Raw genomic sequence first — 103,204 nt, 5'->3', positions numbered from 1 at the left:
GAAAAGCGGTTCCAACAATAGCAAAACCCTGCAAAAGCAGGGCTTTGTCTACAGTCTGTGATTGTGCTTAATACTTAAGCCAATCTCCCATTCAATATCTTTTCTCTTTATTACAATATCTCTAACATCACCTTTTATGCCTTGACCATCCTTTTGGAATTCAAGAGTAAGCTCATCATTATCCATTTCAGCCATTCTTGGCTCAAGTTCTAATACTGTATTAACTGCAGCTCCAGCAGATATCATAAATGTTTCTTGCATATCTTCATCCATTAAAGACCATGCTTTTTCATTTGCTATCAAACTTGAATTTTCAACAATTCTTGTTTTCCTTAACTCAGCTATTGCCTTATATAAAGTTTGAATCCATGCATATTCATATGCTCTACCCTGATCATTACTCTTTGTACTCACTTTTTTCTCATTAACCTCCTTAGCATCAATAGCATCTCTATCAATTTCAACAGCCGTACCCTTTCCCTCAAGATACAATTTTATTGCTGTAGCAATCTCATATGCTAAATTCACTGGAACAGCATTACCAATCATTTTATATGCAGTATTTGTATCATTGTATATAAATTTAAAATCATCCGGAAATCCCTGTACTCTTGCAACTTCACGAATTGTCATTCTTCTGTAAAGATGTTCTTTTCCTTCTACAAATCTACAATCGTTAGTTCCAACTTTTACCATCTTAGGAGCCTGTGGATGTAACTGACATTGACGTCCAGATGCCTGAACTGTAAACGCTTGTTCATCCCAGCCTTTAACACGATTACGACTCATAAATATAGGTGAATAAGCACCTGTGAAATATTCGTTATTATTTATCGCTTTTGGATTATGTCGATTCTTTTCTCCTGAAGGAACTGCCATATCCTGCAAATCCCAAATTATATCACGTAAGGTAATCTTCTTAGAATCATCTTTAGTGGACCCCTTCGGAAAACCAAAGTCTATATTCAAATCTTTTCTAAACCCTATGTAAAATACTCTTTTCCTTTCTTCTGCAACACCATAATCTTTAGCATTAACCAATGTAAAAGAAACATCATATCCTGCCTCATCAAATAATTCTAAAATATTCTGAACCGCAATTGAATGTCTATTTGCAAGCATTCCACTTACATTTTCCGCTAAAAAAAACTTTGGCTGGAATTCTTTTAATATTCTTATATAATCAAAAAACAACTGACCTCTTGCATCCTTAATTCCCTTAAGAGATCCTGCTTCCGACCATGACTGACAAGGCGGTCCCCCTATGATGCCATCCACTTCTCCATCTATATATTGTGCTATATCATCTCTTGTAACCTGTCTGATATCCCCCTCTATTAAATGTGTATTAGGATGATTGACCTTAAACGTTTCCCATATTGTTTTATCAAATTCATTCGCTACAGGTATATTAAATCCAGCTTTCTCAAATCCTAAATCAAGTCCTCCACAACCACTAAACAAGCTAATTACATTCATCGAATTTTGCTCCTTCATTCTCGTTCTTTTTTATTATTTTCGCTGCCTCGATAAGTGCTGTCCTTCGTACAAATTCGCTATACGAAGCATATGCCTCTAATCTAGCTGCCTGCTTGAATTTATCTAATTCTTCTTCGCTCACTCGTATGCTTATTGATATTGATTTTTTCACTATTTGACACCTCCGACTACTCATCATTCTACCTTCTATAGTATGTCATTGTCAATACTTTGTTGCACAAACAGGTGTTCTTTTGTAGCATTTAATACTGGAATATAAAAAGCTCCGGCTAATCCAATTACAGATTAGTCGGAGTAATGTGAAAACTTTTATATATCTGTTTTCTTCAAAGTTTTTAATTCTGCTATATACTGTCTGCCGACTTACTCCAAAAGTATTTGCAACTTTTGTAACCGCTATGCCAATCAGATACAGCAGATACAATCTTTCTTCATCTACGCTCTTTCTGTATTCCTCATTATATTGATACAGTTGCTCCGCTGTTTCGAGTATTTTCCCTTTTCTCTCTTTGCAGTACTCCACAAATTTTCTGTCATTGTAATAGTTCTCCATAATCCAGACTGCTACTGCACTTTTGCTAATGGGATTTTCATTTTCATCCACGAACTCGCTAATTGAATCTTTCTTCTGATATAGTAGCTTTATGGATAATTCGTCACAAAACATCTCGTCATATAGAACCCAAACCTTTTCCAATGTTTCCATATTCGCTGCACGTTCCTTCCTGCTCACATTTTTTTCAAAATTTCTAATTACTATGTAATACCATCCATGCCCTTCTGAATGCTGTTTCTTTCCTGCCCACTGCTATTCTTCTACTTTTGCTGTCAGTACAATTTCCTATCAACAGTCCGTTCCACGTTTTTTCTGCTCCTGCAATTTATCATATAACAACTGCAATCTTTCCAAAATGATAGCAATGTCAAGACACATATTATTTTCTATGAAAGTAACGGTTCATACTCTCCCACGCTCTCAATACCGTCGTAATTGTAATATCCTCTATAAAAATTCTCTTTATCAAGAATACGCTTCACAAGCATAGCGTTAAAGTCAGCACCTTTTCTGCCCTTGTGTCCTTCCATTTTCATAAACTCTGCTATGCTTTTCAGCGTCATATCTGGAAAACTCTGCTTAATCTCAAATACTCTCCGTACCGCTTTTGCCTCTGTTGCATTTACATATAATTTTTTGCCACCACGCAGACTCTCATAACCAAACGGAGCGCCACCACCTGCATAACCACCGCCCTTGGCTTTCTGCAATCGTCCACGTTTTAATTTCAATGCTATCTCCAACCGCTCATACACATCCAAAAGTTCAAACATCCCATTTACAAAAATTTCGTTTGGATTTTGCGTGTAGATTGAATAATTCGGTCTGTCAATCGCTTTAATATCCACATTGTTCTTTTTGAGTTCTCTGTGTAGCAGAACCTTTACCAAGTCTGACCGCCACGCTCAATGCTCATTTCGTCCTCGTTGGCTTTCGCTCCGCTGATACCCTCGTCCTTGAATATTCCTACCAAGTTGTAACTTTTGGAACTGCAATATTTTTCAATTTCCGCACGTTGCTCCGCTAGGGAATATCCTTGTTTGACCTGTCCCTCTGTTGACACCCTTATGTAGCCATATACATTTTCCATGTAACCGAACCTCCGTTATAAAAATTTATTTTATAACAGCAATTTCATTTCCGGTTATTAAACTGGATAACAACTATTTTATTAACCCCTCTTAAAATAACTAGAAACCATCAACTTTCATAGATACTTTTTTTAATAGCAAAATTTCTTATATGTATATTCCATTTATTCACTACTCCGTCTTTTGGAAAATAAATTACGTTTCTCAACCGTAATCATTGGTTCACCATAGTAATCAATCCTAACTATATCACTTTCTTTAATTCTTATTTCTTCATCATACCCATTTACATATCTGTTTACAATTATCCATTCTCCATGCTTCCTTATACTTCCAGCCTCGGCAAATTGAGCCCTTTCACTCCCCTTTACATAAATATCCGCATATCTATTATCCAAAATGAAAGCCACATCACAATAATTGAGCAAACAGATTATCCAAACCATTAACAATATAATAAATATACCCTCTACTATCCAAGAGTATTTTTTCGAAACATCTGCCAACAAAGAAATTGCATATATTAAGTAAAGTGTAATTACAAGTTTCCTCTTTAGCTTACCATCCTGCCAAAACTCAATTTTACTATTATAACTTTTGCAATTTCTAAAAGTGATTATAGCATTGATTCCTAAATACCAAATTCCACAAATAATATATGAAAAAACCACACCTTTCCAATAACAAAGCATTTTTTTAGCCACAAGTGTAATCAGCAAATTTATCGCCATCATTTTATAAATTTTTATTATAATATCTGGAAAAGTTGGTATTTTTCTACATTTCAGCATCCAATACCCCAATTCTTTATTCTTTTCCTTAAGATCACGCTCGTTTTTTACCCATCCCAACAGAACTATAACTATAGGTATTACCACATAATACATTATCTCACTATCAAATATCTTTAGTAAAATTTCTTTCATCTCTCTAAATTCCTCTTTTCATATACTTATTAAAACAAAATAAGTAAATCATAGGTAAAAACTTAATTACAAAATGTTCAAAAGCCCTATTTTACTACATTCTAACCATTTTATTATAGACTGCCGTGGCAAACCATGAGCACTTTTATTTTTTCTCGCATAGCTTGGTATAACCTCTATTTTCCTTGTATTTACAAGGGTTCTATCTATTTCTCCTTAGAACCCTATCTCGATATATCTTAGCATATTATTTCTTACTCTTAGTAGGTAAAAGCTGTACAAATGGCTGTAAATTTTACCACTCGTACAGCAGCCCTATTTTTTCTCCCAGTGTTATACCGCACTCACTCTTTTTGATGGTGTATAAATAAAGTTGACAGCCTATTCTCAAGGATTTCATAGTATAATCAAGAGAATAAGGAGGTGCCCAACTATGGCACGAAGTCAACGTAAGTACACCATTTGTAAACGCATAAGTTCCGCCGCAAATTATCCAGAAGTACAATCTCTCTCATGATTTGTGCAGGAAGCCATTGCACAATTAACTGCACCTAATGCAAATGAACCTTCTGCTTTTTTAATTTCCGAAACATTACTTTGGAAATTAAAGTCTTATCTAATGATATATTTTGTGCCTTTGCCTTTTCCTTCCACTGCAATCACACCTTTTTGACACATTTCTTTTAGCAGCTTTATTGTCTTTGATTTACCGAAAGGTACATATGGTGCAACTTCGCTGATTGGCTTCAACATCGTCTTGCTTAAAAGTTTATAGATCACGATTTCGTCTTCTGTCAGATCCGCATTTTTTTCAAATATCGGAAGCACAATTTCTATCGCATTTTCTGAAACTTCAAAATCCGGTTTTATCAAACTTTCTGCATACAGTTGTTTTATTCTTGTAATTCCCGTTCCGAATATCTCTACAAATCCCAATCTGTAAAATACATTGGCAAGATTTCTATTTCTTAAAACAGAAAGTTTACCAGACAGATATTCTTCCTCTGTGATTCCAGACGGCAATCCGCCAGGAGAAACTATTTCAATTCGATCATCAAACATCGAAACTCTGATTTGCGAATTCACGTCCCACACTCTATGAATCAGAGCATTGGCGATTGCTTCCCGGAAAGCAGCTTCCGGTACTTTTTCCATCTTCTTTCGATCAGCACCTTGTATTACTTCATATTGGTAATAGTCTCTGAATACATCGATTGCCTTTTCATAAACCTCTAAAACCGATATATTTTCAAAAGTCGATCTCTTTTGAATGATGCTGATATTTTCTCCAAATTTGACAATATCGATTCCCGGAAAATGATTTTTATCTGCCAAAAGCCCTGCTGCATTATTGAATCCATTTACATCGTCATATAAGTTCAATGTCTTCAGTGTGTCCTTATCAAAATTTTCAATCCGGACAGTCTCTTTCAGCTTACGATGTAAAATTTCAAAGGACAGCTCCTGATCTTTGCAAGGCAATTCTTCAAATCGAATATTTTTTCCATCCAATACAAGCCTTGAAAATTCCAGAGTATCTACCTCTATCGTTGCTGTATCATTCCGCTTGTATGCTTTCGATTTATATAGATACGGCTTCTGTAATCCGCTTTTCACAGTAAGCTTTATCGTCTGGTCATTATTCTGTACCTCAAGCGTATAATCCGGCTGCGGTGTAATGCTGTCATTGATTTTATTTTCAATATCCAAGCAGGCTTGTTTTACATCCGGCAAACCTTTTATATTTCCATCATCATCCACTCCAAAAAAGATGGTTCCGCCGTCATAATTTGAAAAAGCACTGACTGTTTTTAAAAAAGTGTTGGTAATCGTTTCCTTGAACTCTAATGTTCTTGTTTCACGCATATCAATCGCCTCCATTTCTGTCTTATATATTATATGCAGAAATGCGCAAAAAAGCAATCGTATTTTTTTACGATTGCTTTTTTGATTACTTTTTGTTGTGTGCTCATAAATAAACTTTCTTTCTATACTGATTGCCCAAAGATTCCTGAATTGGTGAAACAATGTTTTTCCAATTTGAGCATGAGTAAATGCCTTATAGTAAGTGCGTTATCCTCTGCTTTTCCAAATGACTTTCCAATCTTTTGTGTGTATCGGCTAATTAAAAGTATTTATTTACAAAAATGCACAGTTCCCGATAAGCTAAGAACTGTGCATTTCTTTTTTCTTCAATTTTACAATTTCTCTATTTTTCAAACAAGAACTTCTCGATTTCAAATGGCGATAAATAAATCTCTCCACCATCATCAGTTTAATTTTCGTTTAGATTAACGATTTCTTTTTCCTGTATTCTCTGTCCCTCGGATTTCCTCATGATAGAAATAATCTACGATCACCGGATGTCCCTGCGGGACTCTGCCATAAGGCATTTCATTATCCACAAATGGGCACTCATACTTCTTGGCCATTTCCTCAGCTTTTACTTCAAGTGCTTCAAAGTAGCTGCGGTTATGCTTGTTATAGATCTCGTCGTAAAGTGGTACAAGATCAGGATATTTTCCGGCGATATAATCCATAATTGTCTTTTTGAAACCGCCTCGAAGATTGAGATTTTCGAGCCAGAACAGATCGCACTGATCCTTTACCCGCTCAAAGATTGCTTCAAAATTCGTGATACCGGGAAATACCGGAGATACGAAACAGACTGTACGGATACCTGCTTCATATACCTGCTTCATAGCAGCGATACGGCGCTCAATGCTAGAAGCAGAGTCCATATCGTTCTTGAAATTTTCATCTAGTGTGTTGATCGACCATGAAACGGTTACTCGTCCAAGCTTCTTCAGCAGATCAATATCTCGTACCACAAGATCCGACTTTGTGCAGATCAGAATATCTGCGTCACTGCCGATCAGCTGCTCCAGAAGTTTTCTGGTATTCCCGAATTGCTCCTCCTGTGGATTGTAGCCATCTGTCACAGAACCGATGACCACCCGCTGTCCGGCATATTTCTTCGGATTCTTAATTTCCGGCCAATGCTTCACATCAAGGAAAGTGCCCCATTCCTCCTTGTGTCCGGTAAAGCGCTTCATAAAAGAAGCATAGCAATACTTGCAGGCGTGTGTACAGCCTACATATGGATTGACCGAGTAACCGCCTACAGGCAGACTGGACTTGGTCATGATGTTCTTTGTTTCCGCCTCATTAATGAGGATTCCATTTATTACTTCTGCCATGATCTCTGTACCTCCAACACTTTATTGAATTCATCCGGCATTTCCTGAATCATATTTTCATTCCCTATGATAGGGACAAGATCTTCCTTCATAAATACCGGAATGTCAAGCGCATGCGCCTGATCTGTCAGAGACCATGCCCACTCCGGCTCCGTATGAACCTTCCTGCTCTGAACTCCAGTCATGGTGCCGACAACGATCCAGTTGATCCCGGAAAGATCAACTGAACCTGGATTGTCGAATAGCGGCTCAAAGGTAACATGATAGTGTTTTGCTCTGACATTTTCCCGTAGTGCGTCAATACGCCACAGTTCTGCTTTTCTCGTCACCGTAACACCAAACCATGCGTTTTCCAAATCTGTATCAAAATCCAGCAGATCTGGTCGCTTTGTAAGGAACAGGAACTGATGCTGTGGATTTTCACGGATTTTTTCAAATACCTCGTCTCTCCATTCTGACTTCCAGCCGGAAAGATCGCTCATGCCGGTAAGAAGAAAGTTCTGCGGACGTTTCTTTTCCATCATCTTGAGCTTACCCGGAAAGAATTCAGGGTCAGCAAAGTCATCAATCATATGCCAGCGTTTCACATTATTGCGGGCGTAGCAATATGCACACCCCACTGTACATCCGATGACGATATTCATGTTTTGAATCTGATCTTTGATACAAATACTCATGATTTCTGCCACTCCTCAAGATTCTTTCTGATACGGTCGAGGTATTCCTCAAACTGGGTAATTTCTTCCTCCGAAAAACCTTTGTAGTAAATACTGCCCATTTTATCAGATACAGAATCGTATTCGTCCTTTAAGGCATGTGCTTTTTCAGTCAGAAACAGGAGTGTTTTCCTTTTGTCCGTTTCAGACTGAACGCGTCTTATCAGCCCTTTATTTTCCATTCTTTCCAGCATCGTAGTAAGAGAAGTTATCGCTAATCCACATTTAATCGAGAGTGATCTGATTGAGATTCCATCTTCCTGCCACAGCACATAAAGAATACGCCCCTGGGCTCCGTTAAACGCATCAATATTCTTTTCGCTGAGAATCTTCTCAAAGATTCGATCTCCAAGTTGTTTTATTTTGGTAACAAGAAATCCGCCATTCATTTTCATACAAAAACTCCTATATAGTATTTTATCAAATAATACTATATAGGAGTTTTACTGTCAACAGTTTGTATGTCTAAGTAGAAGTAAATTCCGATTGTTCGAGCTTTTCAAATACTAACGTACTTAATTCTGTTCAATAAGTGATTTATAGTAGTTACCAAAGTCAGCAAGTGAATTAACAATTGGAAGCATTTTTGCTCCGAGTTCCGTTAATCCGTATTCAACTCTCGGTGGCTGCTCATGGTAATCGTGGCGATATGCCAGTCCATCACTCATCATTTGTCTTAAACTATCTGTCAAAACCTTTTGTGAAATACCATTTGACCTCCTGCCTTACAGTTCCAATCTTGTAGTACTTTCCCTCATACTCAAGTACATCACCAAAGAGTGCCGGAGTTGTTGTTATCTCCTTAACTCCTGTGACAAATACCTGAGATATTGTTTTCATCATCGACCAGCCATGATCAATGCCCATTACTTCTAATCTGTTATCTGCGATACTGACTTGGATTTTCGGTTTTGATATAACAGCGCTGCCTTATCCCACCGCTAAATTGGTATAAAAATAAGAACTAAATTAGTGCTAACCCCTTGATTTTACTGGGTTTCTCTAACTTTGTCCTTATTATAACATCATCATCCTGGAACGGATGAATCCGCTCAAACTTCACATGAAAGTCCAGAATGTCCTCAAAGGTCTTTTCTTCTTTGGCATTATATTCCATCAGCAATACCTTCATTTTATCGGCAACTTCTTCCGGAAGGGCGGTATCCATACCGCCGACTTCATTCGGAAGTTTCTCATAATCGCCAACCGCATACCAATCTTTTCTGGAATCGCTGGTGCCGTTCTTCAAAACCAAGTGAAGCTCTTTGATGAATTTTTCCGTCAGAGCTGCTTTTGCATGATCAATGATCATGTCAATGCAGCAGAAGTGATTTGCTGTTTCAATCACATCATCCACGTTCAGCACTTCTTTTTCTACACCGATGGTGCTGGTTTCAAAGATATATCGGGGCTGATCGTGGGTCATTCGGCTTCCTTCTATATGGTTGGAATAGTATGTCAAATCAATCTGTGTTTTGTGGTAGATCCCTCCGGAGTATTTACTTGCCTTCTGCTCTTTCAGAATATCCAACAGTGTAACACTTTTTGCCGACATATGAAATGCAATTTCTGGATACAGAACGCCGGACTCCATCGAAAATGAAGTCCGGCAAGGTATTATCTATATACGGTTTCTCTTCAATTTTTTGAAACTTGCTTTTAAGGAGTATATACAGTTTATGCCACAGATGCAGGGCAAATCTGAAAAGCAGCGGTGACGAAACTGAGAGCACGCTTCTCATACAAAGGCATCTGACTCCTATCAGACCCAACCTTAAATATCCTATTAACCTCCGCCCAAAGAGAAACAGGGATTTCATGTATCGAGCAACTCAAATCTCATCCCTATTATATTTCTTAACGTGACCGATGTGCATTCTGTCTTTTCGTCATACCTTAAAATATTTTTGCAGCACATGTGAGTATTTTCCTTGTAATGTACAATGCAGATTTTTCTGCATATTCCCTTAACTGAACCATGCTTTCCGCCATCGAAACCGGCAGCCTGAGCGCAGCGGCAGCAGAACTGATGAAATTTATGCAGAAAGATCTGATTCATGCCTTCGAGTAATCTATACGAAAATCCGCTTTTTATACATTACTCGTCCTTCTTCACCTGCCGCAGCACCTCCTCCGGCACCGAATCCAGCAGATAATTTTTATGTCCGCTATGCGGTCGGTTGGTATGCTCACGTGTCTGATTCTTCACACGGTCTACCTCTTCCTCAAAATCCCGCGCCGAATACAGCCCGCAGCCCTGCCCACGGATGATGATCTGTTCCAGACGGTCGGAGGTCGCTACCATCACCGTATATTTCCGCCCATTTTCATGGGCAAATTTCTCGATGTACTGGTCAGCTGTCTCCGCCTCTTTCGTAAAGACTACATGAATGTTGTGGTAATCCGTCACCTCCGTCCGGTGTCCCTGCACCCGGTAGGCGTCGAACACCGCTATCACCTCGATACCGCGGCTTCCCTGATAATCGCAGAGAATATCCAGCAGCTTACCACGGGCGCTATCAATGTTGATCTTCGCCAGCTCATTTAACTCATCCCAGGAGAAAATAATGTTGTAGCCATCTACCAGCAAGTATTCCCGTACCGCCGATGCCATTTTCCCTTTGGAGTCGCCGGTTCTGCTGCCCGCTCCGCCACTTTCCGGCGCTTTGCCTGCATGTTCCAATTTTCCTGCATTTCCAGCCACAGAACTTCCCGATTTTCCTTCACTTCCAGATGCCAAAGTTTCAGCTGGCCCGACTTTCGAATCGCTCTTCTGTCTCACCGCTTCCTGCCTCCGCGCCGTCTCTCCGTACACTCCGGCACCATAGGTTTCCGCCGGGCGTTTGCTCTTTCCGCCCCACCGGCGTTTTCCGCCGTCTTCCTTTTTATTTGCATGGTAGGTGCGAGCGAGAATCGCATCGACCTCGTCCGTTCCGATCCACATTTCTTCCGAAGCGCCGCCGCCCTGTCCATCCGAGGAGCGCGCACCCAGCTCAGGGATCGCATCCATCCGCCGTTTTCCATTGGAATCGCCCAGGCAGCTTTCCAGATGCATATAGTCTTTGACCTCATCCCAGTTGACGACAAATCCCGCTCCGTGCGTACAGAAAACAGATCCGCTCGGGTTTGCCAGATCCGCATCCGGATCATACCCGGCTGCCGCAATGATTTCTTCTTCATTGTGGCACGGTCCGTAGCCATCGAGCGTGCAGATCATCTGTCCCAATCCGCCCGTGTACGCCGTCACCTCCGTCTGATATCCATCGAGTGCCGATACCGGGGCACGTCCGGTTAATATTGCCTGCCCGTCCTCCAGCGCCGGTCCCTCAAAGACGGCAAACCGCCGCTCCAGATCGGTCATTGCACGTCCCACCATCTTGTCCGGTATCGTCAGGTGAAAGGCATAAAATGGTTCCAACAGCACCGAATGCGCCTGCATCAGTCCCTGACGGACCGCCCGGTACACGGACTGTCGAAAATCGCCGCCTTCTGTATGTTTCACATGGGCGCGTCCCGATTTCAGTGTAATTTTCATATCCGTGATCGGCGCCCCAATCAGAACACCCCGGTGTACCTTTTCTTCCAGATGCGTCAGCACCAACCGCTGCCAGTTTTTACTTAAAATATCTTCACTGCAATCGGTATCAAATACCAGCCCGCTGCCCGGTTCTCCCGGCTCCAGAAGCAGATGTACCTCCGCATAATGGCGGAGCGGCTCAAAATGCCCGACACCCTCGACCGTATCGGTGATCGTTTCTTTATATACAATGCTGCGCCCGCCAAACCGGACATTTACCCCAAAACGCTCTGCAATCAGGCTTTTCAGAATCTCCATCTGGATCTCGCCCATGATCTGGGCGTGAATCTCTTTCTTTTCTTCCTCCCAGACAATATGAAGCTCCGGCTCTTCTTCCTCTAATTGAAGCAATTTCGGCAGCATCGCCGCCGCATCCACATCCTCCGGAAGCTCGACGCGATACGTCAAAACCGGCTCCAGCACCGGTTCCGCGCCCATTTCACAGACTCCAAGCCCCTCGCCCGGTTTCGTGTGCAAAAGTCCCGTTGCCGCACAGATCATACCCGCCGGTGACTCGCCCACCGCCTCATACTTATCGCCTGAATACAGACGGAGCTGATTTACCTTTTCCTCGCCGATCCGGTCTTTGACATGCAGCACGCCGCCCGTGATCTTCATATAAGTCAGGCGTTCGCCCTGGCTGTCGCGCACAATTTTAAATATTTTCGCCCCAAATTCGTCCGGATACACTGGTTCCAGCGTATATTCTTCCAAACCGCGCATAAAATCTTCCACGCCCGTATTTTTGAGCGCCGAACCAAAATAACACGGAAACAGATCCCGGCTGGCAATCCGGCTGCGGATCGCATCTTTAGACACCTGTCCCGTCTCCAGAAATTCCTCCAATTCCGCTTCGCCGCTGACTGCTGCCTCTTCATAGAAACTTTCCGTCCAGTCCGCCCCAAAATCAACGAAATTTCCGCCCAGCGACTCTTTTAGGTCGCGCAGGACCTCCTGTTCCCGTCCCGGCGCCAGATCCATTTTATTGATAAAAAGGAACGCCGGAATCTGGTAGCGCGCCAGCAGCCGCCACAGCGTCCTTGTATGTCCCTGCACGCCGTCTGAACCGCTGATAACCAGCACCGCATAGTCCAGCACCTGAAGCACCCGCTCCATTTCCGCTGAAAAATCCACATGTCCCGGCGTGTCCAAGAGCGTCACATCCATATCATCCCATGCAAGCCGCGCCTGCTTGGAAAAAATCGTGATTCCGCGCTTTTTCTCCAATTCATATGTGTCCAGGAACGCATCGCCCTTGTCCACCCGCCCCAGATGGCGGATCATGCCGCCCGCATAGAGCATCGCCTCTGATAATGTTGTCTTCCCCGCATCTACGTGCGCCAGGATTCCCACCGCCAGTCTCTTCATGTATGTTACCCTCATTTCCGTTCTATATAAAAATCACTCTATCTGTTATGATACCATGTATGTCACTGATTGTAAAATACCGCGTGCTAACCAGCTCGCAGCTTCTTCACAATTCCGTTACTGTTCACGCACGTGTGCTCAGTAACACAATTCATACATTCCATTCTCTACTCAGAAAGCTGCTATCCGCAGACACTCCTCTCTTCTATATCACAAAAAAAGTGCCTCTATTTTTCTTTTTTTCGTGATTTTTCGGATTGCCAATTTTATGTATTTCTTATAAAATCTACTCTCAGAGTTTTATAATCGTTTTTTAGAAAGGATGGTTTTTCCATGAGCCGCTCTTCGCAACGCTCTACCATAAAAGATATGACAAACGGGAGCCCGGCAAAGCTGATTCTGGGCTTTGCGGTTCCGATGCTGATGGGACTTCTGTTCCAGCAGTTTTACAGCATGGTCGATACGATCATTGTTGGAAAATTTCTCGGTGTCGATGCACTGGCTTCGGTCGGTTCCACCTCCGCCATCAACTTTATGATTAACGGTTTCGTCATCGGCGTCTGCACCGGGTTTTCCATTCCGGTTGCACAGCGGTTCGGCGCACAGGATTACAAGGACATGCGCCGTTTCGTCGCTAATGCCGGATGGATCGCCTCCTGTTTTGCCGTGGTCATGACCGTGATCGTCTGCCTGATGACACGCCAGATTCTCGTCTGGATGCAGACGCCGGACAATATCATTGACGGCGCGTACAGCTACATTTTCTTCGTATTCGCCGGTATCCCGGCAACCTACCTGTACAATACGCTGGCGGGCATCATCCGTGCGCTCGGCGACTCCAAAACGCCGGTCTATTTCCTGATTTTATCCAGCCTTTTAAACATTGCGCTGGATCTGCTTTTCATCGTACAGATCGGAACCGGCACCGCCGGAGCTGCCTATGCAACTGTTATCTCTCAGGCAGTATCCGGTATTCTCTGCCTGATCTATATGAAGAAAAAATTTGAAATCCTGCATATGCACCATGAGGAAACGCGCATCAGCGGCAGACACATTTACATTCTCTGCAAAATGGGTGTGCCGATGGGACTCCAGTATTCGATTACCGCGATCGGCTCGGTTGTCATCCAGACTGCCATCAACTCCTTAGGTTCCATCGCGGTTGCCTCCGTCACCGCAGGTCAGAAGATCGGCATGTTCTTCTGCTGCCCGTTTGACGCGCTGGGCGGCACGATGGCAACCTACGCCGGACAGAACGCCGGTGCCGGAAAGGTAGACCGCATCCGCCAGGGCGTCCGGTCCGCGACTCTCATCGGCGGCATCTACTCCATTGCGGCGTGCATCGTGCTGACTGTGTTTGGCGGCGTGATTCCGCTTCTCTTCGTCGATGCCTCGGAAACAGTTGTAATCCATCAGGCGCACCAGTTCCTGACCTTCAACTCCCTGTTCTACATACCTCTGACAATCGTCAATGTATGGCGTTTCACGATTCAGGGAATGGGCTACAGCCTGCTCGCCATCCTGGCAGGTGTCTGCGAAATGATCGCCCGCGCCATGGTCGGCTTCCTGCTGGTACCGATCTTTGGCTACATCATCATCTGTTTTGCCTCGCCGCTTGCATGGCTGCTCGCCGATGCATTTCTGATTCCGGCATTCTTCTATTGCCAGAAACATTTGCTGTCTGAGAAAGCACGGATGGACTAAAACAAAATAAATAATACAACTCAAAAAAACTCCTCAGAAAGCTTTCATTTTGACCACTTTCTGAGGAAATTTTTGATTACAGATTCTTATTTTGGGCTTTCGCCAATTTGATTTTCAAAGATTTTTATTGTTCCGTCTATCCTTACACAAGCACAGTTCTATGCAAATGATTTCATTTTTGTACAGACAGAGTTCACGCATTTTCACTTTTCTCCGGCTCATTCTCACTCCACTTATCCCGCATTTCTATCTCTTCTATTTCCCTCTTCTCATCCCGCACGTCCCTATAAAATGCCGCAAATGCCGCCTCCTCATATGGGCGCAGAAACAGATAGCCAATATTGAGCGGTCCCATCAGCCCTACCAGAAACAGCACGGTCACACCGCTGAGCCTTCCCTGTGTATACAAAAGAACCGCTGGTATTATATATTGAATGCTGCAGATCAGCCGCCAGCCGATAAAGCTAAAGGTCAGGCAGAATAAATTCCATTTTTTCCCATCCATCAGGCGGCGCGACTCGGTGATCGCCTCGTTGGCGGAATATTCTGGATGTTCCATCAGCACATATGGTGTCATCGCATAGCTGTACGTCTTTATGAAACCCGGAACGAAAAACAGGCAGGTCCAGCAAAATATATAAAAGCCGCGCACAAATACCATCGCCACGCCATCTGTGATCCGCGAAAACTGGGAAAATAAATCAGAAAAGGATGCTTCCTTTTTCTCTGCCAGATTCAGATGGAAACGGGCGTATCCCATCTGCCCCGCACCTCCAATAATAACCACCATCAAGCCCCAGATAAGCAAAAGCACCAAGGGCAGAAGCATGCTGCGCATCAGAAATACCTGCGTCAGCACATTCTTCACTTCCGGTCGTGCCTGTATCACTTTTTGCAGCTCTGATATTCCATTTGGCGCCGTATCGGCAATCTCCGCACCAATCAGGGACGCTGCTAATCCCGTTCCCATCGCAAGTTTCCAGTTTCCGCGCAGTGTCTCACGCGCCATTTGCCTAAATTCAGATGCACTTCTCATGCTTTTGCCCCCTTTCTTTCTGAAATCATTGTATCATTTTTCCATTTTAACCGTCAATATACCGCTTCAAACCGTAAATAATTTGTAATAAGGTCGTAATGATTCTACTGTCGTCAAAGGAAAATTCAGAATGCCGGAATCACTCTCCCAGCATTCTGGGAGCTGATTGAGCTGGCGATCCGCTGGCACTTCTCATCTTCCAAATCTGCCCTGCTTCCTACAATCTTCAACTGAAATTTTTAGCCTGCATCACAGACAGGTTGTTTTCATTTTTCCCTACTTCATATACCCGCGCAGCTTCACATATTCCTTGATCAGCTCCGCCGTCTCGTCCAGTCCGAGGCGGGTTGTATTGATCGGAAGATCGTAGTTCTTCATATTTTTCCAGTCATTTCCGGTAAAATATTTATAATAATTCTTCCGCTCATTCTCAATCTTCCGGATGCGCTTCTTCGCTCTTTCTTCACTGATGCAGTCTACTTCCATAACGCGCTGCACGCGGCGCACACGGTCGGCATAGACAAAGATGCGGATCAGATTTTCGATCTCCTCGTCCTGATCCAGCACATAGCCAGCCGCACGGCCTACAAATACGCACGGTTCCTGTTCTGCCAGCTCCCGCATCACCATCGCCTGGAATTTAAACAGGTTATCCGGCGATGTCACATCGCCTTTCAGGGACGGCTTTCCGAACACATCTGCCTTCTTCGCGCCAGTCAGACGGTGAAGCAGGTTGTTTCCCGCTTTCTCATCCGCTAAACGGAAAAATTCCTCTCCGACCGCACTCTTCTCCGACGCCATCTTTAAGATCTCATCGTCGTAGAAATGAAGCCCCAGCTCCTCTGCCAGCTTGCGTCCCACAATACGTCCTCCGCTTCCGTACTCCCTCTCGATTGTGATAATCAGATTTTTATTTCCCATAAATTCCACCGCCTTTCCAGGTCCCAATTTTTAGATGCGCTCGCTCACGCAGATCGCGCCGTGCGGGCGGATGCTCATGCGGTATACATTGCCCTCTCCGATCGCATTTTCAATATATTCTGTATACTCGTCCACCAGATCGTTCGGAATCATCGCCATGATAACACCGGCAAAGCCGCCGCCATGAACCCGGCACGCGCCGCGTCCTTTTTTCGCGATAAACAATTCCGTCAGCGCCAGTGCAATGCTGATGCCCTGCTCCTGCACGTCTGCAGTCGTGTATACATTCTGAAGCCATTTCCAGGAAGAATTGCCCGAAGCTGTGATTCCCTCCAAAAAGGCAGCAAAATCATTTTCCCGAAGGGCCTTTACTTCCCGCTCCACTCTCTTATTTTCCTCAAAGAAATGGAACGCACGCATCACGGAACGATCTCCCGCAAATGCACGCACTTTCGCCAGGTTTGCGATCACCTCTTCCTCGGAAATCTCCGCGCAGACCTCTTTTCCAAAGTACTGTGCTACTTTTTTCATCTCGTTTGGAACGGAAGAATAATCTGCGCTCAGATCCGCGTGGCCTTTTCCCGTATTTACAATCATCAGGCTGTGATCCTGCGCGCCGAAATCAAAATCAATCTTCTCCACAACCGGCGCTTCCGGATTTTTAAAATCGATCGTAATCAGACCGCCGACCGCGCATGCCATCTGATCGAGCAGACCCGACGCCTTGTTCCAGAACTTGTTTTCTGCATATTTTCCGATGTGGGCGTAGGTGACAACATCCATCTTTCCCTCGTTAAACATCGTATTTAACATAGAGCAGATCAGCATCTCATAGGAAGCCGAAGAGCTGACGCCCGCCGCGCTGATAACATTGCTGGTAATGTATGCGTCAAATCCGCCGACCTTGTATCCTCTCTCCTCAAAGCCCTTTAAAATGCCCTTTGTCAGGTCGATGGTGCCGCTCATACCCGTGCTCGGTTTCAGATCGCTTAAATGGATGCTGAAATTTTGATGAAATGTCTCACTTAATATGCGGATCGTGTCGGTTCCGTTCGGTGCCGCCGCGCCGACGCAGTCCAGGTTGATGCTGCCCGCCAGCACCTTGCCATGATTGTGATCGGTGTGGTTGCCGCTGATCTCCGTCCGTCCCGGGGAAGTAAACAGCTTGATATCACGTTCCCCATATGTTTTCTCAAAGCGCTCTGCCACATAGCGGTAACGCGCCCGGTTCTCCTCCGCTTTCTCTGCCCCGTATAATTCTGCCATCAGCACTTTCGTTTTCTCAGATTCCAGCTGTTTCAGTGTTTCTTTGACTGACATATCCCTTCTCCTTTTCCCCAAATTGTTTGTTACTGTTCACGCATACGCGCCCAGTAACGGAATTTGCCGTGGCTTCGCATATTAATACGGCAAATTCCTGCTGCCACCACGTTTTCTTACGGCACTTTCAGTTCCAAAAGTGCCTACCCGTGAACAATTGTTTCCTTTATATATATGGTTATGATTTCAGACATTTTGATTCAATCTGACTTCTTGTATGTATTATATCATAACTCACGAACCCGCGCTATCGCGCTCTACCGCCCTGCTTCGCATGGCTGTTCGTTCGTTAATGGCGCAAGAAAAGAATATGTCTGCTTCGCAGCCGCATTCTTTTCTTCTGCGCTCATTATATCATTTTCCTCAAAATGCCTCAATACGATATTCTTTCGTGTGTTTACAAAATGCTGTGGTTCTGGTAAGCTTTCATTTATATAGTAAAACACAGGAGTCCGTATGAAGCAAACCACTCAAACATACCTATCATTACCCGAAACATTCCATCCTGCATCCACCGCCTCCGGCAAACACCCGGATTCCTCCATGCCCCGCTGCTACTCCGACGGTCGTCCCTACTATTCGTTAAACGCATGGCTGAAAGACCAATTTGGGCAGAAAATCTACAAGCTGGCGCTCGACGGCGGCATGACCTGTCCCAACCGGGACGGTACGCTGGGAACGGGCGGCTGTATTTTCTGCAGCCACGGCGGTTCCGGCGATTTTGCAGAGCCGGCTCACACCTCCGTGACCGAACAGATCGAAGCGGCAAAGGCGCGTGTCGCAAATAAAATAAAGGGTGGAAAATATGTCGCATATTTCCAGTCCTACACAAATACCTATGCGCCTGTCTCCTATCTGGAGCCGCTTTTTTCCGAAGCAATCGCCCACCCGGACGTGGCTGCCCTGTCCATCGGAACCCGCCCGGACTGCCTGCCGCCGGATGTCCTGGAGCTTCTCGCCCGCTTAAACCGCCGAAAACCGGTCTGGGTGGAACTGGGACTTCAGACCATCCATGAGGAAAGTGCCGCGCGCATCCAGCGCGGTTATTCCCTCCCGGTCTTTGAAAATGCCGTCCGTGAACTGAAAGCCGCCGGTCTGACCGTCATCGTCCATGTCATTCTGGGGCTGCCTGATGAAACGAAAGCTCAGATGCTCGATACCGTCCGCTATCTGGCCGATTTCCAGCCTGCTATCGACGGCATCAAACTTCAGCTTCTCCACATTTTACGCGGCACGAAGCTGGCAGAGCTCTACGAACAGGCACCTTTTCCGGTCTTTTCAATGGACGAATACATTGAGCTGCTGATCGAATGTATCCGCCTGCTGCCGCCCGATATGGTCATCCACCGGATCAGCGGCGATGGACCGAAAAAATTGCTGGTCGCACCGGAATGGAGTGGAAATAAGCGGGCATTTTTGAATACGTTTTCCAAGGCACTGCGGGAAAGCGGGTGTTTTCAGGGGCAGGATTTCACGAATTGATTTTACTGCACCTGCACCTTTCCATTCTCATCAATCTGCACGCCGTCCGAAAGCCCCTGTATCTTCTGGTAAAACGCCTCTTTCTTCCCCACGTCCAGCTCTCTCGTATATCCGGCAGATGAAGTTGCAGGCACAATTGAAAGCGCCGTCTCTCCCTGTGCATCTACCGACGCCTGCACCAGCATTGTCTCCGGAATCGAGCTTCCGAACACAAAATTTCCCAGACTGTACAGAATCCATTTTCCATGATACAGCTCAATCCCCTGCAGCACATGTGGATGGCTGCCAACCACCAGATCAGCGCCCGCGTCGATGTACTGATGTCCCATCTCCCGCTGGTACGCCTCTGGCTGCGTGTTCCGCTCGATACCCCAGTGGACATAGACAACCAGATAATCACACTCTTTCTTTACCTTCTGGATCTCCTGCACGACCGAAGCCGTGTCATACGCCGAAAACATGCCCGGATGCGACGATCCTGCCGCCCATCCGCCCGTCGGAAAGACGCGCGACGCGCCCAGAAAACCAATCTTTTTTCCATTTTTCTCAATGATCTGCGGCTGTTTCGCCTCTTCCAGATTTTTTCCCGCCCCAACATGCAAAATCCCGGCACTGTCCAGCGTATCGCACGTGTCCAGCAGTGCGTCCGTGCCGTAATCTAGCGCATGGTTGTTCGCCACCGTCACGATGTCTGGTCCGATCTCCTGTAAAATAGACACGCGGGACGGCGATACCCGGAACGTAAACTGTTTATCCGCCGCCTGTGTTCCCCGGTCGCTGAACGGAAATTCCAGGTTTGCCATAAAAATATCAGACTCCGCGATCGTCTCCCGCAAGCTCTCTCCGAGGACGCCACCGATACCTCCCACACGGTCGTAGGCATTTAAAACATGGTTGGAAAAATAGATATCTCCGGCAAACAGAAGCGAACACTCATTTGAATCATTTTCTCCCGGTTCTGCCTCAAGTTTGCCAGATTCGTCCTGCCCCTGCATTTCCACCCCCAGTTCCGCGCCATCTACCTGTTCTGACTCCACCTGCCCGTCTATATCTGTTTCCGGATCAAGCGTTTCTTCCAATACCGTTTTGTCTTTTGGCTCCAATGAGATTGTCTCTTTCCATATGGAACCTCCCGCCTGGCATCCGCCAAGCAAAAGCGCCATTCCTGCCAAAATTGTCAAATTTCCAATTCTAGATAAAAGAAATGCCGTCCGGTATCTGAACGGCATTTTCGTGCATTTACTAAAAAATGTATGCTTCATTTTTCCTCAATCAATCGCAGCTGTCCGGCGTTTTCCACCTTTCCAGCTGTCATCACCCACTCTTTCTCCCTACAGTGTCATAACGATTCCGCCGTCGCCCGCATATACGGTTGCAACGCCAGCCGTATTCGTGATCACTACCTCACGGAAGTTTGCCCGTTTACACATGATCTCTTTCACGTGCTTAGCACGTTCCAGGTTATTACAGTGTGCGATCACCAGACGTTTGCTTGCGGTATCGCCGCCCTCTTTGCACGCAATCTCCGCCATCCGGTCGAGCGCCCGGGTCATGCCGCGCGCCTGATCAAGCTTGATGATCGTACCGCTGTCCGCGCCCATAACCGGCTTGATATTCAGCGCCGACGCGATAAACGCCGTCAAACCGGTCAGACGGCCATTTTTCTTTAAGAAATCAAGCGTCTCAATGACGAAATACGTGTTCATCGAATCCCGATATGCCTCTGTCTGCCTGCAGATCTCCTCAAACGGAAGACCTTTCTCGCACAGATCCCGGATGAACAGCGCAATATTTAACTCGCCCGCCGACGCCGACAGGGAATCAATGACCGCGATCTTCTTTCCGTCCGTTCCGTTCTCTTCCTCATAAAGGCGTTTTGCCAAAGCCGCCGAGTTGTAGCAGCCGCTCAGATGGTTCGAAAGCGTTACCACGAAAATATATTCTGCCTCGCCCTCAAATGCTTCCTTGAAGCTCTCCGGCGATGGACACGCCGTCTTCGGGCACTCGGGACTTGCCTTTACCTTTGCCAGAAACTCCTTCTGGTTAAATGTCTCATCATCCGTTACCTTGTAATCCCCTATCTGCAGGGTCAGCGGAATCATCTGAAAATGCGGATCCAATTTCAGTTCCTCCGTCAAATCCATGCAGCTGTCACCAATAATTTTATATAACATAACGTCCTCCCGTTACGCAATTCACATCACGTAGTATTCATTACTATTTATTATAGTAATCACACAGTAGGAAGTCAAGCATAATCCCGTGAAATACATACTGAAATACATGACAAACACATGAACAGTGTTACTGTTCACGCACACGTGCCCAGTAACAGATTTTACCGTGGCTTCGCATTTAAATACAACTAATTCCTGCTGCCACCACGTTATCTTACGGCACTTTCACTTCCAAAAGTGCCTGCTTGTGAACAGCAGCTGACCACCACATCATCTCGACAAGAAAAACGCCATCGTAATCAAACTTACCAGAATAAATGCCACTGTCCCGAGATTCCCATACATTGCCCCACATATATTGCGGAATTTCACTCCCTCTGGGATTGCCCCATCGGACAGCCAGATTTTCCGGAAATTGAAAATCAGCAGAACAAACGCCCCGATGATCGTGCAGCCCATAAACCCGGTCATCAGAAACGTGATAAACAGCGGCAGCAGCGTATCCTGTGTTCCAAGCATCGCTATCACTAACGACCAGCTGTTGATCAGAATATGCAGCAGACAGTTATAACGCATCCGTCCCGTCTTCACCGCCACATATCCCAGAACCACGCCAATCACCGCCGCATAGAGAAACTGCGTCACATTTCCGTGCATCAGACCAAACATCAGCGCCGTGTAGGTGATCGCCGCCTTATCGCCAAAACGGCGCAATCGGTTTAAAAGTTTCCATCGAAAGATATATTCCTCAATAATTGGTCCTAAAAACCCTACATATAAAATCATTACCGGCGAGAGCGAATCCAGCATCTCGTTGACCGGGTTCATCGCGGATGCATCGCCGCCGCTACTTGCCGCCACCGCATCATTGATTGCATTTCCCAGCAGGTTAAAGATAGTTCCAAATCCCTGTGCCAAAATAAAAAACATACAGAACTGCAGGAAACTAATCTTCATTTTCTCTGCCCGTTCTTCCGGAACAAGGCGCAGAATTAAAAATACGAATGGAAGAACCAGCGCATAGATGACCAGCGTGCTTCCGCCGTCCTCATACCACGCTGCATTTACCATCCAGTTCAAAAACGTACTGATCACGCCTCCGTCCGCCCATACGTTGCCAGCCACTTCCAGAAGTATGCTGACAAGCACCGCCATCACGCTGAAAAATGCCAGCGCCCAGCCGAGGACATTGCAGACACGGCGCACCTCGCGGCGGCAGGTTTTTCGGATTTGTTTCGGACTCTGAACCGCATTCTGCAGCTCAGGTTCCGTTTGCAGACCATTTTCATCTGCCTCCCACTGCCAAAGATCCGATTCGTTCCAGTTTCCCTCTCCCATTTTCTCTCCTTCGTCATTCAGGTCTTTCATTCCCAGAAAATACCTGTTTTATCTTCCGGCGCTTTCTATCACACGGCGCGCCTTTTCCTCCTCTGCTTTCTGCACATAAAACAGATATTCCCGTTCCGATGCCGCATTTTCTCCCGCACTTCCCAGCCTCGCCCGCTGATTGCCGGAAAGCACGCCCGCTTTCAGACGTTTCTCCACCTTGACCTGATACTCAATTCCCGCCTGTTCCAGCTGCTCCCGGATCGCCGCCTGCCGTTTCATATCAAATGTCGCGCCAACCTGTTTCCATCCTCCGATTCCAAACATACACGCACCTCCCCGTCAAATCTGAAAAAACCTTGCTAAGTGCTCCTATTCTATCATAAATACTAAATTCGTGAAATAGTGAATCCCATTTGCTCTCTTACGACAGGTAATAAAAGAGCTGCCACATTTACGTGCAGCAGCTCCGTTATTATATCATATATGATATTTTAACATATTTTCCTATATAAAACAGTCGTGAACCAAACATCCTTAGTTCAGCATTATACCCATAATCTCATTCGACCGTGCGATGAATTTCGTCATGCGCTCCGGTGTCAGGGAACCATGGCTGAGCTGTGCCAGATCGTAGAGCTGTTCGCAGATCTTCGGTGTATTCTCGCCATCCGTGTGCTCTAAGACGTACTGAACGAGCTTGTTGTTCGCGTTGAGTACCAGCACCTGACCGCTGCCGCCGAACATCGACGCGTCCATGCCCATGTTGTACATCTTCATCATATCCTGCATACGGCGTGTTTCCTCCGACAGGGTGATCATCGAAGAAATCTCAGCATCCTTCAGCTTCTCAACCTTTACCTGCAGCTTATCATCGCCCAGTGCTTTCTTGAAGGTCTCTGTCAGCGTCTCTTCCTGTTTCTTGAGCGCTTCCTTGTCCTCTTCCTTCACTTCCTCGCGCAGCGTGTCATTGACATCGGCATCAATACGCAGGAATTTCAGGTTCTCATGCTTCTGCTCTTCCTGGCTGATGAATGGATTATCAATGCTGTGAGACATGATGATCGCATCCTGTCCGTTTGCCTTGAACATGTTGATGTACTGGCTCTGCTCTTTCTCATTTGTTACATAGTAGATCTGGTTCTCATGACCTTCCTCTTTCGCCTTATCCATGCAGTCTTTCAGCGTCAGATATTTTCCGTCCAGATTCTTGTAAATGATGTAATCATCCATCTTCTCAGCAAATTTCTGATCCTTTAAGCAGCCAAATTTGATAAATGGAGCGATATCGTCCCAATATTTCTCATAGGTCTCACGGTCTGTCTTGCACATACCGGTCAGCTTGTCCGCTACCTTCTTGGTGATGTAATCGGAAATCTTCTTTACAAATCCATCATTCTGCAGCGCACTTCTCGATACATTCAACGGCAGATCCGGGCAGTCGATCACGCCCTTTAAGAGCATCAGGAACTCCGGAATAACTTCCTTGATATTATCCGCGATAAATACCTGGTTGTTGTACAGCTTGATAGTGCCCTCAATGCTCTCGTACTCCATGTTGATCTTCGGGAAGTACAGAATGCCTTTCAGGTTGAACGGATAATCCATGTTCAAATGAATCCAGAACAGCGGTTCCTTGTAATCCATAAATACCTTGCGGTAAAATTCTTTGTATTCTTCCTCGGTACACTCGTTCGGATGCTTGTTCCACAGCGGGTGAATGTCATTCAGTGCCACCGGACGTTTCAGGATCTTATATTTCTCGGTTCTCGGAGATACCTCCACGGTCTCTTTTGTGCCGTCCTCTTTCTCCTTTTCCTCGGTCTTTGCTTCCTCGACCACCGTCTCAACAATGGTGTCCTTGTCGGTCAGCTGATCCTTCTCGATCGTCTCATACTCCGGCTCTGCCGTTGCATTTTTCAGGTAAATCTCAACCGGCATGAAAGAGCAGTACTTCTGGATGACTTCACGTGCGCGATACTCATTGCAGAACTCAGTGCTGTCTTCATTTAAATAAAGGACAATCTTGGTACCATTGCCTTCCTTATCGCCCTTATCCATCGCAAACTCAGTGCCGCCCTCAGACTCCCAGTGAACCGGCTCTGCGTCTTTCTTATAAGAAAGAGTATCGATCGTAACCTTGTCCGCTACCATGAATGCAGAATAGAAACCCAAACCGAAATGACCGATGATCTGGTCTTCGTTTGCTTTGTCCTTATATTTTGCCAGGAAATCCTGTGCACCGGAAAATGCGATCTGGTTAATGTACTCTTCCACTTCCTCGGCAGTCATACCGATACCATTATCCTCGACGGTGATCGTCTTGTCCTCAGAATTAACGGTAACCTGAATCTTATACTCCGTCTCCCCCGGCTCCTCATACTCGCCCATCAGCGCCAGCTTTTTCAGCTTCGTGATCGCGTCACATCCGTTGGAAATCAGCTCACGATAGAAAATATCATGATCGGAATAAAGCCATTTCTTAATAATCGGGAAAATATTCTCGCTGTTGATTGATAAACTTCCTGTTTTTGCTGCCATATCTATACACTCCTTTTGATTGCAAAATACAGTGGATATCCGCTCCCGGAAATGGAGTCTGGCAGTTTCACTCTGCCGCGTCCAATCCTGCTATCCAGCTACATAAATATACGCTTGTAAAATTCTTTTTTTTGTGATTTTCCATCACCGTGACTCTTATTTTAATACCAGCGTTCCAAGATGTCAATAGAAAATTAGCACTCATTTTTGTTGAGTGCTAATAAAATTTCAAAATTCTCCGTCTTGCCAATAAGAAGTCACTTGCGTCCCCCTCCCGCCTGCGATAAAATAGAATCTACGTTATTGTTTCTACATTACACAGAAAATAACGAATTTACCATCTCAGCGAGGACACATATGATTGCCTGCAATATCTGTGATATAAAATTATTTACCAAGAAACTGTTCATCGGAGAGACATTTGACCGCTTTCTGCTCAAGGAAGCGGAGATCGTAACGTTCAACACCTTCTCCATCGACGGACGCGTCCATAAAAGCTTTTATTCCGAAGAAGAGCGTGCCGATGGGCAGATTGAAGAATATTCAACCTGGAAAACTCTGCGCCCGTTCTGTTTTTCCCTCCTAAAAGGAAAAAAGCTTCCGGAGCGCTTCTCCATCATTTTGAAGCTTCCGAAGGCTGCCACCGAACAGTTTCTGACCGCCCGCAAAAGCCAATGGCTCCCGGAGCAGGTCGGCGGACTGTTCTTAAATATTCATTATGAAAACCAGCATTTAAGCTGTGTCACCGGGCTGTCGCTCAACCAATTTACGTTAGACAAGACGCTGGAACGCGAGTGGGACGAGTCGATCCGGACATTTTTGCGAAAAGAAGAGCTGCCGTTTGAGGAATAACGGCAGCCCTGTTTTATCGGGTTTTCAGTTGCACATCTTCGATTAATTCTCCCAGAGAATCAGTCCATTGTCATTCAATGCCTGTTCGATTTTTTCAATATTCTTCGTGGATTCCGGTGCGGTCCGTCTTCCCAGTTCACTCATGAGCGCCTCCGTTACCAGCATCAAAGCAGTATCACCGCTCGGATGGTTCACAGAATTCGTATCAATCACTACATCTGCGATCTTTACCAATGGATTTAAGCTCGTATTTGTGATCAGTATCATCGGGATTCCCAGGTTATGTGCTAACTCTGCCACACGAATCGTCTTTTTCGTACACGGCCAGACCGAATACACTAAAAGCACATCCTTCGGCGTCGTATTGATTGCAATCCGGTCATAGACAAACTCTTCCTCCAGGCTGAGCTGGCGGATATGCGGATAAAAGCGCTCTGCCACATATTCAAAATACAGCGCCAGCGCCTTGCTGGAACGCATTCCCAATATATAGAGCTGATCTGATTCCAGCATCAGCTGGATTGCCGCCTCAAACTGGGAAATGTTTGACGGCGTACAGAGATTTTCAAGCACTTGGATTCCGTCCGCGATCGCCATATGGAACGTATCCCGGCTCGCCGTCTCCGAGGTACGGGAAAATTCCTGCCGCAGGCTGCGGTACGGCGTTGTATTTTTCAAAAGCGATTCCTGTGCCAATGCTTTCTTAAATGTAGTGTAGCTGTCAAAGCCCAGAAGCTGTACCAGACGCATGACCGTCGTGCTTCCCACACCCGCATTTTCCGCCAGCTCCGCCACCGTCATCACGCCGATCTTTTCATAATTCAGCGCCAGATAATTGCAGAGTATTCTCTGTTTTTTCGGTACGGCGTCCTTGATTTTTATGATCTGTTCCAATACTTCATTGCCCATCGTTTATCCTCATTCATTCCAAGATTCTCACTCGATTTTCGTTTGGTTTTATTATATACTTTCCTTAGAAATTCGTCAATTTGACATTTGTTTTTCGTCAAAGCAGACAAATTTCGGAGGATTTCTTTGTAAAAAAGGTAAATTTTGTTCTTTATTATTGTATTTTGGTTGATTTATTCCTTTATAAATTCTATAATTATATCATAAATGTCGTTTATGGAATAAATATTCTATTTTAGGAAGGGGATACTCAAATGCAACAAACTCGATCACCTTACCAAATCGCCATGCTCCAGATGGACTGCGATTTGTTCCATGTTTCTAATAATCTTGACAAAGCAGAGAAACAGATCCGGGAAGCAGCCGCTCACGGTGCAAAATTGATTTGTCTGCCAGAGGTATTTAATGTCGGCTATCTCGGCACCTGCATCCCAGATATGATGAAGCTCGCCGAAATCGAAGATGGACCTTCCCTGACACGGATGCGTAGTCTGGCAAAGGAACTTTCAGTCTTTATTCTGGCTCCGATTCTTTTTTCCACCCCATCTGGAGTCGAAAACTCTGCTTTTTTGATCGATGATACCGGCACGATTCTCGGGCATTATTCAAAAACGCATCCCGTCGGAGACGAACGAACTTATCTGCAGCGCGGCACCCAGTACCCGGTCTTTGAGACAAAACTCGGAAAGATCGGCGTCGTCATCTGCTACGACGTATGCTTTCCGGAAACCGTCCGCCTGCTGACACTGGCCGGTGCCGAACTGGTTTTAGTCCCGGCCGCATGGCGCGCCAGCTACTATTTCAAAGAATGGTGGGATTTAAACCTTGCGTGCCGTGCCCTGGACAATCTTGTATACATAGCCGCAGTCAACCGCTGTGGATTGTCCGGCGATGAGATCTTCGCAGGAAAAAGCCAGCTGGTAAGTCCTATTGGAGAACGGATTGACAGCTGCGGTGTTCAGGAAGAAGCCATTTTATATGGAAGCGTTGATTTAAACCGGATTGCAAAAGAACGTGATTTCAATACCGTTCTGACCGACCGCCACCCGGAGGACTATCGTCCTATCTGGGATACACTCTACAAGGAGGAATCATAAATGACTGATAAAAATGCTAAAAATGAAAACTCAAAAATTCGCATCATGACCTTTTTCCCGCCGTTTATTATTCTGGTCGCGTTCCTTGTTTTAAGCCTTGTCGATCAGGAAACTTTTCTGGGAGTCATCAATAATATCAACAACTGGATCATCAAAAATCTCGGCTGGGCTGCCAGCATTCTCGCCCTTGCAATCGTAATCGTCGCCGTTGTTGCCATGTTTTCCAAATTTGGCGATGTACGAATCGGCGGTGAGGACGCCAAACCAGAACTAAGCAATTTTTCCTGGTTTACTATCGCCCTCACAACAACCATGGCAGCCGGTGTCCTCTTCTGGGGACCGGGAGAGCCGATCGCGCATTACGCGTACCCGCCGACTGAATTATACGGCGTTGAACCTTCTACCAGCGGTTCCCTGAAATTTGCCATGGAAACCATGTTCCTTCACTGGACGATCGTTCCATATTGTATGTATACGGTTCCGGCGGTTGTATTTGCTTTCATGTATTACAACGCGAAAAAGCCGTATTCCATCGCCAGTGAAGTTTCCCCTCTTCTGGGTGACCGCTGCTACCATCCTCGCTGGATGCAGACCATCGACGCAATCACCTTATTTGCCATCGGTGCCGGTATGGCTGGTTCTGTTGCACAGGCATTCATGAATATTTCCGGTGGTATCTCTAAAATGCTTGGACTTCCATCTAATGCCCGCCTCTGGTTTATGGTCGGTATTGTCGTTGCCGCTGTCACGGTTGCTACGGCTGTTTCTGGTATCCAGAAAGCCATGAAGCATGTTTCCAATATCAACGTATACGGCTTTGCTATTTTCCTGATTTTCCTGCTGGTATTTTCAAATGCCTCCTTCCTGTTCAACCTCTCTACCGAGGCATTGGGCGGTTTCGCAGGTACCTTTATTGAACGTATCCTGATTACTGGTGAATCCGTTGGAACCCAGTGGCCGCAGTGGTGGACCACCTTCTACTGGTTCAGCTGGATGGCATGGGCACCTACCTCTGGCGCTTTCATGGGACAGATCGCTTATGGACGCAAGGTAAAACACGTGCTTGGATTATATGTAGGTCTTTGTGCTTCTGTCAGTGCCCTGTGGATGGTTTTAGTCAGCGGTACCTCTCTGTGGGTTCAGACTTCTGGACTGTTCGACCTCGTTGCATCTTATGACCGCGGCGTTGAGAATGTTCCTTATGATATGTTAGGAGCTCTTCCGCTTGGAAATCTGATCATCCCGTTATTCGTGGTTCTGATCTTCCTCAGCACCATTACCGCCTGCAACTCCAACTGTATCGCTATGGCAGGCATCTCCACTCAGGGTATCAACCCGGATTCCCCGGACTCCCCGATGTGGTTAAAGCTTGTGTGGTGTGTCGTTCCGATGGCAGTCGGCTACATCATGATCGCAACCGTTGGTGTCAATGGTGTCAAGATCATCGCAAACTTCGGCGGAATGTTCGCCGCCCTCATCATGATCGGCGCCACCGCCAGTCTGGGAATTCTGATTAAAAATTATAAAAAATTTGATAAAACAGGATCTGGCAGTTCCGATAAGGTATAGCTTTTCAAATTAAAAGCGTTCGCACAAAATATAAAAACATATAAAAATTAAAGAAACCTCTGCAATTCTTCCTTGATTACAGAGGTTTCTTTGACATATATTTCCTATATTGAACCATTTATCATATAATCATGTTGAAAGGAACGTCATGAAATTTGCACAAACTAATCCAATCCTAGGAGCTATCCTATACAACTTCTTATTTGGCATTTCTTATTTACCGCTAAAAATCTTAACTGCACGCCTAAATGGAGATACCGCACTACTAATTGCACTTCGTTTTGCAATCTGTCTTGTGCTACTTTACGCCTTAAAACATACCGAACGAATTCATCTACATTCTCTTCGTGATATGGGCATATGTATTCTTCCTATCTGTATTTTCCAGTTGCTTAATGGCTTTTTTGAAACCACCGGCATGTGCTTCTATCCTTCTGGGAAAGCAAGTGTGATTCTGGCATTAATCCCGCTAATCACCACCTTGCTTGCCATTCCGTTTTTTCACGAAAAGCCCTCTGCAGGACAATTTTTCTTTATTCTTCTTAGCTTTTTAGGTATTTTCATTGTTGCCGGAAATTCTGAGGATAAGGCTGCAACCGTATGGGGCTTTTTCCTGTTGTTAATGGCTGCCTTTATGTCCTCTTCCTTAAATCTCTGTATCCGGAAGCTCGGAAAACATCTGACACCTCTGGACATTACCTATGCTATGAGCTTCGCTATGTTCGCCGTTTATGGAAGCATTTCTCTGATAACGCACCTTGTTTCCAACGATCCCATCGAGTTATTTCGTCCGCTCGCGGATCCTGTTATCGTTGGCTGTCTTCTTGCCTTATCCATCGGGTCCTCACTTTATGCTTCAGCACTGCGGAACATAGTTTTTACCCATATGTCCATGGCTACTGCATCCAGCTTCAGCGGCATCTCCACTGTTACAGCTGTATTTACAGGCGTTATTATTCTTAGCGAGCCTTTCGGTTTCCATGAATTTTTCGGTATTGCTCTCGTCCTTCTGGGAATCTGGGGAGTCAATGCACTTCACCATAAAAATGGGAGATTTTCTTTCTCTCATCATTCTCCTCTATTTCACCTACATTAGTCCGAGGCGAACTTTCTATCAATAAAAAATGTGTGGCTGTTCATTTTCATGTCCAACCACACATTTTTCAGAATATACAAAGACTTATTTACTTATGACCTCTGCTTCACCTTCCCGAAGCTCATTCATCTTCTCATTATGTACACCAAAGCATTTTGCACATATCAGGAAGAGCACCACAGCAATTCCCGTTTCAATCACACCAACTGCAATACATCCCATGGAAACCGTCAAAATTGGCGTAAATGCGATGATAAAGACCTCAATCACGGACTGCAGCGTATACGAATATCCATAGTCATTCAATGTGCCGCTCTTTCCTTCCGGATCTACAATTCGAAGAAGCGTAACACCGATTGCCACCACTCCTGTTGTCCATCCAAATACAAAAATTGATCGTTCAAACCAGAAATTGCGGAACAGCTTCTGTCCAACTACAAATACTAAAAACAGGGATGTCAGCATTCCTAATACACATAAAACTAAAATCGGACCTGCAAATTCAAGTACAATGGAAATCGAAATAGATGCCACACCAAAGCCAACCAGATAATCGGTTACCATCGAACCAATCCGTCCTTCCACATGCTCATCAATACTGTCTTTAAAACGAGTATGCCCTATAATCGTGTTAATAATGACACCAAATATCATTGCCAGGCACATAACCGGTAATTCTACATTCGGTAAGAACTGTTTATAAAAATCGTAGAACTTATAACCACACAGTGTTGCAGTCAGCGTGAGTGCAAGATGAAATGCCAACGGATCCATACTCATTGGATTGATGGTTTCTTCTCCCATCGAATTTCTCTTACCTACTGGAACGATTCCTGTGCGGCACTCTTCCGGAAGAGATTCCGCTTTTTCTACCAGACGTGTTCCTCCATGTCTGGTTGCATAGTTAATACAGGCAATTCCTACAAACAAACCAACTAACAGACCCACGGTTGCAAACGTCTGCCCCAGTACAACGCCATCTTCACGTCCCAGTGAATTGTTAAGTGCCGTTCCAATCGTTGAAGCATAGCCATGTCCACCGCAAAATCCAGATGGCATCAGCAGGGCAATTTCTGTAAATACATTTGGAAACAAAATTTTCATCAGTGCACCGCCTACCAGCAGTGCAATACCAAAACAGAAAAATTCAGCTCCCATATTGACACAAAAGGAATCGCCCACCTTTGTCAGAATCTGTTTTACATTGGTTTTATCTTTTTTCCCCAGGAACAAACCGCCAAATAATACACATACCAGCATATAAGCATAACTTCCTATTTTACCGCTCCACGGAATCACGTTTAAAAACTGCGGTCCCAGGACAAGTCCCATCAGACCTGCCAGAACAGACGCTGGAATATAAAACATCTGCAAAAATTTTATACGGGAACGCAGGAACTGGGCTATAATCAGCAGCAGCGACATAAATGCAAAATCATATAGAAACGACATATTGGTATATTCCATAGATATCCTCCTTCCAGTACACTATATTATCCCTTACCTTCTTAAAAGTACTTCTCGAAAGAAATAAAAAGGTCAAGAATTCTTATAAGTAAACTTATAATTGATTTCTGACCTTTTTATTTTTTCATATTCAATTATCAAATTTACTATAACTCTCCCAGCACCTTCCGGGGCACCGTATGCGTCATCACATAAATCTCATCTTCCGTGATTCCCTCATCCAGCAATGTCTGCATAAACAACTTCATCGCTTCCACCGGGTGTTCTCTTGAAGTCTGCCCCCGATCCGTTACCATAAAACAGTGTTCTGCTCCGACTACCCGGATATGGTCTGCCATCTCCTGCGCCGTGCATTCCTTTTCTGCCACATTATACCAGCATTTTTCAATATAAACGCCCAGAGCTGCCAGCTGTTTCTGCGTTTTTACATCGACACGCGTCCGCGGAAATTCTGGATGTGTCAGAACCATACGGTTTCCCTGCCGGATTCCCCCCTGACACAGGAGAATACTTTCCTCCGGGCTGATGTGCCCGGTCGCGACTGCCGCATCATACTTTCTGGCAATCCTCAAAATCTCCAAAACCTCCGCCCTCAGCTCCCCTGTTTCGGTCAGGATAGAGATTCCAGAGCGGTCAAAGAAATCTCCCGGCATATTCCCGGAACACAAAGAGTTCTTTGCGTCCCGGGTCGGCATCCACACGATACGGCATCCGCGCTTCATCGCATTTTCAACCGCATATGGATTGAGTCCTCCGACTGGCCAGTTTAACACCAGACCGCCATAGGCTTTCGTACACGAAGCACAGTGGATATTAGCCAGAATTGCCCGCGCAATCGTGGACTCATAGTGAGATTTCAGCATAATTCCTGCCATTCCGGCTCTCCCGGCTTCTTCTAACAGCCCGTAATCATCCAAAACTCGATGAAAGGGGGACGGGGCTGCGTGCATATGGAGGTCATACGCTCCCTGCATTAAATATGCAATCTCTTTTTCTCTGTCCATAGATTATTTCTGTAAACCAAACTGGAATGCTTTCAGATTCTCCTTGTAGAATGCTGCCAGCGCGTCAGCCAGTGCCTGGAACTTCGGATCGTCGTCAAACATCCACTCATTGTGCTTGCCATCTACATAGTATAACTGCTTCGGCTCCTGTGCCAGACGGTATGCTTCTTCCGCCTCTACACGCTGATGCAGCTCGTTATAATAGCCATGACCTACAAAGACAGCACGCGGTGCGATTCTCGGAAGCAGGTCTTCTACGTTGAAACGGATGAAGCTCTCGCCGATTGCGGTGCTCATCGGGGTCGGGAACTCCTCGCCGTTATCCTTGTTGACAGAATCGCCGATACCGCCGTTGATCTCTTTTAATACATGGTCTGTATAGAAATCGCCGCTCTCTGTGATGTTCGGATAATCGGTGTACGGATGCATCAGAACCGGATCGTTGGTTGTAATTCTCTTGATACGGTCTTCTCTGAGGCGTGCAACGCTCTTTCCAAACTTATCATTTCCCATGCCGTCACGCATCCAGCGCTCGCCATTTACAAAGCTGTTCAGGGTTGCAATCGCTTTTACTTCCTTGTCACGCGCTGCAACGGTTACGCATACAGCACCGCCGACACCCCATCCAAGAAGTCCGCAGCGTTCCGGATCTACTTCCGGCTGAATCTGCATAAAGGTAAATGCGTTTGCCACGTCTTCAACCTCTGTCTCAAGGGTTGTGTACTTCGGCAGGCATGGATGAACATTCTCACTCGGCTTAAATCCTCTGTAATCGAAGCCCATGCATACAAATCCTCTTGCTGTTAAAGCTCTTGCAAACAGTGCCGGATAGCACTTATTAACGCCGGTCCATCCAGAGTTACACAGAACTGCTGGTCTCTTCTCGCCCTCTTTGTAATCATCCGGGAGATAAATATCTCCTACCATCTTTGCGCCTTCGCTGTAGAATACAACTTCTCTTGTTTTCATGTTGAAATCCTCCATTTCATTTAATTTGTTCTTTTTTGTCGGTTATGGAATTTTTGTTCCTTTTGTGATTTTATATTAGATCATGTTGCAGAATTTGTCAACCATATTCTTGAAAAAAGAATGTATTTTCCGTTTTGTATAGTTTTAGCTTCCTGTTTTTGTTGATTCGTCCCAAATCTTGAAACAAAAAAGGATGTACGACCACTTCCAACTCCAGTCGCACATCCTTTTTCTATCTAATCTTCATTTTATTCCATCATCAATGTGTCGCCACATAATATCCCAGCGTTGCCGGGACTGCCTTATTCTGGTTCCAGATCGCCGGATATTCCGAGAAAGATACCGGGCAGGTGGAACGTCCTACCTCGATCGTGATACCAGGGATGCCTGCTGCCTGCTGCAGCCAGTCCTTCAAGCCGCCGACGCCCTTGCTTCCAAGAACGGAATAACCATTCAAGGCATGAACAGCGTTTGCCAGCGCCTTGGACTCTGCCGCTTTCTGGTTGTTCTGCGTATCCCAGTAAATCACATTTCCCATCGCATGATAGTTGATAACCGCATTGAATCCCGTTCCCTGAATCAGGTTCGCGATTGCCTGGCTCTCCGGCTCTGACAGTGGGTTGGTTCCCTTATAACCATTTGCAGACGGATGGGTTAAAGACACATTGATTCCCTCCCAGTTTGCTGCAAAGTTATAGTTCAGATCGACACCGCGTGCATTCGCCTTCCAGCGTCTCATATACTCTTCATAGCTGACCGTTGTCCGGCTGGATGCCTTGTCCGCCGCGTACGCCGCCTGCATCGTCTGGCGCAGTTCCTCCGACTGGATACCATTCTCGCCCATCTGGCTGATCGTGACTCCATCCGGATTCAGCATCGGCACAAAATGAAATGCCACCTGTCCCAATATGTTAGAAAGCGGTTGCGTCATATAGGTACCATTATTCGTAAATCCAGCTGCCAGATACTCGAGCTGCTGCATCATCAGCGGTACAACGATATACTCTCTGGCATGAATCGCCCCCTGGAACAGAATCTTCTTGGATGCGTTCGGATTGCCGACAATCACATCGTAGATATCACGTCCGTCCGCCGATTTTCCGATCGATTTCACTGTCACCGTTCCCGGATAACGGCTTGCCAGCGCCGAAATATCGTTTACCATCTGGCTATAGGAATACTTGTCCACCGGATTGACAACCGGATTGGATAACGTCTGATTATAATAGGAATTATCCGCCTGCTGTCCCGCATTCGCGTTCGTGGTTCCCGGACCGCCCGGTCCGATCACTGGTGCTGCCGCTGCCGGATCATCCGCCGGTCCTGCATACGCTGTAACTGCCGATAAGCTGCTGCACACAACTGACAGGGATAAACAAGTTGCCAAAGCGCCTTTTCGCAGCAGGCGCTGAATTTTATTTCGTTGACTCATTCTCATGTCTCCTTCTGGCCCTTTCAAACTCTTACAAACAATGTTTCTATTATAGATTTACCTCTGTCGAATGTCAACGAACTGCATAAAACTGAAAGAAAAAAGAAAGATACTTTTTCCAATTTATATTTTACTTTAACTTACCTAAAATCAGCACCACTGCCGTAATAATCAGGACAACGACGAAAATTCCCGCCATTCCTTTTCCCATAATTGCCAGCGAAATCAAAAAATTATTCCACATCCGATATTTTCCTCCATCTCAATCAGTGCAATGGCTGTCTCTTGATTTTTCATCATTCAAGTGCAGCCTTCCTTTTCCATTTTATCTGCCCGACAGACCTATATTACAAATACTGGCTTACCAGCTTAATAACCAGTCCGCCCGCGATGACCGAGGCGATCTGCCCCGATACATTGGCGCCGACCGCATGCATCAGGATAATATTTCCCTTTTCCTCCTCCATCGCCAGCTTCTGCACCACGCGTGAGGACATTGGGAATGCAGAAATGCCCGCCGCACCGATCATCGGATTGATTTTCGTCTTCAAAAACAGGTTCATAAATTTAGCAAACAGCACACCGCCGATCGTATCAAAGATAAATGCAATCAGACCGATTCCCATAATCAGAAGCGTGTCAACCCGCACAAACGCATCCGCACGCATACTGAACGAAATCGTGATGCCAAGCAGCAAGGTAATCAGGTTTGCCAGCTCGTTCTGTGCCGTCTGGGAAAGTGCCGGAAGCACGCCGCACTCGCGGATCAGGTTTCCAAACATCAGAAATCCGACCAGCGCCACCGATGCCGGAGAAATCAGTCCGACAATGATAGTAACTACAATCGGAAATGCGATCTTGGTCGTTTTGGACACATTTTTCGGACTGTAGGTCATGTGAATCCGGCGTTCTTTTTTCGTCGTCACCAGACGGATCGCAAATGGCTGGATGATTGGCACCAGCGCCATGTAGGAGTACGCCGCCACCGCGATCGCGCCCACATAGTTGGAATGCATGATCTGGGAAACCAGAATGGAAGTCGGTCCATCCGCCGCACCGATGATTCCAATCGATGCCGCATCCCTGAGTTCGAATCCCATCAGCGATGCCGCACAGATCGCAAAGAAAATGCCAAACTGCGCCGCCGCACCAAATAAAAACATGATCGGCTGTGACAGAAGCGGTCCAAAGTCAATCATTGCCCCGATTCCGATAAAGAGCAGAATCGGAAGCGCCTCCGACGCGCTGATCGTCGTCTCAAACAGCCACTGTATAATACCCTGTGTCTCCCCGATGCCCTCCGTCACCTGGTTAATGACGCCGGATAATGGCAGGTTTACCATGATCGCGCCGAATCCCATCGGCAGAAGCAGCGCCGGTTCGTATTCCTTTTTGACCGCCAGCCAGATCAAAAGCCCGCCGATCAGATACATCACAACCTGCTGCGGCGTGATCGCCATGACGCCTTCCCATAAAAATTCCATGTTGTTCCTCCTGTTAATTTTGTTTTCCTTCATAAATATTCTGTTTCCTGGAGTCCCTTGCCAGGATACACCTGCTCTGGCAGCTGTCTTTCTTCGCGCCAGACATGCATCCATGCGAGTGTTTTTGTTTCATAGGACACAATTTCCTATGAAACATGAAAAAGAATGTGCCTTGGCACATTCTCGCGCCGAGCGCGGTCGCTTGCGACATGTTTCTGCTTCGCGCGAGTGCGCATCCTCGCGGAGCGTTTTTTGTTTCATAGGACGCAATTTCCTATGAAACAAAAAAGACTTTCAGCATACGTTTCATCCACATATGCTAAAAGTCTTGTTCCTCACATTTGAATCATACGGCACACGCTTTTTGTTACAAAAGCACACTGCCATCTGACTTACGCAAGGCATGTAACCATGAGGTTTACTATCCTCAGGGTCTGTTGGTTACATGGTTATAACTACTCCCTTTTAACGCGATCATCATATCATACGGTTTTTTCCCCGTCAAGGTCAAACTGAGTATTTTGTGTTAAGAAAATGAAAAGCTACGAAAACACGAAACCTGCTATGCTTCCGCCGGCATATTGACACCCGCGATCTTAATATTAACTTCCAGAACCATGAGACCGGTCATATTTTCAATCGCTGTCTTTACTTTGTCCTGCACCTTTTCACTGACTGCCGGGATGCTGTAGCCATATTTCATATTTAAGGACAGATCCACAATCACGTGATCCTCGGTTACGGTCACTTTCACGCCCTTGCTCAAATTTTTCATGCCGAGCTTTCCGACCAGTTCATTTGTGATATTGCCAGCCATCGAATCGACACCGTCTACCTCGGTCGCTGCCAGACCTGCGATGATCGCCACTACCTCATCGGCAATTTTCACTTCTCCAATGCGGTCCTTTTCATATACGATATGTGTGCTTCTATCTTCTGCTTCTCTCGCCATTCCAAATCCCTCCTGACCACTTCCATGTACGCCCGGAATCTTCTCTTCCCACAAAAAACAGATGCTCGAATACTTCCAGAAATACATTTCAATTAAGTGTTTTTATTATACCAAAAATACAGGAGTTTGCAAAGGCATTTCCGGTTCGAATCTCATCCGAGTTACTGTTCACGCATACGTGCCCAGTAACGGAATTTGCCGTGGCTTCGCATTTTAATACGGCAAATTCCTGCTGCCACCACGTTTTCTTACGGCACTTTCGGTTCCAAAAGTGCCTACCCGTGAACATTAACTCATCCGAACTTCCTCAATCTCCCAGGTTTAAAAGGGAAATCACGATATTTTCCGCCGATATCTCGGTTTTCCGTTTTACAATATCCTCGATCTGCGCGCGCTGCGGATCTGTGATGGACGGCGCGTTGACAACGACATCCACTTTTCCATCCGTGATGCTGACAACCGGATCGGCAAATCCTTTCGCCATCAGAAGCGTTTCCGCTGCATTTTCCTTCTCCGCTATCGCATTGAGTGCCAGCATATCCTGAACGGCTGCCTCTTTTGCCGACGCATCCAGATTTTCATTGTTAATCAGGGCATTCAGCGCTTCGCGGTTCTTGGCGCGGATCTGTTCACGGCTGAGCTGTACATTGGCTATGTACTCTGCCACGCCGGTTCCGCCTGTCAAAACCGCCTCGCCCGGGTTATCGACTGCCGGATTGTCCGCAGATGCCTCCTCTCCGTCCGCCGCCCCCTGCGCTGTGCCCTCCTCACTGCCTGCTGCCAGCGGATCGCCCTCTCCCGGATCGTCAAGACTTGCAATCTCCTCATATTCACCGTCCGCCACGCTTCCGGACACCGCCTGATTTTCCGAATATATATCGCTATCTGAAATCTTGGTCGCCCCCGCTTCATATGTATCCGCCCCCGGCAGATCGGATTTTCCCGCATAGTTGAGATACCCCGCCGCCGCAATCATGATCGCCAGCGTCGTGATGATGATTTGATTTCTCCTGAAAACGCGTTTCATCTTCATTCTCATATTTGCATACTCCTTTATTCCACCCGCTTTAATACTTTTATTTTATGTGCCGGCAGTCCGAATAATGCCTGCATCGCTTCCGAAATTTCCTTCTGTACCGACGCATTTCCTCCTCCCTGTGCGCTGATCACGATACCGGAAATCTCCGGTGCCAGCTCTTTTTCAACTACCGGTTCCCCGCTGCCTGAACTTCCCGTCAGCACGGTGCTCTCCCGCAGCGATTCATCCGCCTGCTGCCGCGTACCACCCGAAGAATCCGTCTCCGAGGTGGACGCCCGGCTTCTCTCCTTATCCACCCGCAGCACCTTTTCCGAAGAAGAAAACAGAGTCAGCATCACATCCACCTCACCCACGCCGTCCACCTTCTTTAAAACGTCCCGGATCCGCTGCTCCAGGCGAAGCTCGTAGAGGCGGTTCGTGTCCTGCTTGGATGCAGTGCTTGGCAAACCTGTTTCGACATCCGAACCACTCTCTTCTGAACTTCCATTTTTGTCCTGCCCTGCTCTATGCCCAGAGTTTGTTTCTGTTTCACTCTCCGCCCATCTTTCCCCTGACCGCAAGACTCCCGTCTCACTCGTCTTCTTCCCAAACGGCGCATATAAGATCAGAATTGCCAGCCCAAGCACCAGCAAAATCAGCCATTTTTCATTTCGTTTGACCCATTCCTTGTCAAGGTTCCATCCTGACTTCCACATGATCCGCCTCCACCTGATAAAACGATGCCAGCCGCTGCTGAAGCTCCCAAATCTTTTCCCCATTCATCCATGAAACTGCCTGCGCGGCGGCGGGTTCTCCCTGCTTCTGCTCCTGTTTAAGTGAAATTTCAATCGGGGGAATTTTTTCTATTTCAATCATCGAACTCTGATTCTCCTCCAGTTCCGCCGCTTCCATCCCCGCTTCCATCCCCGCCTCACTTCCCGCCACATACACCGTCACACTCCGCACCGAGGCAAATTGCTCCGACTCCGGATCTTTTTCCAGCTCTACATCCGCCTTTTCCACGGAAAATCCCGCTTCCGCTGCCACCCGCACCGCCTCCTTGGATGCTTCCGCCTCATACTGGCTCAAAACCATATTTCTGCGCCGCACCTCTATCTCATCCATCTCACGTTTCAGCTCGCCCGCTTCATTTTCAAACGAAAGAGATGTAAACAGATAATTCAGCCGCTCCTCCAGCCGCAGCCCGTCCGTCAGCGGCTTAAGCACAATCAGAAGCAAGATACAGCCCGCAAACAGGCGAATATATTTTTCATACTTATGTGCGGGCAAAAGCCCGGTCAGAACGGTCAGAAACACAAGATAACTGACGATATTCCCCGCCCAGTGAGTAATTACTTCCATCTTCTACCCCGCAAAATAAGCCGCGTTCGTGCTCGCACACACCACCGCGATCGAAAGTGCAAATAACACCAACGCCGAACCAGCTGCTGCCAGCAAAAAATAAAATCCTTTCGCCACTGCGCCGACTGCCTCCACCACCCGGCTGTCACTGACCGGCTGCAAAAGCGCCGCGCTTCCCTGGCACCCCAGATAGAGGATTAAAAGTTTCAAAAGCGGCAGAAGCGACACCGCCGCCAACACAAGTACTCCCCCGATGCCCACCGTATTCCGGATCAGGACGCTGCTTCCAAGAAGTACCTGCGACACTGCCGCCGCGCCCTGTCCGATTCCCGGTATCAGGCTGACCGCCCGCCGCAGCGCCGTCTGGCGCATCGAATCTGTATACGGCGCAATCATTCCCTGCAGCACATGAAAGCCCAGCACCACTCCCAAAAGCGCCTTGCTGCCCCAGCGCATCCCCTGTTCCAGCAATTCCAACGCTTTTGAAAACAAATCCTTCGAGCTTAAATGTCCTGCCAGCGACAGCAGGACATACAACTGGGTGCATGGCAGAAACAACTGTAAAAACACCCATTCCGCCACATTGACAGAAGCAAGTGTCCACGCATATCCGGCTGCTGCCGAGGTACTTCCCCCGGAAAAGGAAACAGCCAGAAAAAAAGCAGGAACCAGCACCCGGACAAATTCAAAGAGCTGCTCCAACAGTGTCCGCGTGATCCGCACCCCATTCAAAAAACTGGCGGCAAGCAGTGTAAAAATCAGAAGATACGTGACATAAAAGCCCATCTCCGATACCTGACTTTCGGCAAAGAGACTCGAAAAGCTGGCGAACACCGCCCCTAAAATTCCCAGAAGGATGACCTGCCCCATCCATCTGCCATTTTCTGAAATTTCCCGAAATAGGGCTGTCCGGCAAAAATCCATCAGCATCCGAACCACTCTCTGATAATTGCCAGAGAGAAGCATCGAAAGGATTTCCCGGAATGAAAGCCCCGGGACTGCCGAACCTCCCGCTTCCCTTAAAAATGCTTCGATTCTGCTTAAATCCAGTGAGTTCAGAAGAGAATCCATGTTCTCTCCAGAAACACTGAAATCCGAATCTTCAGATATCTTTTCACCATTTGCCGCCGACACCGTTAAATGATTTCCTGCCATCAAATATACACTCAAGAATATAACGCTCACTGCCCGCACAACCATCTTTGTTCCCACCGTCACCTGCTCTCACCATCTCTCCGCTTTTCTGCACTTACCACTTCCCTACGCCAAAAACTGCTTCACCGTCTCCAACAATGCCAGCAGAATCGGCATACTGACCGCCAGAATGGACAGCTTCGCAAATATCTCAATCTGTGTTCCCAGCGAACCGTACCCGGCATCCTTGCAAATCCCGGAGGCAAATTCGGCAATATAAGTGATTCCCGCCATTTTCAAAAGCGCCGACAAATACACTGGACTGAGCCCGATGCAGGATTCCATCGTCCGAAGTGTTTTCAGAATCACTTCCAGCTTTCCCGCCGCATAGAAAAAGAGACACAGCCCCGCCGCCATCACAATGTACGTCCCATACTCGCTGCCTTTTCCCTTGAGCTGGACTGCCAGAAGAACTGCCGTGATCCCAAGAACCGATACGGTTAAAATTGACATTTTTTACCGTCCTTCCCTGCAATGTACTCTCGGAGTCTTTCCTGCACTCGCTTTTGCGGCTGATTTTTCGCCAGCTGCACCCGAATTTCATCAACATACGCCTCAGAAATTTGGGCTCAACTGACAAAAAATCATCTCACAAAATCAAGCACAGAAGGATTCCGAGAGTACATTACAACGCAAACAATTCCTTCATCGTCTCAAACAATTGATAAATATACGGCACCATCCAGAACAGTACCAAAAGAAGACCCGCAAGACTTGTGAGAAATGCCTGTTCCTCCCGCCCGCTGTGTTTGAGAATCTGGCAGAGGACGGAAACCAGGATACCGACTGCCGCAATCCGAAATATTAGATTAACTCCCATTTTCTTCCCCCACTTACATCAACACCACTGCCAGAAACAGCCCGCCTAGTATCCCAAGTCCCCAGCACAGCCGTTTCTTCTCCGGCTCTTCCCGCCGCAGCTGCTCAATCGCCCGTTCCAATTCTTCCAGATACAGTGCCAGCGTCTTTTGCTGCATTTCCAGATCGAGATACCCGATGCTGTTTCCAAACCGGCACATCAGCTCCCATTCCTCTGTTCCTAACATCGGACGAATCCCCTGCTCTTCCAGAACCGCTTCCCAGATACTCCCAAACGGACACTCTGGATTCGCTTCCAGCCGCTCTCCTGCCACCAAAAATAGTTTTCCCGCTTTTCCATCCCCGCGTGCCCCCGCCCGGCACAGTGCCAGAGGAAGAACTGCCTGTGTATACCCAATCTCTCCCTGCAGTCCCGCGGCAATCCGTTTTACTTCCTCCAAAAAACGCCTCCGGCCAATCAGGCGCAATGCCTCACCCCCGCCAATCCCCGCACACGATACGCATACAAGGCAGATTCCAAGCAATTTTATCCACATATGAGCTCCTCACCAGCTGCATCATATACCGCCTCCACCGTTCCCGGTCCGCGTCTATTTCCCAGCACCACATACCGCTCAAACCGTTTTTCTTGCAAAAAAGAGGACAAGCCCGGTTTTTCCCGGATGTCCTCCATCGAATTTCCATGTACGGTTGCCAGAATCCTGCAGCCACAGTTCATCACATAGCGAAGCGCCTCCAAATCATTCTCACCGCCGATCTCGTCCACCGCGACCACCTCCGGTGCCATCGAGCGGATCAGCATCATCATTCCCTCCGCCTTGGGGCAGGCATCCAGCACATCTGTCCGGCAGCCAACATCGTTTTGCGGGATTCCCTGATAACAGGCGGCAATCTCCGAACGCTCATCCACCACCCCGACCGTCTGCGCCCTCACTTTTCCACCATGCTGCTTCCTCATCTCCACCATTTTTCCAGCTTTATTTTCATGTCCTGCACCTGCCTTAGGCCGTTCAAAGCTCCCCGTCAAAGCAGAGCCCCTATCCTTTCCCTCTTCTCCATCCGACACCATCCGGATCAGATCCCGCAGAAGTGTTGTTTTTCCGCATCTCGGCGGCGCAATCAGAAGCGTATTCCGGATACTTCCCGTCCCTGGATCCGTCAAAATCGACCGTATTTTTGCTGCACATCCTATCATCTGATGCGAAAAACGGACATTTAAAAAGGTTATCGGATGAATCGCCTTTATATGTCCGTTTTCCAGTATCGTCCTTCCAGCCACGCCAATCCGGTGTCCGCCCTGCACGGTCAGAAACCCCTGCCGGATTTCCTCCCCGTAAGCATAGAGGGAAGAACGAGCCGCGCATTGCAGCGTCTCGTCCACATCCTCCCGGCTGACCCGGAATCCACTTCCGGCTGTGTACTCTTTATTTTTATATATGTAATACAGCGGCGCGCTAACCCGCAGCCGTACCTCTTCCATTCCATCCGCCTCAAGCGGAAGCGCCAGAAGCTGCTCCCGGATATTCCGGGAGAAAAAATGAAACAGCGCCCTCACATCCTGCTTTGATTGTTCCTCCTTCATCAGCCCGTCCTCCTTACCTCAATATATGAAGGACTGGCTAAAATATACCATCCGCCTATGCATGCACGAACGCACTTTCCATCCGCCGCAGCCGTCTCACCTCCACACCTGCCATCGCAAGCGCCACCACGCCCGCCACAAAGTCCGCGATCGGTCCGGCATACATGATGCCGTCAATGCCGATAAACAGCGGCAGAATCACAATCAGCGGCAGCAAAAAGAGAATCTGGCGCGTCAGGGACAGGAAAATACCCTTTTTCGGTTTTCCAATCGCCGTAAACAGGTTCGACGCAATCGGCTGCACACAGTTTAAGAACGTGAAAAACAGGTAAATCCGGAAATATTTTTCCGCAAACTGGAAATACATCGCCGATCCTTCCCCGAACAGCCCGATGATCGGACGCGGAATCAACTGGAAACACGCAAAGGACACCGCCGACACCGCAAATCCCCACCTGAGCGCCAACCCATACACCTGCCGCACGCGCGCACAATTTTTCGCGCCATAATTGAAACTTGCGATCGGCTGCATGCCCTGCGAAAGACCGATGACGATCGAAAAAAACACCTGATTGACCTTCGTGATAATGCCGGCACACGCCAGCGGAATCGATTCCCCATAGTCCGAATGCGCACCGTAGTAGGTCAAGGATTTATTTAACACGATCTGCACCACCAGCATCGCAAGCTGGTTGAAAAATGCCGCTGCCCCCAATGAGGTAATCATGCTTACATATGTTCTCTGGGGTCGAAGATGCGCCGCTGTCAGCCGTCCGTTTTTGTAACGGCGCAGATACCGGATAATCAGGATTCCTGAAAAAATCTGTCCAATGATCGTCGCCAGCGCAGCACCCGCCATTCCCATATGAAATCCAAAAATAAACAGCGGATCGAGCACTGTATTGATCAGCGCCCCGGATAAATTGTAAAGCATCGCATTAAGCGGGCTTCCGTCCGCCCTCACCAGATGCCCGCCGCCGTTGGTCAGAATCAGAAATGGAAATCCCAGAGCCGTGATACCCGTATACGTTTTGGCATACGCCAGCACATTGTCCGGCGAACCGAAAAAGCGCAGCATCGGCGTCAGGCAAAAAAGCGCCACAGTCCCCAGAATCACACCGCTTCCAAACAGAAGCGTCGCCGCATTTCCAATATAAAATAACGCCTTTTCCCGATCGCCGCCTCCCAGCGTCAGGTTAAAGGACGCCGCACCGCCGATTCCAAACAAAAGCGCCAGCGCCACACAGGAGATCGTCAACGGAAACGCCACGTTCGTCGCTGCATTCCCCAGCTCTCCCACGCTTCTTCCGATAAAAAACTGATCGACGATATTATAAAGGGCGCCTACCAGCATCGCGATAATACTTGGCACCGCAAACTGCCGCAAAAGCCCGCCGATCGGCTCCGTGCCTAGTATATTTTTCTTCTGTACCTGTTCCATGAATCTTGATTCTCCTGTCTACGTTACTGCGAACAATTATCAGTCTACCTCTCGTTACTGATAATTTTTCCTCTTTACATGCCTTCCCCGCGCATGATACACTACCATCAGTTATTAAAACGGAAAGGACTTAATCACATGAATCTTTCATCCTTACTGCAATTTCGGGACGAGTGGGCGCGTTTCAAAGCCCGCCACCCTAAATTTTCCCCTTTTCTGAAAGCCGCCTACACCCGCGCGCTGCGCGAGGACAGCGTCATTTCCCTAAAAGTGACCGCCCCGGACGGAACCGAGGTGGCATCTAACTTAAAGGTCAAAAAAGAGGATCTCGAACTGCTCTCGCGCATTATGAATAGCTGATTTTTAATCATCCATCATGCATTATGTCTACTTATGATACGGTTCTCCTTTTATAATCCGGAAACTCCGGTAAATCTGTTCCAGCAGAATCACGCGCATCAGCTGGTGTGGAAAGGTCAGGCGCGAAAAGCTGATCTTCGTGTCCGCACGGTTTAACACCGCCTGCGACAACCCCAGCGAACCTCCGATGATAAACTGCAGATGGCTCTCACCTCGCACGCCCAGGTCTTCCATCCATGCCGCCATCTCCTCCGAGGAACGCTGCTTTCCATCGATCGCAAGTGCAATCACATACGCGTCCTCCTTGATATGCGCCAGAATCCGCTCGCCTTCCTTGTCGCGGATCTGCGCTTCCTGCAGCTCACTCGCCTTATCCGGCGTTTTTTCATCCGCCACCTGCATGATCTCCAGACGGCAGTAACGCCCCAGCCGCTTGCTGTACTCCGCGATCGCCGCCTCCAGATATTTTTCCTTAATTTTTCCTACTGTCACTAACGTAATCTTCACTTTTTAAGCTCCCGTTTTAAAAATGCCAACAGATTCAGCCGCGCCCGGTCTTCCGTCTCTTTGCGTCTCGTTTTTACCTTTTTCACGACCGTTCCCTCCGGCTCCCGATGAATCCGGTAGATGATCCGCAGATATTCCGCGACCTCTTCCCATGCCTCGCGGCTCTCCGGAATCAGGTCGAGTCCCATCTGAAATACATGGAACATCCCGTCATAGACCGAGCAGCGCACCTTGACGCCCTCGGCGCGCGCCTTTTTCGCTGCCGCCCTCGTATCATCTAAAAGCACCTCATACGCGCCCACCTGCATCAGCATCGGCGGAAATCCTTCAAAATCTCCAAACAGCGGCGACAGATACGGATTTTTCGGATTGGCATTCCCGATGTAGCTGCACTGGTACAACATATTTTCCTTCGAATTACCAAACAGTGGATCGATCGTATAATTTTCCTCATACGATGCCCCGCTCAGACTTACATCCGTCCACGGCGACATCGTGATAATACCCGCAGGAAGCGGCAGCCCGTGATCTTTCGCATACAGACAGAGCGCCAGCGCCAGGCCGCCGCCCGCCGAATCCCCAGCTACCACGATCTGGGACGGCTGGTATTTCTTCTCTTCCAGAAGCCATCGGTACGCGTACACCGCATCCTCCAGCGCCGCCGGATACGGATGCTCCGGCGCCACCCGGTAGTCCGGCGTCAGAACATCCGCGCCGAAGCTGATCTGCGAATACTTAACCGCAAACCGCCGGTAAATATTTTTCATCGGACCGATATACCCGCCGCCGTGCAGCTGCAAAATGACGCGCCCCGTCACCGCCTGCTTCGGCTTCAAATATTCCATCACAAACTGTTCTGTTTTTACCAGCTCATAAATATATTCCGCCGGACATCTCCACGCCGGTTCGACCGGATTTTTCCGGAATTCGCCGGTCTGGATCGGCTTCTTTAACGATGTCTCCATCACGTCACTCATCATATCACGCGTCAGATTGCCTATCATGCTGACTGTTTTCCGACTCATGCTTCTTCCCTTTCTTTCATCCAAATTTTCAATCTTCGTATTTTTATAGATCGTTCCTTTACTGTGACCGATTTTCCTGCCATTTACACATGAAACCGCCTCTTCAATTCCCGCTTCACACTCCGGTCGCCCAGAATCACCGTCGCCGCCAGCGCTGCCACCGACACACCTGCTGCCAGCACCGTCAGACGCGGATGATGCGTCCACCCGATTTTCCAGAAAATCAACGGCACAAAGCTCAGAAATGTAATTGTGATCTGATACATAAAATAGCTCTGCCAGTTCATCCGGTTGACTAACATCATCAGAAGAACCGCCGCCACCTCAAACAGTGCGACGCATGGGATCGCGTAGTCCACCGACCACCCCCGAAGCCCTGTAAGCGCGTCAATCAGAAGCAAAATTGCCTGAATTCCCAGGGACTGCCGCACCAGCGTTCCTGCCAGGCTCGCATGCCGCATGACCGAAAACCGCAGCGTCATCGCCACATATGCCGCCGCGCCCGCCGTCAGAAGCGACCATTTAAACGGAATCCGATGATAAGTCGCCAGATTCGTAAGCCCCGCCAGAAGCGATACGAGCACCAATGACACATAAAATCCCCGCACCGCACGGCGCACGCGCTCTCGATCCTGGGCAATCACTGGATAACGTCCTTTATCATGCTTCGTATCCGTGATTCCATTGCTCTCTCGCTCTACCCGGATGCCCTTTTCCTCCAAAAAGTGAAAGAAAAACTCCGGAAGCCGGTTCTCTGCCATCGCGCTCGTAAACGACAGGCATAATTTCCCGTCATACGCCACCGCCCCGCATTTCATTCGCTGCTTCGGCGATGCGCCGACAAGAAGCTGAAAGCCCTCGATCGAATCTTTCAGTTCCTCCCGAACCTGCGCCGGTCCGATGTTGGAAAATGTCATCGTGTGGGCGCGGCTGGTGTGCAGAAAAATCAACTGCATCGCCAGATGTTTGACAAATAGCGGGATCGCCCGCACATACCATTTTTTCTCATTCGACACATTGTAGGAGATCGTCTCCTCCAGCCGCTCCTTCACGATCTGCTCATCCATCTGGCGGCTCACAGACGCAATCACTTCTTCCAATGCCTCCGGCGCCTTTCCCGCCGCCCACGAAATATTCACGACAGCAAAGAAGTTTGCCAGCGTCTCCGACTCAAAAAAACTCCGTAGGTTCACCGGAAGATTGAGCGCCACCGGACGTTTCAGCGTTTTCCCATCCGTCTCCGTCTGGATGATCGCCCAGAGAAGCACCGCCGCCAGATATTTGGTGATGCTGACCCCCACCTTCCTGCATTCCGTCTTCAGTTCCGACACCTCAATCGTCCCCTGCAGCACTGCCATCTGATCAAATGGGAGAAATTCCCCCTGAATCGCAATCGCCGGTCTGCTGTTATAATGCCGATGCGGCAGTTTCCGGTAATGTCGCAGATAATCGTCCTCCCGGAGCGGCGAAAACTCCCGCTCCTGCACCACAACCGGCAATTTTTTCACCAGTTCCAGATAATGTTCTGTAAGCCGTGAAGCAAACCGCAGCGCCCCCAGTCCGTCCGTCAGCCCGTGAAACACTTCAAAATTGATCCTGCATCCATAGTAGCTCACACGGAATGGGAACCGCGCGCCCCGGTGCGGATCAATGAAACGGCACGGTGCACTCTGTTCTTCTTCCACGCCCGGATTCCGGTTGTTCGTCTCAAAATAATACCAGAAAAATCCCTTCCGCAGCTTCACCCGGAAATTTTCAAACTCCGGAAGTGTCCGCACAAGCGCCCTTTGCAAAAGCTCCGGATCTACTTTTTCTTTCAGAACCGCCGAAATCCGGAATACACTGCTTAAATCCTCCCCCGACACCGCCGCAAAAAGCTTCGCCGTGTTATCCAGCCGCCTCCACGCGGCTCCCTGGATGCGGAGACGCTTTTTCTTTGGTTTTTCCTCTCGTTTCTTCTCTCGTTTCTTCTCCACTTTTTCTGAAACTATCTGTCCCGGCTCTTCCTGCTTCCCTGCAATTTCATCCTTCTGATCCTGTTCTTGGTTTTCCTCGTTCATTCTCTGCTCCATCTGCCTTTGCCACCTAAAGAAAAAGAGCAGCTGCCGGGATACACACTCCCCTGCAGCGCCCCTTTCATCCTCTTCTGAGTTCTTTTCTATATTACCGAATCCGGAAATAATACCCCACGCCCCATTTCGTATGTACATATTTCGGATCACTCGGACTCGGCTCGATCTTCTCGCGCAGCCGCCGCACATGAACGTCTACGGTGCGGACATCGCCGCCCGCCGCCGCCCGGTTGCCCCAGACAAAGCGCAGCAGCTCCTCGCGGCTGTAAACCTTGCCCGGATTGCACACCAGGAGCTCCAGAAGGTCAAATTCCTTCGCGGTCAGATTGATCTCGCGGGAAGCGATAAAGACCCGGCGGCTGTCCGAATCCAGCGTCAGATCGCCCGCCTCGATGACTTTCTTTGTCTGCTGCGGCTCCTGTCTCGATTTCTTGGAGTTGCGGCGCAGGATCGCCTTGATGCGCGCCTTTACTTCCAAAATGTTAAATGGCTTTGTGATATAATCATCGGCGCCGTATTCCAGCCCCAGAATCTTATCCATATCGTCGCCTTTTGCGGTCAGCATAATGATCGGCATCTCGGAGAACTCCCGGATTGCCTGGCAGACTTCAAATCCGTTCAGCTTCGGCAACATCACGTCCAGAAGAACCATATCATACTCCGTCTCCTTCGCCATCTGAAGCGCTTCCTCCCCGTCATAGGCGCAGGCAACTTCAAATCCATCCTGTTCCAGACTGAAACGGATTCCTTTTACTATTAATTTTTCATCATCTACCACTAATACCTTCGCCATTCTCCACCTCAACCACTATGCTTCTATCTCTCTATACTGTAATCTTATCTTTTATCTTCTGAAATGCCGCGTTCTTGATGCCAGGCACCTTCATAATATCCTCAATCGTCCGGAAACCGCCCTTCTGCTCCCGGTAAGAAAGAATCGCTTCCGCCCGCGCCGCGCCGATACCGTTTAAAGTCATCAACTCTTCTTTGGAAGCTGTGTTTAAATTAATCAATGCTGCACTGCTTCCAGATTTCTGCGAAGCTGACTCGCTGCCATTCCCAGCAGCGCCTCCGGCTCCCAGAAGCCCGGAGACATCCTTCCCTGTTTCCTGATATTTCCGAATCTCTTCCCTGCTCGGAATCCGAAGCTGCTGTCCATCCTCGATCGCCTGCGCCAGATTTACATATTCCTGCGCCGCCTCCGACGTCATCCCGCCCGCCTTTTCAACCGCCTCATACATACGGCTGCCCGCCGGAAGCTCATAGACGCCCGGTGCGGCTACCTCGCCGCAGACGTGGATATATAGGATTCTCGGTTCCGGCGTTTGGGGATTTTCTTTTGATTGCCCCTCAGGCGCAGCGTTCTCTGCTGCTTCATTATCCCCATCCACTGACCCGCCGTTTGACCGTTTTGCTGGACGTTCGGAGCTTTCCTGCGAATCATCCACTTCTTTTAAAAAACTATTCTGCGTCTCCAGCACCACCGTCTGCTTCTCTCGCCGGCTCTGCACACCAAAACACAAAACAGCCGCCAAAAATACCACGCCGACTGCCCCTGTTCGCATCCATCGTTTCCGATTTACTGTTTGATTTGTCTGTTTCATCTTCTGCACCCCTCTTTTTCCGAGGCGCGTTTTGTCCGTAATTCTATTCTAACCAAAACCCCCTTTAAACACAAGCAGAAAATTTTTATTCCCATCTGAAAATCACAATCCCCGCAATCGCAACCGCCGCCCCGATCGCCTTGCGCCACTCAAATCCCGCTTTCTCCACACCGAACCAGCCAAACACCTCGATCAGGTACGCCACCAGGATCTGTGCCACGACGATCAGAAGCGCTGATTTTGCCGGTCCCAGCGCGTCAAAGCTCTTGATGACCGTGTACGTGATAAATGCCCCGATCACGCCGCCGGTCAGCATATACCGCGGTTCGATCTGCCAAAGCTCCGATACCGCGCCGCGCCCCGTAAAAAGCCACATCACCAGGCAAACCACAAATGCACTTATCTGCACCCAGCCAGCCGATACCCACATGCTGGTCTGTTTCATCACGGCAGAATTAAACACGCCCTGTATACTCATGAGTGCGCCGGAAACCAGCGCGGTTATCATTCCCCACATAAAAAATAAACCTCCGCATTCTGTTCTACATTCTCATGAAACAGCAGCCGTTTCCGACCATCCATTTCACACTGTTAGTATCCCAGATATGCGAAGGTTTATACAATTTGTGTTTATTCCCTTTTCCTGTTTAAAATCCGATTTTTCCTCCGAAACCAGACAACCTTTCATGCAGCTGATCCCTATTGAATGGAAAACGTAGCCGACACCTCTGCCTCAACATCCACCTGCCCCGGCATCAGGTTTCTGCCTGCACCCGCATCTTCCATCGCCGTTTCCTTCATCGCCATGCCGCTGCTGTAAGAAGTGTCATAATAACGCGCCTGCTGACCGCTGCTGTACTCCTGCACATTCGTCATCGTTCCCAGCTTGCAGCCGCCTGCCTCCGCCATCGCTTCGGCTTTCACGCGCGCCGACTCAATGGCTTTTTTGAGCGCTTCCTGATAAATCTCATCAAAATTGCTGCACTGATACTGGACCGAATCGATCGAATTGATACCCGCATTGACCGAATCGCTGATGATCGCCCCTGCATCCTCAATCGCAACATCCGATACAACAACCTCCGTCGTCATCTCATAACCAGTGATCTTCTTGCCATTGTCCCAGTCATAGATCGGATTCAGCCCCAGACCGCTCGTCTGCACCGAGGTATCTGCAATTCCCTTTTCCTTCAAAAGAGCCAGAACCGCATCCAAATCCGTCTGATTCTCCGACTGGCAGGTGCTCGCATCCGCCGCCTGTGAATAGACACTGTAGGTAATTTCCGCAACATCCGGCTCCGCCTTGATTTTCTCCTGACTCGTCACCGTGATCCCCGTATTTTCCGCCGACTGCACCGTCACCGATGCCGGTGCGGACGTACAACCTGCCAGACCTGCCGCCGACGTCATTGTCATCGTGCCTGCTGCCAGCAGAACTGCCATCCTGTTTCGCATCATCCCCATTTTTCTCATAAAAATTCCTCCCGTTTTTCTGTTTCATCCGTGAGTTCCACCCCACAATGGGTTCGGACCTTCCGGAGCAACAACTGGTACACTGTCATTCTTACTATAGTTATACCTGAAAACGAGAGGAAATGTATTGCTTTTCTCTTAACTTTCTTTCGCTTATTTATTACTATTTTTTTCCTGTTTCATCCATGCCGCGCGCACCAGATGCTGTGCCAGAACCGCCGTCGTCACGCCGCCGACACCGCCCGGAACCGGGGTTGCCGCCGAAGCAGTTCCTTCCAGATCGGCAAAATCCACATCGCCGCAGAGTTTTCCATTTTCATCTACATTGATCCCAACGTCAATGACAACCGCATCCTTTTTTACATAGGTGTGGTTGATCATCGCTGCTTTTCCCACGCAGGCAGCCAGAATATCCGCCTCCCGGCATACCTCCGGCAGGCTGGCGGTTCTCGAGTGGCAGATGGTCACGGTCGCATTTTCATGCAGAAGCAGCATCGAAAGCGGGCGTCCCACAACCATGCTTCTTCCTACGACTGCCACCCGTTTGCCAGAAAGCGCGATATCGTTCATTTTCAGCATGCATACCACTGCCTCCGCCGTACACGGCGCAAAACCGCTCGTATCGCCGCTGAACACCTTTGCGATATTGACTGGGGAAATACCGTCCAAATCCTTCGCCGGATCGATCATTTTTTCAATATCCTGCTCGTTGATCTGTTTTGGAAGCGGGCGCAGCATTAAAATACCGTCCACCGACGCATCCGCATTGATCGCCGCAAACTCCTTCTTAAATGCCTCGTCCGAGATATCTCCCGGAAATACCTTCGATTCCACCTCAAGCCCGAACGATGTCAGCTTCTTCGTTGCGCCTTTCTCATAGGAAATATCATCCGGATTCTCGCCCACCCGGATAATCGTCAGTTTCGGCACCCATGTCAGGGTTTCCAGCCCTTTTTCCACCTGCTCTTTCAGCTTTGCCGAAACAGCGGCTCCCTTCATTGTAATCATCTTGTCTGCACCTTTCGTTTTTATTTATGATGAATTTCCCGCGCTTTTGCGCATATTCATTTTAAATTTTTCTTAAAATGAAAGCGACGCCAAAAGACCGGCTCCGCCTGCCATCTCAAGCAGGTAAACCGTCACAATCGCCGCGATCGCCACTACCACCAGGCTCTTTCCCTTATATCCCAAAATCACCGCTGCGATCGTTCCTCCGACCGCCGAATAGAGATGTCCTGTGGAGGTAAATACATCCGGAAATGTCAGTGCTCCCAGCACTGCATACGGCGTATAATCTAAGAAAGATCGGATAAACTTCGAACGGATCTGTTTCCGGAAAATCGTAACCGGAAGAACACGTGGAATATATGTAACCAGTGCCATCAAAAGGACACAGGTCAGCACGTATTTCATATCGAGTGTTCCGGCTGCTCCTGCTGCCTCTGCTGTATTCATCATTCTGCCCCCTCTTTCTGACTCTCGTCCTGACCGGCTTCTTTACCGTCCGGATCATGCGGGAATTTCCATGCACCGAACGCCGATGCCGCGATCGTAACCAGAATCACCCGGAAACCGGAGGAAATACCGGCAAAAACCGGAACATATTTTAAAATGCACACCATCACAACTGCCAGAATGATGACGCAGCACACCGACCGCGATTTGCGTGCCGCCGGCAGAATCAGTGCAATAAACATCGCGTACAGGGCAATTCCCATCGCATTCTGCAGCGCCTGCGGCAGAACCGCCGAGATCGCGCCTCCCAGCCAGGTTCCAAGATTCCACCCCAGAATCGGCATCGTGATAAGTCCCAGCATATACGACGCTTTCAAAATGCCCGGATGCAGGGAACTGACGACAAACGTCTCATCCGTGATGCCGAATGCCAATGCCAGGCGCGCCCCGGTTCCCGTCTTTTCATCGAGCTTCTGGGACAGGGACAGTGACATCAGCATATAGCGCAGGTTGATGACAAACGTCGTCAATGCCACCTCAAAGTACCCAGCCCCCGCCAGAATCAGGTTTGTCCCTGCGAACTGTCCGGCGCTCGTTAAGTTCGTCAGCGATATAAAAACTGCTACCCAGACCGGCAGACCGCCCGACACCGCCAGGAAGCCAAACGTAAAGGAGACCGGCAGATACCCCAGTCCAATGGGGATACCGCTCTTTAGCCCCTCATAAAATGTCTTTTTCCAACTCATTCTACTTTTTCACTCTTTCTGTTCACGCAACCGTCTATTTTTCAGGCTTCACATACCGCGCATGCTGCCCGTTCAGCCACTCTACCCCGCTCACAATTCCTTCTTCCGAAAATGGAAATTCCTTGCGGGTCTTCTCCTCTTCCGGCGTTGCGTTGTATCCATATGGTTCCGGCCACGATGTCACGGTCAGGACTGTCTCCTCGACCGTCTCGCCATCTGCGCCGTCTTCTTTCGGTACTTCGCGCTTTGTCATCTCCATCCGGTAGCGCATCCCGGTATCACTTCCGGTAAATTTTTCTTTTTTCAGGAAATTGACCGGCATCACATCTTTTCTCGTTATCATGCCATTTACCCCCGGAATTTATAACGACGGATCACCGCCTGCAGCGTTTTTCTTCCATTGTACTCATTGATGTCCGGATAATACACGACGTCGATCTCCCGCCGTCCGGCGCGCTCTTCCTCAAACGCCGTTCCGTCACCGAAATATAGCGCCTCGATCGCGTGTCCGTCTGTCTCTTCCAACGTCATTTTTACGACATTCCGGTTGCGCCCCAGCACGCGGCTCGCCCGGATGCGGAGTGATTTCTCTGCAAACAGTGGTTTTTCGTTGCCCTGTCCAAACGGTTCGAGACAGGAAAGCTCCCTCACAAGTCGTTCTGTCACATATCCCACCGGCATCGGCACATCGATCCAGACTTTCGCTTTAAAATCTTCCTCCGTCAGCCCCGCATTTTCATTCAGTCTGCGCCGGAACTCGTCAATGTTCTTCTCTTCCAGCGAAAGCCCGGCTGCCAGCGGATGCCCGCCAAATTTGAGCAGCAGATCGCTGACCTCTGTCAGCTTTTTAAACATATGGTACTCATCGATGGAACGTCCCGAGCCTTTGACCGCCTCCTCGCCGCGCGTCAGCACGATCGCCGGCTTCTGATAATATTCCCTCAGGCGCCCTGCAATAATGCCCGCCAGCGATTCATGGCATTCCGGCAGAAAGACCACCAGCACCTTGTCCTTCTGGTACCAGCTCTCTACCTGCAGCTTCGCCGCCTCAGTCCCCTGTTCGGTCATATCCTTGCGGGTATCATTTAATTCCTTAAGTTCCTCTGCCAGGCGTTCTGCCTCTTCCTCACTCTGCGCCCGCAGAAGCGCCAGCGCTTCCTTTGCCGTTTTTAATCGTCCGCCCGCATTCAGGCACGGTCCAATGACAAATCCGATATGGTATGCTGTGATCGCCCCCAGATCAAGATTATTTTTCTCCGCCAGTCTGCGAAGCCCTAGATTTTTGGTCTGCGCCATCTTTTTAAGACCGTATTTTACCAGAATCCGGTTCTCATCCTGCAGCTTCATCACATCACCGACCGTCGCAATCGCGGCAAATTCAAGCAAATCCAGCCAGTCCATCTGCGGCACGCCCCGGCGGGCATATAAAACCTGCACCAGCTTGTACGCCACCACTGCGCCGCAGATCTCCGGAAATGGGTACGGACAGTCTGCCTGTTTCGGATCGATCACCGCATCCGCCGGGGGAATCTTCTCTTTTTCCCCATCTAAGGGCACCTCATGATGATCCGTGATGACAACCGTCATGCCATATTTCTTCGCCAGCTCCACCTGATGGAACGCGGAAATACCATTGTCACAAGTCAGAATCACCTCCACGCCGTCCGCGTGCGCCTGTTCGATGATCGATTCATTGATTCCGTAGCCATCCTTGATGCGATCCGGTATCTCAAAATCTACATCACTGCCCAGCCGTTCAAATGCCTGCAATAATATGTACGTCGAACAGACGCCGTCAATATCATAATCACCGACGATCCGTATCTTCTTTCCAGTATCCACAGCCTCGCACAGGATGGAAACGGCACGCTCCATATCTTTTAACAGCATCGGATCATACAGATCATCCAGCGTGCCATTTAAATAGCGGTCGATCGCCGCCTCTCCTTCGATCCCACGGTTCCGGATAATACGCGCCGTAACCGGATCGATCCGAAACCGCGCCCCGATCTGCTTAAAATCTGCTTTCTTGGTCTGAAGCATCCAGACTTCTTCTGCCATTTTGTTCCTCCTATTATCTAGATGTACTCTCGGAGTCTTTTTTGCACTTGCTTTTGTGGCTGATTTTCCGCCAGCCGCACCCGAATTTCATCAACGTACGCCTCAGAAATTTGGGCACAACTGACAAAAAATCATCTCACAAAATCAAGCACAGAAAAATTCCGAGAGTACATCTATGTCTGTGCTTCTTTTCTATATCACATACTCCCTAAGCCGCCTGCGCCGTTCCCGCCAGTCCGGCAATATATTCTCCACCTGCGTCCAGAAACGCGCGGAATGGTTCATTTCCAGCCGGTGTGCCAGCTCATGGACAATCACATAATTCATCAGATCCTCCGGCAAAAGTGCCAGCCGCCAGTTAAAATTTAGGTTTCCAGCTGCGCTGCAGCTTCCCCAACGCGTTTTCTGGTTCCGGATTGTGATTTTTCCATAGGTTACGCCCATGCACGACGCATATAAAGCAACCCGGTGCATGAGCACCGGGCGCAGCTTTTCTGTGAAATTTCGGATTTCTTCCGCTCCATATGTTTTCCGGTTCCTCTGGCGTTCCACCGCTTCTTTATAATGGACTTCTATCCAGTCGCGGTGCTCCTCGGCAAACCGCATCGCAGCCTGCACCGAAGCCCTCCTCGGAATCCGGAGTACCAGGCGTCCTTCCGCCGTGATCTGGATGGCGATCGTCTTCCGGGAAGACCGAACCACCTCACACGGAATCAATCCTTCTTCCGGCTCATCAGATAACGGAGAATGCCATGGGTTTTGTATCCTCAAGTATTGCATACAATTTCCCGTCTCTTTCATCGATTGTGCGCGCTGCATCTTCCAGTGCGCGTTCCAGACGTTTTTCCAGTTCTTTCTTCTCATCATCCGCCGCTTCATCCCGGATTACTTCCAGGCAGTAATCATCTGCCAGGCGGGCAGCCAGCATCTGTACCAGACCATCCAATGTCTTCTCCGGTGTCTCCAGAATTTTCTTAAACTCCGGATCCTCCGGCTGTTCTTCTGTATCCATCTCATACGGATCCCGCTCGTTCATCTCAATCACATTCATCCATTCCGGTTTTTCATCGGCATTGGTAAAATTCATCTGACCGACCAGGCAGTCGTAAATCTCTGCCTCGCTCGATATCTGCTTCATATCTAACTGAACTAACTGCATCTCTTCTCCTTTCCGCTGTGTCAGAATCCGTGATGCATCTCCCAGCTTCTTCCCAGCCTTTCTATTTTATTCTGCCCACTTAAAACCTACGCGTTCAGCAGCGCCACCGCTGCAAAAAACGGCACCAGCCATTTCGCGACAGAACCAATTTTTATCAGATATTCTGTTTTCATAATTCCTCCACGCGGTCTTTCATAGAAACCGCAAAGCTATCTGCCTTGATAGGGACAGCCCTATTATTATATCGGTCATGCGGTAAAAAGTCAATTCCGGGCTGTCGTAAACGGAATAAAGAATGTGCTCAGGGTTACGGTTCGCACACGTGTGCCCATCAACGGGATTTTGCCGATACTGCACATTCCAAATCGACAAAATCTGCTGCCAGAACTGTATCGTACGGAATTTTCAGTTCAGAAAATTCCTACCTGTGAACAGTTGCTGCCTTGACACATTCTCGCGCCGAGCGCGTCGCTTGCGACAACCTGCATCTTCGCGCGAGTGCACATCATTGGCACGTTAGTGCATTTTTGTGTAATAGGAAATTCCTTGGAATTCCCTATTATACAAAAAAAGCACCCTCAAAAGGATGCTTTTTGCTCTCTGACAACCAGAGAAATCGACGTGCGTGAGAAGATTCGAACTCCCGACACCTTGGTCCGTAGCCAAGTGCTCTATCCAGCTGAGCTACACACACATACTTTTTATTCTTAACGAACAAGTCATATTATACAACTCATTCTGAAGAATGTCAACTGTTTTTTAGATTTTTTTAAATTTCTTTTATTGTTGATTCATTTCAAATTATATCGATATATCAACCAGAAATTCTTCTTACTTTCCGACAATGAAATGGGGCCTACAGGGCTCGAACCTGTGACCCTCTGCTTGTAAGGCAGATGCTCTCCCAGCTGAGCTAAGACCCCATTACGATACTCTGTCCCTCAATCCGCTTACGCGAACCAATTTATAACAGTCGTATCAAAACGACCCGGATGGGGATCGAACCCACGACCTCCGCCGTGACAGGGCGGCGCTCTAACCAGCTGAGCCACCGGGCCAAATATTAAATTATTTATTTACCTCATATTGGGTAGAGTGGACCTTCGGGGACTCGAACCCGGGACCGACCGGTTATGAGCCGGTTGCTCTAACCAACTGAGCTAAAGGTCCATAAAGTATATGGATCAAAAAACTCCCCGAGTAGGACTCGAACCTACGACAGCGCGGTTAACAGCCGCGTGCTCTACCGACTGAGCTATCGAGGAATATTGCTTTCCAACAACGTAGATAAGTATAACCGATTATATTTTAAATGTCAACTACTTTTTCAAAAAAATCGAAAAATCTATTCTTTTCATCGGATGTTACCGTCTTCTCGCTGCATGATCAGCATGACGCATCCTTAAATTTCGGGTTCAGAACTCATATAATCTTGGCAAAAATAGAAAGAGATAGTCTTTCTGACGACGCAGAAATAGCACAGCACTCAAAAAGAGATGTGCAAAACACCAGATACCTCCGCGGCTATAAAAAGCAGAAAACAATGAGTTTTCTGTCAACGCATACGTGCGCATCATTGGCACGTTAGTACCTTTTTGTGTAATAGGGACTTCCAAGGAATTTCCTATTACACAAAAAAACCGTCATACATTTCTGTACAACGGTCTTCTTTACATATCTTCAAAACTGCACACTGAATTTCTTCTACTTCTATCTTTCATCCTTCAGGAAATAACTTCCTCTTACCTATCCTTAACCATAACCTTTTGGTTAAGCCCTCGACCGATTAGTAACAGTCAGCTTCACGTATTACTACGCTTCCACCTCTGCCCTATCTACCTCGTCGTCTTCAAGGGGTCTTACTACTTGCGTATGGGATATCTCATCTTGAGGGGGGCTTCACGCTTAGATGCCTTCAGCGTTTATCCCGTCCCGGCTTGGCTACTCTGCCATGAGCTTGATAGCTCAACAGATACACCAGAGGCCAGTCCACCCCGGTCCTCTCGTACTAAGGGCAGCTCCTCTCAAATATCCTACGCCCGCGCCGGATAGGGACCGAACTGTCTCACGACGTTCTGAACCCAGCTCGCGTACCGCTTTAATGGGCGAACAGCCCAACCCTTGGGACCTACTTCAGCCCCAGGATGCGATGAGCCGACATCGAGGTGCCAAACCACTCCGTCGATGTGAACTCTTGGGAGTGATAAGCCTGTTATCCCCAGGGTAGCTTTTATCCGTTGAGCGATGGCAATCCCACTTTCTACCACCGGATCACTAAGTCCTACTTTCGTACCTGCTCGACCCGTCGGTCTCGCAGTCAAGCTCCCTTCTGCCTTTGCACTCTTTGAATGGTTTCCAACCATTCTGAGGGAACCTTTGAGCGCCTCCGATACCCTTTCGGAGGCGACCGCCCCAGTCAAACTCCCCACCTGACATTGTCCCACCTCCGGGTCACGGAGGTTGGTTAGAAATCCAGTACCACAAGGGTGGTATCCCAACAGCGACTCCGACAAGACTGGCGTCCTGCCCTCTTCGTCTCCCACCTATCCTGTACATGCAGTACCGAATCCCAGTATCAAGCTAGAGTAAAGCTCCATGGGGTCTTTCCGTCCTGGCGCAGGTAACCAGCATCTTCACTGGTATTTCAATTTCACCGGGTGCATTGTCGAGACAGCGCTCAAATCATTACGCCTTTCGTGCGGGTCGGAACTTACCCGACAAGGAATTTCGCTACCTTAGGACCGTTATAGTTACGGCCGCCGTTTACTGGGGCTTAGATTCAAAGCTTCGATTGCTCTAACCTCTCCTCGTAACCTTCCAGCACCGGGCAGGCGTCAGCCCATATACCTCACCTTTCGGTTTCGCATAGACCTGTGTTTTTGCTAAACAGTTGCTTGAGCCTATTCTCTGCGGCCACATCTCTGTGGCACCCTTTATCCCGAAGTTACAGGGTCATTTTGCCGAGTTCCTTAACAATGCTTCTCCCGCCGGCCTTAGGATTCTCTCCTCATCCACCTGTGTCGGTTTACGGTACGGGTACATATCACACAATAGCGGCTTTTCTCGACAGCTCGAATCCCGGACTTCGCTACTTTTGTTCGCTCCGCATCACGTCTTCGGCTTACTAAGCGGTTTTGCCAGCTTAGCACCTACCTCGCTTGCCCTGGTATCTTCATTCCCAGGTTCCGGTATCTCTCTGTGTCCCCACAGTTCTGATGATATGCAGTACAGGAATTTCAACCTGTTATCCATCGACTACGTCTTTCGACCTCGCCTTAGGCCCCGACTTACCCAGAGCAGATCAGCTTTACTCTGGAAACCTTAGATATTCGGCCTGGAGGATTCCCACCTCCATCTCGCTACTCATTCCGGCATTCTCTCTTCTTAAAAATCCACAGCTCCTTATCGGTACTGCTTCGTCTCTTTAAGAATGCTCCTCTACCAATGTATAATTACATTCCTAAGCTTCGGTGTTGTGTTTTAGCCCCGGACATTTTCGGCGCAGGACCTCTCGACTAGTGAGCTATTACGCACTCTTTGAATGTGTGGCTGCTTCTGAGCCAACATCCTAGTTGTCTTCGAAATCCCACATCCTTTTCCACTTAACACACACTTTGGGACCTTAGCTGTAGGTCTGGGCTCTTTCCCTTTTGACTACCCAACTTATCTCGTGCAGTCTGACTCCCGTACATCATTTATGCGGCATTCGGAGTTTGATATTCTTCGGTAGACTTTGACGCCCCCTAGGAAATTCAGTGCTCTACCTCCGCTAAACTAATACGAGGCTAGCCCTAAAGCTATTTCGAGGAGAACCAGCTATCTCCGGGTTCGATTGGAATTTCTCCCCTATCCACACCTCATCGCCACCCTTTTCAACGGATGTGCGTTCGGTCCTCCATTCCCTTTTACGGGAACTTCAACCTGGACATGGATAGGTCACCCGGTTTCGGGTCTGCACATGCTGACTTTACGCCCTATTAAGACTCGCTCTCGCTTCGGCTCCGGAGCTTTACTCCTTAACCTCGCCAGCATCCGCAACTCGCCGGACCGTTCTACAAAAAGTACGCGGTTGCACCTTAACGTGCTTCCACAGCTTGTAAACACAGGGTTTCAGGTTCTCTTTCACTCCCCTCCCGGGGTCCTTTTCACCTTTCCTTCACAGTACTATGCGCTATCGGTCACTAAGGAGTATTTAGCCTTGGGGGGTGGTCCCCCCGAATTCCCGCAAGGTTCCACGTGTCTCGCGGTACTCTGGATCCTGCCGCTGCCTATCGTTTTCATGTACGAGGCTTTCACTCTCTCTGGCCGGTCTTTCCAGGACCGTTCCATTAACGAATCAGCTCACTTATGCAGTCCGTAACCCCAGAGTGCACGCACTCTGGTTTGGGCTCTTCCCATTTCGCTCGCCGCTACTTTGGGAATCGATGTTTCTTTCTCTTCCTCCGCCTACTTAGATGTTTCAGTTCAGCGGGTCCCCTTCCATACGTTATGTATTGGCGTATGGATGACTGAGGGCTTCTCAGCCGGGTTTCCCCATTCAGATATCTCCGGATCAATGGATATTTGCTCCTCCCCGAAGCTTTTCGCAGCTTATCACGTCTTTCATCGGCTCTTAGTGCCAAGGCATCCACCCTGCGCTCTTATTAGCTTAGCCAATTGATTCACACCGCGGGTACGGTGTTCCGCTCAGATGCATAGCGTTGCATCTTTGGCTTATGGTGTTTACAATTAATAATTGCTTGTTTTTGGTTTGTTTGGTTACACTTTCGTGTAACACCTCGGATGTCTTGATATTTGTTTCAAACCTCTCGGTTTGAACTTTGTATCAGATTTTCATGTATGCAGTTTTCAAGGTACATAGTATGTTCACTCAACTAAACTCACTTACGTTCGTTAAGGTTCGTGAACTGCCTCGCACTAAATTCAAGCTTCGTCTTCGACTCGCTTTCATTCAGTTGCTTTCGGCAAATGGAGATGGAGAGATTCGAACTCTTGACCCCCTGCTTGCAAGGCAGGTGCTCTCCCAACTGAGCTACACCCCCATATGGAATCCGGCATCCACCTGCTTTCCCATGCCGTCTCCAGCATAGTATCATCGGCCGCTTAGGTCTTAACCATCGTGTTCGGGATGGGAACGGGTGTGTCCCCTAAGCGCATCGACACCGGAAATCTTTCATTTCCTGGATTTCAATCTTTAATTGTCATCCTCGAAAACTCAACAGTATATAAAACCCTTACTTCTTCTTCCTTAGAAAGGAGGTGATCCAGCCGCACCTTCCGATACGGCTACCTTGTTACGACTTCACCCCAGTTATCGGTCCTGCCTTCGGCAGCTCCCTCCTTTCGGTTGGGTCACTGACTTCGGGCATTACTGACTCCCATGGTGTGACGGGCGGTGTGTACAAGACCCGGGAACGTATTCACCGCGACATTCTGATTCGCGATTACTAGCGATTCCAGCTTCGTGCAGGCGAGTTGCAGCCTGCAGTCCGAACTGAGACGTTATTTTTGAGATTTGCTCCACCTCGCGGTCTCGCCTCTCTTTGTTTACGCCATTGTAGCACGTGTGTAGCCCAAATCATAAGGGGCATGATGATTTGACGTCATCCCCACCTTCCTCCAGGTTATCCCTGGCAGTCTCCCAAGAGTGCCCAGCCGAACTGCTGGCTACTTAGGATAAGGGTTGCGCTCGTTGCGGGACTTAACCCAACATCTCACGACACGAGCTGACGACAACCATGCACCACCTGTCTCCTCTGTCCCGAAGGAAAGGCGACATTACTCGCCGGTCAGAGGGATGTCAAGATTTGGTAAGGTTCTTCGCGTTGCTTCGAATTAAACCACATGCTCCACCGCTTGTGCGGGTCCCCGTCAATTCCTTTGAGTTTCATTCTTGCGAACGTACTCCCCAGGTGGAATACTTATTGCGTTTGCGACGGCACCGAAGGACTTTGTCCCCCAACACCTAGTATTCATCGTTTACGGCGTGGACTACCAGGGTATCTAATCCTGTTTGCTCCCCACGCTTTCGAGCCTCAACGTCAGTTACTGTCCAGTAAGCCGCCTTCGCCACTGGTGTTCCTCCTAATATCTACGCATTTCACCGCTACACTAGGAATTCCGCTTACCTCTCCAGCACTCTAGTTAAACAGTTTCCAAAGCAGTCCCGGGGTTGAGCCCCGGGCTTTCACTTCAGACTTGCTTTACCGTCTACGCTCCCTTTACACCCAGTAAATCCGGATAACGCTTGCCCCCTACGTATTACCGCGGCTGCTGGCACGTAGTTAGCCGGGGCTTCTTAGTCAGGTACCGTCATTTTCTTCCCTGCTGATAGAGCTTTACATACCGAAATACTTCTTCACTCACGCGGCGTCGCTGCATCAGGGTTTCCCCCATTGTGCAATATTCCCCACTGCTGCCTCCCGTAGGAGTTTGGGCCGTGTCTCAGTCCCAATGTGGCCGGTCACCCTCTCAGGTCGGCTATTGATCGTCGCCTTGGTAGGCCGTTACCCCACCAACTAGCTAATCAAACGCGGGTCCATCTCACACCACCGGAGTTTTTCACACCGGACCATGCGGTCCTGTGCGCTTATGCGGTATTAGCAGTCATTTCTAACTGTTGTCCCCCAGTGTGAGGCAGGTTACCCACGCGTTACTCACCCGTCCGCCACTCAGTCAATCTAGCTTCCATCCGAAAACTTCCGTTAAATTGCTTCGTTCGACTTGCATGTGTTAAGCACGCCGCCAGCGTTCATCCTGAGCCAGGATCAAACTCTCATGTTAAAGTTTTGATTCCAGTCAAAATTCGCTTGGCTAATTTTAACCGTTATTACTGTTGTTTTGGTTTTGTTCTGAATATCCTCTTGAACTTCAAGGCTTAACCAAAAGCCTTTGTTCTTAGAATTTTCAGGGTTTTACATACTGTTCAGTTTTCAAGGTTCCTGATGCTTTCGCATCGAACGCAGAAGGAGGGATTTGAACCCTCGCGCCGCTACTAACGACCTACTCCCTTTCCAGGGGAGCCCCTTCAACCTCTTGGGTACTTCTGCAGGTTGATTTTTATATCTTATGAAATTAATAACCGTTTTTGAAACGGAGAGAGTGGGATTCGAACCCACGCGCCCTTTCGGACAAACGGTTTTCAAGACCGCCTCGTTATGACCGCTTCGATATCTCTCCAAAAATGTGCTTAACCATTATATAATGGATATTCATTTTTGTCAAGGACTTTTTCACTTTCTTTTTGAAAGTTTTCACAATCACCTGTGCGTCTTGACTCTTTAATTTTCGTTTCCGCTTTCTCAGCGGCAACAGAACATATTTTATCACTACTAAAGTATAAAGTCAACTGTTTTTTTGACTTTATTTATATTTTTTCGACAATCGAAAAAAAGAGGACGAAAGACCCAAAAGTCCCTCATCCTCTTGATTCTATAACGTCTTCTGATTAGCCAATCAGCTTACCTACGTTCAGCTTAACGCCCGGGCCCATGGTAGAAGTCATGGTTACACTCTTTAAGTAAGCGCCCTTTAAGGTAGCTGGTTTTGCCTTCAGGATAGCGTCAATAAGCGTCTGGAAGTTGTCCGCTAACTGCTCCTCTGTGAAGGAAGCTTTACCTACTGGCACGTGGATAATGTTAGTCTTATCAAGTCTGTACTCGATCTTACCGGCTTTGATATCATTGATAGCTTTGGTTACATCCATAGTAACAGTACCAGCCTTCGGGTTCGGCATTAAGCCCTTCGGTCCAAGTACACGACCAAGACGTCCTACAACGCCCATCATGTCCGGAGTAGCTACTACTACGTCGAAGTCTAACCATCCCTCATTCTGGATCTTCGGGATCAGCTCCTCAGCGCCTACGAAATCTGCGCCTGCAGCCTGAGCCTCTTCTGCCTTCGGTCCCTTAGCAAATACAAGGATACGAACGGTCTTACCAGTTCCGTGCGGCAGTACAACTGCACCACGGATCTGCTGATCAGCATGACGGCCGTCACAACCAGTTCTGATATGAAGTTCTACGGTTTCATCGAATTTAGCACCTGCAGCCTTCTTCACGATGGAGATGGCATCTGCAGCTTCATAAAGGCTTGCGCGATCTACTAATTTAGCAGCCTCTACGTATCTTTTTCCTCTTTTCATTATAAAAAACCTCCTAGTGGTATTGTCGGGGAATTCCCTCCCACGTTACTGATAAACATCCCGAAAATTACTCGGCAACTGTGATACCCATACTTCTTGCTGTACCAGCGATCATGCTCATAGCAGCTTCAAGGCTTGCTGCATTTAAGTCAGGCATCTTTAATTCTGCGATCTTCTGCAGATCCTCTTTCGAGATGCTAGCTACCTTAGTCTTGTTCGGTGTAGCGGAACCGGATTTAATCTTGCAAGCTTTCTTTAACAAAACGGCAGCCGGCGGAGTCTTTGTGATGAAGCTGAAGCTTCTGTCAGCATATACAGTAATAACAACCGGGATGATCATATCGCCCTGGTCTGCTGTCTTAGCGTTGAACTCTTTCGTGAACTGTACGATGTTTACACCGTGCTGTCCAAGAGCCGGACCTACTGGCGGAGCTGGTGTAGCCTTTCCAGCAGGAATCTGTAATTTAATATATCCTGTAACTTTCTTTGCCATTGTTGGCACCTCCTATAAATTGTGGTAATTGCGGGGATTTCCCTCCCACAGGCTCATAAATGAACCTCTTTACATCATCTTCTTGATCTCTGTGAAGTTCAGTTCAACCGGTGTCTCACGGCCAAACAGTTCTACACGAATCGTCAGGGTCTGTCTTTCCTCGTTGATGGACTCGATAACACCAACGGTATCTTTCCATGCCCCTGTCGTTACAACAACCGTGTCGCCGACCTCAAAGTCAACAACAACGCCGGTTTCCTTAAATCCGAGACCGGCCATCTCCTCTTCCGTCAAAGGAACCGGTTTGGAGCCCGGACCAACAAACCCGGTCACTCCGCGGGTGTTGCGTACTACGTACCAGGTATCATCATTCATAACCATGTTGATCAGTACGTATCCGGGAAACATCTTCTTGGCAACCTGTTTATTGGCTCCATTCTTGACTTCGATAACTTCCTGCATCGGCACGGAAACCTCTAAGATCTGATCCTGAAGGTTCCGGTTCTCGATCGTCTTTTCGATGTCAACCTTTACTTTGTTTTCATAGCCGGAATAAGTATGCACTACATACCAATTTGCTTCTGCCATATTTCTCACCTTTGCCTTTACATAACGAAGTGCAGTCCAAACACGATTGCTGTGTCAAGAGCCGCAATGATAAGTCCCAGCGCAACGGAAACGGCGATGACCGCTCCAGTCTGCTTCGTAACTGTCTCTTTGTCAGGCCAGATGATCCTTTTGTACTCAGCTTTTAGACCTTTCCAGAAACTCTTTTTAGGAGCTTTTTTGGTATTTTCTGTATCACCCATTTTTGTCCTCCAAAGCGCTCAGGCAGATGCCCGATCGCGCAGAACCAACCAGTTACTCTTACTTCGTCTCTTTGTGTAACGTGTGTGTCTTACAGAATCTGCAGTACTTTTTGGTTTCCATTCTGTCCGGATGAGTTTTCTTATCCTTGGTCATGTTGTAATTGCGCTGCTTGCATTCTGTGCATGCCAGTGTAATTCTTGTACGCACAACTTCCACCTCCATTTTTCTTAGTATGCGATCTTTCCACTCTCCAACCGGAAATCTGGTTTTTGAGCATAAAAAAAAGACCTATGTTCTTCCATTCGCCCGTCTACTATATCATAAAAGAAGCGGCGCGTCAAGCAATAACTTGCCGACATTCGCCGCCTCTTTTATATTATAGATATCGTTTTCACTTAGTGCAGGCTGGAACCAGATTCTGCCCGCGCCTCGTATTTCACATTATCAGGACTTACAATGATGCTATAAAACAATCAGAAAGGTTTATTCATCCACTTTCTCCTCGTTTACAGCGTCTGTCTTTTCTTCCACATTTTCATGGCTGTCTGTGGTATCCGGCTCCGCCTTTTCAAGCTCATCGGTTTCTTCCTCATCCGCCGCCTGGCTTCCGATAAAATGCGCCATTTTTCCAATCTTACCCATATGGCTTGTATCCACGCGGGTGATCTCCGGCTCATCAGCTTCCACAACATCATCCTCAAGCGCTGCGTTCTGATGCAGGGCGCCGCCCTCCTGATTCTCCGCATTTTCCGGATTTTTTGTCACGGATGGATATTCTTCCGGTTTTTCCTTGGCATCCGCAAGCTTTTCATTCATGAATGTCTCAAACTGCTTTTGCTCTTCCTCGCTGGAAAATGCCGACTTGGCGATAAACTGCCAGGTTTTCTCGTTCGTCTCAAGCAGATACATCCGCTCAATCTCAACCATCTGCTCAATGTCGCTGTAGCTGTAAGTCTTGGTCATCTCCTGTGCCGCAACCGTCATGGTCAGTGTCTTCTCATCCAGCGTCAGATGTACGACTGGGAAATTGCCCGTCTTTTCCAAATTTTTAAGTCCGCTCCGTTTCCAGATCATACGCTCCTGGTTCTGGTTTGAAATCATGTAAAACATGCCGATGCCGACCAGCACCGCTATCACGATGGACGGTACAAGAAGAACCAGATTGCCCTTTGCCTGCATCACATTTTTTCCCAGAAAGAGAGCTAAAAATGCGACATATAAGAGTGCCGACACCATCTTCATTTTCTTGGACTCATGCTTAAGCACGTTCCAGTGAATCCAGTTTTTATAATCTTCCTTTTCCAGGCGATATTCAAATTCCTGCATTCTTTTTACTCCTTTTCTTTCTTACTTGAAATCTCCCCCTGCATTCCTTCCGTCTCCTGAACCTCTTTTTGCCTCTCCCGCAAACTTTTAGATTCAAATGCTTTCTACTATTCTTTTCGTCCAGAAATGCCGGAGTATTTCCACTTATAAGGCTTCCCTCTGCCTATCTTCTCTATCATATCCCACTTTAGCGTCCTTGTCCAATACAAACGGCAAAAAAGCAGACTTTTTCGATCCCTGCAGACAGAAGCGCCCGGGTACACGCTTCCGCCGTGCTTCCGGTCGTATAAATATCATCCACGAGAAGCACGTTTTGCACACCACTTGCCCGGATTGCCTCCGCATCTGCCTGAAACGCCTGTTGTAAATTCCGGAGCCGTTCATCTGGATTCAGCTCTTTCAGGGGTTCTGTATTTCGTATCCGATATAAAAATTCCGGGCACACCGGCATTTCCAGCCGCTCGCCCATCCGCTTTGCCAGAACCTCCGCCTGATTGAAACCGCGTTTCCGTTTCCGCGCCGGGTGGACCGGAACGGGAACCAGACCGTCAAACTGCCACTCCTCCCGATTTTCATGCTGCCTCAGCTTTTCCGCTGCAGCTTCGGCATAAAAATCGAGATATTCCCTCTTATTTTTATATTTAACCGCTGCCATCGAGCGCGCAGCTTCCTCCGTATAGTTAAAGAGTGCCATCCCACGCGCAAATGACCGGCGGTGTTTCACACAGTCTGGACAATATTCGATTTCTTCACTCCAAACTTCTTTTCCACATTTCTGACAAACCGGCGATTTGACAGGCGAAAGCCTCAAAAGACACGAAGGACAAATAAGCCTGCCCTTCGGCGTCACGATCTCCCCGCAGACCGGGCAGCGCCTTGGATATAGCGCATCCAGAGCGGCGCGGGGGAATTGATTCCATTTTATATTTTTTATCACAATGTCTCCATAATTTCTTCAATGCGGTCGCGCAGTCCCGAATAGCGCTTCTGTTCCATCTCATTGTCCACCATCTGCTGAAACACATACGGGACACCGACCAGGCAGACACAGGCTCTTGCCCTTGTAACCGCCGTGTAAATCAGATTCCGCGTCATCAGCATCTGCGGTCCGCTCCAGACCGGAATCACGACCGCCGGATACTCGCTTCCCTGCGACTTGTGGATCGTGATCGCATATGCCAGTTCCAGCTCCTCCAGCTGCTTGAAGCTGTACTCAACACGTTTTCCCTCATCATACTCCACGGTTACCAGCTCCGCAAAGGTATTGATCTCGCGGATGCGCCCAAGATCCCCGTTGAACACGCCGGCTCCCTTGTCCACCGGAATGCCGCTGCGGTTGTAGGAGGTCCACTCAATCTGATAATTGTTCTTGATCTGCATGACCTTGTCGCCCACACGAAACGTCGTCTCGCCATACTCTTTTTCCGCCTTTTCTGCCGATGGCGGATTTAAAAATTCCTGCAAAATGGAATTTAACCGTATCGATCCCAGCACTCCCTTCCGCATCGGCGTCATGACCTGTACCTCAAACAAATCGGCATGGACGTAATTCGGCAGTTTTTCACGTACCAGCGTGATCATTGCATTGATGATCGCATTCGGATCATCACGCTTTATAAAGAGGAAATCCCTGCTTGACTTTCCGATCGGAATGCGCTCTCCGGCATTGATGCGGTGGGCATTGACGATAATATCGCTCTGCGCCGCCTGCCGGAAAATCCGGGTTAGCTTTACCACATGGAAACACTCTGACTCGATGATATCACGCAGGACATTGCCCGGTCCGACGCTCGGAAGCTGATCCACATCACCCACCAGAATCAGACGTGTGCCGACATTGACCGCCCGGAGCAGCGAATGCATCAGATTGATATCCACCATCGACATTTCATCGATAATGATGACATCAGCTTCCAGCGGATTGTCCTCGTTCCGCTCAAAATGCATCGAAGTCGTCCGGCTCTTCTCATCCTCCTCTGGCATTCCCGTCAGTTCTAACAGGCGGTGAATCGTCTTCGCCTCATAGCCTGTCGCCTCGGTCATCCTTTTTGCTGCGCGTCCGGTCGGGGCTGCCAGCAGGATATCCATGTCGCCCTTTTCAAAATACCGGATGATCGTGTTAATCGTCGTCGTTTTTCCGGTACCCGGACCGCCCGTGATTACCAAAAGTCCGCAGTTGACCGCCTCAATCACCGCGCGGATCTGCAGTTCATCCAGCTCGATCTGTTCCTCTTTCTGGATGACTGCCAGACTTTTCCGAATCTGTTCTTCCGATTCGGAACCAGTGATGTTTAAGTCGTGCAGCATGCGGGCGGTGTTTAGCTCGGTATAATAGTAGTGTGATGCATAAACGGCGCATTCCGGGGCGTTTGCTATATTTGATACATTTGATGCATTCGGTTCACCCAAAACATCTGGCTGCGGCTGCATCTGCCCCGACACTGCCGATTCCGCCTGAACAAAAACATCCATTTCTGCTGTTTTCTGCTTTTTCCTCTCCCGGATCACCAGCCGTTTATCCATCTGCATATCCATCAGATGCTTGTCAATCTCGGAAATCTCAACCTGTAGAAGCTTTGCCGCCCGATCCGCCAGCTCGTCCTCCGGCAGGTATGTGTGCCCGTTCGCCGTCGCCTGATAGAGTGTATACAGGATGCCGCTCTTGATGCGGAAATCCGAATCTGCCACGATTCCTATCTTCGCCGCGATCTCGTCTGCCATCTTAAAACCGACGCCCGGAATATCGTCCGCCAGCTTATACGGATTGTTCTGGAGAATCGTGTACATTGCCGGACCGTATTCCTGGTAGATTTTAACCGCCAGATTGATGGAAATGCCATAATTTTGCAGAAACATCATCGCCTGGCGCATATCGCGCTTTTCCTCGACCTGTTCACCGATGGACATCGCCATTTTTTCACTGATTCCCTTGACCTCCGCGAGGCGTTCCGGCTCTTCTTCCATGATGCGGAATGTGTCCGCCTTAAATTTTTTAACAATCCTGGAAGCTAAAGCAGCCCCGACGCCTTTGATGGCGCCGGAGCCTAAATATCGTTCCATGGAAACAGTATCCTCAGGCGCTTTCAGCTCATAGCTTTCCACCGCCATCTGTTCCCCGTAAATCGGATGCTCGGTCATACGCCCGCTCGCCTCGATCATCTCGCCCTCTGCGATGTAGGAAAAAGTGCCAACCAGCACATATTCCTCCCCGTCGTCCAAGCCGCTGATAGAGAGAACCGTATAGCCATTGTCCTCATTGCGGTATTTTATTTTTTCAATATATCCTTTAACTGCTGCCATATTTTTATGCTATCCGCCTTCCGGCGGTTCTCTTTAATCGTAGTTTTTCTTCTCACCGTGAGCGAACTCGATAAACTTACCAGTTCCGATCGCAACTGCGGTCAGCGGATCCTCTGCGATCATCGTGGAAATGCCAGTTTTCTCCTCGATCAGGGCATCCAGACCGCTTAACAGTGCGCCGCCGCCTGTCAGTACGATACCACGGTCAAAAATGTCGGCTGCCAATTCCGGCGGCGTCCGCTCAAGTACGTTGTGAACGGCATCTACAATCTGGAGTGCCGGCTCGCGCAGCGCTTCCAGCGTCTCGTCGGATGTGACAACGATCGTCTTCGGAAGTCCGGTAACCAGATTTCGTCCGCGCACTTCCATCGTGATTACCTCCGGACGGCGGTATGCCGCACCGATATTTATCTTGATCTCCTCAGCGGTTCTCTCACCGATCAAAAGATTGTGTTTCTTTCTCATGTAACGGACCAGTGCCTCGTCGAAGTCATCACCAGCCACTTTAATAGAAGTGCTGACTACGGTACCGCCCAGAGAAATAACGGCGATATCTGCCGTACCACCACCAATATCTACGATCATGTTGCCGCACGCCTTGGAAATATCGATACCAGCGCCGATCGCAGCTGCTACCGGCTCCTCGATGATCGAAACCTCGCGTGCGCCAGCCTGGTAAGTCGCATCCTCAACCGCCTTGCGCTCTACCTCGGTCGCACCGCTCGGGATGCAGACGCTGATACGCGGCTTGCGGAGTGTCTTCTTGCCGACTGCCTTGTTGATGAAATATTTCATCATCTTCTCTGTCACTGTATAATCTGAAATAACCCCCTGGCGCAACGGACGGACCGCTACGATATTGCCAGGGGTTCTGCCGATCATCAGGCGGGCTTCCTCGCCGATCGCCATGATCTTATTCGTATCCCGATCGATCGCCACTACGGACGGCTCTTTCAGTACGACACCTTTTCCCTTGATATATACAAGGATGCTGGCTGTACCCAGATCGATACCAATATCATTGGACATCAACATAGTTGTTTTCCTCCTGCTCTGAATATGCACTCTTGAGTACATAAATCTATGAGTTTCATTGTATTTTATCTTCTTTATTTCAGCTTTTTTCGCTGTCATCCAGCCCGCGCATTGTTTTAGAGCGGACTATACCACTTACTATTATATACAACTTTCGATTCTTTTGAAAGAGGTTTTTATTTTTTTATGGACTTTATATTTTTTTTATGAAAGGGACATATTTTAGTCACAAGTTTCTCCTATAATACAAGTATGTTATCCGAAAGGGTAACAGGCCTTTGTTTCAAGTGTTACTTGAAATAAAAAAGCTTTTTCATACTCATACCGGACGATACAAATCGTCCGGCCCCCCTAAGCCAATTTCTTTTTTATATATACCTACCATTCCCAATTTAAGAAAAACAGGAACGCCGTCGGACTCTCAGCCGATGGCGTTCCTGTTTTTTGTCAGTGCCGGACACCTAAAAAAAGGGCTCTATACTGAATGTTGGGGTACGCTGAAAAACATTTTTTTCTTATATTTTCAGACTCCACTCACTGCAGTCCCAGACCTTCGTTGCGAATCCCTCATAGAAATCCGGTTCATGGCAGATCAGAAGGATATTTCCTTTGTACGCCGCCAGCGCACGCTTTAACTCCTCCTTCGCCTCAACGTCCAGATGGTTCGTCGGCTCGTCGAGAAGCAGAAGGTTCGTCTCGCGGTTGATCAGCTTACACAGGCGCACTTTTGCCTGCTCGCCACCGCTGAGCACGCGCACCTGGCTCTCGATGTGCTGGGTCGTCAGACCGCATTTTGCCAGTGCGGAACGCACCTGGTACTGGGTGTAGGACGGAAATTCTTTCCAGATCTCATCGATGCAGGTCGTCGTATTGCCCGGCGCCATCTCCTGTTCGAAATAGCCGATGGAGAGATAATCGCCCAGCGTCACCTTGCCGGACACCGCTGGAATCAAACCTAAAATACTCTTTAAAAGCGTCGTCTTTCCAATTCCGTTGGCACCGACCATCGCAATCTTCTCGCCGCGCTCCATATAGAGGTTCAGCGGACGGGACAGGGGCTCGTCGTAACCGATCACCAGATCCTCCGTCTCAAAAATACATTTTCCGGAGGCTCTCGCCTCCAGGAAGTTGAACTCTGGCTTCGGTTTTTCCTTCGCCAGTTCGATCACATCCATTTTATCCAGCTTTTTCTGGCGGGACATCGCCATATTTCGCGTGGAAACACGCGCTTTATTGCGTGCCACAAAATCCTGCAGCTGCGCGATCTCCTGCTGCTGACGCTTATACGCTGCCTCGAGCTGCGCTTTCTTCGCCTCGTGCACCTCGAGAAACTTGTCGTAATCGCCCACATAGCGGTCAAGCCGCTGATTTTCCATATGATAAATGATATTTACTACGCTATTTAAGAACGGAACATCGTGTGAAATCAGGATGAACGCATTTTCATATTCCTGCAAATACCGTTTCAGCCACTCGATGTGCTGCACATCCAGATAGTTCGTCGGCTCGTCCAACAACAAGATATCTGGCTTTTCCAGAAGCAATTTCCCGAGCAGTACCTTCGTTCTCTGTCCGCCGCTCAAATCCGTTACATCGCGGTCCAGACCGATATCGGTCAGCCCCAGCGCACGTCCGACTTCCTCCACCTTCGCATCGATGGAATAAAAATCGTGGTTCATCAGAAGATCCTGGATCGTTCCCAGCTCTTCCATCATCACGTTCATCTCATCCTCCGATGCCTCGCCCAGATGGTCGCAGATTTCATTCATCTGCACTTCCAGCTCAAACAGGAAGGAAAATGCGCTCTTCAAAACCTCGCGGATCGTCATGCCTTTTTCCAGCACCGTGTGCTGATCCAGATAGCCGACGCGCACCCGCTTTGACCACTCTACTTTTCCCTCGTCCGGCTGCATATGCTCGGTAATAATATTCATAAACGTCGATTTACCCTCGCCATTCGCACCGATCAGACCGATGTGCTCACCCTTTAACAGGCGGAACGAAACATCCTGAAAAATCGCCCGGTCACCAAAACCGTGGCTTAAATGTTCTACATTCAGTATACTCACGTGTGTACCTCTCCTATTTTTCTTTTTATTGTAAATTGTTTGTATTTGTTGAATTGTTCTTTGTTTTTCTGCAAATTTTATCCTGGAAAACAACTCCACTCCATATAAGATTTGCTTTCTGTACGTCTGCCTGCTGTCTGTGGCAAAGCCGACTTCGATTTATTGTACACGAAGCATGCTTTTGTGGCAAGCGGAGATTTTGGAATTATCTTTTTTCACCCAGATGCCTTGAACTTTTCTAGATTTATATAGTAAGATAAGAAACAACTTCATTTTAGATACGTTTTTCAACCAATGAGAAAATGACTTGATTTTCTAAAGGAGGTTTTATGTATACCTATACCTGGTACCAATGGCTAGCTTTTTTCTATGTATACTGCTTTTTAGGGTGGATTTTCGAATCGACTTATGTTTCCCTGAAACAGAAACGGCTCGTCAACCGCGGATTTCTGAGGCTTCCGATGCTGCCGCTCTACGGTTCCGGCGCGGTGATGATGCTCTGGGTGTCCCTGCCGGTGCGGGACAGCCTGCCCCTCGTCTATATTTCCGGTTTTATCGCCGCCACGGCGCTTGAATATGTCACCGGCGCCGTCATGGAACGCCTATTCAAGGTCCGCTACTGGGATTACAGCAGCCAGCCGTTCCAGCTGCACGGCTATATCTGCCTGAGTTCCTCGATCGCATGGGGATTTCTGACGATCCTTATGACCGATGTCATCCATGATCCGATCGCCCGCACTGTGCTTGCGGTTCCTCCGGTTATCCTGCTCATCTGCGATTTCGTCATCAGCGTCCTTTTCACCGCCGATGCTTACGAATCCATCAAGGCAGCCCTGGCTCTGGGTCATACGCTGGAAGCTATGACAAAGCTCAAAGCCGATATCGAAGAGCTCCAGTCCAAGATCGAGCTGCTGCGTGAGGAAGCCATTGAGCGCGGCGCCCTGACCCGTGAAGAAACAGCCGAAAAACTGGCAGCCGCCCAGGCAGAAGCCGCCCGCAGACTTGCCGCCATCCGCAGTGACGCCGAAGAACGCCTGGCAACCGCACGCGCCGAGACTGCCAGACAACTGCAGGCGGCTGCCACCGAACACAAAGAGCGCCTGGCTGAGACCAAGGCACTCGCCGAAAAACGCCTGTCCGATGTTCGAGAAGAAACCACCTCCCGCATCGAAGCTGCCAAAGCAGGAAACGCAGAACGCATCGAAGCTGCCAAACAGCGCGTCAACGAGCGCATTGCCGAAGTCCGCACCGAAGTCGATGCCCGCATCGCCTTCGACAACCGCCTCACCCGCCTGAGCACCCGGTTAGAAGAACTCAAACACCGCCGCCAGTCCCTGCGCCCGGCTAAAAAGCTCCATGCCTTCTACCGCCGCGGGCTGCTAAGAGGAAATCCTACTGCGGTTTCGTCGAAATTTGCAGCGGCGTTGAAAGAATTAAAAGAACAAAATAGCACAAAAATAGGACCTTTCGCATGAACGAATGGTCCTATTTCTTTTAGGAACTTATTTCATATCTTCTTTTTATTTTTCTACAGCAGTCCATTGACAATCGCCATCACAGCCTCGCCTACCTTCTCTGATTTCGCTGCCGCGTCTTCCAGGGAGGTACCTTTCACGCCGTAGTAGAACTTGATCTTCGGCTCGGTTCCGGACGGGCGGACGCAGAGCCATGCGTTGTCTTCCAGTTCGTAGTAGAGAACATTGGAGGATGGAAGTCCGGTCGGTTTTACCTCGCCGGTTGCCAGATCCTTGACGGTATCTGCCTTGTAATCGCGGACAGCCAGCACTTTATGTCCGGCAAAATCGGACGGTGTGTGGGCGCGGAAATATTCCATGATCTCCTGAATTTTTGCCAGTCCCTCGATGCCCTTTAAGCCGATGGACTTCACTTCATCTTTATAATAGCCGTATTTCTCGTACATCTCGACCATCGCATCCCACAGCGTCATGCCTTTTTCCTTGTAATAAGCAGCCGCCTCGCAGAGTGCTGCGGTTGCGGAAATGGCATCTTTATCGCGTGCGTATGTACCGATCAGGCAGCCATAGCTCTCTTCCATGCCAAACAGATAGGTTCCTTTGCCTTCCTGCTCATTTTTGAGAACCTGTTTGCCGATCCACTTAAATCCGGTCAGAACCTCGATGAGCTCTGCGCCGTAATTCTTCGCAACTGCATCTACCAGATTCGTCGTAACGATGGATTTAACAACCTGTCCATCTGCCGGAATCTTGCCGTTTGCCTGTTTCTGGCTGAGCACATACTCGCAGAGCAGGGAGCCGGACATATTGCCGGTCAGCGGAATGTATTCGCCGGACTTGGTATCTTTGACATACACGCCCAGACGATCGGCATCCGGATCGGTTGCCAGAACGAGGTCTGCATTTTTCTCTTTTGCCAGAGCCAGTCCCAATTCAAATGCTTCCTTTGCCTCCGGGTTCGGATAGCTGACGGTCGGGAAATCGCCGTCTGGAAGCTCCTGCTGCGGAACCACATATACATGGGTAAATCCAAGCTCTTTCATCACACGGCGTGCCGGGATATTGCCCGTGCCGTGAAGCGGTGTATACACGATCGTGATCTGATCCTGCATGCGGTCAATCGCGCCCTGATTGACTACCTGTGCCTTGACCTGTGCAATATATTTGTCGTCGATCGCTGCACCGATGATCTCGTAGAGTCCTTTTGCCTTTGCCTCTTGTGCTCCCATCGTCTTAACGGTGGAAAGATCGGTGATCGCCATAACTTCCTCAGTCACGCCCTTGTCATGCGGCGGTGTAAACTGTGCGCCGTCCTCCCAGTAAACCTTGTAGCCGTTGTACTCCGGCGGGTTGTGGCTGGCGGTGATGTTGATGCCGGCGATGCAGCCAAGCTCGCGGACGGCAAAGGAAAGCTCCGGCGTCGGGCGCAGCGTCTCGAACCGGTACGCCTTGATGCCATTTGCCGCCAGTGTCAGCGCTGCTTCCTCGGCAAATTCCGGGGACATATGACGGGAGTCAAATGCGATCGCCACGCCTTTTGCCGCGCCGCCCTGCTTGATGATGTAATTTGCCAGTCCCTGGGTCGCACGGCGGACGGTGTAGATATTCATCCGGTTAATACCTGCACCGATGATGCCGCGCAGTCCTGCCGTACCAAACTCCAAATCCATATAGAAACGCTCTTTAATCTCATTTTCATCGCCCTCAATGGCGCATAATTCCTCTTTCGTTGCCTCGTCAAAGTATGGATTTTCCAGCCATTCTTTGTAAATCGTCATGTAATCCTTCATGATTCACTTACCCCCTGCTTTCTTCTAGGATGACTTTCTTTTTCTCCATTATAGTATAATTATTCTGAAAAATAAAGAGAATTTCGGTTACTATTCTTTGTCTTTATTTTTTCTCTTTTCAAAGTTTCTCCATAATGTATCGAATACGCTTAACCAAAGAATTTATATGCATATGTAAATCAACATTTCTTATCGGATTGCCTCAAGAAAGAGGTTCCTCGCCGTCTGCTGTTCTTCCAGCTTCTGCAGTTTTTCAATGCTGCGGACTGGAATCCACGCCTTGCCTGCATTATAATAAAAATTTAACTGTTTCCAGTATTTTTCCGGATATAAAAACAGGTAATAGAGGTATGTCCGCTCCTGTGCATTCAACGGCAGAATACGATCATACGTCTCCAGCAGCCGCATCCCCAGACGCAAATCCCAGCCATGCTTTTCCAATATTTTGCGCGTAAAATGATACAGGTCTTCGACCTGGACGCCCCGGTGCATCCGGTTAAATTCAATCACCGCCATCTCATTTTCTTCTACCAATAAAATATGATGCTGGTTCAGATCCCCGTGACACAAATAGTTTTCCGGCTCGCCATCCTGCTCGATCTGCGCTTTCAGCCCGCCTGCTGCTTCCTGCGCCTGCTCATAAAAGATGGCAAAGCTTCCGCTGACTGCCCTCTCAAAATCCGATTTACGCCGTTTTTTCCGGATATAATTCCGCGTACGGACAAGTTCCCGGTTGTGGCGCTCCATCTCCGCCACCGCCGGACGCGTGAGAATTGACCCCAGATTCCACGACTCATCGATCGCAATGCCGCGCAATGTCCGGTGCAGCTTCGCGATCTGCCCGACCGCCCGGACTACCTCCGCCTCGCTCTGCACACTGCACTCGCGCCCGGAAAACCATTCCTTCACAACACACCGCGTTCCATCCTCCGCCACCGACAAAATCTCGCCCTCCCGGTTCCGCATATACTGATCGGTCCGGCATGTTTTCTGATTTTGCAGAACATTCATGATTTGTTCTTCAAATTCAAGACGTTTGACGGTCCCCTTATATTCCCGGAGGAGTTTTAACCCCTGACTCGTCTCGCAGATCCACGCGCCTCTTCCACGGCGCTTCGACTGCACTTCCAGTTCATACTGTTCCAGCACCTCGGTTGTTCTCTCGTTCACAACTTCCCCCTCCTGCCTCTATCCGGCTGCCCGCCTTTCCATTTCCCAAAAGAATGTGGACAGCACATTTTCACGCCGGGCCACAGCTGCTGACAGCTATGTTAATTGCAACATTCACACGATTATGCAAATATGCACATCAGACACCCAGCCTGCTACTCCTAACCTATGAGAGGGGGCTTACAAATATGCTTATGCATAAATATCGCAGATTTGAAACACAGTGCACAAACTATCACACACAATCGCCAATGTGGAGTGATTACGAAATTCTGTTCATTGCCATCATTTTGACGGTATGTTACAATGATTCACGTTGGGATAAAAAAGCGGTCTGGCTATTTGTCCCAACAATCAGGCAAAAAATCAAATAATATATTTTACTGTAAATGAAAAGGAGGTCTCTCTTTGTCCATACAATCCGCTCATCGTTCCAATGATGAAAATACGCGCCCGCATTCAGGCTCAGCATCATCCCGTGAAGCTGATCTCGGCAGTGCGCCGATCGGGTCACTTCTTTTTAAACTGGCGCTCCCGGCAATTGCCGCACAGATCATCAACGTTCTCTATAACATGGTTGACCGCATGTACATCGGCCATATCCCGGACATCGGTCCCAGCGCCCTGACCGGCGTCGGCGTCACAATGCCGATTATCATGTGCATTTCCGCTTTTGCCGCGCTCGCCGCCATGGGCGGTGCCCCGCAGGCGTCGATCCTGATGGGAAAAGGCGACAAGGATTCTGCTGAAAAGGTACTCGGCAACTGTACCTTCATGCTGACCGTCATTTCGCTCGTCCTGACCGCCCTGTTTCTTGGCTTTGGGCGCCCGATCCTCCTGATGTTCGGCGCCAGTGAGAAGACAATTCTCTACGCCTGGAACTACATGAAAATCTACGTCTGCGGCACTTTCTTCGTCCAGATGGCGCTCGGACTCAATGCCTTTATCAACGCACAGGGTTATGCCAAAACCGGCATGATTACCGTTGCCATCGGCGCTCTCTGCAACATCATCCTCGATCCGATCTTTATCTTCGGACTGCATCTGGATGTGCGCGGTGCGGCACTTGCAACCATCCTTTCACAGGGTATTTCCTGTATCTGGATTCTGCGTTTTCTGACCGGAACGCATAGTACCCTGCGGATACGGCTCCGCAACCTGCGCCCGCAGAAGAAATTTATCCTGCCATGCCTGGCGCTCGGACTGGCGCCGTTTATCATGCAGTTTACAGAAAGTGCACTGTCCATCAGCTTTAACACCAGCCTATTGAAATATGGCGGCGATACCGCGGTCGGCGCGATGACGATTCTTTCCAGCGTCATGCAGTTTTCCATGCTGCCGCTGCAGGGGCTCACACAGGGCGCGCAGCCGATCATCAGCTTTAACTATGGAGCCAAAAATATCGACCGTGTGAAAAAAGCGTTTCACCTGCTTCTGCGCTCGGCAGCCTGCTATTCCACCTTGCTCTGGCTCTTATGTATGCTGGTTCCACAGATTTTTATTTCCATCTTTACCAGCGACGCAGATCTTGCCAGATATACCATCTGGGCGCTCCGGATCTATATGGCAGCTTCCCTGCTCTTTGCCGTCCAGCTCGCCTGCCAGCAGACTTTTATTGCCCTTGGAAATGCGAAAACATCCGTCTTTCTGGCATTGCTCCGGAAAGTGCTGCTTTTGATTCCGCTGATCTTTATCCTGCCGCATTTCGTTTCAAATCCGGTATTCGGCGTGTTCGTGGCAGAACCGGTGGCAGATACGATTGCGGTGGCGACGACGGCGGCGCTGTTTTTCAGGGAGTATAAGAAATTGGGATAACTCTTTTAATCATCCTCTGATTGAAAATATTGTTGTTAAAAAAGCAAAAGGAAAAGAGACAAAATCGTTTGTCCGGCTTGTCCTGCCGGTTCCAAACGATTTTGCCTCTTTTCTCTTTTTATTTATTAATCTTCTTATGCTTTACTGGTTCCCGCATTCTGCGATTGTTTCAACACTTCCACCTCAGCCAGAAGCCGCTCTTTCTCATTCCAAGCCGGATTCTCCAGCACCTTTTCAAAGAGAAGATGCAGCGTTTTTCCAAGCGCCGGTCCCGGCTGGATGCCTGCCTGAATCAGGTCTTTTCCGGTTACCGCCAGAGTTTTAAGACGGATACAGTCACCGCGCTCCCGGATCTGCCTTGCAAGTGAGCGAACCATTTCCACCGCATCCATGCGCTCCGGCATCAGAACTTCCTGAAGGAGAAGCAGCCAGTCAAAGACCTTATCTTCCATCGCACTCATCGCGTGGCGGACAGCGCTTTCCTCCGGTTCCATCTGCATGAATGCAAAACGGCTCAGAATCTTCGCCTTATCGATCGTGTCGTTGTCCATCTTGAGTTCTCTCAGAACCCGGACACAAGTTCCCTCGCCCGCCGGGGCAAGAAAATACGACCAGCGCAAGGCTTTTTCTGCTGGCAGATGTGCCGCAGCAGCAGAAATTTCCCCCGCCATGTCTGTCTCACATTCATGTTTCACGAACATGTGCCCCTGCTGCGCTACCGTTTCCGTTTTGATCGCATCCTTGTCAGCAGCTGGCACATCCTTCGAATATACCTTCTCTTCCAACCTCTGCTTTGCACAGCTTTTCTGCTTTTTCCACGCCGCAAATACCTCCGGAAATGTCTTTGAAATGTACGGTGCCAGTCCTGCCGCCTCCGTTTTCCAGATAAATTCCGGGCGGTCGGACAGGAGTGTTTTTGTCAACTCCACCTGCACCCGTTCCTTGCTCACATGGACAAGGGAGGGCGCCAGCTCACAGAGCGCCTGCCAGGTCTTTTTCTCTATCGAAAATCCCAGCTGGGCCGAAAAGCGGACGGCACGCAGGATCCGGAGCGCATCTTCCGTAAACCGTTCTCCCGCATCCCCGACGCAACGGATCCGGCGCGCTGCCAGATCCTCCGCCCCGCCGAAAATATCGACAATTCCCGTTTCGTGGCTGTATGCCATCGCATTGATCGTGAAATCACGCCGTCTCAAGTCCTCACGCAGTTCGGCAGTAAATACGACTTCCTTCGGGTGGCGTCCATCCTCATATTCACCGTCAATCCGGTAGGTGGTTATTTCATATCCGATATGATCACGCATGACCGTGACCGTACCGTGCTGAAGCCCGGTGTCGATCGTGTGACCGAACACCTGCTTCACCTCCTCCGGGTGCGCCGAGGTCGTGATATCCCAGTCACCGGGAATCCGCCCCAGGATCGCATCGCGGACACAGCCGCCGACTGCAAATGCCTCGTAACCATGTTCTCGCAGCTTTCCCAGGATTTCCTCGACCTGGACCGGCATTTCTATCCGTTTTGGAATCATATTAATATGCCTTACCCCAATAAACCATCTTCGTTGCCGGCTTGCCGCAGCATACGCAGGTGTCAGCCAGATGTTCCTGATTGAACGGGATGCAGCGGGAGGTTACGCCGACTACTTCTTTCAGTTTATCCTCGCACTCCTGATTGCCGCACCACATTGCCTTGATGAAGCCTGGCTTATTTTCTGCGATCTCCTTCATCTCATCCAGTGTTGTCGCTACATAAGTATGGGAATCTCTGTGTGCTTTTGCACGCTCAAACATATCGTGGTGAATCGTCTCCAGAAGCTCGCCAACCTTTGCTACGATCTCATCCAGAGATACCGTAATCTTCTCATGCGTATCACGGCGAACCAGAACTGCCTGATTTTCAGCAATATCTCTCGGTCCGATCTCGACACGTACCGGAATACCGCGCATCTCGGACTCGCTGAACTTCCATCCCGGAGATTTGTCGGAATCATCCACTTTGACACGGAAGTTGGACAGAACCTCTTTTACCTCAAATGCCTTGTCCAGAACACCCTCTTTTGCCTGCTGAATCGGAACGATCATAACCTGGGTCGGAGCTACCTTCGGCGGCAGAACCAGACCATTATTGTCACCATGAACCATGATGATCGCGCCTACCATACGGGTTGTCATACCCCAGGAAGTCTGATGAACGTATTTTAATTTATTATCCTTATCCAGATACTGGATGTTAAATGCCTTTGCAAATCCATCGCCGAAGTTGTGGCTGGTGCCGGACTGCAGTGCCTTGCCATCGTGCATCAGGGACTCGATCGTGTAGGTTGCCTCTGCACCGGCAAATTTCTCCTTGTCAGTCTTGCGTCCGCGGATAACCGGAATTGCCAGGAAGTCCTCGCACAGATCCGCGTATACATTTAACATCATCTCGGTACGCTCCTGTGCTTCCTCAGCGGTTGCATGAGCGGTATGACCTTCCTGCCATAAGAACTCTCTGGAACGCAGGAACGGACGGGTGGTCTTTTCCCAACGTACAACCGAAGCCCACTGGTTGTAGTTTCTCGGCAGATCGCGGTAAGAATGTACGTCATGTGCATAAAAATCGCAGAACAGAGTCTCGGAAGTCGGACGTACACACATTCTCTCCTGTAACGGCTCTAAACCGCCCTGTGTCACCCACGCTACTTCCGGTGCGAAACCTTCTACGTGATCTTTCTCTTTTTCCAGAAGACTTTCCGGAATAAACATAGGCAGATATACGTTCTCTACGCCGGTTGCCTTAAAGCGCTTGTCCAGTTCATTGCGGATATTCTCCCAGATCGCATATCCGGCCGGTTTGATAATCATGCAGCCCTTTACACTGGAGTAATCAGAAAGCTCTGCTTTCTTTACGATGTCCGTATACCACTGGGCGAAATCTTCATCCATCGATGTGATGGCTTCTACCATCTTCTTTTCCTTTGCCATGTCATTTCTCCTTGTTAAAAACATTTTATTGTTGTTTTGTATTTCATAGAAATAAAAAAGCCCTCCGATCCCTGCTGATCGCTGCGATCAAAGGGACCGAATGGCTTAACTTCGGCGGTACCACCCTGCTTAACCAGAATTTCGTTCCGATTCTGGCTCACTTAACTTCCGTTAACGCCGGAAATACGTTGCATTTTCATGCACAGCTCCAGGGCCGGTTCAACTTTCAGGGACACAAAAGCCTCTCACCATACGGCTTTCTCTCTGGACGTGTGTCAAAGTTTACTGATTCCTCTCTTCGCCTGTTTTGTTTCTTATTGTTTGATGTTCTAAAATCAAACGCTGGATTTCTTCCACGGCATCCACAAACTCAGCCGCGCAAATCCTGACAGTATTATGATTTTACGCCAATCGGTCGGGTTTGTCAAGGCTGGAACTCGCCCTTGTACAAGTCTTGACGATACCTCGCATTTTTTACTCGGTCGTCACTGACTCGGTTGCGTCCGAACAAAAAATAATGTTTTTATCCCTATCTTACGAATCCTATTTTAATAAAATGTCCTCCCGGTACATCTCCGCCAGTGACCGCAGAATCTTCGCCGTCATCCCCCAGATGATTCCTTCCTCGCGGCGGTAGAAGTAGACATCGTAATGTCCGCGCCGCCAGCGGTAATCGCGTCCGCCCGGAACATCTTCAAACGGGAATGTCTCTTCCGGCACGGTCACAAGTTCTGTTTCATATCGCTCCGGTTCATGTTCCGCGAACCAGCGGAGCGGGACAGAAAAGGTATGATCGACCTCCGCCTCGGAATATGACCAGCGGTAGCCCTGCAGCGCACCTAAAAATGGAGAAATCTCCATCGCTCCGGGTGCTTCCAGCACATCCAACGGCGCGATAACGCGAATCTGGCGGCGACTGATTAAGAGTTCTTCCATCGCCTCACGGATCGCCGCCTGCTTCGGTGTCTCGTCCCGCTCAACGGCACCGCCCGGAAAACAGATTTCGCCCGGCTGAGTTTTTAAGCTTCCCGCGCGCACCTCAAACACCACGTGGTACTCCCCGCCTTTCTGAATCAAAGGTACCAGCACCGCCGCCCGACGGATCTTCTCCTTCTCCAGCCTTCCGGCTCTCCGGCTGCCCCAGACTCGGCTCATCTGCGCCAGCTCGCCGCCCTGTGTCTGTTCCAGGAATGATGCAACACATTGGTTAAATGCGTCCGGGTTCTCTGCTGCAATAAAATGGGTGCCCTCTAAAAGCCGAATCCTTGCGTTTGGCAGAGAACGTGCGATTTGGCGCGTGTGGCATTCGCGGATCATGTCGTCGCTCCCTGCTACCACAAGGACGGGCATTTTCAGGCGGTGGAGAAGTTCAGGGCGGATCCAGGGTTCATACAACATTAAGGATAGAAGCTCTTTTTTGTGTATATTTGCCTTCCGATCATTTTCCTTATTTTCAGGAATTTTTTCTTTCTGACAGCTTCTTCTCTGTTGTTTATTCAGTCCTTCCTGTCCATTCTGTTTTTCGTTTTCTTTTGAAAATTGCTTTTCTGTCCGCATTTTTCCTGCTGCCATCTGCATTTTTCCCCGTATCTGCCCGATGCCGCTTTTCTGCAGCCAGAGCTTCCCCACAACTCCCACATACTCCCGCGCCACATCCGCCAGCACGGACGGCTTCATGCCAAACGGGTTTAAGTTCGCTCCATTTAAAATCAGCCGATCGACATATCCCGGATATTTCAGTGCAAAAATCAGCGCAATATTGCCGCCGTCGCTGAACCCCAGCAAAATGATCCGCCTAAGTCCCCGGCGGTCAAGAAATCCTTTCAAATCATCAGCAAACCGTTCCAAGGTAAATGTCCCACAACCACGCGGAGATCTGCCATGTCCACGGGTGTCCACCGCAATCACGAGATATTTTGATTCAAAAAAGGATATCTGGTTCACAAAGTAGGAGCTGTCCTCTCCATTTCCGTGAAGCAGCACCATCGGCTGTCCGGAGCCTGACTCTTTTGTATATAAATTCACGTTTGTTCCTCCATATTAAATGATATGCATATTTATTTCAGCTTAACATCCAGCTATCTTCCAGCAACTCTTTCTCTGCTGTTTTCCAGAACTTTTATGCGTTTTTAATTCCTTATCTATTATATATGATCCTTTTGTCTCGCGGCAATTCTAAAAAATCCTTTCATCTCCTTAAATTTCCACATTCAAAAGCAATTTCAGATCGCCCATCCACCAATACTCCACTTTTTTCCTCTTTTTTCCTCTAAAAGCGCCTACTTAATGAGCATCCGCTCCTTCGTCCGCTTCCCCATACTCCTCCACAAAATCCTTAATAATCAACAGCCCAATCGGACCCAGCAGAAATCCAAACAGACTAAACAGCTGCAAGCCCACATAGATCGCCGCCAGCGTTTCAAGCGGCGACAGCCCCATTTTCTTCCCCATCAGGTGCGCCTCCGTGAACTCACGCAAAAAATAACAGAGCAGATACAGCCCGAAGAGAATCAGCGCGTGTCCCCACTCCCGCTTAAACAGGAGAAAAAGACTCCACGGCACCAGCGCCGTCCCTGCGCCGAAGATCGGCAGGGCATCCAGAACCCCGATTCCGATTCCACCCAGAATATAATATGGATTTCCAATCAGCAAAAGCCCCGCCATCGAAAATGCCGAAGTCATCAGGAAAATGACCGACTGGGTTTTCAGCCATGCGCTTCCTGTCACCGCAAGGCGCCTGCCGAGCAGGAAAAATTCGCGGTGAAACATCGAATCAAACCGCCTCCGGCGCAGTTCGTCCATCTCCTGTAAACTCAAAATCGAGGCAATGAAAAATAAAACAACCACAATAACCGCGCGCACAATCCCCGCCGCAGCAGGAACTGATTTCTGAAGGAGCTGCGGCAGCAGGATCTCCTTGACCTGTCCACCGCCCTGCAAGCCTGTTCCGCGAAAGAGCTGCCCGATTTTACCGGCAGGCAGATGAAGGACTCGCTCGATCGACTGTTCAAATTGCTGTCCGAGCAGTGACAATTCCTCCATCCGTCCTGGAAGCTCTTCTAAAAAGTGTTCCAGCTCCTCCGTGAAACGCCGTCCCCCTGCTGCCAGCAGACCGACCAGAAAAATGCTCAGCAAAATCAGCTCCACGCCCCCGATCATACCGATGGGAACGCCGATCATGCGCCCGCGGAAGGAGATTCGCAGCCGTTTTTCGAGAAATGCTGCCGATGGCTGGAGAAGCAGCGCCATCAGATACGCTGCCAGAAATGGGAATATAAGCGGCAGCAGGTAACGGAAACTCAAATACACGCCCGCCGTGACTACTGCTGTGAGAAATGCTTTTTTCTGTTTTCTGCTGAGTGCCATCTGTCTGCTCCACCTTCCCGATTTTTTCTTTATGCCATACACCGTTATAGTTCTATGATTTCTACAGCCATCCATTCAAACAAACGTCTTTTCCTTAAACCTACACGCCCTTTTTTCCGGATGTATGGCAACGAAAAACCACAGGAAACCGGTGTCAGCTCCCGCTTCTCCCGGCTCCTGCGGTCTCTTTTGTAAGCCCTCTTTAGTCGCTCCGGGGCTTACCCATGGACTTTGCCCATTTATGATTCGTACTTCCTTTGTACACACTCTAGTATGGTCAGGTCGGATAAAAATATACACGTCTTACCTTCTATTCACCCTTGACCTTTTATTTTCTTGACTTATAGAAAAGTTCGCTCACAGAACAAATTGCGGTTTGGTGGAAAACTCCATTCTTTTTCCCGTCACCGGGTGAAGGAACGATAAACGGACCGCGCACAGCGCCAGCGGTTCCCGGCGGGCACGTCCCACGGAAGCAGCCGCTGGTGCGCCATACTTGGTATCTCCCATGAGCGGTGTCCCATGCGCGGCAAACTGTACGCGTATCTGATGGTGGCGTCCTGTGTGAAGATGAATTTCCACCAGTGAACGCACGGTGCCGTCTTCCTGTTCTTTTTTTTCTAATATCTGATATTCCAGCTCTGCCCGTTTCGCACCGGCGACCGACTTATCCACAATCCGGCTGGTATTCGTTTTCCCGTCTTTCAACAGATAATCCACGTACTTACCCACATTATCCACAGGTTTTCCACATACGAGCGCCTGATAGATTTTCTCCAGTTTTCCCTCCTGTACCTGACGGCTTAAGTGCGCTGCCGCTTTCAGGTTCTTGGCATATACCATCACACCGCGCACCGGCTTGTCCAGTCGGTGGATAACTCCAACATACGGATCCACCGGGGCTGTGGACGCTTTTGGGGATAATCCTGTGGATAACTTTTTCGTCTCCTGCACCTTCCGGTGGAGATAATTTTTTATCTCGCTGACCATATCCGGCTCCAGGCGTCTCGATGTCTGCGACTCAACTCCAGCTGGTTTGACCACAACTAAAATATCTTTATCTTCGTATAATATATCTAACATAACCGATTTCCTCTCTACTTCATCCATGGATTCCCGAGCATTTTAACTTCTCAAATCATCCATGATCCATTTTATCTTCCACTTGTTAAAAACGCTTCGTTAATTTCTCATATTATAACATATCCCATTCCCCTCTTGCATATTTTTCGAAAAAGATGTATAGTATATAAAAACGTTCTATGTAGTTTTAAATACTACATACTGCATTTATAATTACTCTGTAACTGTTCAGTACCTTCACAGTCACGCGCAGTACACGTGCAGACCTACTGAACCGTTACATTACTCTCTCAATATTACAGCAAAGGAGGTTATCCTATGATTTCCAATCAAACACATACATCTGACACAACAAAACTCGCTGAAACAAAGCATCATAAATTCCACGTAAAGGATCCCGGAAGCGCGCTGACGCATTTTATCGCGATGATCGGCGCGGTGATCGCGGCAGTTCCTCTGCTTCACAAAGCGGCCGGAGAAGCAGATTCGCGCCATCTTGCGGCGTTGGCTGTGTTTATCGTCAGCATGATTCTGCTCTATGCCGCCAGCACGACCTACCACACCTTTAATATTTCCGAGCACGTTAATAAAATCCTGCGTAAGATCGACCACATGATGATTTTCATCCTGATTGCCGGAACTTACACACCGGTTTGCCTGATCGTCCTTGGAAATAACGCCGGTTACCGGCTTCTGGCGCTCGTCTGGGGTATCGCGATTGCCGGGATTCTCGTCAACGCGCTCTGGATCAACTGCCCGAAGTGGTTCTCCTCGCTAGTTTACATCGCGATGGGCTGGATCTGCGTGCTGGCGTTCCGTCAGATCGTACTGGCACTTCCGAAAAGCGCATTTCTCTGGCTGCTGACCGGCGGACTCATCTATACGGCTGGAGGCATTATCTACGCATTAAAACTGCCGATTTTCAATGCAACGCATAAAAATTTCGGTTCGCATGAGATTTTCCATCTGTTTGTCATGGGAGGAAGCCTGTGCCATTATGTGATGATGTACGCATTTGTAGCATAAGGGTGAAATACCCATTTCGTCTGACAGGCATTATGCCTCATACGTACACGAAATGCATACATTCAATTTTTTATGTCACATTCATTCTCCTTTCAAAAAAGGAACCGTCCTGATGCAGCTGATAGACTGACCCAGGCGGTTCCTTTTCAATTCATTAAAAGCGTTTAAAAATTTTCTACGAAACTATTTTCTATGTTTTTACGTGCTTTCTCATGCTGCTCCTTTATCAAAGTCTCTTTTGATTTCCTTGTAATAAAGCACGATTCCCGTGACACCGACCAGCACTTCCGAGATCGGAAATGCAAACCAGGTAAAGCGCAGGTCAATCAGCGACAGCAGCCAGAAAATCGGAATCAGGCAGCAGATCTGGCGCATCACGGACAAAAAGAGGCTGATCTTTCCATTTCCGATCGCCTGGAAGAAGACCGGGGTCATCAGTGAAAATACCGCCGGAATAAAACTTGCCCCGATGATAGGGAATGCATTTTTTCCGATCGCGATGACCTCACTGCTCTTTGAAAAAACCTGGAGCAGCTGCACCGGAAAGAAAACGAAGCAGATCACACCGACCAGCATAAACACACAGGAAAATCCATAGCTGTCCCGCATAATTTCCCGGCATCTCGCATAGCTCTTGGTTGCATAGTTAAAGCTGAGCACCGGAACGATACACGTCTGCAAGCCCATCAGTGGGATAAAGAAAAACGTCTGCATTTTATAATAAAGCCCCAGCACCGTCACTGCCGAATCTGAAAATCCGGCAAGGATCGCATTTAAGATCACGATATAAACTGTAAATAATGCCTGCATAATAATCGACGCGTAGCCAAACCAGTAGATCTGCTTGATATAGAGCGACGTTTTTGTGCGCTCTGGCAATCTGCCAACCCCGCCAAACGATGTGATGACCGCAGCTGCCACCTGTCCGCAGACAGTCGCATAGGCAGCACCCGCGACTCCCAGCTCCGGCACCGGACCGAGTCCGAAAATCAGGATCGGGTCAAGCACGATATTCGTCAGCGCCCCCACGGTCTGGGCGACCATCGGACGGTGCATATTGCCCCGCGACTGATGGACCTTCGTCCAGTTTCCTTCCAGAAATGCCCCGATGCTGCCGATACAGACGATCTGTCCGTAGATAACAGCACTCTCGATCGCTTCCGGGGTATTCGCACTTGTCAGGACATACGGACGCATACAGAAGATCGAGAAAATGGCAAATATAAACCAGGTTCCAAGCGCCAGAAGCGTGCCTGTTCCCGCTGTTTCTTCCGCCTGTCCCGGCATTTTCTGTGCATACAGGCGCGCCATGTAGGTATTCACGCCCACACCGGTTCCCACCGCTAGCGCAATGATGATGAGCTGCAACGGATAAATGACCGAAAGCGCCGTCAGCGCCGGTTCGGAATATTTTCCCACAAAAAAACTGTCTACAATGTTATACATCGCCTGAATCAGCTGCGCCAGCATAACCGGAGGTGCGATTTGCAGCAATATCTTCGGAATTTTCTCCGTCCGGAAAAATTCTGTATCCGTTCCCGCCTTACTCTTCATCGTCCGTCTCCTCCAGTGCCTCTTCCAGAATCTGGTCATACTCCATAAACAGTTCCGTCATTCTGCGGATCTTGTCCTCTCCCAGACGTTTCGCCGCCCGTTCTTCCATCCGGCTTAACGAATATAATAATTTTTCCGAATACCGTTCGCCCTCCGGCGTCAAAACAAGCGCCTTTTCCTTCCCGGTGCTCTTTTCCAGATCCGCTACAAGAATCCCGTCCTTTTTCATCTCTGAAATCACATGGTTCACCGTCTGCCGCGGAAGCAGATACGAATCACAGATCTGCTTTTGCGTACAGAATCCGAATTCGCGGATGGTGTAAAGCACCAGCATCCGGTTATAGCTCACATTGTTATTCTTTGCCCACATCGAGTATACACCACGGCAGCGGATGATCGCCTGGTTGACCTGATCGTAAAGTTTTTGTATTTTATATTCCATAACCTTCCCCATTCAATCCCATTTGGGACTGAAAGAAGTATACGACAGGATTTTGAAATTGTCAATCTTTATATATTCTTCATTCTTGATATGCAGAGATGACGTAACTGTTCACAGGTAGGCATTTTCTGAACTGAAAATTCCGTATGACACAGTTCTGATTCTCATAAAAAAGACTATATTGTAAAACGAAAAAACACCGCCGGAAAAGCTATATAGAATAAGCCTTCCTGCGGTGTTTTTCCAAATATCACTGTCAAAGACGGGATTATATTTAATATTACCCAAAAGTACAAGATCCGTCTGATTTTTCTGTTATATAAACTGGAAGTTGTTTATTATTTTACAAAGGTTGCATCATCTCAAGAATGATTCCATCCGGGTCTCTGAAATAAAACGCTCTGCTTTCCCCAAACCCATCTGCCCTGAAATCGAAATACTGCGGTTCAGACAAGCACTCCACATGATTTTCAATAAGGGTTTTGTAGACAGAATCAATGTCATCCGTGTAAAAGCATACTTCTGAGATAGATGTCGTAAACAAGTCTGATTGTTCCTTATGGATTTTGCTGTCTACAAACTGAATCAATTCAATCGGTGGTGCTTCAAGAGCCTTCGAACCATTCAAATATGCAACCCTTGCTTTACAATTTTCCTTGCGAAACATTTTATCTGTCTCTTCGCCCTCCATAAAGATTTCGCCCTGAAATTCAAGCCCAAGAATGTCTCTGTAGAAAGCAATGGAGCGATCTATATCAGAAACGGTTAATCCTACGTGATAAATTCTTCCAACCATATTTTTTCCTCTCCAATAATTTCTATATTTCATCAAACCGGAAGTTGTCTAAACCTCTGCAACAACCCTACAAGGCAATCCGGTCATGTCAGCATAGTTCATAGGATAGGTATTGATAAGGCAAGTCCCTCCTGATTCAATAACTTTTTGCAGATTACACAGGTTTTCAATGATAAAAACGCCTTGATCCGCACAATACTGATCCTTTGGTGTATGTTCTTTTCCACGTCGTACACCTGCACAATCTACTCCAATGATAGATACTCCTTTGTCAAGCAGAGCATCTATCAATTTGTCTGAAAGCTGTGGGTGCCCTGTAAAATATTCTTTTCCACCATAGCCTTCTTTTTCAATAAATCCGGTATAAAATGCCACGAACATATTCTGTTCTACTTTACTAATAACGATATCATCAATATCTATATCCCTGTCACCAACATCAGAAACATCAAAGACTATCGCCCTTCTCTTTGTATATTCTAAAGGGAACTCTTTGTTCATAACATCAAAATGTGTTCCAAGATGACCTACCAGTGCTTTCTTTTCATTTCCCTGTGCATCCGTTACCATTTTGGGTGTGATTTTTAAAGTAATATCAATTAACATTCGTTATGTCCTCCTATTTCTGCTATTTTATCTTCCAGATAATTATTAAAATCCATCATAAACTGCTGTATTTCATCCAGTTCTTTTTTGCTGTACTTTTGTAAAAATGCGTTATCACGTTCCAGCCACAGATTATGCCTTTTCTCATGTTCTTCGTATAGCTGCTGTCCTTTATCAGTCAGTTTAAAGAAAATCTTCTGATTATTTCCTTCTGCCATATAAGACTCAATCATTCCATTCTGCATAAGTCTTCTTGTGATCTTGCTGATTGCTCCTCTGGTCATATGCATAGCCTGTGAAATTCCTGTGACATTTGGAAACTCCATATCTCCTATTGCAGCAATCGTATGTATTTCTGAATAATTATAGCCATGAAGCTCTTCTGATTCCGTCAGTTTCGATAGGACTTCCTGCTTTTCCATGTACTTTGCAAACAAACCTAATAATTCTGAATTCATTTTATTCTCCTTTCTTGTTTCTCTGGAAACAAATGTATTATACCGCTCACTTGTTTCCATATCAACAAGTCAATAAGAATATATAGGCAAAAAGCTGCTGCCAACTTATAAAATGGCAACAGCTTTAAAAATTCCAATTTTTCCACTTAATAACTAAAGCGCCGTTCCTTTCTTCGGCACAAAGAAACGACTCATATCGGTATGTTCCAGCATAAGCAGCGCCACCTTCTTCTCAATTCCGCCCGCATACCCAATCAGGCTTCCACTCGTTCCCACCACACGGTGGCATGGGATGATAATGGAAATCTCGTTATGCCCCACTGCACCGCCTACCGCCTGCGCGGACATATGGGACGCATTCTGCATCTTCGCCAGCTTTTTTGCAATCTCCCCATAGGTAGTCGTCTGTCCATACGGAATTTGCAATAAAATCTGCCACACCGCCTGTCGAAATGCGGAGCCAGTCGGATGCAGCGGCGGAATAAAGTCCGGTTCTTTGCCAGAAAAATAAATATCCAGCCATCTCTTTGCCTCGGTTAAAATCAGGGATTCCTGTGAAATAGCTCCGTCTGGAAGTGTATTTGCAAAATACTTCTGCCCCTCAAACCACAGACCCGTGAGTCCGATCGCGTCTGCCGCCAGCAGAATATCGCCTAACTTTGATTTATATGTACATGTATATACTGTTTTATCCTTCACCGTGGACTCCTCCCAGGGTTATCGACTGTTTTTTTACATCCAATCGCTTTCTGCTTCCTCCAGCTTCTTCACAAGTGTATCTTTAAGAACCGTAAAAGCCAGAATAAAGCTATCGCGTATCAGCAGAATCAACTCGTCTATTTCATCCTCATTATATATATGAACAGAGGTATTGCGTTTTTTTAACATGAGTAACCATATCTCAGCATCATTGATAAATCCGATCTTATAACCAAGCTGGAAGTTCTCAATCTGTGAAAATATTTAATCTAATCGCTTTCACTCTGTAAGCACTCCTTTTCAAATTTCTGCTTAACGATTTCTTTTTCCTGTATTTTCTGTCCCTCGGATTTCCTCATGATAGAAATAATCTACGATCACCGGATGTCCCTGCGGGACTCTTCCATAAGGCATTTCATTATCCACAAAGGCACAATCATACTTCTTAGCCATTTTCTCAGCTTTTACTTCAAGTGCTTCAAAGTAGCTGCGGTTATGCTTGTTATAGATCTCGTCGTAAAGTGGTACAAGATCAGGATATTTTCCGGCGATATAATCCATAATTGTCTTTTTGAAACCGCCTCGAAGATTGAGATTTTCGAGCCAGAACAGATCGCACTGATCCTTTACCCGCTCAAAGATTGCTTCAAAATCCGTGATACCGGGGAATACCGGGGATACGAAACAGACTGTACGGATACCGGCTTCATATACCTGCTTCATAGCAGAGATACGGCGCTCAATGCTCGAAGCAGAGTCCATATCGTTCTTGAAATTTTCATCTAGTGTGTTGATCGACCATGAAACGGTTACACGTCCAAGCTTCTTCAGCAGATCAATATCCCGTACCACAAGATCCGACTTTGTGCAGATCAGAATATCTGCGTCACTGCCGATTAACTGCTCCAGAAGTTTTCTGGTATTCCCGAATTGCTCCTCCTGTGGATTGTAGCCATCCGTCACAGAACCGATGACCACACGCTGCCCGGCATATTTCTTCGGATTTTTAATTTCCGGCCAATGCTTCACATCAAGGAAAGTGCCCCATTCCTCCTTGTGCCCGGTAAAGCGCTTCATAAAAGAAGCATAGCAATACTTGCAGGCATGTGTACAGCCCACATAGGGATTGACCGAGTAACCGCCTACCGGCAGACTAGACTTAGTCATGATGTTCTTTGTTTCCACCTCACGAATGAGGATTCCATTTATTACTTCTTCCATGATTTCTGTACCTCTAACACTTTATTAAATTCTTCCGGCATTTCCTGAATCATATTTTCATTCCCTATGATAGGGACAAGGTCTTCCTTCATAAACACCGGAATGCCGAGCTTATGTGCCTGGTCCGCCAGAGACCATGCCCATTCCGGCTCCGTATGAATCTTCCTGCTCTGAGCCCCGGTCATAGTGCCGACAACGATCCAATTGATTCCGAAAAGGTCAACTGTGCCGGGATCGTCGAATAACGGCTCAAAGGTAACATGGTAATGTTTTGCTCTGACGTTTTTCCGAAGGGCGTCGATACGCCACAGTTCTGCTTTCCTCGTCACCGTAACGCCAAACCATGCGTTTTCCAGATCGGTATCAAAATCCAGCAAATCAGGTCGCTTGGTAAGGAACAGGAACTGATGCTGTGGATTTTCACGGATCTTTGCAAATACCTCGTCTCTCCATTCCGGCTTCCATCCGGAGAGATCGCTCATCCCGGTAAGAAGAAAGTTCTGCGGACGTTTCTTTTCCATCATCTTGAGCTTACTCGGAAAGAATTCAGGGTCAGCGAAGTCATCAATCATATGCCAGCGTTTCACGTTGTTGCGGGCATAGCAATATGTACACCCCACTGTGCAGCCGATGACGATATTCATGTTCTGAATCTGATCTTTGATACAAATACTCATGACTTCTGCCACTCCTCAAGATTCTTTCTGATGCGGTCGAGGCATTCCTCAAACCGGGTAATTTCTTCCTCTGAAAAACCTTTGTAGTAAATACTGCCCATCTCATCAGATACAGAATCGTACTCGCCCTTTAAGGCATGTGCTTTCTCAGTCAGAAACAGGAGTGTTTTCCTTTTGTCCGTTTCAGACTGAACACGGCTTATCAGCCCTTGATTTTCCATTCTTTCCAGCATCGTAGTAAGAGATGTTATCGCTAATCCGCATTTAATCGAGAGTGACCTGATTGAGATACCATCCTCCTGCCACAGCACATAAAGAATACGTCCCTGGGCTCCATTAAACGCATCGATATTTTTTTCGCTGAGAATCTTCTCAAAAATCCGGTCACCAAGCTGTTTTATTTTGGTGACAAGAAATCCGCCATTTGTTTTCATGCAAAAGCTCCTATATAGTAGTTTATAAAATCATACTATATAGGAGCTTTATTGTCAAGAGCTTGTATGTTTGAATAGAGGTAAACTGGAATTTCTATTTGTGTTGCCATGTCATTACATAATCTTTTTCTCCGGTAGCCTCATCTAAGCCACTATGCTGAATCTCAAATCCTTCTCTCTTATAAAAAGATATTGCCCGTGCATTCTTTTGGTATACGTTCAAGTACAACTTACTCCTTTTGTCCTTTGCATAATTCAGCAGAATTTTACCTATACCCTGCGATTGCATTTCACCAGAAACAAAAATGCCCTCAACATATTCATCATTTAACCCTAGGCTTAAACTTAACTACTATTTTTTCTTTGCGATATAAAATACATAACTGTAATAATCTACTACTAATCTAAAATAAAGCGATTATAAGCTATCCTTTTTCCTGTGTTTGTTTTAAAGTTTTCATCTATACACTTTTTTATCTTTTCCTGTTCTTTTTCTTTATCCATAACCGTTAAATTTTCAAGCAAATCAGCTTCCCATTGTATTTGAAAATCAAGTCCATCAATTTTAGATGGAGTATGATGGTTGCCTATTATAAAGCATATTCTATCAATATTTTTGTTATAGCCTACCTTTTTTAATATTTCTTTCGCTACTTCTGGTCCTTCCTTTTCTTGATAGACACCATCAATAGAACCGTATTTTTTTTGTGCTTCAACCGCACCAATATCATGTAGTATAGCAATAATACTGATGAATTCTTTTTCTTCCTCTCCGATATTTTCTCCTTTCATTATATCTTCTGCATTTTTCAAAACTTTGAGAGTATGCTCTATGCCAAAAGGAATTTCTTTGAATACTTCTTTCATCTCTATAATAATTTTTTCTTTAAACATAAATTACCTCCATTTATACCTTATAAGTGTTTTAGTTCTATCTATCCACTTTTTTGTTCGCCGATACAATCAGCATCATGGGACGGCGCATTTCATCCTGCATCCCCGGAATATCCATCATGTATTCCGGCGGCTGCGGCTCCACAATATGATTTATTATAAAACCATTTGAAAGCAGTGTATTTAGATATGTGGTCAGTGTTCTATGATATTTTGTAACCTTTTCTCCCAAAAAGACAGCTGTCCGTTTGCCCTCATAATAATAATTATCCACCGGAAAATGCAGTATTTCTCCTTTTTCGTTATAATGCCAGTCTTGTGTTCCATAGGCAGTAAAAACAGGATGTTCAACCGTAAAAACTAGCTTACCACCAGACTTCAGTATTCTATATATCTTTTTTACTAAAATCTCATAATCTGCTACATAGTGAAACGCAAGTGAACTTAATATTACATCAAAACTCTCCTCTGGGAATTCCACATCTTCTATAGCACAGCATTTATATTCAACCTGTGGAAAATGTGTTTTTTCTTTGGCTACCTCGAGCATTTTATGAGAAATATCAACACCCACAACAGAAGACGCTCCGTGTTCCATCGCATAAATACAGTGCCATCCATAGCCGCATCCTAAATCAAGCACACGCTTATCTTTAAAATCCGGCAGCAGCTTTCTCAATGTTTCCCATTCTCCTGCACCGGCTAGTCCCTGCTGTGAGCGACTCATTTGACTGTATTTTTGAAAAAATATATTATCATCATATTTGTTTTCTTTTCCATATTCTACATAATTCAACCTCTTTCACCTCGCTGTAAACTTCCGATTTTTCGTTCTCTGCGACTTCCCAATAAACGGGAATTTGACTTGCCTATTTTCTTAAAATCTCATGTGGAGCTTCTATTTCATTTGCCAAGGTATGCTCTGTTAATTCTGACATCAATTTCAATTTTTTATTAATCAATGGTCGCATACAATTAGGAACATGTTCCTGATGCGCTCTGTGGATTGCTACACATTCCTTACAGTTTCCGTGATAACGACAGGCTTTCAGGCAAGGACAGTGATCTTTGTCTTTATACTCCTTACGAAATTCCGCTGCAAATTCTTCTTGCAGTCTCAGTCCCTCGACACGGTTTCCCTTATGAAATTCTACCATTGCATCCAGTTCTTTCTGGTTCCCTTCAATCTTCATGTTATTATAGCGCCTCCATTTCAACTATTCCTCATTTTCTGATAAATTCCTGTTATACAAACTGGAATTGTTCGATCTTTTCAAATACTAACGTCCTTAATTCTGTTCAATAATTGATTTATAGTAGTTACCAAAGTCAGCAAGTGAATTAACAATTGGAAGCATTTTTGTTCCGAGTTCCGTTAAGCCGTATTCAACTCTCGGTGGCTGCTCATGGTAATCGTGGCGATATGCCAGTCCATCACTCATCATTTGTCTTAAACTATCTGTCAAAACCTTTTGTGAAATACCATCTATACTTCGTTGTAGCTCATTGAATCTCCATGGACGCTCTTTCAAGTTACGCAAAATCAGCAGTTTCCATTTTCCTCCGATGAGAGATACTGCTGTTGCAACTGGGCATTCCGGTAATTCTTCTTTTGCTCGCATAATTCTCACCTCCGAGTCTATTGTAACACATTCAATTTTGAGTGTACAGTTACAAAAAGGTGCGTACTTGTTTTTGTATGTGTCTCACACTATACTAATACCAATCAACCAGAAACTACAAATTAACTATGGAGGTATTATTATGGCAAATTACACAAAAACAACTATTGGAAAGGAAAACCGAATTGAGCTGCATGAAAAGTTGTCTTTAACAGGTGCAGAAATCAGTTTAAACGAACTACCTGCAGGAGCAAATGTCCCATTTGTTCATTCTCATAAAGAAAATGAAGAAATCTATGGAATTCTTTCAGGTAACGGCAAAGCCATAATTGATGGAGAAGAAATTAGCCTTTCAACTGGAGACTGGCTAAAAATCGCTCCTGCTGCAAAGCGTCAGTTTTTTGCATCCGATATTTCCGGAATTACTTATATCTGCATTCAGGTAAAAGAAAATTCTCTGGAACATTTTACAGCAGAAGATGCCGTAATCGGCTAATTAAAAGTATTTATTTACAGAAATGCACAGTTCCCGATATGCTAAGAACTGTGCATTCCTTTTTTCTTCAATTTTACGATTTCTCAATTTTTCGAACTTGAAATTGTCGGGTTCAAACTGTAACCTCAATTTGATTCCCTTCAATTGCAACAATACAGCTTTCGTAATAGCCATCTCCTGTTGTCCGGGGACCGCTGATTACTTCATAACCAGCAGTTTTCAACTCTACGGTCAAGGCATCAACCTTTTCTTTACTTCCTACACTAAATGCGATATGTGCATATCCCGTGCGAGCAAGTTCTTTAGGTAAATCAGGCATTTTGCAAGATGGTAATTTTTTAGTGTATAAAGGTGGTTTTTAAGCCAATTACCTATCTTGTACGAAAGGTGTACAAAGGTGGTTTTTAACTGTACAAAGGTGGTTTTTCTGGATTCCTTTATCTTTTATCTAAGAAACTGTACAAAGGTGGTCTTTTAATAATAAAAGTTATTTTTGGTGATTATTCACATTTCATAGAACTGTATAAAGGTGGTTTTTTGAGCTTTTTCCCAATTTTACAAGAATGTATAAAGGTGGTTTTTAAGAAGTTATCCACATTTTAAAAAAGTGTACAAAGGTGGTTTTTTCATTATCCACTCTCCAATTCCTCAGGCGCAAACATACATTCGAAAAGCTTGAAGTTATATATGTCTTTGCAAATATACCATATCTATTAGTTGTACACCGCCCTCATAAATTGGGTGGTCATAATTGTCAGTAAAGAAATTGGGAATCTTGTGAGAACGAACAAACCCACATTTTTCATAAAATGGTATCGTCAATGGACTGTCACCTGTTCCAACTTGCAAAACAGAATATTCATCTGCATATTTACTGGCAAGAAAATCAATTAGTGCTTTGCCATAGCCCTTTCCCTGATTTTCCGGATCGACTGCGATATTCTTGATTTCAAGTATTTCGTTACCTTCATCGGTGACAACACATTCAGCTTTTACATCATTGTCTTCAAGCACATACATAGTTCCTTTTTCAAGATAGCGATCAACCATGCTCTCCTGTTCATCAGCTAATAACAATAATGATATAAACTGCTTTTTATTCTCATTCACTTCTCGGATTTTCATATATATTACTCCGTCAAATTGGAATTTGCCAGTCAATTACTTATCTTTTTCCAAAGAAGTAAGAATAGCAATCCTCATTACAACAATCGCTTTATTCATACAATTACACTTCTTTGTAAAATTCTAATTCTTTTCTTTATTTTATTTCCATTAGTCAGATTGAAAGTTAGAGATTTTTCATTTTTGTTATGAACTCTTCATAACTACATTTTCCCATTGTCAAATCCATCATGGCTAAATATTTCATTTCATTCTGAGTATATGGAATATTAATACATGACTCTAATAATTTTTCTTCGTTTTTCAAAGGTGTTATCACATTCTTTTTGTTTTTGTAGGCATAGTAATAACGAACCCCAAATTTTCTTTGAGAGACAGCATTTAAATGTATGCCATCTGGATTTGCTGACAACCCCTGGGCAGTTACAAAATATACATGATTATGATCATTGGCATATCGTAATAATTCTTTATTCACCAAGTCATACTCTGTACAATTAAAACCAAAGCCTATCTTTCCTAAATAGTCACCAAGTCCTCCAATAATAAACGGTACATCGTCTAAATTAAGTTCATTTTTTAAAGCCTCAAAAATTGTATGTAATTTTTCATAATACGTTTTGTAGTTACCATTATAGCTATCATTTTCTCCTTGATGCCACAGAATAGCAATCAAATTACTATTTTGCATTGCAAATTTTGCCTGAATAATTGCATTTTTAAATAATATTTTCTCTATAGACCAGTCATCAATGGAACTGCCACCTTCCGCACATGGAATCAAGCCGATTTGTTCTTCTTTGTTTTCCATGCACCACATTGCAGCAAATGAACCCGCAAGACTTACTCCTGATATAGGACGATCGTAGTTAATTGGTTCTGTCATCATTTGCCATTTTCCATTTCTTAACATCTGGATTCTCTCATTACAAATCATCGGTACTTCATTTATGAATCCACGTCCAGCCATGTTGGACTGTCCAATCATTAATACACTTTTCATTCAACACCTCCACAACTTCCGATTTTTCCACGTAAAAAAGGATGTGCCTTTTTGTGTAATAGGGAATTCCAGGAAATTTCCTATTACACGAGAAATTGCTCTCTCATCACAGTTCACACATTATGCAAACTGCAATCCCATCTCGCACAATCTAATTATATCGCAGCTTTATTATCTCCGTTTATCCATTTATAGTCAAATATTATCATCAAATCGCCAAAATGGACAGCGCTTGCCAATACACTGATTGTTCTGAGCATAATGCGTACAATGGACTTCTGTGCATTCCATTTCGATTCCAAAATGCGTTTTTACAAAATCAACCGCCGCCAGAATCGCCAGATAAGAATCTCTTTTACAACACCTCGGACCGCCGGTGTGCGAAATCGCTTCCAGTGCTTTTGATGTCATCTGATTCGAAAGTCCCCAGGATTCCTCCGTCAGTGGCGTCGCCCCAGACAAGATAGATACAAACATACCTGCGCTGATTCCCGCTCCGCAGGCACCCCAGAATCCGCAGGTTCCTCCTGGAACGGCTTTTCCACGGTTCAGCATTTCCATCACAGATTCCCGCAGATTAATAGCACCTCCCGCATTTTTATATGCAGTAAGCAGCGCCGCTCCCACCATGCCATGATGCTCCGGTCCATGCATATGGCAAAACGGTGCATCCATCATCTTCCGGACAATCTCGATCGGATTTCTGGATGTTTCGTCTATACACAGGGAAAGAATGGTGTCCAGTCCCTTCGTATGACAATCATTACAAACATAATGCCCGTTCTGGCATCTGGTCTTGCTCAATTCTTTTTTATGACATAATTCGCACTCCATCCATTCATCCTGTTCCAGATAAATAAGAGGTGCTTTACAGACAATACATTCTTCTTGCATGGGATTTCCATCTCCTTCACATTCATTTCCCGGCCAGCGCGTTGAGTTTCTGCACTATATCCATACTTCCCGACCGGAAACCTTCCAGATCGAGTGTAATGTACAGAAAACCCATTTCTTTTAATGTCCTGCAGATCGTCTCCCGCTCGGCAATCGCTTTTTCAAATTTATCCGCATCCACCTCGATCCGGACAATATCGCCATGCAGGCGCAGGCGCACATTTCCGCCAAACACGCTTCGAAGATAATCTTCGCCTTTCTCAATCCG

96 protein-coding genes, 8 tRNA genes, 3 rRNA genes, 4 pseudogenes and 1 other annotated feature (1 of these 112 only partly in view) are annotated in these 103,204 nt (G+C 47.4%); of the genes and pseudogenes, 11 read left to right on the top strand and 100 right to left on the bottom strand.

What is annotated here, in order from left to right:
• Positions 1–48: 48 nt before the first annotated feature.
• From DW931_RS12540 to DW931_RS12475, 14 genes and pseudogenes are all read right to left on the bottom strand, one after another.
• Entirely contained in the window at positions 49–1,479 is a 1,431-nt protein-coding gene (locus DW931_RS12540; RefSeq protein ID WP_182429131.1) for a HaeIII family restriction endonuclease, read from the bottom strand.
• Positions 1,466–1,651, bottom strand: a complete 186-nt coding sequence (locus tag DW931_RS12535) for a DUF1778 domain-containing protein (RefSeq protein ID WP_118468590.1) — start codon at positions 1,649–1,651, stop codon at positions 1,466–1,468. Before DW931_RS12535 ends, DW931_RS12540 begins: the two co-directional genes overlap by 14 nt.
• 51 nt (positions 1,652–1,702) lie before the next feature.
• Positions 1,703–2,206: a helix-turn-helix domain-containing protein gene (locus tag DW931_RS12530; RefSeq protein ID WP_118468487.1), complete on the bottom strand. Its 504-nt coding sequence runs from the start codon at positions 2,204–2,206 to the stop codon at positions 1,703–1,705.
• Positions 2,207–2,442: 236 nt separating this feature from the next.
• Positions 2,443–2,904, bottom strand: a complete 462-nt coding sequence (locus DW931_RS12525; protein WP_207664451.1) for a recombinase family protein — start codon at positions 2,902–2,904, stop codon at positions 2,443–2,445.
• Positions 2,905–2,939: 35 nt separating this feature from the next.
• Complete coding sequence (locus DW931_RS16105; RefSeq protein WP_207663374.1) at positions 2,940–3,146, bottom strand: recombinase family protein; 207 nt, start codon at positions 3,144–3,146, stop codon at positions 2,940–2,942.
• Between the two features lie 165 nt (positions 3,147–3,311).
• Positions 3,312–4,073 carry a hypothetical protein gene (locus DW931_RS12520; protein WP_118468489.1) on the bottom strand — a complete coding sequence of 254 codons (762 nt, stop codon included), beginning with the start codon at positions 4,071–4,073 and terminating at the stop codon, positions 3,312–3,314.
• 612 nt (positions 4,074–4,685) lie between these two features.
• A complete protein-coding gene (locus tag DW931_RS12515; RefSeq protein ID WP_107001346.1) occupies positions 4,686–5,939 on the bottom strand; it encodes an ATP-binding protein in 1,254 nt (417 codons plus the stop codon).
• A 425-nt stretch (positions 5,940–6,364) separates the two neighbouring features.
• On the bottom strand, positions 6,365–7,273 hold the full coding sequence (locus DW931_RS12510; RefSeq protein ID WP_118468491.1) for a radical SAM mobile pair protein B: 909 nt from the start codon (positions 7,271–7,273) through the stop codon (positions 6,365–6,367).
• Complete coding sequence (locus DW931_RS12505) at positions 7,261–7,950, bottom strand: radical SAM mobile pair protein A (protein WP_118468493.1); 690 nt, start codon at positions 7,948–7,950, stop codon at positions 7,261–7,263. The genes DW931_RS12510 and DW931_RS12505 overlap by 13 nt, the downstream gene beginning before the upstream one ends.
• Positions 7,947–8,384 (bottom strand): radical SAM mobile pair system MarR family transcriptional regulator, encoded by a 438-nt coding sequence (locus DW931_RS12500; protein WP_118468495.1) that lies wholly within the window; start codon positions 8,382–8,384, stop codon positions 7,947–7,949. The genes DW931_RS12505 and DW931_RS12500 overlap by 4 nt, the downstream gene beginning before the upstream one ends.
• Positions 8,385–8,504: 120 nt before the next feature.
• Positions 8,505–8,702: pseudogene (locus tag DW931_RS12495) on the bottom strand (helix-turn-helix domain-containing protein); the annotation flags it as partial.
• Positions 8,701–8,912 (bottom strand): annotated as a pseudogene (locus tag DW931_RS12490) (plasmid segregation actin-type ATPase ParM); the annotation flags it as partial. The pseudogenes DW931_RS12490 and DW931_RS12495, both read right to left, overlap by 2 nt.
• Before the next feature lie 41 nt (positions 8,913–8,953).
• Complete coding sequence (locus tag DW931_RS12485) at positions 8,954–9,544, bottom strand: Fic family protein (protein WP_333491456.1); 591 nt, start codon at positions 9,542–9,544, stop codon at positions 8,954–8,956.
• 543 nt (positions 9,545–10,087) lie between these two features.
• Positions 10,088–12,934 (bottom strand): TetM/TetW/TetO/TetS family tetracycline resistance ribosomal protection protein, encoded by a 2,847-nt coding sequence (locus DW931_RS12475; protein ID WP_118468499.1) that lies wholly within the window; start codon positions 12,932–12,934, stop codon positions 10,088–10,090.
• A gap of 369 nt (positions 12,935–13,303) precedes the next feature.
• On the opposite strand from DW931_RS12475, the gene DW931_RS12470 reads away from it, so the two are divergent.
• The gene (locus tag DW931_RS12470) at positions 13,304–14,638 is read left to right on the top strand and encodes an MATE family efflux transporter (RefSeq protein ID WP_227589759.1); all 1,335 of its coding nucleotides are present in this window, start codon (positions 13,304–13,306) and stop codon (positions 14,636–14,638) included.
• A gap of 193 nt (positions 14,639–14,831) precedes the next feature.
• Here DW931_RS12470 and DW931_RS12465 read toward each other — a convergent pair whose 3' ends face one another.
• The 3 genes from DW931_RS12465 to DW931_RS12455 all read right to left on the bottom strand — a co-directional run bounded on the left by DW931_RS12465 (position 14,832) and on the right by DW931_RS12455 (position 17,915).
• Entirely contained in the window at positions 14,832–15,674 is an 843-nt protein-coding gene (locus tag DW931_RS12465) for a DUF975 family protein (protein WP_118468502.1), read from the bottom strand.
• 276 nt (positions 15,675–15,950) lie between these two features.
• Complete coding sequence (locus DW931_RS12460) at positions 15,951–16,595, bottom strand: cytidylate kinase-like family protein (RefSeq protein ID WP_107001503.1); 645 nt, start codon at positions 16,593–16,595, stop codon at positions 15,951–15,953.
• 30 nt (positions 16,596–16,625) lie between these two features.
• Complete coding sequence (locus DW931_RS12455; protein ID WP_118468507.1) at positions 16,626–17,915, bottom strand: galactokinase family protein; 1,290 nt, start codon at positions 17,913–17,915, stop codon at positions 16,626–16,628.
• Between the two features lie 543 nt (positions 17,916–18,458).
• Between DW931_RS12455 and DW931_RS12450 the strand changes: the two genes are divergently transcribed.
• Positions 18,459–19,397 carry a TIGR01212 family radical SAM protein gene (locus DW931_RS12450; protein ID WP_118481972.1) on the top strand — a complete coding sequence of 313 codons (939 nt, stop codon included), beginning with the start codon at positions 18,459–18,461 and terminating at the stop codon, positions 19,395–19,397.
• A gap of 2 nt (positions 19,398–19,399) precedes the next feature.
• On the opposite strand, the gene DW931_RS12445 is transcribed toward DW931_RS12450, so the two are convergent.
• From DW931_RS12445 to htpG, 5 genes are all read right to left on the bottom strand, one after another.
• Entirely contained in the window at positions 19,400–20,659 is a 1,260-nt protein-coding gene (locus tag DW931_RS12445) for a CapA family protein (RefSeq protein WP_243015241.1), read from the bottom strand.
• A gap of 69 nt (positions 20,660–20,728) precedes the next feature.
• A complete protein-coding gene (locus DW931_RS12440) occupies positions 20,729–21,571 on the bottom strand; it encodes a DegV family protein (protein WP_118468513.1) in 843 nt (280 codons plus the stop codon).
• Positions 21,572–21,844: 273 nt separating this feature from the next.
• Positions 21,845–22,942, bottom strand: coding sequence for a CPBP family intramembrane glutamic endopeptidase (locus tag DW931_RS12435; protein ID WP_118468514.1), 1,098 nt, complete (start codon positions 22,940–22,942; stop codon positions 21,845–21,847).
• A gap of 18 nt (positions 22,943–22,960) precedes the next feature.
• Positions 22,961–23,227 carry a hypothetical protein gene (locus tag DW931_RS12430; protein ID WP_118468516.1) on the bottom strand — a complete coding sequence of 89 codons (267 nt, stop codon included), beginning with the start codon at positions 23,225–23,227 and terminating at the stop codon, positions 22,961–22,963.
• Positions 23,228–23,437: 210 nt separating this feature from the next.
• Complete coding sequence (gene htpG / locus DW931_RS12425) at positions 23,438–25,441, bottom strand: molecular chaperone HtpG (RefSeq protein WP_118468518.1); 2,004 nt, start codon at positions 25,439–25,441, stop codon at positions 23,438–23,440.
• 357 nt (positions 25,442–25,798) lie between these two features.
• Here htpG and DW931_RS12420 point away from each other — a divergent pair, with 357 nt between their 5' ends.
• Positions 25,799–26,293 carry a DUF5721 family protein gene (locus DW931_RS12420; RefSeq protein ID WP_118468520.1) on the top strand — a complete coding sequence of 165 codons (495 nt, stop codon included), beginning with the start codon at positions 25,799–25,801 and terminating at the stop codon, positions 26,291–26,293.
• Positions 26,294–26,335: 42 nt separating this feature from the next.
• Here the strand turns inward: DW931_RS12420 and DW931_RS12415 are convergent, their stop codons facing one another.
• On the bottom strand, positions 26,336–27,202 hold the full coding sequence (locus DW931_RS12415) for a MurR/RpiR family transcriptional regulator (protein ID WP_118468522.1): 867 nt from the start codon (positions 27,200–27,202) through the stop codon (positions 26,336–26,338).
• Between the two features lie 254 nt (positions 27,203–27,456).
• Between DW931_RS12415 and DW931_RS12410 the strand changes: the two genes are divergently transcribed.
• The 3 genes from DW931_RS12410 (at position 27,457) to DW931_RS12400 (ending at position 30,964) form a co-directional block, all read left to right on the top strand.
• Positions 27,457–28,299 carry a carbon-nitrogen hydrolase family protein gene (locus DW931_RS12410; RefSeq protein WP_227589755.1) on the top strand — a complete coding sequence of 281 codons (843 nt, stop codon included), beginning with the start codon at positions 27,457–27,459 and terminating at the stop codon, positions 28,297–28,299.
• Complete coding sequence (locus DW931_RS12405) at positions 28,300–29,868, top strand: BCCT family transporter (protein ID WP_118468524.1); 1,569 nt, start codon at positions 28,300–28,302, stop codon at positions 29,866–29,868.
• A gap of 148 nt (positions 29,869–30,016) precedes the next feature.
• Positions 30,017–30,964, top strand: a complete 948-nt coding sequence (locus tag DW931_RS12400; protein ID WP_118468526.1) for a DMT family transporter — start codon at positions 30,017–30,019, stop codon at positions 30,962–30,964.
• 84 nt (positions 30,965–31,048) lie between these two features.
• On the opposite strand, the gene DW931_RS12395 is transcribed toward DW931_RS12400, so the two are convergent.
• The 15 genes from DW931_RS12395 to DW931_RS12325 form a co-directional block, all read right to left on the bottom strand.
• Positions 31,049–32,431 carry a sodium/glutamate symporter gene (locus DW931_RS12395; RefSeq protein ID WP_118468528.1) on the bottom strand — a complete coding sequence of 461 codons (1,383 nt, stop codon included), beginning with the start codon at positions 32,429–32,431 and terminating at the stop codon, positions 31,049–31,051.
• Positions 32,432–32,577: 146 nt separating this feature from the next.
• Entirely contained in the window at positions 32,578–33,435 is an 858-nt protein-coding gene (locus tag DW931_RS12390) for a DUF6282 family protein (RefSeq protein WP_118468529.1), read from the bottom strand.
• A 3-nt stretch (positions 33,436–33,438) separates the two neighbouring features.
• A complete protein-coding gene (locus DW931_RS12385) occupies positions 33,439–34,404 on the bottom strand; it encodes an alpha/beta hydrolase (RefSeq protein ID WP_107001326.1) in 966 nt (321 codons plus the stop codon).
• 259 nt (positions 34,405–34,663) lie between these two features.
• The gene (locus DW931_RS12380) at positions 34,664–35,836 is read right to left on the bottom strand and encodes a M14 family zinc carboxypeptidase (RefSeq protein WP_107001325.1); all 1,173 of its coding nucleotides are present in this window, start codon (positions 35,834–35,836) and stop codon (positions 34,664–34,666) included.
• A gap of 347 nt (positions 35,837–36,183) precedes the next feature.
• On the bottom strand, positions 36,184–37,320 hold the full coding sequence (locus tag DW931_RS12375; RefSeq protein ID WP_107001324.1) for a sodium ion-translocating decarboxylase subunit beta: 1,137 nt from the start codon (positions 37,318–37,320) through the stop codon (positions 36,184–36,186).
• 562 nt (positions 37,321–37,882) lie between these two features.
• Entirely contained in the window at positions 37,883–38,272 is a 390-nt protein-coding gene (locus tag DW931_RS12370) for an Asp23/Gls24 family envelope stress response protein (RefSeq protein ID WP_107001323.1), read from the bottom strand.
• A gap of 307 nt (positions 38,273–38,579) precedes the next feature.
• The gene (locus DW931_RS12365) at positions 38,580–39,305 is read right to left on the bottom strand and encodes a SpoIIIAH-like family protein (protein ID WP_107001501.1); all 726 of its coding nucleotides are present in this window, start codon (positions 39,303–39,305) and stop codon (positions 38,580–38,582) included.
• A gap of 20 nt (positions 39,306–39,325) precedes the next feature.
• Entirely contained in the window at positions 39,326–40,006 is a 681-nt protein-coding gene (locus DW931_RS12360) for a stage III sporulation protein AG (protein WP_118482588.1), read from the bottom strand.
• Positions 39,981–40,652 (bottom strand): stage III sporulation protein AF, encoded by a 672-nt coding sequence (locus DW931_RS12355; RefSeq protein WP_118482587.1) that lies wholly within the window; start codon positions 40,650–40,652, stop codon positions 39,981–39,983. The genes DW931_RS12360 and DW931_RS12355 overlap by 26 nt, the downstream gene beginning before the upstream one ends.
• 3 nt (positions 40,653–40,655) lie before the next feature.
• On the bottom strand, positions 40,656–41,864 hold the full coding sequence (locus tag DW931_RS12350) for a stage III sporulation protein AE (RefSeq protein ID WP_118626989.1): 1,209 nt from the start codon (positions 41,862–41,864) through the stop codon (positions 40,656–40,658).
• Between the two features lie 48 nt (positions 41,865–41,912).
• Complete coding sequence (locus DW931_RS12345; protein ID WP_118482584.1) at positions 41,913–42,299, bottom strand: SpoIIIAC/SpoIIIAD family protein; 387 nt, start codon at positions 42,297–42,299, stop codon at positions 41,913–41,915.
• 172 nt (positions 42,300–42,471) lie between these two features.
• The gene (spoIIIAC, locus tag DW931_RS12340; RefSeq protein WP_022359269.1) at positions 42,472–42,666 is read right to left on the bottom strand and encodes a stage III sporulation protein AC; all 195 of its coding nucleotides are present in this window, start codon (positions 42,664–42,666) and stop codon (positions 42,472–42,474) included.
• A gap of 13 nt (positions 42,667–42,679) precedes the next feature.
• Positions 42,680–43,201 carry a stage III sporulation protein AB gene (locus tag DW931_RS12335; RefSeq protein WP_107001318.1) on the bottom strand — a complete coding sequence of 174 codons (522 nt, stop codon included), beginning with the start codon at positions 43,199–43,201 and terminating at the stop codon, positions 42,680–42,682.
• Positions 43,192–44,247: a stage III sporulation protein AA gene (locus tag DW931_RS12330; protein ID WP_118482583.1), complete on the bottom strand. Its 1,056-nt coding sequence runs from the start codon at positions 44,245–44,247 to the stop codon at positions 43,192–43,194. Before DW931_RS12330 ends, DW931_RS12335 begins: the two co-directional genes overlap by 10 nt.
• A 55-nt stretch (positions 44,248–44,302) precedes the next feature.
• Positions 44,303–45,688 carry an MATE family efflux transporter gene (locus DW931_RS12325; RefSeq protein ID WP_118482582.1) on the bottom strand — a complete coding sequence of 462 codons (1,386 nt, stop codon included), beginning with the start codon at positions 45,686–45,688 and terminating at the stop codon, positions 44,303–44,305.
• 138 nt (positions 45,689–45,826) lie between these two features.
• Here DW931_RS12325 and DW931_RS12320 point away from each other — a divergent pair, with 138 nt between their 5' ends.
• Complete coding sequence (locus tag DW931_RS12320) at positions 45,827–46,048, top strand: hypothetical protein (RefSeq protein WP_107001315.1); 222 nt, start codon at positions 45,827–45,829, stop codon at positions 46,046–46,048.
• A gap of 27 nt (positions 46,049–46,075) precedes the next feature.
• Here DW931_RS12320 and rlmH read toward each other — a convergent pair whose 3' ends face one another.
• The 35 genes from rlmH to abc-f form a co-directional block, all read right to left on the bottom strand.
• On the bottom strand, positions 46,076–46,555 hold the full coding sequence (rlmH, locus tag DW931_RS12315; RefSeq protein WP_118482581.1) for a 23S rRNA (pseudouridine(1915)-N(3))-methyltransferase RlmH: 480 nt from the start codon (positions 46,553–46,555) through the stop codon (positions 46,076–46,078).
• Positions 46,552–47,580 (bottom strand): alpha/beta hydrolase, encoded by a 1,029-nt coding sequence (locus DW931_RS12310; RefSeq protein ID WP_107001314.1) that lies wholly within the window; start codon positions 47,578–47,580, stop codon positions 46,552–46,554. The genes rlmH and DW931_RS12310 overlap by 4 nt, the downstream gene beginning before the upstream one ends.
• A gap of 83 nt (positions 47,581–47,663) precedes the next feature.
• Positions 47,664–49,652 (bottom strand): DUF6320 domain-containing protein, encoded by a 1,989-nt coding sequence (locus tag DW931_RS12305; protein WP_243036949.1) that lies wholly within the window; start codon positions 49,650–49,652, stop codon positions 47,664–47,666.
• A gap of 91 nt (positions 49,653–49,743) precedes the next feature.
• Positions 49,744–50,445, bottom strand: a complete 702-nt coding sequence (locus DW931_RS12300; RefSeq protein ID WP_022359279.1) for a response regulator transcription factor — start codon at positions 50,443–50,445, stop codon at positions 49,744–49,746.
• A gap of 31 nt (positions 50,446–50,476) precedes the next feature.
• Entirely contained in the window at positions 50,477–51,256 is a 780-nt protein-coding gene (locus DW931_RS12295; RefSeq protein ID WP_118626988.1) for a helix-hairpin-helix domain-containing protein, read from the bottom strand.
• Between the two features lie 85 nt (positions 51,257–51,341).
• A complete protein-coding gene (locus DW931_RS12290) occupies positions 51,342–51,773 on the bottom strand; it encodes a DMT family transporter (RefSeq protein ID WP_118482578.1) in 432 nt (143 codons plus the stop codon).
• A 182-nt stretch (positions 51,774–51,955) separates the two neighbouring features.
• Positions 51,956–52,729, bottom strand: coding sequence for an SIMPL domain-containing protein (locus tag DW931_RS12285; protein WP_243036947.1), 774 nt, complete (start codon positions 52,727–52,729; stop codon positions 51,956–51,958).
• Positions 52,730–52,882: 153 nt separating this feature from the next.
• On the bottom strand, positions 52,883–53,737 hold the full coding sequence (locus DW931_RS12280; protein WP_118468550.1) for a bifunctional 5,10-methylenetetrahydrofolate dehydrogenase/5,10-methenyltetrahydrofolate cyclohydrolase: 855 nt from the start codon (positions 53,735–53,737) through the stop codon (positions 52,883–52,885).
• Between the two features lie 72 nt (positions 53,738–53,809).
• Positions 53,810–54,142, bottom strand: coding sequence for an AzlD domain-containing protein (locus tag DW931_RS12275; protein ID WP_118468599.1), 333 nt, complete (start codon positions 54,140–54,142; stop codon positions 53,810–53,812).
• Between the two features lie 41 nt (positions 54,143–54,183).
• Positions 54,184–54,930, bottom strand: coding sequence for an AzlC family ABC transporter permease (locus tag DW931_RS12270; RefSeq protein WP_117796867.1), 747 nt, complete (start codon positions 54,928–54,930; stop codon positions 54,184–54,186).
• A gap of 34 nt (positions 54,931–54,964) precedes the next feature.
• On the bottom strand, positions 54,965–55,273 hold the full coding sequence (locus DW931_RS12265; protein WP_118468552.1) for a hypothetical protein: 309 nt from the start codon (positions 55,271–55,273) through the stop codon (positions 54,965–54,967).
• A gap of 5 nt (positions 55,274–55,278) precedes the next feature.
• A complete protein-coding gene (recJ, locus tag DW931_RS12260) occupies positions 55,279–56,991 on the bottom strand; it encodes a single-stranded-DNA-specific exonuclease RecJ (protein ID WP_118468554.1) in 1,713 nt (570 codons plus the stop codon).
• A gap of 192 nt (positions 56,992–57,183) precedes the next feature.
• Positions 57,184–57,762, bottom strand: a complete 579-nt coding sequence (locus DW931_RS12255) for a M48 family metallopeptidase (RefSeq protein WP_338126583.1) — start codon at positions 57,760–57,762, stop codon at positions 57,184–57,186.
• The gene (locus DW931_RS12250) at positions 57,725–58,150 is read right to left on the bottom strand and encodes a hypothetical protein (protein ID WP_022358685.1); all 426 of its coding nucleotides are present in this window, start codon (positions 58,148–58,150) and stop codon (positions 57,725–57,727) included. Before DW931_RS12250 ends, DW931_RS12255 begins: the two co-directional genes overlap by 38 nt.
• 620 nt (positions 58,151–58,770) lie before the next feature.
• Positions 58,771–58,844, bottom strand: a tRNA-Arg gene (locus tag DW931_RS12245).
• A 156-nt stretch (positions 58,845–59,000) separates the two neighbouring features.
• Positions 59,001–59,073 (bottom strand) — tRNA-Val (locus tag DW931_RS12240).
• 61 nt (positions 59,074–59,134) lie between these two features.
• Positions 59,135–59,208: transfer RNA gene (locus tag DW931_RS12235), tRNA-Asp, on the bottom strand.
• A 38-nt stretch (positions 59,209–59,246) separates the two neighbouring features.
• A tRNA-Ile gene (locus DW931_RS12230) sits at positions 59,247–59,320 on the bottom strand.
• A gap of 22 nt (positions 59,321–59,342) precedes the next feature.
• Positions 59,343–59,415: transfer RNA gene (locus DW931_RS12225), tRNA-Asn, on the bottom strand.
• 501 nt (positions 59,416–59,916) lie between these two features.
• A 23S ribosomal RNA gene (locus tag DW931_RS12220) occupies positions 59,917–62,804 on the bottom strand.
• Positions 62,805–63,119: 315 nt separating this feature from the next.
• Positions 63,120–63,192: transfer RNA gene (locus tag DW931_RS12215), tRNA-Ala, on the bottom strand.
• 7 nt (positions 63,193–63,199) lie between these two features.
• Positions 63,200–63,317 (bottom strand): 5S ribosomal RNA (gene rrf / locus DW931_RS12210).
• A gap of 85 nt (positions 63,318–63,402) precedes the next feature.
• Positions 63,403–64,933: ribosomal RNA gene (locus tag DW931_RS12205) — 16S ribosomal RNA — on the bottom strand.
• Together the 16S, 23S and 5S rRNA genes with 3 tRNA genes alongside form the textbook arrangement of a ribosomal RNA operon.
• 177 nt (positions 64,934–65,110) lie before the next feature.
• Positions 65,111–65,199, bottom strand: a tRNA-Ser gene (locus DW931_RS12200).
• Between the two features lie 44 nt (positions 65,200–65,243).
• A tRNA-Ser gene (locus DW931_RS12195) sits at positions 65,244–65,329 on the bottom strand.
• 268 nt (positions 65,330–65,597) lie between these two features.
• A complete protein-coding gene (rplA, locus tag DW931_RS12190; RefSeq protein WP_022359097.1) occupies positions 65,598–66,293 on the bottom strand; it encodes a 50S ribosomal protein L1 in 696 nt (231 codons plus the stop codon).
• Between the two features lie 67 nt (positions 66,294–66,360).
• A complete protein-coding gene (rplK, locus tag DW931_RS12185; protein ID WP_022359098.1) occupies positions 66,361–66,786 on the bottom strand; it encodes a 50S ribosomal protein L11 in 426 nt (141 codons plus the stop codon).
• A 69-nt stretch (positions 66,787–66,855) separates the two neighbouring features.
• Complete coding sequence (gene nusG / locus DW931_RS12180) at positions 66,856–67,374, bottom strand: transcription termination/antitermination protein NusG (RefSeq protein WP_022359099.1); 519 nt, start codon at positions 67,372–67,374, stop codon at positions 66,856–66,858.
• A gap of 17 nt (positions 67,375–67,391) precedes the next feature.
• The gene (secE, locus tag DW931_RS12175; RefSeq protein ID WP_022359100.1) at positions 67,392–67,595 is read right to left on the bottom strand and encodes a preprotein translocase subunit SecE; all 204 of its coding nucleotides are present in this window, start codon (positions 67,593–67,595) and stop codon (positions 67,392–67,394) included.
• A gap of 58 nt (positions 67,596–67,653) precedes the next feature.
• Complete coding sequence (gene rpmG, locus DW931_RS12170; RefSeq protein WP_207722866.1) at positions 67,654–67,818, bottom strand: 50S ribosomal protein L33; 165 nt, start codon at positions 67,816–67,818, stop codon at positions 67,654–67,656.
• 261 nt (positions 67,819–68,079) lie between these two features.
• Positions 68,080–68,922, bottom strand: a complete 843-nt coding sequence (locus DW931_RS12165) for a YcxB family protein (protein WP_118469485.1) — start codon at positions 68,920–68,922, stop codon at positions 68,080–68,082.
• A gap of 187 nt (positions 68,923–69,109) precedes the next feature.
• The gene (locus tag DW931_RS12160; protein ID WP_227589763.1) at positions 69,110–69,859 is read right to left on the bottom strand and encodes a ComF family protein; all 750 of its coding nucleotides are present in this window, start codon (positions 69,857–69,859) and stop codon (positions 69,110–69,112) included.
• On the bottom strand, positions 69,856–72,222 hold the full coding sequence (locus tag DW931_RS12155) for an ATP-dependent RecD-like DNA helicase (protein WP_118469486.1): 2,367 nt from the start codon (positions 72,220–72,222) through the stop codon (positions 69,856–69,858). Before DW931_RS12155 ends, DW931_RS12160 begins: the two co-directional genes overlap by 4 nt.
• 33 nt (positions 72,223–72,255) lie before the next feature.
• A complete protein-coding gene (locus tag DW931_RS12150) occupies positions 72,256–73,257 on the bottom strand; it encodes a rod shape-determining protein (protein WP_022359104.1) in 1,002 nt (333 codons plus the stop codon).
• Between the two features lie 515 nt (positions 73,258–73,772).
• Positions 73,773–75,326: a ribosomal protection-like ABC-F family protein gene (gene abc-f, locus DW931_RS12145; protein WP_118469487.1), complete on the bottom strand. Its 1,554-nt coding sequence runs from the start codon at positions 75,324–75,326 to the stop codon at positions 73,773–73,775.
• A 329-nt stretch (positions 75,327–75,655) separates the two neighbouring features.
• On the opposite strand from abc-f, the gene DW931_RS12140 reads away from it, so the two are divergent.
• Entirely contained in the window at positions 75,656–76,801 is a 1,146-nt protein-coding gene (locus DW931_RS12140; RefSeq protein WP_107001894.1) for a putative ABC transporter permease, read from the top strand.
• A gap of 53 nt (positions 76,802–76,854) precedes the next feature.
• Here the strand turns inward: DW931_RS12140 and DW931_RS12135 are convergent, their stop codons facing one another.
• Positions 76,855–78,591 carry a phospho-sugar mutase gene (locus DW931_RS12135; protein ID WP_118469488.1) on the bottom strand — a complete coding sequence of 579 codons (1,737 nt, stop codon included), beginning with the start codon at positions 78,589–78,591 and terminating at the stop codon, positions 76,855–76,857.
• Between the two features lie 189 nt (positions 78,592–78,780).
• Positions 78,781–79,761 carry a phosphotransferase gene (locus DW931_RS12130; protein WP_118469489.1) on the bottom strand — a complete coding sequence of 327 codons (981 nt, stop codon included), beginning with the start codon at positions 79,759–79,761 and terminating at the stop codon, positions 78,781–78,783.
• A 504-nt stretch (positions 79,762–80,265) separates the two neighbouring features.
• Here DW931_RS12130 and DW931_RS12120 point away from each other — a divergent pair.
• Entirely contained in the window at positions 80,266–81,576 is a 1,311-nt protein-coding gene (locus tag DW931_RS12120; protein ID WP_333718289.1) for an MATE family efflux transporter, read from the top strand.
• Between the two features lie 134 nt (positions 81,577–81,710).
• Here DW931_RS12120 and DW931_RS12115 read toward each other — a convergent pair whose 3' ends face one another.
• The 5 genes from DW931_RS12115 to DW931_RS12090 form a co-directional block, all read right to left on the bottom strand.
• Positions 81,711–83,105 carry a polynucleotide adenylyltransferase gene (locus DW931_RS12115; RefSeq protein ID WP_118469491.1) on the bottom strand — a complete coding sequence of 465 codons (1,395 nt, stop codon included), beginning with the start codon at positions 83,103–83,105 and terminating at the stop codon, positions 81,711–81,713.
• A gap of 1 nt (position 83,106) precedes the next feature.
• On the bottom strand, positions 83,107–84,540 hold the full coding sequence (proS, locus tag DW931_RS12110; RefSeq protein WP_118469492.1) for a proline--tRNA ligase: 1,434 nt from the start codon (positions 84,538–84,540) through the stop codon (positions 83,107–83,109).
• A gap of 88 nt (positions 84,541–84,628) precedes the next feature.
• Positions 84,629–84,848, bottom strand: a binding site (T-box leader).
• A gap of 235 nt (positions 84,849–85,083) precedes the next feature.
• Positions 85,084–86,565 carry an alpha/beta fold hydrolase gene (locus DW931_RS12105; protein WP_118469493.1) on the bottom strand — a complete coding sequence of 494 codons (1,482 nt, stop codon included), beginning with the start codon at positions 86,563–86,565 and terminating at the stop codon, positions 85,084–85,086.
• Positions 86,566–86,823: 258 nt separating this feature from the next.
• The gene (locus DW931_RS12100) at positions 86,824–87,906 is read right to left on the bottom strand and encodes an AI-2E family transporter (RefSeq protein ID WP_118469494.1); all 1,083 of its coding nucleotides are present in this window, start codon (positions 87,904–87,906) and stop codon (positions 86,824–86,826) included.
• A 357-nt stretch (positions 87,907–88,263) separates the two neighbouring features.
• Entirely contained in the window at positions 88,264–88,989 is a 726-nt protein-coding gene (locus tag DW931_RS12090; RefSeq protein WP_118469495.1) for an RluA family pseudouridine synthase, read from the bottom strand.
• A 318-nt stretch (positions 88,990–89,307) separates the two neighbouring features.
• On the opposite strand from DW931_RS12090, the gene DW931_RS12085 reads away from it, so the two are divergent.
• On the top strand, positions 89,308–90,015 hold the full coding sequence (locus DW931_RS12085) for a hemolysin III family protein (RefSeq protein ID WP_118469496.1): 708 nt from the start codon (positions 89,308–89,310) through the stop codon (positions 90,013–90,015).
• A gap of 210 nt (positions 90,016–90,225) precedes the next feature.
• Here DW931_RS12085 and DW931_RS12080 read toward each other — a convergent pair whose 3' ends face one another.
• The 15 genes and pseudogenes from DW931_RS12080 to DW931_RS12010 all read right to left on the bottom strand — a co-directional run bounded on the left by DW931_RS12080 (position 90,226) and on the right by DW931_RS12010 (position 99,418).
• Positions 90,226–91,569 (bottom strand): MATE family efflux transporter, encoded by a 1,344-nt coding sequence (locus DW931_RS12080; protein WP_118626987.1) that lies wholly within the window; start codon positions 91,567–91,569, stop codon positions 90,226–90,228.
• Positions 91,559–92,011 (bottom strand): MarR family winged helix-turn-helix transcriptional regulator, encoded by a 453-nt coding sequence (locus DW931_RS12075; RefSeq protein ID WP_107001883.1) that lies wholly within the window; start codon positions 92,009–92,011, stop codon positions 91,559–91,561. Before DW931_RS12075 ends, DW931_RS12080 begins: the two co-directional genes overlap by 11 nt.
• A 343-nt stretch (positions 92,012–92,354) precedes the next feature.
• Complete coding sequence (locus DW931_RS12070) at positions 92,355–92,807, bottom strand: VOC family protein (RefSeq protein ID WP_118469498.1); 453 nt, start codon at positions 92,805–92,807, stop codon at positions 92,355–92,357.
• Positions 92,808–92,855: 48 nt separating this feature from the next.
• A complete protein-coding gene (locus DW931_RS12065; RefSeq protein ID WP_118472553.1) occupies positions 92,856–93,413 on the bottom strand; it encodes a cyclase family protein in 558 nt (185 codons plus the stop codon).
• Complete coding sequence (locus DW931_RS12060; RefSeq protein ID WP_118469500.1) at positions 93,407–93,871, bottom strand: MarR family transcriptional regulator; 465 nt, start codon at positions 93,869–93,871, stop codon at positions 93,407–93,409. The genes DW931_RS12065 and DW931_RS12060 overlap by 7 nt, the downstream gene beginning before the upstream one ends.
• A gap of 153 nt (positions 93,872–94,024) precedes the next feature.
• Positions 94,025–94,570, bottom strand: coding sequence for a methylated-DNA--[protein]-cysteine S-methyltransferase (locus DW931_RS12055; protein ID WP_118469501.1), 546 nt, complete (start codon positions 94,568–94,570; stop codon positions 94,025–94,027).
• Positions 94,571–94,603: 33 nt separating this feature from the next.
• A complete protein-coding gene (locus tag DW931_RS12050; RefSeq protein WP_227589764.1) occupies positions 94,604–94,822 on the bottom strand; it encodes a nucleotidyltransferase substrate binding protein in 219 nt (72 codons plus the stop codon).
• A gap of 60 nt (positions 94,823–94,882) precedes the next feature.
• Positions 94,883–95,791: a radical SAM mobile pair protein B gene (locus DW931_RS12045; protein ID WP_118472552.1), complete on the bottom strand. Its 909-nt coding sequence runs from the start codon at positions 95,789–95,791 to the stop codon at positions 94,883–94,885.
• Positions 95,779–96,468, bottom strand: a complete 690-nt coding sequence (locus tag DW931_RS12040) for a radical SAM mobile pair protein A (protein WP_118469502.1) — start codon at positions 96,466–96,468, stop codon at positions 95,779–95,781. Before DW931_RS12040 ends, DW931_RS12045 begins: the two co-directional genes overlap by 13 nt.
• Positions 96,465–96,902 carry a radical SAM mobile pair system MarR family transcriptional regulator gene (locus DW931_RS12035; protein WP_117796695.1) on the bottom strand — a complete coding sequence of 146 codons (438 nt, stop codon included), beginning with the start codon at positions 96,900–96,902 and terminating at the stop codon, positions 96,465–96,467. Before DW931_RS12035 ends, DW931_RS12040 begins: the two co-directional genes overlap by 4 nt.
• 94 nt (positions 96,903–96,996) lie before the next feature.
• Positions 96,997–97,239, bottom strand: a pseudogene (locus DW931_RS12030) (GNAT family N-acetyltransferase); the annotation flags it as partial.
• Positions 97,240–97,301: 62 nt separating this feature from the next.
• Positions 97,302–97,796 carry an HD domain-containing protein gene (locus DW931_RS12025; protein ID WP_008981870.1) on the bottom strand — a complete coding sequence of 165 codons (495 nt, stop codon included), beginning with the start codon at positions 97,794–97,796 and terminating at the stop codon, positions 97,302–97,304.
• A 37-nt stretch (positions 97,797–97,833) separates the two neighbouring features.
• Positions 97,834–98,523 (bottom strand): class I SAM-dependent methyltransferase, encoded by a 690-nt coding sequence (locus tag DW931_RS12020; RefSeq protein ID WP_117495051.1) that lies wholly within the window; start codon positions 98,521–98,523, stop codon positions 97,834–97,836.
• 142 nt (positions 98,524–98,665) lie between these two features.
• Complete coding sequence (locus tag DW931_RS12015; RefSeq protein WP_004613237.1) at positions 98,666–98,989, bottom strand: hypothetical protein; 324 nt, start codon at positions 98,987–98,989, stop codon at positions 98,666–98,668.
• Positions 98,990–99,085: 96 nt separating this feature from the next.
• Positions 99,086–99,418: a helix-turn-helix domain-containing protein gene (locus DW931_RS12010; RefSeq protein ID WP_008373705.1), complete on the bottom strand. Its 333-nt coding sequence runs from the start codon at positions 99,416–99,418 to the stop codon at positions 99,086–99,088.
• 142 nt (positions 99,419–99,560) lie between these two features.
• Here DW931_RS12010 and DW931_RS12005 point away from each other — a divergent pair, with 142 nt between their 5' ends.
• Positions 99,561–99,914 carry a cupin domain-containing protein gene (locus DW931_RS12005; protein ID WP_004614173.1) on the top strand — a complete coding sequence of 118 codons (354 nt, stop codon included), beginning with the start codon at positions 99,561–99,563 and terminating at the stop codon, positions 99,912–99,914.
• 112 nt (positions 99,915–100,026) lie between these two features.
• On the opposite strand, the pseudogene DW931_RS16100 reads toward DW931_RS12005, so the two are convergent.
• The 5 genes and pseudogenes from DW931_RS16100 to larE all read right to left on the bottom strand — a co-directional run.
• Positions 100,027–100,233: pseudogene (locus DW931_RS16100) on the bottom strand (VOC family protein); the annotation flags it as partial.
• Between the two features lie 362 nt (positions 100,234–100,595).
• Positions 100,596–101,039 (bottom strand): GNAT family N-acetyltransferase, encoded by a 444-nt coding sequence (locus DW931_RS11995; RefSeq protein WP_118469267.1) that lies wholly within the window; start codon positions 101,037–101,039, stop codon positions 100,596–100,598.
• Positions 101,040–101,205: 166 nt separating this feature from the next.
• Positions 101,206–102,042, bottom strand: coding sequence for a sialate O-acetylesterase (locus DW931_RS11990; RefSeq protein WP_087155189.1), 837 nt, complete (start codon positions 102,040–102,042; stop codon positions 101,206–101,208).
• Between the two features lie 195 nt (positions 102,043–102,237).
• Entirely contained in the window at positions 102,238–102,936 is a 699-nt protein-coding gene (locus tag DW931_RS11985; RefSeq protein WP_118469268.1) for a DUF5714 domain-containing protein, read from the bottom strand.
• A gap of 22 nt (positions 102,937–102,958) precedes the next feature.
• Positions 102,959–103,204: the 3' end of an ATP-dependent sacrificial sulfur transferase LarE gene (gene larE, locus DW931_RS11980; protein ID WP_207663589.1), read on the bottom strand. It continues 609 nt past the right edge of the window; 246 of the gene's 855 nt are visible here — the last part of the coding sequence; its start codon lies off the right edge, out of view; it ends in the stop codon at positions 102,959–102,961.

The sequence above is a fragment of the Clostridium sp. AM43-3BH genome (genome assembly GCF_003479985.1).
GTDB classification, from domain to species: domain Bacteria; phylum Bacillota; class Clostridia; order Lachnospirales; family Lachnospiraceae; genus Otoolea; species Otoolea fessa.
The sequence above is the reverse complement of the archived record's forward strand: the minus strand, read 5'-3'. Positions and strand labels throughout refer to the sequence as shown.

What these genes read in the sequence shown, in the direction of transcription:
- DW931_RS12455 (WP_118468507.1), bottom strand. Translation starts at nt 17,915, where the DNA reads ATGTCAGTCAAAGAAACACTGAAACAGCTGGAATCTGAGAAAACGAAA.
- DW931_RS12405 (WP_118468524.1), top strand. Translation starts at nt 28,300, where the DNA reads ATGACTGATAAAAATGCTAAAAATGAAAACTCAAAAATTCGCATCATG.
- DW931_RS12540 (WP_182429131.1), bottom strand. Translation starts at nt 1,479, where the DNA reads ATGAATGTAATTAGCTTGTTTAGTGGTTGTGGAGGACTTGATTTAGGA.
- DW931_RS12395 (WP_118468528.1), bottom strand. Translation starts at nt 32,431, where the DNA reads ATGGAATATACCAATATGTCGTTTCTATATGATTTTGCATTTATGTCG.
- rplA (WP_022359097.1), bottom strand. Translation starts at nt 66,293, where the DNA reads ATGAAAAGAGGAAAAAGATACGTAGAGGCTGCTAAATTAGTAGATCGC.
- DW931_RS12310 (WP_107001314.1), bottom strand. Translation starts at nt 47,580, where the DNA reads ATGAGTCGGAAAACAGTCAGCATGATAGGCAATCTGACGCGTGATATG.
- DW931_RS11990 (WP_087155189.1), bottom strand. Translation starts at nt 102,042, where the DNA reads ATGAAAAGTGTATTAATGATTGGACAGTCCAACATGGCTGGACGTGGA.
- DW931_RS12400 (WP_118468526.1), top strand. Translation starts at nt 30,017, where the DNA reads ATGAAATTTGCACAAACTAATCCAATCCTAGGAGCTATCCTATACAAC.
- DW931_RS12295 (WP_118626988.1), bottom strand. Translation starts at nt 51,256, where the DNA reads ATGAAACAGACAAATCAAACAGTAAATCGGAAACGATGGATGCGAACA.
- DW931_RS12505 (WP_118468493.1), bottom strand. Translation starts at nt 7,950, where the DNA reads ATGAGTATTTGTATCAAAGATCAGATTCAAAACATGAATATCGTCATC.
- DW931_RS12115 (WP_118469491.1), bottom strand. Translation starts at nt 83,105, where the DNA reads ATGATTCCAAAACGGATAGAAATGCCGGTCCAGGTCGAGGAAATCCTG.
- DW931_RS12270 (WP_117796867.1), bottom strand. Translation starts at nt 54,930, where the DNA reads ATGAGTTGGAAAAAGACATTTTATGAGGGGCTAAAGAGCGGTATCCCC.
- DW931_RS12440 (WP_118468513.1), bottom strand. Translation starts at nt 21,571, where the DNA reads ATGTTATATAAAATTATTGGTGACAGCTGCATGGATTTGACGGAGGAA.
- DW931_RS12070 (WP_118469498.1), bottom strand. Translation starts at nt 92,807, where the DNA reads ATGGTTGGAAGAATTTATCACGTAGGATTAACCGTTTCTGATATAGAT.
- DW931_RS12290 (WP_118482578.1), bottom strand. Translation starts at nt 51,773, where the DNA reads ATGTGGGGAATGATAACCGCGCTGGTTTCCGGCGCACTCATGAGTATA.
- DW931_RS11985 (WP_118469268.1), bottom strand. Translation starts at nt 102,936, where the DNA reads ATGCAAGAAGAATGTATTGTCTGTAAAGCACCTCTTATTTATCTGGAA.
- DW931_RS12330 (WP_118482583.1), bottom strand. Translation starts at nt 44,247, where the DNA reads ATGAAGGAGGAACAATCAAAGCAGGATGTGAGGGCGCTGTTTCATTTT.
- DW931_RS12020 (WP_117495051.1), bottom strand. Translation starts at nt 98,523, where the DNA reads ATGAGTCGCTCACAGCAGGGACTAGCCGGTGCAGGAGAATGGGAAACA.
- DW931_RS12375 (WP_107001324.1), bottom strand. Translation starts at nt 37,320, where the DNA reads ATGGAATTTTTATGGGAAGGCGTCATGGCGATCACGCCGCAGCAGGTT.
- DW931_RS12500 (WP_118468495.1), bottom strand. Translation starts at nt 8,384, where the DNA reads ATGAAAATGAATGGCGGATTTCTTGTTACCAAAATAAAACAACTTGGA.
- DW931_RS12370 (WP_107001323.1), bottom strand. Translation starts at nt 38,272, where the DNA reads ATGGCGAGAGAAGCAGAAGATAGAAGCACACATATCGTATATGAAAAG.
- DW931_RS12300 (WP_022359279.1), bottom strand. Translation starts at nt 50,445, where the DNA reads ATGGCGAAGGTATTAGTGGTAGATGATGAAAAATTAATAGTAAAAGGA.
- DW931_RS12155 (WP_118469486.1), bottom strand. Translation starts at nt 72,222, where the DNA reads ATGGCAGCAGTTAAAGGATATATTGAAAAAATAAAATACCGCAATGAG.
- DW931_RS12475 (WP_118468499.1), bottom strand. Translation starts at nt 12,934, where the DNA reads ATGAAGAGACTGGCGGTGGGAATCCTGGCGCACGTAGATGCGGGGAAG.
- DW931_RS12080 (WP_118626987.1), bottom strand. Translation starts at nt 91,569, where the DNA reads ATGAAGAGTAAGGCGGGAACGGATACAGAATTTTTCCGGACGGAGAAA.
- DW931_RS12040 (WP_118469502.1), bottom strand. Translation starts at nt 96,468, where the DNA reads ATGAGTATTTGTATCAAAGATCAGATTCAGAACATGAATATCGTCATC.
- DW931_RS12100 (WP_118469494.1), bottom strand. Translation starts at nt 87,906, where the DNA reads ATGGCACTCAGCAGAAAACAGAAAAAAGCATTTCTCACAGCAGTAGTC.
- DW931_RS12140 (WP_107001894.1), top strand. Translation starts at nt 75,656, where the DNA reads ATGTATACCTATACCTGGTACCAATGGCTAGCTTTTTTCTATGTATAC.
- htpG (WP_118468518.1), bottom strand. Translation starts at nt 25,441, where the DNA reads ATGGCAGCAAAAACAGGAAGTTTATCAATCAACAGCGAGAATATTTTC.
- rplK (WP_022359098.1), bottom strand. Translation starts at nt 66,786, where the DNA reads ATGGCAAAGAAAGTTACAGGATATATTAAATTACAGATTCCTGCTGGA.
- DW931_RS16105 (WP_207663374.1), bottom strand. Translation starts at nt 3,146, where the DNA reads ATGGAAAATGTATATGGCTACATAAGGGTGTCAACAGAGGGACAGGTC.
- DW931_RS12445 (WP_243015241.1), bottom strand. Translation starts at nt 20,659, where the DNA reads ATGAAGCATACATTTTTTAGTAAATGCACGAAAATGCCGTTCAGATAC.
- DW931_RS12385 (WP_107001326.1), bottom strand. Translation starts at nt 34,404, where the DNA reads ATGAAAACAAGAGAAGTTGTATTCTACAGCGAAGGCGCAAAGATGGTA.
- DW931_RS12420 (WP_118468520.1), top strand. Translation starts at nt 25,799, where the DNA reads ATGATTGCCTGCAATATCTGTGATATAAAATTATTTACCAAGAAACTG.
- DW931_RS12450 (WP_118481972.1), top strand. Translation starts at nt 18,459, where the DNA reads ATGCCCCGCTGCTACTCCGACGGTCGTCCCTACTATTCGTTAAACGCA.
- DW931_RS12435 (WP_118468514.1), bottom strand. Translation starts at nt 22,942, where the DNA reads ATGAAAGACCTGAATGACGAAGGAGAGAAAATGGGAGAGGGAAACTGG.
- DW931_RS12365 (WP_107001501.1), bottom strand. Translation starts at nt 39,305, where the DNA reads ATGAAGATGAAACGCGTTTTCAGGAGAAATCAAATCATCATCACGACG.
- DW931_RS12520 (WP_118468489.1), bottom strand. Translation starts at nt 4,073, where the DNA reads ATGAAAGAAATTTTACTAAAGATATTTGATAGTGAGATAATGTATTAT.
- DW931_RS12075 (WP_107001883.1), bottom strand. Translation starts at nt 92,011, where the DNA reads ATGGAATATAAAATACAAAAACTTTACGATCAGGTCAACCAGGCGATC.
- DW931_RS12275 (WP_118468599.1), bottom strand. Translation starts at nt 54,142, where the DNA reads ATGAAATACGTGCTGACCTGTGTCCTTTTGATGGCACTGGTTACATAT.
- DW931_RS12415 (WP_118468522.1), bottom strand. Translation starts at nt 27,202, where the DNA reads ATGGGCAATGAAGTATTGGAACAGATCATAAAAATCAAGGACGCCGTA.
- DW931_RS12430 (WP_118468516.1), bottom strand. Translation starts at nt 23,227, where the DNA reads ATGTTTGGAATCGGAGGATGGAAACAGGTTGGCGCGACATTTGATATG.
- DW931_RS12085 (WP_118469496.1), top strand. Translation starts at nt 89,308, where the DNA reads ATGATTTCCAATCAAACACATACATCTGACACAACAAAACTCGCTGAA.
- DW931_RS12345 (WP_118482584.1), bottom strand. Translation starts at nt 42,299, where the DNA reads ATGTCAATTTTAACCGTATCGGTTCTTGGGATCACGGCAGTTCTTCTG.
- DW931_RS12090 (WP_118469495.1), bottom strand. Translation starts at nt 88,989, where the DNA reads ATGTTAGATATATTATACGAAGATAAAGATATTTTAGTTGTGGTCAAA.
- DW931_RS12005 (WP_004614173.1), top strand. Translation starts at nt 99,561, where the DNA reads ATGGCAAATTACACAAAAACAACTATTGGAAAGGAAAACCGAATTGAG.
- DW931_RS12060 (WP_118469500.1), bottom strand. Translation starts at nt 93,871, where the DNA reads ATGAATTCAGAATTATTAGGTTTGTTTGCAAAGTACATGGAAAAGCAG.
- DW931_RS12390 (WP_118468529.1), bottom strand. Translation starts at nt 33,435, where the DNA reads ATGGACAGAGAAAAAGAGATTGCATATTTAATGCAGGGAGCGTATGAC.
- DW931_RS12465 (WP_118468502.1), bottom strand. Translation starts at nt 15,674, where the DNA reads ATGAGAAGTGCATCTGAATTTAGGCAAATGGCGCGTGAGACACTGCGC.
- DW931_RS12380 (WP_107001325.1), bottom strand. Translation starts at nt 35,836, where the DNA reads ATGAGTCAACGAAATAAAATTCAGCGCCTGCTGCGAAAAGGCGCTTTG.
- DW931_RS12530 (WP_118468487.1), bottom strand. Translation starts at nt 2,206, where the DNA reads ATGGAAACATTGGAAAAGGTTTGGGTTCTATATGACGAGATGTTTTGT.
- nusG (WP_022359099.1), bottom strand. Translation starts at nt 67,374, where the DNA reads ATGGCAGAAGCAAATTGGTATGTAGTGCATACTTATTCCGGCTATGAA.
- DW931_RS12510 (WP_118468491.1), bottom strand. Translation starts at nt 7,273, where the DNA reads ATGGCAGAAGTAATAAATGGAATCCTCATTAATGAGGCGGAAACAAAG.
- DW931_RS12015 (WP_004613237.1), bottom strand. Translation starts at nt 98,989, where the DNA reads ATGAAGATTGAAGGGAACCAGAAAGAACTGGATGCAATGGTAGAATTT.
- secE (WP_022359100.1), bottom strand. Translation starts at nt 67,595, where the DNA reads ATGGGTGATACAGAAAATACCAAAAAAGCTCCTAAAAAGAGTTTCTGG.
- DW931_RS12470 (WP_227589759.1), top strand. Translation starts at nt 13,304, where the DNA reads ATGACAAACGGGAGCCCGGCAAAGCTGATTCTGGGCTTTGCGGTTCCG.
- spoIIIAC (WP_022359269.1), bottom strand. Translation starts at nt 42,666, where the DNA reads ATGGGAGTTAATCTAATATTTCGGATTGCGGCAGTCGGTATCCTGGTT.
- DW931_RS12010 (WP_008373705.1), bottom strand. Translation starts at nt 99,418, where the DNA reads ATGCGAGCAAAAGAAGAATTACCGGAATGCCCAGTTGCAACAGCAGTA.
- DW931_RS12320 (WP_107001315.1), top strand. Translation starts at nt 45,827, where the DNA reads ATGAATCTTTCATCCTTACTGCAATTTCGGGACGAGTGGGCGCGTTTC.
- DW931_RS12460 (WP_107001503.1), bottom strand. Translation starts at nt 16,595, where the DNA reads ATGGGAAATAAAAATCTGATTATCACAATCGAGAGGGAGTACGGAAGC.
- DW931_RS12045 (WP_118472552.1), bottom strand. Translation starts at nt 95,791, where the DNA reads ATGGAAGAAGTAATAAATGGAATCCTCATTCGTGAGGTGGAAACAAAG.
- DW931_RS12065 (WP_118472553.1), bottom strand. Translation starts at nt 93,413, where the DNA reads ATGTTAATTGATATTACTTTAAAAATCACACCCAAAATGGTAACGGAT.
- DW931_RS12485 (WP_333491456.1), bottom strand. Translation starts at nt 9,544, where the DNA reads ATGTCGGCAAAAAGTGTTACACTGTTGGATATTCTGAAAGAGCAGAAG.
- proS (WP_118469492.1), bottom strand. Translation starts at nt 84,540, where the DNA reads ATGGCAAAGGAAAAGAAGATGGTAGAAGCCATCACATCGATGGATGAA.
- DW931_RS12285 (WP_243036947.1), bottom strand. Translation starts at nt 52,729, where the DNA reads ATGAGAAAAATGGGGATGATGCGAAACAGGATGGCAGTTCTGCTGGCA.
- DW931_RS12250 (WP_022358685.1), bottom strand. Translation starts at nt 58,150, where the DNA reads ATGCAGTTAGTTCAGTTAGATATGAAGCAGATATCGAGCGAGGCAGAG.
- DW931_RS12360 (WP_118482588.1), bottom strand. Translation starts at nt 40,006, where the DNA reads ATGTGGAAGTCAGGATGGAACCTTGACAAGGAATGGGTCAAACGAAAT.
- DW931_RS12515 (WP_107001346.1), bottom strand. Translation starts at nt 5,939, where the DNA reads ATGCGTGAAACAAGAACATTAGAGTTCAAGGAAACGATTACCAACACT.
- DW931_RS12355 (WP_118482587.1), bottom strand. Translation starts at nt 40,652, where the DNA reads ATGGAAGTAATTACTCACTGGGCGGGGAATATCGTCAGTTATCTTGTG.
- DW931_RS12410 (WP_227589755.1), top strand. Translation starts at nt 27,457, where the DNA reads ATGCAACAAACTCGATCACCTTACCAAATCGCCATGCTCCAGATGGAC.
- DW931_RS12150 (WP_022359104.1), bottom strand. Translation starts at nt 73,257, where the DNA reads ATGTTGATGTCCAATGATATTGGTATCGATCTGGGTACAGCCAGCATC.
- DW931_RS12280 (WP_118468550.1), bottom strand. Translation starts at nt 53,737, where the DNA reads ATGATTACAATGAAGGGAGCCGCTGTTTCGGCAAAGCTGAAAGAGCAG.
- DW931_RS12325 (WP_118482582.1), bottom strand. Translation starts at nt 45,688, where the DNA reads ATGGAACAGGTACAGAAGAAAAATATACTAGGCACGGAGCCGATCGGC.
- DW931_RS12265 (WP_118468552.1), bottom strand. Translation starts at nt 55,273, where the DNA reads ATGATAACGAGAAAAGATGTGATGCCGGTCAATTTCCTGAAAAAAGAA.
- DW931_RS11995 (WP_118469267.1), bottom strand. Translation starts at nt 101,039, where the DNA reads ATGAAAATCCGAGAAGTGAATGAGAATAAAAAGCAGTTTATATCATTA.
- DW931_RS12305 (WP_243036949.1), bottom strand. Translation starts at nt 49,652, where the DNA reads ATGGAGCAGAGAATGAACGAGGAAAACCAAGAACAGGATCAGAAGGAT.
- recJ (WP_118468554.1), bottom strand. Translation starts at nt 56,991, where the DNA reads ATGGCAGAAGAAGTCTGGATGCTTCAGACCAAGAAAGCAGATTTTAAG.
- DW931_RS12335 (WP_107001318.1), bottom strand. Translation starts at nt 43,201, where the DNA reads ATGTGGATAAAATTGCTTGGAATCTGCCTTGTATGCGTATCGTGTGCG.
- DW931_RS12035 (WP_117796695.1), bottom strand. Translation starts at nt 96,902, where the DNA reads ATGAAAACAAATGGCGGATTTCTTGTCACCAAAATAAAACAGCTTGGT.
- rpmG (WP_207722866.1), bottom strand. Translation starts at nt 67,818, where the DNA reads ATGGAGGTGGAAGTTGTGCGTACAAGAATTACACTGGCATGCACAGAA.
- DW931_RS12025 (WP_008981870.1), bottom strand. Translation starts at nt 97,796, where the DNA reads ATGTTTAAAGAAAAAATTATTATAGAGATGAAAGAAGTATTCAAAGAA.
- DW931_RS12165 (WP_118469485.1), bottom strand. Translation starts at nt 68,922, where the DNA reads ATGCAGGAATTTGAATATCGCCTGGAAAAGGAAGATTATAAAAACTGG.
- DW931_RS12135 (WP_118469488.1), bottom strand. Translation starts at nt 78,591, where the DNA reads ATGAAGGATTACATGACGATTTACAAAGAATGGCTGGAAAATCCATAC.